The sequence below is a fragment of the Paraburkholderia sp. J8-2 genome, from assembly GCF_905220195.1.
Classification (GTDB): Bacteria; Pseudomonadota; Gammaproteobacteria; order Burkholderiales; family Burkholderiaceae; genus Paraburkholderia.
The window spans coordinates 54,499-169,841 of record NZ_CAJMZA010000014.1; the positions used below are offsets into that span (position 1 = coordinate 54,499).

A 115,343-nucleotide genomic window follows, 5' to 3' on the forward strand; every position below is an offset into this window, starting at 1 on the left:
CGACGACGCGATGACGCAGCTCGAAGCCGACGGCACTTTCACGAAGATCTCGGACAAGTGGTTCGGCATCGACGTGACCAAGCCGATCACGCAATGATCCTGAGGGACGCTCAGTCCGGCTGACGCGAAGGGCGGCATCGCACGATGCCGCCCTTCGCACATGTGCGTCCATTGCAAAACGCGCCACTCCACCTCGTTACCTACGCCCATGCCCATCTATACGCTCATCATCCAGTCGCTGCCGGTGCTCGCACAGGGCGCGGTGCTGACGGTCAAGTTCGCCGTGCTTTCGATGATCTTCGGGCTCATCGGCGGCGCCGTGCTCGCACTCATGGGCATCAGCTCGAGCCGCCCGCTCGTGTTCATCGCGCGTGTGTACGTGAGCCTGATGCGCGGCACGCCGCTGCTCGTGCAGATCTTCGTCATTTACTACGGATTGCCGAGCATCGGTATTTCGCTCGACCCGACGCCCGCGGGCGTGATCGCGCTTTCCGCGAACGTGGCGGCGTATCTCTCGGAGAGCATGCGTGGCGCGATTCTCGGCATACACAGCGGGCAGTGGCTCGCGGCTTACAGCCTTGGCCTTTCGCGCACCCAGACGCTGCGCTACGTGATCGCGCCGCAGGCGCTTCGCATCGCCGTGCCGAGTCTCTCGAACAGCCTCATCAGTCTCATCAAGGACACGTCGCTCGTTTCGGTCATCACCGTGACGGAGCTGCTGCGCAGTGCGCAGGAAATCATCGCTTCGACGTATCAACCGCTGCCGCTTTATCTCGCGGCGGCCGCCATTTACTGGGTGCTCTGCCAGGTGCTCGAATGGGTGCAGCACTGGTACGAAAAACGCCTCGCGCTGCCTTCACGGCACTGATACCAGGCGCGTTTCAAACACGGCCCGCACGAGCGGGCCGTTTTGTTTTCAGGCGGCTTCCTGACGCGTCATTCGCAGGGGAAACGCAGTCCGAGCGCCGCGCGCGCGGCGTCGGCCATCGCGAGCATGCGGCGCGAAGTGTCGTGCGTCATCACCGGGCTTTCGAGCGCGCCCGCGCGCAGCAATTCGCAGAAGTGCGCAGTCTCGTAGTTGAGGCCGCCGCCCTCGAACGGCTCGTCGAGCTCGACGACGCGGCCATCCACATAACGCACCGTCGCACGCGCCGGATTCCACCAGTTCGCGTGGATCGTCACGTTGCCGAGCGGCCCCGCGAGCAGCGCGTCGCCATAGCCGTGCAGGTCGAGCCCGCAGAACAGCTGCGCAATGCCGTGCTCATGCTGGCAGTTCAGGCTCGCGAAGGTGTCCACGCCTGTCGAGCCGAGGCGCCCGACCGTCTGCACCTCACGCGGCGCGCCGAGCCAGTCGACCGCGAGAAACATCTCGTACACGCCGATATCGAGCAGCGCCCCGCCCGCTTGCTCGAATGACAGCGAAGGATGGTCGGCGGGCACACTGGCCACTGAACAGCCCGCGCGCACGAGTCCGACCGGACCGATGGGATCGGCATCGAGTTGCGCGCGCAACTTTCGATAGAGGGGGTAGAACGGCGGTTTCATCGCCTCCATGAAGAGGCGCTGCGCGCGGCGCGCCGCGTCGAGCACACGTTCGAGCTGCGCGCCGTTCACGGTGGCGGGTTTTTCGCACAGCACGGGCAGCCCCGCTTCGAGCGCGGCAATCGCGTAGTGGGCGTGAGTATCCTGCATCGTGGCGATATACACGGCGTCGATGCCGCTTGCGAAGAGCGCATCCACGCTCTCGCACGCCTTCGCGCCGCAGGTGGCGGCAAGCGCCTGAGCAGTCGTTGCGCGGCGCGACCAGACCGCTTCGACGCGCGCGTGCGCGACGTGCGCGACGCCCTGCGCGAAGCGGTGCGCAATGCGGCCCGCGCCGACGATGCCCCAACGTATCGTTTGTGTTTCGCTCATGTGCTGCGTGCTCCGGCTGTGAAGTCGAGGGCCGCCGCGCGGTGTACGTAACGTACGACACACGCGGCGCACCCAAAGACACGCACGATACCGGCCCGCGCAGCGCGCCGCAATGCGCTCGCATCAATCCGCGCGCAGCAAGCGCATTGATGTGAGCGAATCGACGCTGCCAACGGCCTTAGCGCTGCTCCAACGCCTCGGGCGCGAGCGCGCGAGTGAGTTCGTCGGCGGTGTATTCGATCATCGCGAGCGCGGCCGCTTCGGCCTCTTTCGGCGCACGCCGCTCGATTGCCTCGACGATGCGCCCATGCGCCGCTACGACATTGTTCCAGCCGCCGTCACGCGTGTTGAGAATCGGATTCACGAGCGAGAGTGCGCCGCGAATGATCGCCGCCATCTGCTGATAAAACTGATTCCCGCTCGCCGCGAGGATGCGCGTGTGCAGAAGAGCGTCGGCAGTCTGGAAATTCGGATCGTCGGTGCTCGTCTGGCGCAGGACCTCGAACGCCTCGCGAATGCCCGCAATGTCCGCCGCGCTCGCGCGCGTGGCGGCGAGTGCGCACGCCGCCGGTTCGATCAGGCCGCGAAATTCGATCACGTCGCGCAAAAACGTCTTGTCCGGTTTCGACCGGAAACGCCAGTTCACGACGTCCTCGTCGATCATGCGCCAGTCGCGCATGGGCCGGATGCGCGTGCCTATCTTCGGCCGCACGTCGAGCATGTGGCGCGCGAGCAGCATGGAGAGCGCCTCGCGCATGACCGTGCGGCTCACGTCGAACTCCTTTGACAGGATGTCCTGCGGAGGCAGCACTGCGCCGTAGCGCTCCTCGACGATGCCTGAAATCAGCCCGTCCATCACCTTGCTGACGAGCGAGCGTTCCTTGTTCCCCAGTTCCATGACCCTACCCCCCCGATGTGGACGTTATCGCCCATGTTTGCCGGATACTGCGCGGGCCCTCGTGCGTCGTCGAACTTAGGTGTTACGTTGCCATGCGTTTCGCATAATTCGCCAGCCAGGATATCTCCTGACATGATGCTTGCGCGCATGCGCATTGTTCGTATGTACGCGTGTTACGTCGGCCCTTGCGCTGCTCTTTTTGTAAGGCGATCGTATGGACCGCCCACTTACTTCAATCAACGCGCTTTCAAACTGCTTTTGAATCCGCTTCCGGATCGATCGGCATTCCCTGGCTGTGCATATGCAGCGATGCCGGCGTGCATGTTTCTTCTGCGTACGCTTTTCGCGCGCTGACCCACGTCGTGCTTTTCAACGCTGCACTCGTTCAACGTTGTATCCGCCCATACTCATCGTCAAAGCGGACGATGTCGTCTTCGCCCAGATAACCGCCCGACTGCACCTCGATGATCTCGAGCGGCGTCTTGCCGGGATTCTCCAGCCGGTGCTTCACACCGAGCGGAATGTAGGTCGATTCGTTTTCCGAAAGCAGGAAAATTTCCTCGCCGCGCGTGACACGTGCCGTGCCACGCACCACGGTCCAGTGCTCCGCGCGGTGGTGATGCATCTGCAGCGACAGCCGCCCGCCCGGCTTCACGACGATGCGCTTGACCTGGAAGCGCTCGCCCTGATCGAGCGAGTCGTAGCAGCCCCACGGCCGCTCCACACGCCGGTGATGCTGCGCAACCGCGCTGCGCTCCTGCCTGAGCTTGCCGACGATCGCCTTCACGTCCTGCACCCGATCCCTCGCCGCGACGAGGACTGCGTCGGCCGTCTCGACCACCACCACGCCGTGCACGCCCACGCAGGCAACGAGCCGTCCGTCCGAGTGTGCGAACGTGTCAGTCACGTCTTCGAACATCACACGGCCGCGCGCCACGTTGCCGCTTGCGTCCTTGTTCGATACCTGCCACACCGCGTCCCATGCGCCGACATCGGACCAGCCGGCCACGAGCGGCACGACCACGCCCGCGAGCCGCGCGTCCGCGCCGAGCGACTCCATCACCGCGTAGTCGATCGAATCGGACGGGCAGGCGGCGAGCGCCGCCGCATCGAGATGCACGGTGCCGTCGGCATCAACTGCGGCCGCCTCGAACGCCGCCGCGCATTGCGCCGCGATGGCCGGCCGGCAATGCGCGATCGCGGCGAGCCAAACCGATGCGCGCACCACGAAAATGCCGCTATTCCAGAGGTAATCGCCCGAGGCCACGTAACTCGCCGCGAGTTCGGCGCCCGGTTTTTCCACGAAACGCTCGATCACGCGCGCGCCGCTGGCGCCGAGCGCCGCCCCCGCGCCGATGTACCCGTAACCGGTTTCCGCGCGCTGCGGCGGCACGCCCAGCGTGACGATCGCGCCCCGCGCCGCGTAGCCCACCGCTTCTTCGAGCGCGGCGGCAAACGCCGCGCGATCGGCGATCAGGTGGTCGGCCGGCATGGCGATGAGCACCGGGTCGCTGTCGCACACGCCACCGGCGCCGTTGCTGGCCAGTGCCGCCTCGTGCCCGGCGCGCGCCGCCAGCGCCGCCACCGTGAGGGCCGGCGCCGTGTTGCGCGCGACCGGCTCGAGCACGACCCGCGCGGGCATACCGCTGCGGCCGAGCCGGTCGACGGTCATGAGCCGCAACTCCTCGCTGCTCACAACAACAGGCGCGGCCTTGCGGATTGCGCCGCCCGCCTGGGCGTACACGCCGTCGAGCCGCCGCACGGTGGCTTCGAGCAGCGACTCGCCGTCGAGCAGATCGATCAGCTGTTTCGGACAATGCTCGCGCGAGAGCGGCCAAAGCCGCGTGCCCGAGCCCCCGGCCAGCACCACGGGCTGAACGATGAGCGCGACTTCGGGTTCATTGGCTGCCGCGATCAAGCCGGCTGGCGTCACGAGCTGGTTCATACAGTGAGCTCCCCGTTGAAATACGTCGGGTCACGTCGACGAACGCCGCGCCTGCCTGCCGGCGGGCTCGCCCGAAGCGTCACGCGCCTCCCGGACCTCTCAGGCCTCACCCATTCATGAGACCTTTTCCGGACCCCATTGGAGCAAACCTCGGCATGCCAATCTGTACGCATACCCACACTGATCGCATGCGCCCGGCCAAGCGCGCGGCAAAGCGGCTCACACGCGAGGTTTCAACACCGAACGCTTTTTCGCCGGCTACGTCTGCGTTGCAACAGAACTGAATCAAAAACACTTGTTTTTTGGCCTGGGGCACGCGTCGCCCCGAATGCATGTTTCACGCAGGAGCCATTTTTGAATGCCCCTGTTACCGAGGTAAATAACTCAATTGAATCATCAACTTGCGGCTTTCAAAAATGCGATGCGCGGTGCCTCGATGCGCAAAGTCGCCGTACAAAACTGAAACAAAAATGCTGCGTTATGCCGCGCTGCCGCATGGCCAACACTCGCTTAGCCGCTTGAATGCGTGCTTTCGCACCAACTGGCACACACCCTGCTAAAGAGAGATCACCGCAAAGACGCGAGACGCGGACAAGCAATACCGCGCACACAAGCGCACGCGAGTGGGACCGGGCAGGACAGAGCGGGGACGCAGTAACGAGCGCAGGAAAAAACGCAGAAAGAAGTGCAGGAACAAGCAGGAACAAGCAGGAAAGAGCACGAACAAGCGGGACTATGGGGCCGGCACGACGAACGCAAAAGCCGCACGGGAAACGGCAAACAACAACGAGTTCGGCGTACGGAATCAAAAAACAGGAGGCGGCTCGCGCCGCTTCGCACGAGGACCAGTCATGTTAACCCTTCAATCCGATCTTCACGGCAACCATTTGCTGGGCGCCCTCCCGTCGCATGAATGGCAGGCTCTCGCCCCGCACCTCGAACTCGTTCATCTGCGCACCGAGCAGTTGATCTGCGATTCGGGCCAGCGCATTCATCACGTGTACTTTCCGACTACGGCGATCGTCTCGCTGCTCTCGACGATGGAAGACGGCAGTTCGGTCGAAATCGCAGCGGTCGGCCGCGAGGGCATGACGGGCGTGCCCGTGCTCACCGGCGGCGAAACGATGCCGAACCGCGTGCAGGTGCAATGCGCGGGCTTCGCTTATCGCATGAGCGCGCAAGCCCTCAAGCAGCAGTTCGCGCGCTCGGACTTCCTGCGCCGCCTCATGCTGCTCTATATGCACGCGCTGCTCACGCAGGTCGCACAGACCGCCGCGTGCAATCGTCACCATTCGCTCAACAAGCAGTTGTGCCGCTGGCTGCTGATCGAAGTGGACCGCGTGGCTTCCAACGATCTCAACGTCACGCAGCAACTGATTGCCGACATGCTCGGCGTGCGCCGCGAAGGCATTACCGAAGCGGCCGGCAAGCTGCACGACGAAGGCCTGATCCACCACAGCCGCGGTCATATCCGTGTGCTCGACCGCGAAGGTCTCGAAGCCCGCGCCTGCGAGTGCTATGGCCTCGTGCGCCGCGAATTCGACCGGCTGCTGCCGCGCCTGCACCAGGCGGAAACGGTCGAGTGAGTACGTAGTCGTCGCGCGCTCGCGGTTCGCGCCGCGAGTTCGCTTGCGAGTCGTCCCCGAACAAAGCGTGCCCTGGCGGCACGCTTTTGCGCGTCTGTTCGCTTTGCCTGCGCTTTCGCGGAACCGTTCACGCAAATTCGCAGACACCGAAAACATACAGGATACCGAATCAATAATGTCTTTCCGCTTGAGCTGGAGAGAACAGGCGCGCGCCCTCTTCTCTTCAGCCTCGCGCGATTCAATGAGCCGAAGGCACGAGCGCCTGCGCAAGCGGCAACGCAGGCAGGTGCTCGCGTTCGCGCACGAACGGGTCGGTCGGCTCCTGCAGCTTCGGATCCGGGCTCGTGTCGGCGTTGCGCAATTGCACGGGCGCGCCGTCGTTCTTCGCGACCTTGCGATTGTCGCCGCACGGATGATCGGTGAGCGCGGCCGCCTCGCGGAAGTCGTCTTCCTGACACATGATGTTGAACGCAATGTCCTTGCGGTCCATGCGCCACGCCACGGCCGCATTCAGGCGCTTGTTGCAGTCCATGTCCTTGATGGTGCCCGCGGCCGTCGCGCCCACGCCCACCACCGACACCGCAGCAGAAATACTGCCCCAGCAGGTCTCGGTCACGGAGGCCGTCAAGGCCGGCGCATAGACCGTGGGCGTCGTGCGCACATCGTAAGAACCGTGATACGTCACGTCCGACGCGCCGCCGCTCGGCAGTACCACGGTATTGGAGACGGTGCTCGTCTGGCTCGACGTGGACGTGGTCCCCGACGTCATCGTCGGCGTGGTTTGCGCCCACGCGGCGCCTGCGAACAGCAACACCCCGGCAACGGCGATTTTTTGTTTCAGCTTGCTCATTCTTCTCTCCGTGAACGGAAAAGGGGGCAGCGCCCCCTCTCCGACGCGCTAGTGAACGGCTGACCCGTTCGGATTACCAGTGCATACCGCCCGTGAGCGAACCCGAACCGCCCGCCGCGACGATGCCGACGCCGCCGTCCGCATTGGCCGTGCCGCTGCCGTTCGCCGTTGCGTTCGACGTAAAGCCCGAGCCGCCGTAGCTGCCGCTCGAACCGTTGAACGACGTGTTGATCACCGACGAATTGAAGTTCTGCGAACCCGACTGCGTCGCGCTCGTGAAGCCGAGCGTCGACGAATTCTGGTTCGTGGTCGTCGTGCCGGTCTGGCCGACGTAGCCGTTAGCCGTCTGGCCGTAGGTTTGCGAGTTGCCGTTTTGCGCCGTGTAGCTCGAACCGAACGTGAGGCTCGCGTTCGAGAAGGACTGATTGCCTTGCGACACCGTGGCGTCGATATGGCCCGGCACCGTCAGCGCCGAGGTGAAGCTGCCGTTGACCGACGACGTCGAGTTCGACGTGAGCGCCGAAGCGCCAAAGCCGACGCCCGCGGCGCCCACCGCCGACGTGGTGGAGGACGACGGCGCGCCCACACCGCCGGCACCGCCTGCAAATGCGGCAGCCGAACCGAGAGAGAGCATGGCGGCGAGCGAAATGGCCTGAATCTTCTTCATGATTGTGGTCTTCCTGATAAAACAGGGGAGCGTTGGATGAATGCGCGCGCACTCCCCCTGATAGCGCGGGCGCATTTAACACGATTTCAATTGCAATGCTTATAAAATCACTGCATTTACGACGCGCGAATATCCCCGCGAGCCACCCGATATCGGGAGGACCGTTTAAACCGGAATTACAAGATTAATAATCGCGCGCAGAACGCCCTTACGTGTTTTCGTAAATCAGGCGATCATGCAGAATTGAAAATCCGGAGAACAGAAAGAAATGCCCCGCAAGACTCCGCACCTTCACGGACCCTATTGCATAGCAGTCCGACACAAGTTGCTCAACACCTGCTGTTGTCATTATTACCCCGCGTACCGCCCGACAGAAACCCTCGGGCCGCTGCGCATTTTCGCGCGCCGCCCTTCCCCTGCCCGGTTGCTTTCGACGTCTCTTTTAGCGAACTGCTTGCATAACATCGCCGGACGGTGAATTTATAACTCAGACAGTAAGACTATTGCTACGCCATTCGCATGTTTTATGTGCGGTTCTCAACGTAGTAAATAGACATGTCCTTGAATATGGGGATTTTCTTTCAAAACCAATTGAAAGGCTTCAAATAGATGCACGCACAACCAGATACAGAAAATCGCTTTCTTTTAATGATTAATCGCGATGTTCGGTTCGGCAGGCCACGCAGACCTGCCAGAAAAAAGAGCGGCAACGCACAGGCAAAAGCAGACTAATGCCGGTGGAACGTGCCGCTCGCGCGAGACCGCTCAGGCCTTGCGGTATTCGATACGCTCGACGCCGGTTTCACCGCCAAGGAGGCAGAGGTCCGCGCCGCGGGCGGCGAACAGACCCACCGTCACCACGCCCGGCCAGGCGTTGACAAGCGCTTCAAGCGTGCGCGGATCGCTGATGCGCAAGCCCTTCACGTCGAGAATCTCGTTGCCGTTGTCGGTGATAAAGGGCGAACCGTCCTTCTGCACGCGCAACACCGGCACGCCGCCGAGCGCCGTCACGCGACGGCCGATGGCGGTGCGCGCCATCGGCACGACTTCGATGGGCAGCGGGAACTGGCCGAGCACGTCGACACGCTTGCTCGCATCGGCGATGCAGACGAACACGTCCGACACCGAAGCGACGATTTTCTCGCGCGTGAGCGCGCCGCCGCCGCCCTTGATCATGGCGCCTGCGCCGTCGATTTCGTCGGCGCCGTCCACGTACACGGGCAGCGATTCGATCTCGTTGAGGTCGAAAATCTTGAAGCCGTGCGCTTCGAGGCGCGCGGTGGTCGCAACCGAGCTCGACACGGCGCCGCGGTAGCGGCCCTTGCTGGCCGCGAGGGCGTCAATGAAGCAGTTCGCGGTGGAGCCCGTGCCGACGCCGATTACGGCGCCTTCCGGCACGTTTGCATTGACATAGTCGGCGGCGGCCTGGCCGACCAGTTGCTTGAGTTCGTCTTGAGTCATGGGAGTACAGCCCGAGGAGGAGAAAAACGCGGAATTCGCATAGTTTACCGGAGATGCGGGCACGGGCTGCCCGCACTCACAGGATCGCGCGCTGGGCAACGCGCGATCGGCCGGCGATCAGCGCGCAGCCGAGCGTTGGCGCACCGCCTCGAACAGGCACACGCCCGAAGCGACCGAAACGTTCAGGCTCTCGACCGTGCCCGCCATCGGAATCTGCATGACTTCGTCGCAGGTTTCGCGCGTGAGGCGGCGCATACCTTCGCCTTCGGCGCCCAGCACGAGCGCAACGGGGCCGTCGAGCTTTGTCTCATAGAGGCTCGCGCTCGCGTCGCCGGCGGTGCCCACCACCCACACGCCCGCGTCCTTGAGTTCGCGCAGCGCACGCGCCAGGTTCGTCACGGTGATGTACGGCACGGTGTCGGCGGCGCCGCTCGCCACCTTCGCGGCCGTGGCGTTCAGACCCACGGCGCGGTCGCGCGGGGCGATCACGGCGTGCGCGCCGGCCGCATCGGCCACACGCAGGCAGGCGCCGAGATTGTGCGGATCGGTCACGCCGTCGAGCACGAGCAACAGCGGCGATCCCTGGATGCCGTCGAGCAGTTCCGCGAGGTTCTGCGCAAGCGCCAGATCGTGCACGCGGGCCACGACGCCCTGATGGCGCTCCGTGTGCGCGAGCCCCCAGAGGCGCGTTTCGTCGGCTGCGATCACGCGCGCGCCCGCTTCCTTCGCGGTGTGCAGGAAATCCTGCATGCGGCGGTCGCGGCGCGTCGGATCGTAGTAGACATCCTCGACCGTGGACGCGTCGTGCCGCAAGCGTGCGATCACCGCATGAAACCCGTAAAGAACCTTGAGACGTGACATGACTGAGACAACCCCTGATGAACGTTTTGCGGCGCAAACAGCGCGCCGCCAGCAACGAAAGTCAGCCGGCCGCGTCGTGCGGTCCGGCATCTGCAAACCGCGCGCCTGTGTGGCAACTCCCGACGCGGCATGCAAGTGAAAAAACCGGGCACGCGCACGACGGCGCGGCCCGGATACATAACGGCGGCGGAGCGCATCTGGCGCCCCGCACGGCGCTCAACGCTTCTTGCGCGGCGCCTGCTTCTTGGGCGTGGACTTCACGGCCGAGCGCTTCTTCGCGGTCTTGGCGGCACCGCGCGCCGCGCGCGCTTCCTTCACCGCCACGCTTGGCGCCGGCGCGGCCTTTCTCTGGCGCGCCATGTCGCCGCCCGGCAGCGCACGCACGCGCGGACCGCCATCCACGCCGCCCTTGTCGACCGGCATCGGCCGGTTGCCGCCCGGCTTCACGGGCGTATCGCGCACGAGGCGGAAGTCGATCTTGCGCGCATCGAGATCCACGCGGCTCACCTGCACGCGCACACGATCCGATAGACGGTAGCGAATGCCGGTGCGCTCGCCGCGCAGTTCGTTCTTGATCTCGTCGTACTGGAAGTAATCCGAGCCCAGTTCCGTCACGTGCACGAGACCTTCGATGAAGAGCGCATCGAGCTGAACGAAAATGCCGAACGACGTCACGCCGCTCACCATCCCGCCGTACTCTTCGCCGAGCTTGTCGCGCATGAAGTAGCACTTGAGCCAGGCTTCGACGTCGCGCGAGGCTTCGTCAGCGCGGCGCTCGTTCGCCGAGCAGTGCAGGCCCAGCTCTTCCCAGATCGCCGTGTTGGCACCGCGGGCGCGCTTGCCGCGCTTCTCTTCGTCTTCGGCTTGCAGCGCGCGGGCGCGCGGCGAAAGCGCGGTATTGAGTTCGACGCCCTCGGGCGCCTGCGGCTGATACTTCTTGCCCTGCAGGATCGCGTAGATCGCGCGGTGCGTGAGCAGGTCGGGATAGCGGCGAATCGGGCTCGTAAAGTGCGCGTAAGCCTCGTAGGCAAGCCCGAAGTGACCGATATTGTCCGGGCTGTACACGGCCTGCTGCATCGAGCGCAGCAGCATGGTCTGCAGCATCTGCGCGTCGGGCCGGTCGCGGATGTGCGCCATCAGCGCCGCGTAATCGCTCGCGTGCGGCGTGTCGCCGCCGCCGAGCGAAAGGCCCATGCCACGCAGGAAGGTGCGCAGGTTCTCGAGCTTTTCGGCCGTCGGTCCCGCGTGCACGCGGTACAGGCCCGGGTGCTTGTGGCGCTTCATGAAGTCCGCCGCGCACACGTTGGCCGCGAGCATGCACTCTTCGATCAGCTTGTGCGCGTCGTTGCGCTGGCGTGGCACGATCTGCTCGATCTTGCCCTGCGCATTGCAGACGATATACGTCTCAGTCGTGTCGAAATCGATCGCACCGCGCTTCTGGCGCGCGGCGAACAGCGACTTGTACACGCCATAGAGATTCTGCAGCTGCGGCAGCAGCGCCGCGCGGCGCGTCGCCTCGGGCCCCTTGGTGTTGGTGAGCACCGCCGCGACTTCGGTATACGTGAGCCGCGCCGCCGAGTGCATGACGCCCGGATAGAACTGGTACGCCTTGATCTCGCCGCGCGCGGTGATCACCATGTCGCACACGAGCACGCAGCGATCGACGTGCGGATTGAGCGAACAGAGCCCGTTCGAGAGCTTCTCGGGCAGCATCGGAATCACGCGGCGCGGGAAGTACACCGACGTGCTGCGCTCGATGGCGTCCACATCGAGACCGCTGCCGGGCAGCACGTAATGCGAGACGTCGGCGATGGCGACGATCAGGCGGAAGCCCTCGCCCTTACCAACCTGCATCGGCTCGCAATACACGGCGTCGTCGAAGTCGCGTGCGTCTTCGCCGTCGATGGTGACGAGCGGCACGTCGCGCAAGTCCACGCGATAGCGGATGTCCGAGGGACGCACGGCGTCGGGCAGCTTCGCGGCTTCGTCGAGCGCGGGCTTGCTGAATTCGTGCGGCACGCCGTACTTGCGCACGGCGATCTCGATCTCCATGCCCGGATCGTCGATATCGCCGAGCACTTCCAACACGCGGCCAAGCGGCTGCGAGTGGCGGCTGGGGAAATCGGTGAGTTCGACGACCACGACCTGGCCGACCTTGGCTTTCTTGGGATTCTGCGTGACGAGAATGTCGTGGCCGATGCGCTTGTCTTCCGGCGCGACGATCAGCGCACCGTTCTCGTTGAGCAGGCGCCCAATCACGCTGCGGTTCGCACGGTCGGTGACTTCGACGATATGCCCTTCCGGCCGCCCGCGCCGGTCATAGCCGACAATGCGCGCGAGCACGCGGTCGTTGTGCATGACCTTCTGCATTTCGCCTTGCGGCAGGAACAGATCGTCCTGCCCGTCGTCGCGCACGAGGAAGCCGTAGCCGTCGCGATGCCCCTGCACGCGCCCGGCGACGAAATTCGAAGGATGCGCGAGCTGGTAGTGGCCGCGCGAATCGAGCCGGATCTGCCCGTCGCGCTCCATGGCGGCGAGGCGCCTGAAGAACCCTTCACGCTCCTGGCGCTTGATGGCGAGCGCCTCGGCGATATCGTTCGCGGTGCACGGCGAGTCGCTGGTCCGCAGCACGCCAAGAATCTCTTCGCGGCTGGGAATCGGGTACGGATATTTGCTCAAGGGCTTGTCGATGGTTGTTCTCGTTGCGTGGACGTCGGATTTTGCGCGGCCCGAATGTGCAGTACATGCGGGCGGCGCCCCGTCTTCGAGTGCTGCAATCTGCCGGCCCGTACGTGGACTGCCTGACCGCTCGCACTGCGTGCGCCACGCTGCACGCAGCACCTGAACCCCGTACTTGTGCCGGCGGAACTTCTGCGAGGCATTCTAACACCCGCATCGCACCCTACGAGCCGTGGGAGCGGCCTCACAGCGCGATCGGCCGGCCACGCCACGCGCCCGGCAACGCTCGCGCAGCCGCGCTTGATTGCCTCTCACAAAACGCTTGACAGGCGTTCTGGGCCCGCTATAATTTCGGTCTTTGCTGCACAACACGTTGAACAGCAAACGACACCTTGCCCAGGTGGCGGAATTGGTAGACGCACCAGGTTCAGGTCCTGGCGGTGGCAACACTGTGGAGGTTCGAGTCCTCTCTTGGGCACCAGATTCAAAAGGCCGGCTTCATGCCGGCCTTTTTCATTTCCAGAGCAGCAGTGAGTACAACTGCCCCGCTATCGCGTCAATCGCAGCAGCCGCGTTCCCGAGATGAAGTTTTTTTGAAAAGATCTATTGACAAGTACGCTAAATCGCGTCATAATTTCCTTCTAGCTTGAAGACGTGCCCAGGTGGCGGAATTGGTAGACGCACTAGGTTCAGGTCCTAGCGGTGGCAACACTGTGGAGGTTCGAGTCCTCTCCTGGGCACCACGTCTCATCAAGCAGAACTAGCAGCACACAGGATTCATCAAAAAAGCCCGCAAATTGCGGGCTTTTTTGTTTTCCGGCTTCCATTTTGCTGCGGCGAACCTACTGGAGGCACGACTCGATATATTTCATGGTATACATTGCCGGGAGCCGTGGATAAGCCGATCGAGGAATACAGAATGGAATTCGTTGTCGTCGCTGCGATCATCGCCGTCAGCTTTGGCGCCGCGGCGACCTGGCTGCTCGCAACCCGGTTGCCGGAGCGTTGGCTCGACAAGAGCGCCAGCGAAGGCCGTTATGCGCATCTCGGGCTGGACAGCGAGCGAGCCGCCGAAACGGACCCGCGTCGCGAGCAGACCCGCGTCGATATGCGGCGCGTACGGCGCGCACGCGTGCGCGCGCGACTTCAGGGCGCGGCACGCATGATGCGGGCGTTGCGCGCCGCGACCGCTCGCCACGATCACGACCGCACCGCCCGCCCGTAACGCTCAGGCGCGACATCCACCGCGCTTACTCGTGCGACCCCAGCGGTGAAGGGATGAACGCCGAATCGGCAACCTTCGCCTCCTCTGCCGACTGAAAGATCCAGCGCCGGCGCATGGGCTGCAAGATCACCTTCGCGCTCACGCCCGCCATCATCGCGACACAAGCGACCATATCGAACACCATGTTCCAGCCGCCGTGCAGCGCGAGCAGCGTAGCGACGGGTACGAGCAGCGCCGCGGTCCCCTTCGCGGTGTAGAGCGTGCCTGCGTTGCCAGCGGCGTATTTCGCGCCGAACGTGTCGGCGCAGGTCGCCGGGAAGTTCGAGAAGATATCGCCGTAAAACAGGAACACGAGCCCCGAGAACAGCACGAAGAGATAGGGGTCGTGGCCAAACGCCCGCAAGCCCAGCAGCGCGAGCCCCTCGCCGAGAAACGTGATGAACATCGTATTCTCGCGGCCAATGCGATCCGAAATGAGCCCGCACAGCGGCCGCGTAAAGCCGTTGCAGAGATTGTTGATTGAGAGCGTCATCGTGAGCAGCGGCAGCGTCGCGGCCACCAGCGTAACCGGCATCGAGGCGAAGCCGTAGCTCTTCGCGATCGGGCCGATCTGCGCCGTCGCGATGATGCCGCCCGCGGCCACGCACACGAACATCGCGTACATTACCCAGAATACGGGCGCGCGAACCATCTGCTTCGTCGTGTAATCGGTCTTCGTCGCCACGATGCGCTTCATGCCGGCTGCGTGCGCCGGCGGCTTCGGGCGCACCATGACGAGGGCGAGCGCCATGATGCAGGCACCCTGAAGGAGTCCGAAGAACACGAACGCGCGCTCATAGCCCGAATGCTGGATCATGTTCGAAATCGGAATGACCGTGAGCGCCGCGCCCGCGCCGAAGCCCGCCGCTGTCATGCCGGCAGCGAGGCCACGGCGGTCGGGAAACCATTTGAGCGCGGTGCCAACGCACGTGCCGTACACGCAGCCCGCACCGATGCCCGAGATCACCGCCGCGACGTAGAGCACCGGCAGCGCGGGCGCCCACGCATCGAGCACCCAGCCGAGCGCCACGCAGCACGCACCGCCCATCACCACGGGGCGCGGGCCAAAGCGATCGACCAGCCAGCCCTCCACGGGCACGAGCCAGGTTTCCGTCACGATGAAAATGGAGAAGGCGAGCTGGATCGCAGCCTGCCCCCAGTGATGCCGTGCGTCCATTGGCACGACGAAGAGCGTCCACGCGTACTGCAGGTTCGCCACGAGTCCCATGCAGAGAATGCCCGCCACGAGCTGCACCCAGCGGTTGTGCCACCGGGACGTGTAGCCGCCTTCGATACGATCGGTGTGTACCACGTTGTCTGTCTCCATCCGTAGTGATTGCCCGCGGGATTTGCGCCATCGACTCTTTCCCGCGTTACAGCCGGCGCGGCAGACGTTCGTTCGCCGCGCCTGACGTTGAATGTCACGCCGCTTCGAGCTGCCGCAGCAACGCGTCGACGCTGCCCTTCGCATCGCCAAACAGCATTCGTGTGTTGTCCTTATAGAAGAGCGGATTGTCCACGCCCGCATAACCCGTCGCCATGCTGCGCTTGGAGACGACCACGGTGCGCGCCTTCCACACCTCCAGCACCGGCATGCCGGCGATCGGGCTACCCGCATCCTCCTGCGCGCCCGGGTTGACGATATCGTTCGCGCCGATCACGAGTACGACGTCGGTGCTCGTGAAGTCTTCGTTGATCTCGTCCATTTCGAGCACGATGTCGTACGGCACTTTCGCTTCCGCGAGCAGCACGTTCATGTGGCCCGGCAAACGCCCCGCAACCGGGTGAATGCCGAAACGCACACGTATGCCGAGCGCACGCAAGCGCCGCGTGATCTCGCTGATGGTGCCCTGCGCCTGCGCCACCGCCATGCCATAGCCCGGCACGATCACGACCTCCTGAGCGTCGCGCAGGAGCGACCCCACTTCGTCCACGGTGGTCGCTACGACCTCACCTTCCGGTGTCGCGCTGGCCGTGGCGCTCACGGCGCCAAAGCCGCCGAGGATCACCGAAACAAAGCTGCGATTCATCGCGCGGCACATGATGTAGCTGAGAATCGCACCGCTCGATCCCACCAGCGCACCCGTCGTGACGAGCAGATCGTTATCGAGCATGAAGCCCGTTGCCGCTGCCGCCCAGCCCGAATAGCTGTTGAGCATCGAGACCACCACGGGCATGTCCGCGCCGCCGATCGCCATCACGAGATGCACGCCGAGCGCCGCCGCCAGCACGCACATGACGATGAGCGCGTACAGCGCGTCGCCACCATCAGGAGCACTGACGAAGCGATACCCGATCGCGATGCACGCGCCCAGCACCACTGCGTTGAGCAAATGCCGCGCGGGCAGCACGAGCGGCTTGCCGCTCACCGTGCCCTGCAGCTTCAGGAACGCGATAATCGAGCCGCTGAACGTGACCGTGCCGATGAACGCGCCGACATAGATCTCGGTGTCGTGAATCGCACGCTCGACGCCGCTCATCGCGGCCTGGGGCGAGAGAAAGTTCGCGAAGGCGATCAGCGTGGCCGCGAGGCCGACGAAGCTGTGCAGCACCGCGACGAGCTGCGGCATCTGCGTCATCTCCACGCGGCGCGCAAGAATCGCGCCGAGCCCACCACCAACCAGCGCGGCGACGAGCGCGATCTGCAGGCCCGCGCCACCGGTGACGAGCAGCGTGGCGAGCACGGCGATCACCATGCCGGTCACGCCATACAGGTTGCCGCGCCGCGCACTCGCGGGATGACTCAGCCCGCGCAGGCTGAGAATGAAGAGCGTTGCCGCGCCGAGCCACGCCATGTTGCCGATTCCATTGAGCATGACGTCTCCTCAGGTCCGTTGGAACATCTTCAACATGCGCTGGGTGACGAGAAAGCCACCCGCGATGTTGATGGTCGCGACGACGAGCGCAATGCCCGCCAGCACGGTCACGATCGTGCTGGCGTTGCCCGGATGCAGCAACGCGCCGATCACGATGATCCCGCTGATCGCATTCGTCACGCTCATGAGCGGCGTATGCAGCGAGGGCGTGACATTCCAGACCACCTGATAGCCGACGAACACAGCGAGCACGAACACCGTGAAGTGCGCGACGAACGCCGGCGGCGCGACCGCGCCGAGCGCGAGCAGCAGCAACGCGGCCGCGACGAGCGCCGCGAGCGACCAGGCGCCATTGCGGCGAGCGGCTTGCGCGGTGTCTTCTTTCGCGTGGCCGGTCGCGGCGACAGCGGGCTTCGTCTGCGCAGACGCCTGCGGTGCGGCGCTGACCTGTACCGGCGGCGGCGGCCAGCACACCTGCCCGCGCTGCATGACCGTGGTGCCGCGCTGCACGACGTCGTCCATGTCGAGTTCGAGTTCGCCGTTCTTCGCGGGCGTGAGATCGGTCAGCAGATGGCGGATGTTGGTCGCGTAAAGCTGGCTCGACTGGTTCGCCATCCGGCTTGGCAGATCCGTGTAGCCGATCACGGTCACGCCGTTCGCATTCACGACTTCGCCCGCTCGCGTGAGTTCGCAGTTGCCGCCCTGCTCGGCCGCCATGTCGACGACCACGCTGCCCGCGCGCATGCACGCCACCGTCTTCGCGTCGATCAAGCGCGGCGCCGGCTTGCCCGGAATGAGCGCCGTCGTGATGATGATGTCGACCTCGCGGGCCTGAGCCTCGAAAAGCGCCATCTCCGCTTCGATGAACTTCGCGCTCATCTGTTTGGCGTACCCGCCTGAGCCGCCGCCCTCCTCCTCGATGTCGATGCTCAGGAACTCCGCACCCATGCTTTCGACCTGCTGGCCGACTTCGGGGCGCGTATCGAACGCGCGCACAATTGCACCAAGACCGCGCGCGGCGCCAATCGCGGCCAGCCCGGCCACGCCCGCACCGATCACGAGCACCTTGGCGGGCGGCATCTTGCCGGCCGCCGTGATCTGCCCTGTGAAAACGCGGCCGAAATGCTGGGCCGCCTCGACCACCGCGCGATAGCCGGCCATGTTCGCCATCGAGCTCAGGGCGTCGAGCTTCTGCGCGCGCGAGATGCGCGGCACGCAATCCATCGCGAGCACCGTGACCTCGCGCGCCGCCAGTTGCTCGAGCAGCGCCGCGTTTTGCGCAGGCCAGATGAAGCCGATTAGCGTCGCGCCCGGCTTGAGACGCAGTACCTCATCGCTCGAAGGCGGGCGCACCTTGATGACGATATCCGCGGCGCTCAGGAGCGCGTGCGCATCGTCCACGACGCGCGCACCTGCCGCGCGGTAGGCGTCGTCCGGGTAGGACGCGCTCACACCCGCTGCCGTTTCGACTTCCACGGCATAACCGAGTTTGATCAGTTGTGCGACGCTTTCGGGCGTCGCCGCTACGCGTCGTTCGCCTTCATATGTCTCGCGGGGGACCGCAATTGTCATCGCCATGATGCGCCTCCGTGCTTCACAACCTGGAGCGCCGCGGCGCAAACAAACGGAATCGGCGGCGCGCCAATGCATCTGGCGCGCCGAAAGCGTAGCCACGACTTCATGAAACGTCTCCTGCTGATGTTGGAATGCTTTTTGTGCCGCGGCTCGATGAGGGCTTTGCCCTATGACACGCCCAGTGTGGGCGAATTGCCGCTCTTGAGATAAGCGATCGCCGCCTCGCGCGCACCGGCAATGGCGGCGGCCTCGCTTTCGAATACGGTTTCGTCGACCACCCATTGACGGGGCAAAACAGCGGCCGCCGGTTCATCGGCAGCGGCCTCGACCGCGTGAATGGCGGCGAACGCAGCCCAGCCGCCGTTGTGGATCATCTGACGGGCCGAGAGTTCGACCTCGAAATGTCCGAGTCTTTCGGTGTGCATCGAAGAGCTCCCGAGGTTTCAGGATTGCTGTGCCTGTGCTTCGAGTTCGGTGATGCGTTTCTTGAGCGCGCGCTCTTCCTGGAAGCGCGCCGTTTCGTCGCGAATCACAGCGACGATACCGTTGAGTTCGCCCTGCGGCGAGTGCAGCAGCGCCACGGTGAAGGCGATGGAAAGCGCCTTGCCCGCCTTGTCCACGGCCGGCACGCGCAGCACGTCGTTGCCGTAGCGCGTCTGTCCGGTCGCCATCGTCTTGTGATAGCCCTCCCAGTGGCGCCCGCGCAGCCGCTCGGGAATGATCAGGTCGAGCGTCTTGCCGAGCGCTTCTTCCTGCGTATAGCCGAACATGCGCGTAGCCGCCGGATTCCAGTATGTGATGTCGCCTGCTGCGTCGGAGATGACAATGGCGTCCCCAATGGCGTTTGCGAGCTGCTCGAAATCGATGGCGGATTGCATGGCGATGACTATGTGGGGTAAGTCGTTTGTCGTCGTCGCGCGGCATGCATTGCTCATGCCGCGCGGCGTCCTGCCTGCCAGTCTGGTATTGCAGTATTGCGCGGGTGCGGCGTTGGCCGCGCCCGCTTTCTACGTACTGCGTTCAGCTTGGGGAACGCACAGCGGACTTCAAACTGCGCGCGTCTCGTGCAGCGCCGCGATCTGCTGCGGCGTGTAGCCGAGGCCGGCCAGCACCTCGTCGGTATGCTCGCCGAGCAGCGGCGAACCCGTGATCTCCGGCTTCAGGTCCGAGAACTTGATCGGGCTGCCCACCGTGAGGTACGAGCCGCGCTCCTTGTGCGGCACTTCGACAATAGTACCGCTAGCGCGCAGCGAAGCGTCATCCGCAATTTCCTTCATGCTGAGCACCGGGGCGCACGGAATGTCGAACTTGCGCAGAATGTCGACCGCTTCGTACTTGGTCTTGTCGGCGAGCCAGGCTTCGATCGTCGCGAAGATGTCGAAGATATGCGGCTGGCGCGCCTGTGCCGTGTTGTAGTTCGGGTCGTCGATCCACTCCGGCTTGCCCAGTGCGCGGCAGATCGGCTCCCACGCGTGGCCCTGCACCGTGAAATAGATGTACGCGTTCGGATCCGTTTCCCAGCCCTTGCACTTGAGCACCCAGCCCGGCTGGCCGCCGCCGCCTGCGTTGCCGCCGCGCGGCACCACGTCGCTGAACGAGCCGTGCGGATACTGCGGATATTCCTCGAGGTAGCCCACGCGGTCCAGGCGCTGCTGGTCGCGCAGCTTCACGCGGCACAGGTTGATCACGCTGTCCTGCATCGACACGGCCACCTTCTGGCCCTTGCCGGTTTTGTCGCGGCCGATCAGCGCCGTGAGAATGCCGATGGCGAGGTGCATGCCGGTGTTGCTGTCGCCGAGCGCCGCCGCGCTGACCGTGGGCGGACCGTCCCAGAAGCCCGTGGTCGAAGCTGCGCCGCCTGCACATTGCGCGACGTTCTCATAGACCTTGAGGTCGTCGTAGTGGTGGCCTTCGCTGAAGCCCTTCACCGAAGCGACGATCATCTTCGGGTTCAGTTCGTTGATGCGCTCCCACGTGAAGCCCATGCGGTCCAGCGCGCCGGGGCCGAAGTTCTCCACCATCACGTCCGACTCGCGAATCAGCTTTTCCAGCACTTCCTTGCCTTCGGGCTTCTTCGTGTCGAGCGTGAGCGAGCGCTTGTTGCTGTTGAGCATCGTGAAGTACAGCGCGTCTGCGCCGGGAATATCGCGCAATTGCGAACGCGTCACGTCGCCTGAACCCGGGCGCTCTACCTTGATCACGTCCGCGCCGAACCACGCGAGCATCTGCGTGCAAGCGGGACCGGCCTGTACGTGCGTGAAGTCGATGATCTTGATTCCGTCGAGGGGCTTGCTCATTTCTCGTATCTCCTGGTCTATCTGATCTACCTGATCGATGGGGGCTTATTTCTTCATGGCCGCGCTTTGCGGATTCAGATTCGTGAGGCGACCGCTTTCGGTCCCGGCCGATTCGTCGATGACTGCGTTGATCAACGTGGGCTTGCCCGACGCGATGGCTTCGAGCAGCGCGCTAGTCAGCTCTTCGGGCGTGGTCGCCTGATAGCCGATGCCGCCGAAGGCCTCGATCATCTTGTCGTAGCGCGCGTTCTTCACGAACACCGTGGGCGCGACGTCGCAGCCGCCGCTCGGGTTGACGTCGGTGCCGCGATATACGCCGTTGTTGTTGAAGACGATCGTGCAGACCGGCAGGTTGTAGCGGCAGATCGTTTCGAGTTCCATGCCCGAGAAGCCAAACGCGCTGTCACCTTCGATCGCCACGACCTGCGTGCCGCTCGTCACCGCTGCGCCGACCGCGAAGCCCATGCCGATGCCCATGATCCCCCACGTGCCCGAGTCGAAGCGCTTGCGCGGCTGATACATGTCGATGATGCTGCGCGCGTAGTCGAGCGTGTTCGCGCCTTCGTTGACGACGTTGATGTCGGGGCGCGTCTTGAGCACGTCGCGGATGGCGCGCAGCGCGCTGTGGAAGTTCATCGGCGACGGATTCTTCGCGAGCGTCGCGGCCATCTTTTCGAGGTTCTTGTTCTTGCGCTCGGCCACCGCATCGAGCCACTCTGCCGGCGGCTTCGGGAAGTCGTTGCCGAGGCCTGCAACGAGCGCTTCCACGCACGAACCGATGTCGCCGATCACGGGCGCTTCGATGGCGACGTTGCTATCGATTTCGGTCGGCGCAATGTCGATCTGCACGAACTTTTTCGGTCCGGCTTCCGCGCCCCAAGTCTTGCCCTTGCCGTGCGAGAGCAGCCAGTTCAGGCGCGCGCCGATCAGCACCACGGCATCCGACTCGGCCAGCACGAACGAGCGCGCGGCCGATGCCGATTGCTCGTGCGTGTCGGGCAGCAGACCCTTGGCCATCGACATCGGCAGATACGGAATGCCGCTCTTTTCCACCAGTGCGCGGATCTGCGCGTCGGCCTGGGCGTAGGCGGCGCCCTTGCCGAGCAGGATCAGCGGACGCTTCGCATTCCTGATGACGTCGAGTGCACGCTGCACGGCGTCCGGTGCGGGAATCTGGCGCGGCGCGGCGTCGACCACCTTGATGAGCGACTGCTGGCCCTTCACGGCGTCGATGGTCTGCGCGAGCAGCTTGGCCGGCAGGTCGAGATACACGCCGCCCGGGCGGCCCGAGACCGCAGCGCGAATCGCACGCGCCACGCCAACGCCGATGTCTTCCGCGTGCAGCACACGGAACGCAGCCTTGGCATAGGGCTTCGCGGCGTTGAGCTGGTCCATCTCTTCGTAGTCGCCCTGCTGCAGGTCGACGATCTCGCGCTCGCTCGAGCCGCTGATGAGGATCATCGGGAAGCAGTTCGTGGTCGCGTTGGCCAGTGCCGTCAGGCCGTTCAGGAAGCCCGGCGCGGAAACGGTCAGGCAGATGCCCGGCTTCTTCGTCATGTAGCCCGCCACGGCCGCGGCGTTACCGGCGTTCTGCTCATGCCGGAAGCCGATGAAGCGCATGCCCTCGGCCTGCGCGAGACGCGCGAGATCGGTAATCGGAATACCGACGAGACCGAAGATCGTGTCGATATCGTTGAGTTTCAGCGCGTCGATGACGAGATGAAAACCATCGGTCGTTTGCTGCGCTTGCGGCACAGGGTTCTGCTGTGCCTCGTTGATGCCTGCTTCTGCCATGACGTCTCCTCTTTGGCGGGGCGTAGTGTGATTCGTGATATACAATATTCCACACACAATATTAGTCAAGACGTTTTTTTACGGATGCTACGTTTGCTGCACTGCGTCGCACCGCGCTGCCCCGATGCCGGCTCACGCGATCGCTCGCAAAGCGGCAAACTTTGATGCGGCACACCATGGGCGAGTTCTTTCAATCAACCCAAACGTCCCAACGAATTTGTTACGGACTCCATACTTTTCTTTCAGCATCGCGACGCTCATTCAAACGAACCGCGGATCGATGCCGCTGACTCATGCGCCGAGCCGATGTATATCGGCGGCTCGACACGGCGCACGCTACGCTTCAGTCCAGAAAATCGCAGTTGGCTTCCACGAACAGCGCGAGTTCTATCGAGTGCTGCCGCACGAGCTGCTCGACGCGCTCGGTGTCGCGCGCCTCGAGCGCTTCGATAATGCGCATATGCTCCACGATCGAGCGCGACGCGCGATCGCTCTGCGCGATCGTCATGCGCCGGATCGCGCGCACATGCATGAAGATGTTCTTGATGGTGTCGACGATGATGGGCGACTTCGAAAGCTCCACCAGCGACTGGTGGAACATGATGTTCGCCTCCGAGTACTCCTCTATGTGGTCCGAGGGCGTCGAATCGCCGAAGGTCGCGAACATGCGCCGCAGACCTGCAATGTCGTCGTCCGAAGCGCGCTGGGTGGCCAGGCGCGCGGCGATGCTTTCGAGCGCGGCCCACATATAGATCATCTCCACGATCTCCTTGCGCGTCTTGCGCAAGATGTAAACACCGCGACGGGGCACCGTGCGTAGAAAGCCCTCCTGCTCCAGCAGCGTCATCGCTTCGCGCACCGGTGTGCGGCTCACGCCCAGCTTTTCGGTCAGTTCCTTCTCATCCAGACGGATCTCATCTCGCGAGCGGTAGATGTCGGTTTCGGCAATGGCCTGCTTGAGCTTCGCGTAAGCCTGATCGCGCAGCGAAGCGGTCGCGTTGATCGGCTCCAGCGTCAAGGTGACCGGGGGCATCGCGGTGACGAATTCTCTTTCGGCGGACATCGGTCGTTTGTCTCCAACGTTCTGTTTAGCCGTTACTGCTGGGGAATTTCATATTTCCAATACAATATATCAGCAGAACGCTCGCGACTAAGCGGGGTTTACGCGTAACCGGCGCGCATTTCTCACGATTCGCGGGTTTGCCCTCAATACATAGCTTTCTACTTATATTTTTCTAAAAAAACTTTAACTATCGTTTATTCATTGGCGCTTCTACTCTTGCTTCACGGTACTCGACACGAGGAGACAGCCATGAGCCACCTGGACACCCGCCACGATCATCAACTGGAAGCGCAACTGTGCGCGTTCAATACGGCATTTGCCGAACTGGGCCTGCGGTTTCGCTGGGACGCGCGCACGCTCTACTCGCTCGCCTCGGTCGCCGGTGAACATGCGCGCGTCGCCGCTTATATCGAGGCGAATCACCCGCATCTGCTGAAGGCGTACAGCATGGAATTTCTGTGCGAGGCGATTCTCGCTCGCAAGAACGCGCAGGCACCGGGCGAGTGGCCGCTGGCAGCGCCCGCCCCACGCAGTTCGCAGGAATGGGGGATGGCCGCCGCCATGGAGCAGGATTGGCGCGAAGGCGGTTTGCCCGCGCTCGCAGGCGCGTAACACTTGCGCACGCATGCGCGAGCCCGAAAAAGACGAAACCCGTCTGGATTCGTCGCGCGCTACCGCGCTATCCAGACGGGTTCGGTATTGAAGGACAACTAAGGGGTACTGGGCAGGCCGGCGCGCTCAGGTGTTGCTGCGGGCCTCGGCCTCTTCCTCCTGCAGCTTGCGCCACAGAATCTTGCCGCTGCCCGATTTCGGCAGCGCCTCGACGAACTGCACGATGCGCGGCGCCTTGTAGGCCGCCATGTTGTCGTGCGCCCAGGCGATGATGTCGTCTTCATTCACGCTGCCGACCTGCTTCGGGTCGAGTACGACGACCGCCTTCACGGTCTCGCCGCGGCGCGCGTCCTGCGTACCGATGATGCACACCTCGTTGATCGCCGGGTGCCGGTACATCAGCGCTTCGACCTCGGCCGGCCAGACCTTGTAGCCCGACGCGTTGATCATGCGTTTGAGGCGATCGGTCATGAAGTAATAGCCTTCCTCGTCGCGCCGTACGAGATCACCCGTGCGCAGGAAGCGCTTGCCGTCGCGTTCGATGAACGCTTCGCTCGTCGCCTTGGGGTTGCGCCAGTAGCCCTGCATCACCTGCGGCGCATGCATGATCAGCTCGCCCGATTCGCCGGGCGGCACCTCCTCCAGCGTAATCGGATCGACCACGCGCGAGTCGACGTCGAACACCGGAATGCCGAGACACTGCGGCTTGGGACGCTGCGGCGGATTGATATGGGTGCCCGCCATGGTTTCCGACATGCCGTAACCTTCGACGAAGTCGAGCCCGGTCAGATCCTTGAGCTTCTTCACCACCGCGTCGGGCATTGTCGCGCCGCCGCCGCGCATCCAGGCTAGGCTCGACAAGTCGTACTCGTGAATGCGCGGGTTCGAGATGAAGTCCACCACCATCGTCGAGATCGCCTGCCAGCCGTTGATGCGGTAGTGCTCGATCGCACGCGCCGCGGCGTCGCGATCCCAGCGCGGCAGCAACACCACGGTCGAGCCGTTGTAGATCGGGCTGTTCATGCCGCCCTGCATGCCTGTTACGTGAAAGAGCGGCAACACGGAAAGTTGTACGGCATCCTGATTACTGCCGAACCAGTTGCAACCGCCCACGGCTGTCGCCATCACGCTGCGATGCGTATGCATGCAGCCTTTGGGCTTGCCCGTGGTGCCCGAGGTGTACGGCATCACGCAGAGATCGTCGGCGCCGGCGGTGAGCGCGCCGGGCACGCAGCGCGCCTCGAGCACGTCGGCCCAGTGCGCGACACCCGGACCACTGACGCAGCGCGGCGCGCTCACGAATTCGGGCGGCGGCGAAAACGGCTCGCACTTCAGATAGTCGCTATACGTCGCAACGAGCAGGTGCTTGAGGCCATCGCCCTCGCCTTCCTGCACGAGCGGCGCAATACGCGCATAGAGATCCTGTGCGACGAAAGCGGTCGTCGCGCCGCTGTCTTCCACGTAGTGCGCGAGCTCGTCGGTGAGGTTCATCGGATTGACCGGCACGACCACGGCGTTGGCGCGCAGGATGCCGTAGTAAGCGATGACCCATTGCGGGCTGTTCTGCATGTAGAGCAGCACGCGGTCGCCGGCCTTCACGCCGCACTCTTGCTGCAGATACCCGGCTACACGCTCCGCCTCGTCCTTGAACTGCGCGAACGTAACGGGCGTGTCGTAGAAGACGATAAACGGTTTGTCGGGATAGCGCGCCGCCGAGACCTCCGCGTTATAGAAAAGGTTCGTCTGCGGAATGCTCAGATGCGGCGAAAGTTGCGCGGGCCAATGGGGCGATCTCGAGGAAGGCGAATTTACGGAATGCGTCGGGGCAGACGTGGACATGGCAAGCTCCGTCGGGCAAGACTGGTGAAGCACGCGGCCGCCAGCCGCGCGCAGCGGCGTGACGCCACGTACCATGCGAAATCAGACGATGCTCGCGCCGCCATCGACGGCGAGATACTGGCCCGTCATATGCCGCGACGCCTGGCTCGCGAGAAACACCACGGCGCCCTTGAGATCGTCGTCGTCGCCGAGACGGTGCAGCGGCGTATGGTCGATCACCACCTGCCCGAGCTTGTCGAGCAGGCCGGCCGACATCTTCGAGGGAAAGAAGCCCGGGCAGATCGCATTCACGTTGATGTTGTACTTGCCCCATTCGGCCGCCAGCGCGCGCGTGAAATTGATGGCCGCCGCCTTCGAGGTGTTGTACGCGATGGTCTGCATGGGCCCGAGCGAGCCCTTCAGCCCGGCAATCGAAGCCACGTTGATGATCTTGCCACGCTGGCGCGGGATCATGCTGCGCTTGCCCACTTCGCGCGCGAGGAAGAACGGCGCGTTCACGTTCAGGTTCATGACCTTGTGCCACGCCTCGTCGGGGTAGTCCTCCGCCGGGGCGCCCCACGTAGCGCCCGCATTGTTCACGAGGATGTCGATCTGACCGCAGGCCGCGAGCGTCTCGTCCACGAGCGGCTTGACGGCTTCGGCGCGCTGCAGATCGCTCACGATCGTGGTCGCCTTGATGCCGAGCGCCTGCAAATGGCTCGCCGCCTCGGCGAGTTCGTCGGCCTTGCGCGCGGTAATCACCACATGGCAGCCCATCTCGCCTAGCGCCTGCGCCATCTGCAAACCCAGCCCGCGCGAGCCGCCGGTGATGAGTGCGACCTGACCACCCAGCTCGAACATTTCCCTGACCCGCATGCTTTCGTCTCCTTGATGTCTGTCGACCGGCCGAAGTTCCGCATTGCGGAACGCGATGAGATGCCGACGATTCTAGCGGGGCCCGCCAGCCACGAAAATAGGGAAAAGCACGACCGTTCATTAAATAACATTTGTGCTTTTGTGTCCGGCTCTATGCGGCCTGAGTTGTCTCAGAAACGAAATGCAGCGGCAGATACTTGCACGCGCAACCGTTGCAATCGCGCGACAGCCAGCGTTTTCAGCCTTTTATCGAGCGTCTATCATCGGCCCCCGGTCAGCATCCACTGGCTTGGCACACACGAAATACGGCCCCGGTACCCCGGCGGTCCGAACAACTTACAACACGCAGCAGAAGAAAAAGGATCCCATCGTGAGACATACCCAGATTGCATCGGCCATCGGCGGCGTTGCCCTCGCTCTCGCTTGCCAGCACAGCTTCGCGCAAAGCTCGGTCACGCTGTACGGCATCGTCGACACCAGCATCCGTTACCTCACGAACGCTAACGCGCACAACGACAACGAACTGCAGATGACGCAGGGCCCGATCACCGGCAGCCGTTGGGGCCTGAAGGGCTCCGAGGACCTCGGCGGCGGCCTCTCCGCCGTCTTCCGCCTCGAAAACGGCTTCAACCTCTGGAACGGCCAACTGGCGAGCTCGAATACGCTGTTCAACCGGATGGCGTACGTCGGGGTATCGAGCAACAAGTACGGCACGGTCACGATGGGCCGTCAGAACACCCCGCTGTTCGATCAGCTCGGCAACACCTTCGACCCGCTGACCGTCGGCAACTTCGACCAGGACGGCTGGCTGCCGGGCGCACTCGGCTATGGCCTGCGCGAGAACAATTCGGTCAAGTACGACGGCAAGTTCGGCGGCCTCGAAGTCGAAGGCATGTACAGCTTCGGCGGCGTGGCGGGCAGCGTCGGCGCGAGCAACATGTACGGCTTCACGGCCACCTACGCGGCCGGTCCGGTCCAGCTGCTCGCGGGCTACCAGCAAAACAGCGACGCGCACAACAACAAGTACCGCGTGGCCAACCTCGGCGCGGTCTATGCGCTCGGTTCGGTTCACCTGTACGGCGGCTGGCTGTGGGGCCAGGACAACACGGGCGTGGTGGACCAGTACATGGCGGCTGCGAATTCGCCCGCGGCGATCAACTTCGTGACGCCCGTGACGAAAACCAACCGCATCGACAACGGCCTCTATGCCGGCGCCACGTGGCAGGTCACCTCGCCGCTGCAACTGACCGCAGCGTACTACTACGACCACGCCAAGAACGGCCTGAACGAAGACGGCGTGACGCTCAGCACCGGCGTGCGCTACTCGGCCGTGCTGCTGGCCGAATACTCGCTGTCGAAGCGCACCGAAGTGTATGGCACGGTCGACTTCATGCGCGGCACCGGCTCGGCAACCGCCGACTTCCCGGGCCGCAACAATCAGACCGGTGTCGCAGTCGGTTTCCGCAACATCTTCTAAAAGCGGATTGCATCGCCGGGTCTGACTACCGGCACAGCGGCGGCGCCGCGCTTTCGGGCGCAGCGCCGCCGTTTTTTTGCGCCCATTCTCGTGAGCGGCGCCCCGACAGCGCCAGTCCCGCGATATCTCAGATTCGTCTGATTCCCCTGCAGGATGGCGTCGATAGAATTTTTCTGTCTCCCAGAAACGTTCGACGTCAGGCCGCCCCATGTCCCAATCCGCCCAGGAAAAACTTCTCGCAGCCTTCGAAGCCCACGCGCACGCGCCCGACAATACGGACCTGCTCATGCAGATCTGTGAAACGCTGGTCCAAGCGCGGCGCGACGAGCAGATGCTGCCCTGGGCCGACAAAGGACTCGCGCTCGCCCCCGAGCACCGCGGGTTCATCCATGCGCGAGGCCGCGCGTTGCGCCTGCGCGGGCGTCACGCCGAGGCAGCCGCCAACTGGCTCGCGCATCAGTCGTTACCGTGGGGCCCGCTTTTCTGCGAAGCGCGGATCGGACGCGACCTCTACCTGAGCGGCGAAACGCAACGCGCCATCGACCACCTCGAAACCGCGTTGAGCCGCCATCCGGCGGACCTCTCGCGAGACGCGCTAAGGGCGCGCAAGTGGCTGGCCGAAGCGTTGCTGAGCCTCGGCGACACGCGCGGGTTCACACATTGGCTCGAACGCAATCGCAGCGACAGCGGCAACTATCGCTACGCCGAAGCGCCGATGTGGAGCGGCCAACGCGACCTGCGCGGCGAACGCGTGCTCGTGACGCACCAGATGGGCTTTGGCGACCAGCTCCTGTTGTTCGCGTCCGTGCGCCAGTGGCGTGACGCGGGCGCCGAAATCATGCTCACGTGCGACCACGCAATACATGGTCTCATGCAGGCTTCCTTGCCCGGCTGCATCGTGCTTGGCACCGCGCGCCCGCTTGCGCAGAGCGCGCCCCTGCCGCCCGAAACGCACGACACGATCAAGGCATTCGCGCCGACGCTGCAGGCCACACTGCTCCATCTGCCACTGCTCGCCGCCGCTGATTCACCGCGGCCCCAACCGTATTTCGACGCTTATCTGCGTGCGCCCGCGGCAGCGCGCGAACGGGCGTCCACGTGGTCGCAAACGTTGCGTGCGCGCGCGCCAGGCAAACGCCTCGTCGGCCTGTTCTGGGACTGCGCGCAACAGCACGCCCCGGAAGTCGGCAGCAAGGAGCGTTGCTGGGCCGGCTTGCGCAGCGTACCGCTCGAGCAAATCGAGCGCCTGACGACCCACCCCGCGCTCACGCGCGAAGTGCAGCTCGTCAGCCTGCACCACCCCGCCGCCGAACTGGCGAACGGCACGCCCCGTGGCGCGGTGAGTCACTACGGGCCCGGCATTGCGAGCTTTGCCGACACGGCGGCCTGCATCGAGCAGCTCGACGTCGTGTTGAGCGTGGACGCCGTCGCCGCAAACCTGAGCGCAATGCTCGGCAAACCCACCGCCGTGCTCGTCAACCCGACCGGCGAATGGCGCTGGGGCCGCACGGGTGCACGCACGCCGTGGATGAGCGCGGCAACGGTCCTGCGCCAGACGCAAATGGGCGAATGGCACGACGTCGTCTCGCGCGCCATCGGCTGGTTGCTTCGCAGCTAAATCGCGCGGCAGGCATCGTGTGATTTTTCAAGGCAAACGAGCGGGCCAATGCCCGCTCGTTTGCTTTGGTTCATCGACATCCCTTTAATGCATTCGCTCATTTAATTACCTGCACATTCATTACGTTTTAATTACGATTAAAACAAAATGCTTTCGCATATAGCCGAACTTCCCAGGGATTACTACGGGGTGTAGTCAAGAAGCATGCAAATGTTTAACGCCGGGCGTACACTGCTCGCGCACGGCCCGTTACGGGGGGGCCGCTCCAAGCGATACAACCAAGCCACACAACGCAATGCCGACACGTGCATGAGATCGCGACAAGCGCCAAAACGCCAACCGTGATCGAGGAGACATGGCATTGCCCTAGTTTCACAGGAGAAGAATCAACATGAGCTGGACGCGTGAACAGAAAAACGTCACGATCGCGGCGTACCTGGGATGGACGCTCGATGCATTCGATTTCTTTCTGATGGTTTTCGTTCTGAAAGACATCGCCACCGAATTCAACACCAAAATCCCGGCAGTGGCTTTTGCCATTACGCTGACACTGGCCATGCGCCCGCTCGGCGCGCTGATATTCGGCCGACTCGCCGACAAATACGGCCGCCGTCCCACGCTGATGATCAACATCGCGTGCTATTCCCTGCTCGAACTGCTCACGGGCTTCTCGCCCAATCTCACCACCTTCATCGTCCTGCGCGCGCTCTTCGGCGTCGCGATGGGCGGCGAATGGGGCGTGGGCTCCGCGCTCACCATGGAAACCATTCCGCCCAAGTCGCGCGGCATCGTTTCCGGCCTGCTGCAGGCGGGCTATCCGAGCGGGTATTTGCTCGCCTCGATCGTGTTTGGCGTCCTGTATCAGCACATCGGCTGGCGTGGCATGTTCTTCGTCGGCGTGCTGCCTGCGCTGCTCGTGGTCTATGTGCGTTTGCACGTGCCCGAGTCGCCGGCCTTCAAGGAGATGCAAAAGCGCGCGCGTCCGAGCCTCATCAGCACGCTCAAGCACAACTGGAAGCTTTCGCTCTACGCCATCGTGCTGATGACGGCGTTCAACTTCTTCTCGCACGGCACGCAGGATCTGTATCCGACCTTCTTGCGCGAACAGCATCACTTCGATCCGCACACGGTTTCGATCATCACCATCGTGCTCAATATCGGCGCGATCGTAGGCGGCCTCTTCTTCGGGCAGATGTCTGAAAAAATCGGACGCCGCAAGGCCATCTTCATCGCCGCGCTGATCGCGCTGCCCGTGCTGCCGCTGTGGGCATTCTCGCAAGGCCCCGTGCTGCTCGCACTCGGCGCGTTCCTCATGCAGATTTCGGTGCAAGGTGCGTGGGGGGTGATCCCGGTGCACCTCAACGAAATTTCGCCTGACGAAGTGCGTGCGACCTTCCCTGGCCTCGTCTATCAGCTCGGTAACCTGTTCGCTTCGGTGAACGCCACGCTGCAGGCGTCGCTTGCCGAAACGCACAACCAGGACTATGCAATGGCCATGGCGATCGTCGCCGGCACGGTCGCCGTCGTGATCGCCGTGCTGATCCCGTTCAGCCGCGAACGTCGAGGCATCGACATGACGCAGACCGCGAAAGAGGTGTCCGGCGTCTGACGTGCGGGCGGCCCCGTAACGCCGCGCTGCAGCAACACAATAAAGGCCGTGCCGGGTTCACCCGCACGGCCTTTTTGCTGATCTTGACCGGCGCCCGCATTCGCACACCGGGTAACACCTCCTGGCTGCACGGCGCGTGGCGTTGCATGATGTAAGCGAACAGGCATTTGCAGTCGGTTGATATACCGCCCGGAGGTCCACCATGAGCGAAACGCCCCAGCCCGATCCGGCGAGCCCTGTGGCAGTCTCCGCTCAGGCAGCGGCAGCGGCCCCAGCTACGGCGCTGCCAGCTAAGGCGCCGCCACCCAATACCGACGGCATCTGGTACGCCTCGTACCCTCCCGGCGTGCCGCACGAAATTGGCGCGAGCCAGTACGCCTCGCTCACACACTTCTTCGACGATTGCACGGCGCGCTTTGGCGAGCGCGTCGCCTATGTGAGCGCGGGCTCGCCGATGACCTACGCCGCGCTCGCCCGCAAGGCCACGGCGTTCGCGTCCTGGCTGCAAGGCGCGGGTGTACAGCGAGGCGAGCGTGTCGCGATCATGCTGCCCAACACCTTGCAGTATCCGGTTGCTCTCTTCGGTGCACTCAAGGCGGGTGCGGTGGTCGTCAACGTCAATCCGCTCTACACCGTGCGCGAACTTGCGCATCAGTTGCAGGACAGCGGCGCGCAGACCATCGTCGTGTTCGAGAATTTCGCAGCCACGCTCGAAGCGGCCCTGCCCGGCACGCAGGTGCAACGCATCGTCGTGACGGCGCTCGGCGACTTGCTTGGCGAGGGCGTGAACCTCAAGGGCCGCTTCATCAACGTCATGCTGCGCCACGTGAAGAAGATGGTGCCGCCCTACCACCTTCCGCACGCCGTGCGTCTTCTCGATGCGCTCGCGCACGGCGCGCGTGCACCGCACGCCCCGGTGGCGACGCGCGCGGAGGATCTCGCGTTCCTGCAATACACGGGCGGTACCACGGGTGTCGCGAAGGGTGCAATGCTCACGCACGGCAACGTGCTCGCGAACGTGCAGCAGGCAAAGGCGTGGGTCGGCAACCAGCTCGACGCCAAGGCCGAGACGGTGCTCACACCTTTGCCGCTCTATCACATCTATTCGCTCACCATCAATGCGCTGATCTTCCTCGCGCTCGGTGGCCGCAACATCCTGATCGCCAATCCGCGCGACATCAAGCGCGTCATGAAGGTGCTGCGACACGAGACGTTCAGTTGCATCAGCGCGGTCAACACGCTCTATAGCGCACTGCTCGATAACGCGGAGTTCCGCGAGCGCGACTTCTCGGGCCTCAAGCTCGCGATGGCGGGCGGCATGGCCATGCAGAAAGCCATCGCCGACCGCTTCCGGGCCGTGACGGGCAAGTCAGTCGTGGAAGGCTATGGGCTCACCGAATGCTCGCCGATCGTCTCGATGAATCCCGTCGATGTCGAACGCCTGGACGCGGGCCAGGCGCATCCGGAAGGCTCCATCGGGCTGCCCGCACCTTCCACGCAGGTGCGCTTTCGCAAGGACGACGGCACGTGGGCCGGCATCGGCGAACCCGGCGAGCTCTGCGTGAGGGGCCCGCAAGTGATGAAGGGCTACTGGAATCGCCCGGACGAAACGGCAAAGGTGTTTGCCGATGGATGGCTCACGACCGGCGACATCGGCGTGATGGATGCGCGCGGCTATATCCGCCTCGTCGACCGCAAGAAGGACATGATTCTCGTGTCGGGGTTCAACGTGTATCCGAACGAGATCGAGGACGTGCTGGCAATGCATCCCGGCGTGCGCGAGGTGGCGGCAATCGGCGTGCCCGATCCGGTGCAGGGCGAGCGCGTGAAGGTATTCGTCGTGAAGCGCGACCCCGCCCTCACGGAAGACGCGCTGATCCAGTTCTGCCGCCAGCAGCTCACGGGCTACAAGGTGCCGCGCCTCGTGGAGTTCCGCGAGTCCCTGCCGCAATCGACCATCGGCAAGATCCTGCGCCGCCAGTTGCGCGACGAGGAAATCGCGAAAACCGCGAAGACCCCTTAGATACGAGACGCTGAAGCAAGAGCGCCACGAAACGATAAGGTCTACCAGGCAGCGTTGCGAAACGTCACCCCGCGCGCGTTTGCGAGGCGCTCAAGCACGAAGCGATCCGAGGGGCGCAACGCGCCTATCAAGGCCGCGCCGGGCTCGAGCCGCCGCGCGATCCGCGCGTGCCACAGGGTGCCGATGTCGTCGTCCGCCACACCGCGGCCATGATCGCCGATGGCCCACGCAACGCATCCCGCGCACGCCGCTTCTTGCGCGAGCGCGCGTCCTCGCGCGAGCGCCGGGTCGAACACCACGCCATTTGCCGAATTCAACGCCGCACTCGCACGAGGCCTGCGTTCGTCCAACGCAACCCGCAGCGCTTGCGTCTGCCAAGCCGCGCCTAATGCCACGGCACCTACATCGCAGAGAAAAGCCCGCCTGTCCATCTAGCCCTCCGTGCGCCCTCCTGCCGATCGCTACGCAGTCCTGAAGTGAATCGATCACGTATAGCCGCGTTGCGCGCGCCACGCCGCGGGCCAGACGCCCTGCTTGCCCGGCGAGAGCACGCCCTGTGGATCGAGCGCATCCTTCACGGTTTGCGCGAGCCGCAACAGCGCGCCGTCGTTAAACGCGTACTGCGCCGCGGCGTAATCCATGTAGAGCAGATGCGAACGGTATACGCCGTAGCCGGCCGCGCCCGCGTCGCTCATCAGCGCGCGTAGCAGGTCACCCGCGCGCGCCGCGTCGTCACGGCGCTCGCGCGCGAAGATCGCCGCGAATACATGGTGCAGATAGCGCCCCGCCGCGGTGAAACCGCCGTAGTAATCGAAACCGTACTCGGCCGCGCGCGCCTTGACGAGCGCATACTGGCGCAGCGCGTCGCGGCCGTCGGCGGGACATAGCGGCGAGAAGTCCACATGCGCGCCCTCGCCGCCGCGCCAGTCGAGCATGCGAAACGCGCTCATCGCCGGAATGCCCGCGAGATTGCGATCCGCGCCACCCTGCGGTTCTTCGCCTTCCACATAGCGCCGCGCAGAAAAACGCACGCCAGGTACACCAGCGAACGCACGCTCGACAATGCGCCGCTCCATGTCGATTACCTCGGGCGCGCCATAAAGCGCGTAGTGCAAATTCCAGCGGCCGACGCCCAGGTCGCGCTGCATGGCGGCGACAGCGGCCTCGGGCATCGCGCCCTCGCCTTCGTACCAGCGCGAGCGTGGCGCAAGGCTCGCGGCACGCCGGATTGCGCCTTCGATCGCAGCGTGCTGCCGTATCGTGCCGCCGAGCTGCAGTGCGCGCAGCGTATCGACGAGCACGCCGAGATCGTCCTCGCGCGCAAACTGGATCTCGCCAATCACGAACGCCTGCGGCGCCGGCATGAGCCAGAGTCCCATCTTCGTGACGACGCCGTAGTTCGACTGCGTGAAGAGCGCGTCGAACGACGGCCCGTAGCCCGGCCTGTAAAGTTGCCACGCCGTGCCGTTTTCGATCGCACCCATGCCGGTGCGTACCACGTCGCCGTTGGCGAGCACGACTTCCATTCCGCACTGCGACGCGGCGTGGTCGCCGTAGGCGGTCGTGCCGAAGCCGCGCTCGAGCGTGTTGCCCACCACGCTGCCCCAGCCCGCTGCGGGCGGATCGACCCACAGGCGCAGATGCTGCTCACGCAGGTGCGCATGCAGATCGAAGTAACTCACGCCAGGCTCGACGCGCGCCCACGCGAGACGCTCGTCGACTTCGAGAATGCGGTTCAGGCGCTGCAGGTCGAGCACGACCGAGCCCGCCAGGCGCGGTGCGGCGCCGCCATAGGCGAAGTTGCGTCCCGTGGAAACGGTCCAGAGCGGCACGCGCGTTTCGTTCGCCACGCGCAGGATCGCGCGGATCTCTTCGACATTCGCGGGGAGGATCGCGGCCGACGGCGCGAAGGCATGGGCATCGGCAACCGGCACGAACGGGTCGAAATACGGCTCGAGCGAGGCGCCGCCACGGCAGACGTTCGGCGCGCCGACAATGCTTTCGAACGCGGCGAGCGCACGCGCGAAACGGGCCTCGTCGATGCCGGGTGGCAAGGTCGGCGCGGCGTCGCTCATCGGCCCGCTCTGCTGGCGTCGTTCATCGGCCCGCTCCGCTAACGTCGCTCATTGAAACCATTGTCACCACTGCCCGGGCTTGCCGCCCAGCGCGCCGCAGACCTCCAGCGCGATCTCGTGCAGCTTCGGCTCTGTCTGCGGCCCCGAAAGCGCATAGCCCGTGCGTTCGGTGCTCCAGTAGAACGTGCGGCGATTGCCGTCGCGCAAGAGACGCACGGGGTCACGCTCCGCGGCCGAACCGGCCACGTAGAGCGTGAGGCGCTCACCCGCATCGTTCTCGTACATGAACTGCGCCGCCGGACCCGTGTTGCCGGGCAACAGACGTCCGCCTACGAGCGTATAACCATACTCCGCGAGCGACGGCACCGAAAGCGGCTTGCCGAGGCGCTTCGAGAGCCACGCGACGAGATGCGCCTCGTCGGCGGCACCCACTTCCACCGGATGCCGCTGCTCCGGCGAATAGACGGCATAGGCAATGTCGGCGCGGCGCGCGAACGCTTCGGGCGTTTCGCTGCGCACGGCCCCCGGCGCCGAATCGGCGACCCGTTCTGGCGCGAGACCCGCGAACTGCGGCACGACCAGGGCGGCCGTCACCGAGAGCCCTGCGCCCACGGCCACCCACGCCGCCGCGATACCCGCGCGCCACCACCACGGCACGCGCGGACGCAGCACGAGCACGGCAGGCGTGGCGGCGGCGGCGTCGGCACCGGGCACCTCACCCTCGCCAGACACGCGCGAGCCTTCGCACAAGGCCTTCAGCGCGGCCTTCTGCGCGCGCCAGGCCGCGACACGCGCCGCCGCGCGCGGATCGTTCGCGAGGTGCGCCTGCAGCGCTTCGCGCTCGCCCGCGGGCAGTTCGCCGTCGACGAAAGCGCCCAGCATCGCAAGATCCTCTTCAGCGCCGCTGTCAGGGGCACCAGGCGGCGCGCCATCGCGTTCGTGGCCGAGATCGTCGTCATTCATCGTAGCGTCCCCACCACCCTGAGCGGCGCCGCGCGTTGCGCCGACTCGCGGCCCGGATCCTGCACCGGGCCCGTATCGAGCAACGCGCGCAGATGCTCGCGCGCCCGCGAGAGGCGCGACATCACCGTGCCCGCCGGCACCCCGAGCACCGCCGACGCCTCGCTGTAGCTCAACTCCTCCACACACACGAGCAGCAGCACCTCGCGCTGCGCCGCCGGCAAGGCATAGAGCGCCCGCTGCAGATCGCGCAGCACGAGACCATCCACTTCGCCGTGCGGCGCTTCGAGCGTGCGCCACGGCGCGGCTTCGTCGTCTACTGCGATCTCGCGCCGGCCGCGCAGCTGGTCGATGTAGAGATGGCGCAGGATCGTGAACAGCCACGCGCGCAGATTGCTTTGCGGGCGAAACGAAGTCCAGCGCGAGAGCGCGCGCTCCGCGGCGTCCTGCACGAGGTCGTCAGCCCACGCGGCGTCGCCGGTCAGGGCGCGCGCGTAGCGTCGCATCGGCGCGAGTTGCGCCACGACCTGTGCCTCGAACTCCGGCGACGGTTGAAGCAACACGCCGCACGCCGCTCAGTAGCCACCGCCCGACGAACCGCCCGAGCTGGTCGACGACGCCCCGCCCGGATTCATGTCGCCACAAGCAGTAAGGCCTGCACCCGCAACGCCGGCCAGCGCCGCCCAGACGACATACGCAAGAATTTTGCGAAACCGCTCCATGATCCCCTCCATTGAGGTCCATCGCCGATATCGCGTAAAACGTTGCAGCCGGTGCGCTTATTCCGCGCAAGCAGCGATTTCGCTTTTCGTGCGCCGCCGCGCCCGCCATCCACGGCCGAACAGGTGCCAATAAAGTGCCAATACGGCGCTCCGACGTGCGCCGCCGCACGGAACGCAGCCCTCGCGCACCGCGAGAATCGTCGCAAGCGGATCGACATGCGTCGTGCAGGCGAGCGATGCGCCGCGGTACCAAGCTTCAAGCCGGCCGCGAATCGGTCGAGCATGGCCGGCCGTCATGGACTACGCTGTGAGGGTGAGCGCATGCGCGTCGAAACGTCACGGGTCTGACAACACGAGTGACATATCGTCAGCAGGTCTCGCCCTCGAAAACCACTGTCGCTGAACATTGCAACCTGTCATCCGGGCGCCCGCTTCCCAGCGGCCGACGACAAGGGACGCAGCGATGCATTTTTCGTCAATCTGCGGTTGCGGCCGCGAGCCGGTATAGTTCTGCAGTAAGCTTATTCCCCGCACGCGCGCTTCGCCGACACAAGGTAGAATCGCGGCGAGCAAACGTTTCCAACTGATTGCGGCATTGCGCCGCCTGGCCAAATCTAGTCCATGCCTTCCGCAGAATCGCACCCGCAAAACGACTTCATGAACGCCGCGCGTAAGGAAAGAAAGCGCGTCGAAATCTATCTGGTCAACGGCATTCGCCTGACCGGATGCATCGAGTCGTTCGATCAGTACCTGGTGATGCTGCGCACGCCCGTTGGCCTGCAAGGCATCTACAAGCGCGCCATTTCGACCATCCAGCTCGACACCGGCACCCGGCCGGGTCCGCGCCCGGGCGGCGCTCGCAGCTCGCACGGCGAGCATACGAGCCGCGGCCCGCACGGCAGCCATGGCGGCCATGGTCCGCGTGAACAACGAGAACCGCGTGAATCGCGCGAGCCGCGCGAAAACTGGTCGGCGCCGTCCGGCGCGCCCTCGGGTGCACCGGGCAACGACCGTGCGTCCCAGGACGGCCCGGTCGTCGTCACGCGCCGCCGCCGCCTCTACGGCGCGGTGAATAACGGTGGCAACGGCGGCGAAGGCTCGGGCAACAGCTAAGCCGCTGCGCGCTGGCTGCACGCCGCGCAGGTTTTCAGAACAGTACGGGCGCGCCACGGCGCGCCCGCTCTTTTGCGCGCGCTTCGTCGAGTTCAACGCAGTTGCGCTTCTGCGCCTCGTTCTGCGCCTCGAATCGGCCTGGCGGTCGTCGCTCACGGTCACGATCCTGGCTTTGCGTTATTCTGAACATGACGCCTATCGCCAGGGAGACCGCCATGAGCGCATCCAAGCCGAAAGCCCCGCAGCCCTCGCAGGAAGACCCGCTCGACGAAGCACTCGACGAAACCTTCCCCGCGAGCGATCCGATCGCCGTGGACCCTACGCCCACCCGCTCGCAACCCAAGTCGCATTCCGCAGATGAATCCCACAAGGGCCGCGACACGCATCGCCACGGCAAGCACTGATCGCGCCCGGCACGGTCGCAGCATGAAAAAAGGCGGAGCGCCATTGGCGCTCCGCCTTTTGCGTGTCGCATCTGCAGTCTCGCAAGGCTGGACGCAAACAGGCGCCCAAGCCATACCGCGTACTGTTGATCAGCGGATCGGCAAACCGCCTTCAACCTGTTGCTGCAACTCGCGCACCTGACGCTGCACCGTGCGCAGTTGCGCCTGGGCGGCCGTCTTCTGCGCCTGCAACGCGTTCGCCTGATCGCGGCCCTGCTTCTGCTGGTCCGCGACGAGTGCCTGCTGTTCGCGCGCGATGGCCAGATCCGCCTGGAGCCGGTTCGCATGATCCTGCGTGAGCGCGATCATGCGGTCCGTGAACGCCTTCTGCGCTTCAAGGCGCGTGCGGCGGATTTCCACTTCGGCAAGCTGCCCCGACTTCATCGCGAAGTCGCGATAGATCGCTTCAGCACGCGTCTCGTCGCTCGTCTTGATCACGCGCCAGAACGTCTTGTTCTGGAACAGCGTGACGTAGTACGTCATTTCCTTGCCGTAAAACAGCAAGCTCGCGCCATACGAGCCGTTGTACGTCGTACGCAACTCGGCGAGATCCGAACCTCGCAGCATCTGCTGCAGTTCGGCAACGTTGCCTGCGGCGTTCTGCTTCGCTTCATCCGGCGTGAGTACGCCCGGCTGGGTCGCTACGCTCGCTGCCGTAGGCAACGCAGCGGTTGCTACCTGCTCGTCCTGCACTGCGGGTGCGGCGGTGGTCTGTGCTACGGGCGCCGCTACTGCTGGATTGTCAGGCGGCGTCTGTGCGCAGCCCGTACCGATACCCCCGACTAACACCAGCACCGCCAAGGCGGTGCGACGAACTCTCCACTTGTAGTCCATGTAGTACCTGCTTTGAACAGTTCTAATTTTTACAAATCGGCACAATTATTACTCACTTTCACGTGTTTCGGGTCGCTCGTAGAAAATTTGCCGATTACGTATCTTTTCCCACAACACTTTGCGAGAAATTCCGAGGAATTGTGCGGTGTCCTTGCGCCGACGGCCGTTTTGGTCCAGCGCCACACAGAGCGGAAAGTGCGTTCGATCATGTCTCGCGAACGGCGGGCGCTGTGCCCCCGACGCAAACGGCACGTTTAGCCGCCAACCGGTTGTCGACCGGATGCGGCGCCCCGCAGCCGGGCAAACTAGAGTGCCTTCTCTCAAACGCGCGCGATCCTTTCCAGTATCCTGCCCTCACCTTGCGGCGTGCCAGTCGCGCCGCATGGGCAGCATCGACATGACAAACAACATCAGTGGAGGAAGACATGAGCCGATTCATGGGACGCGCGGCGCGCCGTGTCGCGCTTGCGAGCGCACTGCTGTGCAGTGCGCTCGCCGCGCACGCGCAGAGCGACACGCCTGTCGGCGTCTGGCAGACGATCGACGATCACACCGGCCAACCGAAGGCGCTCGTGCAGATCAGCGCCGACGCCAACGGTGATCTAAGTGGCAAGGTCATCAAGGGACTGAGCGCGAATGACCAGCCCGACCGGCGCTGCACGGCCTGCACCGACGCACGCAAGGACCAGTTGATCCTCGGCATGACGATCATCGACAGCATGAAGAAAACCGACGAAGGTTATGACGGCGGCCACATTCTCGACCCCGAGAACGGCAAGATCTACCGCTGCAAGATGCATACGGAAGACGGTGGCCAGAAACTCGTCGTGCGTGGCTATTTGGGCATTTCGCTGCTTGGCCGCTCGCAGACGTGGGTGCGCCAGCAGTGAACGGATAGAGCTAAGAACCGGCGCGCAAACTGCAAGGGAACCTGAGAGACGAAACCGGCCGAAGCGGGCACATGCGCCGCTTCGGCCGGGGTTTGATACGCGCTGGTGTTACGCCGTGTGACGATACACAGAGCGATAGTTGAATGGCTGCGATGGCGCGGACGCGGGCGCGACCGGTACGAACGGCGAATTGCGCGGCGTGTTGCGTGCCGCTTCCTGCCTGCGCGCCGCTTTTTCGGCGCGACTCACGTGCTTGCGCATGCGCGTTTCGATGGTGTCGCACAACGTCACGCCCTCTTCGCCAAACAACTCGCCCATCACGCGCTTGAGCACGCCATTGTCGTGCCAGGTTTTGAAGCGGCGATGGCAGGTTTGATACGAAGGGTAGCGACGCGGCATGGCCGACCAGGTCGCGCCGCTATACAAGATCCACAGCACGCCGTTGAGCACCGAGCGCGTGTTGGCGAGCGGCCGGCCGCGCAATTCGGTGCGCGGGCGCAGTTCGGGCAGGAGCAGCATCACGCGCTGCCATTCTTCGTCGGTAATATCGCGATGCGGGGTCATGGTGGGTCCTTTGTCAGAAGCTGTACCGACAAACGATATCCACTCGCCCTCGCCGTCCCTATCAGACGAGTCCGAATCTTGAAAAAGGTGCCGCAGCGCTATTTCGAGACTAGCCTGATGCCAGTGTGTCGCCGCGCATGCGCCCGCAACCCGCACGCGCGGTGCGGGCGCCGTGCCGTCAGGTCAGCGCCGTATCGACAATGCGGCGCGGCGTTTCGAGATACTCCTTCGACTGCATTTCGACGATACGCGACACCGTGCGCGTGAACTCGTTGGCCATCGGGCCTTCCACGTAGAGCTCTTCGGGCGGCACGGCGGCCGACATCAACAGCTTGACCTTGTGGTCGTAGAACACGTCGATGAGCCACGTAAAGCGGCGCGCTTCGGACTGCATGCGCGGCGTCATCTGCGGGACGCCTGAGAGGATCACGGCGTGAAAGCGGCTCGCCAGTTCCAGATAATCGTTCTGCGAGCGCGGACCGCCGCACAGCGTCGCGAAATCGAACCACACCACGCCGTCGGCCTTGCGCAACGCCTTGAGTTCGCGCTTCTCGATGCGCAGCAGCGGGCTTTCGTCGGGCACGGCAGCAAGCTCTGCGAACGAGTGGCGCAACGCCTTGTCGGCAGCCGCGCCGAGCGGCGTGTGATAGACCTCGACCTGCGCCAGCGTGCGCTGCCGATAGTCGACGCCCGCGTCGACGTTGAGCACGTCGAGCTTGCTCTTGATCAGCTCGATCGCGGGCAGCATGCGGTCGCGATGCAGGCCATCGGGATAGAGCAGATCGGGATCGTAGTTGGACGTCATCACGAACTGCACGCCGTTCTCAAAGAGGCGGTCGAGCAGACGGTAGAGGATCATCGCATCGGCGATGTCCGAGACGTGGAATTCGTCGAAGCAGATCAGGCGATAACGCTTCGCAATGCGGCGCGCGAGTTCGTCGAGCGGATCGGCCTGGCCCTTGAGCTCTTCGAGCTCGCGGTGCACCTCGCGCATGAATTCGTGAAAGTGCAGACGCGTCTTGCGCTGCAGCGGCACCACCGCATAGAAGCTGTCCATCAGGAAGCTCTTGCCACGCCCGACACCGCCCCACATGTACACGCCGCGTGGCAGGTCCGGGTGAATCAGAAACTTCTTGAGCGCGTTCGAACGCCGCGACTTGTATGCCGCCCACTCGTCGTAGCACCGCTGCAGCCGGTCGATCGCGGCGCGTTGCGCCGTATCGGGCTTGTATCCCCGCTTCTGCAGTTCGTTTTCGTAGTATTCGGTGACGTTCATTTTGTGGGCCGCAAATGAGGAAAGGCGGGAGGGCAAACGCCCACCCGCCTCCGTACGTGATGCTGGTACATCGAGGCAGGGCGGCCAAAAAAGCCGGCCGCCCTGCCCCTGGCGCTCTTACATGTTGAGCGCGCGCTTGTCAGTCGCGAGTGCTGCTTCGCGCATGACTTCAGACAACGACGGGTGCGGATGGCAGATGCGGCCAATGTCTTCGGCGGCAGCCTTGAATTCCATCGCCACCACGGCTTCCGCGATCAGGTCCGATGCGTTGGCCGAGATGATGTGCACGCCGAGCAGCTCGTCGGTCTTGGCGTCGGCGATCATCTTCACGAAGCCGTCGGCCTTGTTGATGCCAAGCGCGCGGCCGTTCGCCATGAACGGGAACTGACCCGTCTTGATGTCGCGGCCTTCGGCCTTGAGCTGCTGCTCCGTCTTGCCGACCCATGCGATTTCCGGTTCGGTGTAGATCACCCACGGAATGCAGTTGTAGTCGATATGCGGCTTCTGGCCGTCGATGATCTCGGCCACCAGCACGCCTTCGTCTTCGGCCTTGTGCGCGAGCATCGGGCCGCGCACCACGTCGCCGATCGCGTAGACGTTCGGCACGCTCGTGGCGCAGTGGTCGTCCACGTCGATGAAGCCGCGCTCGTTGGCCTTCAGGCCGATCGCTTCGAGACCGAGGTTATCGGTGTTCGGCACGCGGCCAACCGACACGATCAGGCGGTCGGCTTCGAGCACTTGCGCGTTGCCGTCCTTGTCCGTGTAGTTGATCGTGACATTCTTGTCCGTCGCCTTCACTTCACCGACCTTCACGCCAACGTGAATGTCGAGACCCTGCTTCTTGAAGAGCTTGGCGGCTTCCTTCGAGAGCGCAACGTCAGCCGCGCCGAGGAATTCCGGCAGCGCTTCGAGCACGGTCACTTCCGCGCCCAGACGACGCCACACCGAGCCCAGCTCCAGACCGATCACGCCGGCGCCGATCACGGCCAGCTTCTTCGGCACGGTGTCGAACGAGAGCGCGCCTTCGTTGTCGGCGACGATCTTGTTGTCGACCGGGATGCCCGGCAGATGACGCGCCTTCGAGCCCGTCGCGATGATCACGTTCTTCGCCGTGACGACTTCGGTTTCGCCTTCGCCGCTCACTTCGATCTGCACGCCGGCGTCCGTCTTGCCGGTGAACTTGCCGTGGCCCTTGAGCCACGTGATCTTGTTCTTGCGGAACAGGAACTCGATACCCTTCGTCATCTTCTCGACGATGCCTTCCTTGCGGGCGAGCATCTTCGCGACGTCGATCTTCACGTCGCCCACGCTGATGCCGTGGTCAACGAGGTGATGCTGGGCGTTCTCGAACTCTTCCGACGAGGCGAGCAGCGCCTTCGACGGAATGCAGCCGACGTTCAGGCACGTGCCGCCGAGCTTCAGCGCGCCGGCCGGGTTCTTCCATTTTTCGATACACGCAACCGACTTGCCGAGCTGGGCGGCGCGGATCGCCGCGATATAGCCGCCGGGGCCGGCGCCGATCACGACGACGTCAAATTCTTTGGACATGGTCATCCTTTCGAGACGTGAGCGCCACGCGCGGTGTCCGGTTTCCGGAAACCGCGCGCGAGGCGCTCAGTGTGAGACTGGATGCGCGAGCAGGACGTGAGCCCTGGCTCGCGCTACAACGCGAATTACAGGTCGAGCAGCAGACGAGCCGGATCTTCCAGCGCGTCCTTCATTGCGACCAGCGACAGGACGGCTTCGCGGCCGTCGATGATGCGGTGGTCGTACGACATCGCGAGGTAGTTCATCGGGCGGATCACGATCTGGCCGTTCTCGACCACAGCGCGTTCCTTCGTGGCGTGCACGCCGAGGATCGCCGACTGCGGCGGGTTGATGATCGGGGTCGAGAGCATCGAGCCGAACACACCGCCGTTCGAGATCGAGAACGTACCACCCGTCATTTCTTCGATCGACAGCTTGCCGTCCTTGGCCTTCTGCCCGAATTCGGCGATCTTCTTCTCGATGTCGGCGAGGCTCATCTGGTCTGCGTTACGCAGGATGGGCACCACCAGACCACGCGGCGAGCCGACAGCGATACCGATGTCGAAGTAGCCGTGGTAGACGATGTCGTTGCCGTCGATCGACGCGTTGACGAGCGGGAACTTCTTGAGGGCGTGAACCGCAGCCTTCACGAAGAACGACATGAAGCCGAGCTTCACGCCGTGTTCCTTCTCGAACTTGTCCTTGTACTTGTTGCGCAGGTCCATGACCGGCGCCATGTTCACTTCGTTGAACGTCGTGAGGATGGCGTTGGTTTGCTGCGACTCGAGCAGACGCTCGGCGATACGCGCACGCAGACGCGACATCGGCACGCGCTGTTCCGGGCGGTCGTTGAGCCAGTTCGCAGCCGATGCCGGCGCGTTGACTTGCGGCAGCGAGGGCTTCGCAGCAGCAGCGGATTTGGCAGCCGATGCAGCGGCCGGAGCGGCCTTCGGTGCGCCAGCGCCGAGCACGTCTTGCTTCGTGATGCGGCCGTCGCGGCCCGTGCCGGCGACGTCGCCGCCCGACAGACCCTTCTCCGCCATCAACTTCGACGCTGCGGGCGATGCCACGGTGCTGCTGGCCGTCGATGCGGCGACAGCAGCAGCCGGTGCGGCTGCGGGAGCCGCGGCAGCAGCCGGAGCGGCAGCGGCAGCGGCTGCGGGCGCTGCAGCGGCGCCAGCCTTGGCTTCCGTGTCGATCTTTGCGATCACCTGTTCGCTCTCGACGGTTGCGCCGTCGCCAACGAGGATCTCGGCCAGCACGCCGGCTGCCGGCGCGGGCACTTCGAGCACGACTTTATCGGTTTCGATCTCGATGACGACTTCGTCCTGAGCGATCGCTTCGCCCGGCTTCTTCTTCCACTGCAGCATCGTGCCTTCCGACACCGACTCCGAAAACTGCGGGACCTTCACTTCTACGATAGCCATGTGATTTTCCTGAATACTTTTTCGGGGACATCCCCGTATGACGAACCGGGTCGCGCACTTGAGCGCGGGAAAGCGTGCCTTGAATTCACACGCTTTCCCGGTTCGGTTGCTCTAGTGCTTACTTCGCGACCTGCGCGCCCTTCAGGCGGCCGAATGCACCTTCGATCAGCGTCTTCTGCTGCTCGTAGTGCTTCGCGTAGTAGCCAACAGCCGGCGATGCGGAAGCAGGACGGCCGCTGTACGCGAGCTTCATGCCTTCCTTCATGCCTTCCTTCAGGTGGTGCTCGATGTAGAACCACGGGCCCTGATTCTGCGGCTCGTCCTGCACCCACACCACTTCGGTCGCGTTGTCGTACTTCTTCAGCTCCGCTTCGAACTGCTTGTGCGCGAACGGATAGAGCTGTTCGATACGGATGATCGCGACGTCGTTCGCCTTCGCTTCGCGGCGGTGCGCGACGAGGTCGAAGTACACGCGGCCCGAGCAGGCCACCACGCGCTTGACCTTCTTCGCGTCGATGCTTTCGTCCACTTCACCGATGACCGGCTGGAACGTGCCCTTCGCGAGTTCGGACAGATCCGACACGGCTTCCTTGTGACGCAGCAGCGACTTCGGCGTGAAGATGATGAGCGGCTTGCGGAACAGGCGGATCATCTGGCGACGCAGCACGTGGAAGATCTGAGCCGGCGTGGTCGGCTGAACGACCTGCATGTTGTGCTCGGCGCACAGTTGCAGGAAACGCTCGATACGCGCCGACGAGTGCTCCGGACCCTGGCCTTCGTAGCCGTGCGGCAGCAGCATCGTGAGACCCGAAACACGGCCCCACTTCACTTCGCCCGACGAGATGAACTGGTCGATCACGACCTGGGCACCGTTGACGAAGTCGCCGAACTGGCCTTCCCACGCGACGAGCGTGTTCGGCTCAGCGGTCGAGTAGCCGTATTCGAAGCCGAGCACGGCCTCTTCCGACAGCACCGAGTCGATCACCGTGAACTGCGCCTGGTTCTCGCCGATGTTTTGCAGCGGCACGTACGTGCCATCGTCCCAACGCTCGCGGTTCTGGTCGTGCAGAACGGCGTGGCGGTGCGTGAACGTGCCGCGGCCCGAGTCCTGGCCCGTCAGGCGCACTGCGTAGCCCGAAGCGACCAGCGACGCGAACGCGAGGTGCTCGCCCATGCCCCAGTCGAGCTTCGCTTCGCCCTTGCCCATCGCGCGGCGGTCGTTGATGACGCGCTCGACCAGCGGGTGAACCTTGAAGTTCTCGGGGATCGTGGTGATGCGCTCAGCCAGACGCTTGAGTTCGGCGAGCGGCACGGCCGTGTCGGCAGCGTCGGTCCACTTGCGGTTCAGGAACGGAACCCAGTCCACCGCGTACTTGCTCTTGTAGTTCGAGAGCACGGGGTCGACCGTGTGGTGGCCTTCGTCCATCGCGGCGCGGTAGGCCTTGACGTAGTTGTCGCCGTCTTCCGCCGTGATCACGCCTTGCTGCACGAGCTTCTCGGCGTACAGGGCACGGGTGCCCGGGTGCTTCGCGATCGTCTTGTACATCAGCGGCTGCGTGACAGCCGGCGTGTCCTGCTCGTTGTGGCCGAGCTTGCGGAAGCAGATGATGTCGACCACGACATCCTTGTGGTACTGCATGCGGAAATCGACCGCGAGCTGGATCGCCAGCACGACCGCTTCCGGATCGTCGCCGTTCACGTGCAGCACCGGCGCTTCGATCATCTTGACCACGTCGGTACAGTACAGCGTCGAACGCGCGTCGCGCGGGTCCGAGGTCGTGAAGCCGATCTGGTTGTTGATGACGATGTGCAGCGTGCCGTGCGTGCCGTAACCGCGCGTTTGCGCGAGGTTCAGCGTTTCCATCACGACGCCCTGGCCTGCGAAGGCCGCGTCGCCGTGGATCTGCACCGGCAGCACCTGCAGGCCGTCTGCATCGCCGCGGCGATCCATACGGGCCTTCGCCGAACCCTCGACCACCGGGTTGACGATTTCGAGGTGCGACGGGTTGAACGCGAGCGACAGGTGGACCGGGCCGCCTTCGGTTGCGACGTCCGACGAGAAGCCCTTGTGGTACTTCACGTCGCCGGCCGGCAGGTCGTCGACGTGCTTGCCTTCGAATTCGGCGAACAGGTCGGCCGGCATCTTGCCGAGCGTATTGACCAGCACGTTCAAACGGCCACGGTGGGCCATGCCGATGACGATTTCCTGCACGCCCTTCGCGCCGGCGTGACGGACGACTTCGTCCATCGCGGCGATGAAGGACTCGCCGCCTTCGAGCGAGAAGCGCTTCTGGCCGACGTACTTGGTGTGCAGGAAGCGCTCGAGGCCTTCGGCGGCCGTCAGGCGCTGCAGGATGTGCTTCTTCTTGTCGTTCGAGAAGCTCGGCGTCGAGCGGATCGACTCGAGACGCTCCTTCCACCAGCGCTTTTGTTCAGGATCGCTGATGTACATGTACTCGGCGCCGATCGTGCCGCAGTACGTGTCGCGCAGCGCCTTGACGATCTCGCGCAGCGTCGCGCGCTCAAACCCGAAATACAGGTTCGTGGCGCTGAACGTCTGGTCCATGTCGGCTTCGGTGAAGTCGTAGAACGCAGGTTCGAGTTCGGGAATAGGCGGGCGCTCGCGACGCTTCAGCGGATCCAGATTGGCCCACTGCGAGCCCAGGAAGCGATATGCGCCGATGAGGGACTGAACGTAGACTTGCTTGCGAGCCGTTGCGAGGTCTTCGCCGCCACCCTTGGGGACGAATGCATTGGCTTTTGCGCGCTGGGCAAACGACTCGACGATCGGCCCGTGGGCGATGTCGTTGTCGGTCGTGCCACTCGACGACGGCACGTTTTGCAGTGCGTCGAAGTATTCACGCCATTGGTCCGGAACGGACGCAGGGTTGTCAAGATATGCTTCGTATAGCTCTTCGACATACGGAGCATTGCCGCCGAACAAATAGGAGTTCAGCTGGAATTGCTTCATCGTTTCCGACATTTACGCTCACCTTTCTTCGAGTTTCTCGAGAAATAGCGGGTTACTCAACCTTCCGCGCCACGGCCTGACCGTTTAGCGGATTGCGAATCAAGTCTGCTTGGAAGGACCTAAATCATGCATCCGCGGAGTATAGCGCATATGCGCATCTCGCCACAGGATGCAATGCGACCGAACACCACGCGGGAACCCTATTTATATGGGCTCTTGCGGCATTCGCAATGCTCTCTTCCCGCAGCGCAATGCAATCCCCGCCAGACGCAAAAAAGCCGCCCATCAAGCGGCGGCTTTTCTGTGAGTCTGTTTGCATTGCAGTGCGGCAAAAAAGCAATAAAACTGCAAATTACTCGGCAGCGCCTTCGCGGCTCGCGCGGCGACGCTCGTGTTCCTTCAGGTGACGCTTGCGCAGACGGATCGACTGCGGCGTGACTTCCACGAGTTCGTCGTCGTCGATGAATTCCACTGCGTATTCGAGCGACATCTGGATCGGCGGCACGAGGCGCACGGCTTCGTCGGTGCCCGAGGCGCGCACGTTGGTGAGCTGCTTGCCCTTGATCGGGTTCACGACGAGGTCGTTGTCGCGGCTATGGATACCGATGATCATGCCTTCATACAGCGCGTCGCCCGGCTTCACGAACATGCGGCCGCGATCCTGCAGCTTCCACAGTGCGTAGGCGACAGCTGCGCCGTCGTCCTGCGAGATCAGCACGCCGTTGCGGCGCTCGCCGAGCGTACCGTCCTTGACCGGACCGTAGGCGTCGAACACGTGGCTCATCAGGCCCGTGCCGCGCGTGAGCGTCATGAACTCGCCCTGGAAGCCGATCAGGCCACGCGCCGGAATACGATACTCAAGACGCGTGCGGCCGCGGCCGTCCGAAGCCATGTCGAGCATTTCGCCCTTGCGGCGGCCCAGCTCTTCCATCACACCGCCCTGGTGGGCGTCTTCGACGTCCACGGTCAGCATTTCGTACGGCTCCTGCTTCACGCCGTCGACTTCGTGCAGCACCACGCGCGGACGCGACACGGCCAGCTCGTAACCTTCGCGGCGCATGTTTTCGATCAGGATCGTGAGGTGCAGCTCGCCACGGCCCGAGACTTCGAACGTGGTTTCGTCGCCCGTGTCCTTCACGCGCAGCGCAACGTTGTGGTTCAGTTCCTTCGTGAGACGGTCGCGGATCTGGCGGCTCGTCACGAACTTGCCTTCGCGGCCGGCGAGCGGCGACGAGTTCACGAGGAAGTTCATCGTGAGCGTCGGCTCGTCCACCGTGATCATCGGCAGGGCTTCGGGCGTGTCGACCGCGCAGATCGTGGCGCCAATGCCGATGTCTTCGATACCGTTGATCAGCACGATGTCGCCGGCTTCAGCCGATTCGACCTGCACGCGCTCGAGGCCGCTGAACGACAGCACCTGGTTGATCTTGCGGTTCATCACCTCGCCTTCCGGGCCGAAGCGCAGCGCCACCGGCTGACCCGGCTTGATGCGGCCGCGCTTGATGCGGCCCACGCCGATACGGCCGACATAGGTCGAGTAGTCGAGCGAGGTGATCTGGAGCTGCAGCGGGCCTTCCGGATCCGCATCGCGAACCGGCACGTATTCGAGCACGGCGTCGAAGAGGGGACGCATGTCGCCTTCGCGCGCGTCCGGCGACAGCGAAGCGTAGCCGTTCAGGCCCGAGGCATAGACGACCGGGAAGTCGAGCTGCTCTTCGGTCGCGCCGAGCTTGTCGAAAAGGTCGAACGTCTGGTTGATCACCCAGTCGATACGCGCGCCCGGACGGTCGATCTTGTTGACGACGACGATCGGCTTGAGGCCGAGCGCCAGCGCCTTCTTGGTCACGAAGCGCGTTTGCGGCATCGGGCCTTCGACGGCGTCGACGAGCAGCAGCACCGAGTCGACCATCGAGAGCACGCGCTCGACTTCACCGCCGAAGTCGGCGTGACCCGGGGTGTCGACGATGTTGATGTGGGTACCTTCGTACTCGACCGCGCAGTTCTTCGAAAGAATCGTGATACCACGCTCTTTTTCGATGTCGTTCGAGTCCATCACGCGCTCGGCGACCTGCTGGTTGTCACGGAACGTGGCAGTCTGACGGAGGAGCTGGTCGACGAGCGTGGTCTTGCCGTGGTCGACGTGGGCAATGATGGCGATGTTGCGAAGAGCGCGGGACATAGGAACCTGGGTACAGTTGAGTGCGCCGCGCATGCCCTGCTGGCAGGCCCGGCAAGGGCGCGCGGCCGCCGCTTCGAGCCGCGCCGGACGACTGTCTTGGACGATCGCCGGCGGGTCAATTCAGCATCGCTGCAATGACGCACTTTGGGAACCTGAAAGTATAGCACGCGCAGATGAATTGATCTCGCGCATATCAGGGAGCACCCTGGATCGGGTTGGCCAGCGTCGCACCCGCGCAACGCATGCGATGAGAGAAACCCGCGGAACCGGCGCGCCGCCGGCCCCGCATTTTCCCATGCCCGCGGGGTCGGATTAAGCCCCTACTCCGCAAAGGTTTCTCGGCAAAGGCAGAATAAACCTTGCCGCGTCAACTAACCGCCCCTATAATTCCTGCCTGGTCAACCATTGCAGTCGCAGCAGAATCTCATGACGGATCCGACTCCCACGCCCCCGCCCGAAGTTCGCGACTACGACCTTGGCGAGAGCGTCGGCTACCTGATCTCGCGGGTGAAATCGACGATGTCGAACATGGTCACCCAGCGCGCCGTTGCCGAACTCGGCGTAACGAGCCAGCAGGCCAGCATCCTGTTCATGGTGGCGACCGGCAAATGCACGCTCGCCGCCGAACTCGCCCGCGAGTACGGCATCGACGCGAGCGCCGTCACGCGGCTCGTCGACCGGCTGGAGAAGCGCGGGCTCCTGAAGCGCGTGCGCAGCTCCGAAGACCGCCGTGCGGTGCGCCTCGCGCTCACGCCCGAAGGCCTTGCCATCGCCGCGCGCATGCCGGCGATTTTCCGCAGCGTCACGGAGCATCTCTCAGCCGGATTCACGCCTGAGGAGGTCGGTTTCCTGAAGAGCATGTTGCGACGGATTCTTTCGAATAGCTGCGAAGCTAGCCAGAATTCGAGTCCGAATTCGCCCGAGAATTGATGACGGGGCAAGCAAATTTGAAATCGCCGAACAAGAAAATAGCTGCATCGTCCAGTATCACCACACACTCTCACGCATCGAGACGAGCAATGAAATCCCAAACCGAGTTTGCGCCAGTTCCGGCCGTGCGGGCGCTGTCCTGCCGGGCGGCGGTCGCCGCCGCGGTCGCGGCGCTCGCCCTTTCGGGTTGCGCGAACTACATCGGCATCAAGAGCGACAAGACCATCGATCAGCCGCAGCAGTTCGAAAGCTCGCAAAGCATTCCGGCGCAAGGCGGCCAGTGGCCCTCGCTCGACTGGGCGAACCAGTTCGGCGACCCGCAACTGCCCAAGCTGATCGACGAGGCGCTCGAAGGCAGCCCGACCATCGCTCAGGCGCAGGCGCGCCTGGCCAAGGCTTCGTCGTACATCGAAACCTCGCGCTCGGCGCTCTTTCCGAAGGCCAACCTGAGCTATTCGTGGACCCGCGAGCTGTACTCGGCCAACGCCCTTTTTCCGCCCCCGTACGGCGGCACCTGGTATAGCGAGAACAACGTGCTCGCCAGCGCCTCGTGGGATCTGGACCTCTGGGGCAAGAACCGCCAGCGCCTCGCGCAAGCCGTGTCCGCGCAGCGCGCCGCCGAGGCGGACATGCAGCAGGCGCGCATCACGCTCGCCTCCTCGGTCGCGCGCACGTACAACCAGCTCGCCCAGCTTTATGAGCTGCGCGCCATCGCCGTGCACGAGATCGACAACCGCAAGACCATCGGCACGATCACGAACGGCCGCGTGGTGGCGGGGCTCGACACCAACGTCGAGAAGCAGACGGCGAACGGCAACATCGCGACGAGCGAGGCCAACCTCTCGCAAATCGACGGCCAGATCGAAACGACGCGCTACCAGCTCGGCGCGCTGCTCGGCAAGGGCCCGGACCGCGGCCTGCAGATCGCGCAGCCGGTGCTCAATCCGGTTGCCAACGTCGCGCTGCCCGACAATCTGCCCGCCGACCTGCTCGCGCGCCGCCCCGACATCGTCGCCGCGCGCTGGCAAGTCGAAGCCGCGATGCACGACGTCAAGGAAGCCAAGGCCGAGTTCTACCCCGACGTGAACCTCGCGGCCGGCTTCGGCTTCGATGCGTTCGGCTGGGGCAAATTCCTGAACTTCACGAGCCGGCAGGCGCAGTTCGGGCCGGCCGTGCATCTGCCGCTCTTCGACGCGGGCGCGCTGCGTGCGCAGCTGAAGGGCCGCTACGCCGACTTCGAGCTCGATGTGGCGAACTACAACCAGACGCTCATCGGCGCGTTCCAGGACGTGGCGACCGACGTCTCGACGATCCGCTCGGCCGACAAGCAGCTCGTGGACGCGGATCGCGCGCTCGACGCTTCGACCAAAGCCTGGCAGCTCGCCGTGATCCGCTACAAGGCGGGTCTCTCCGAGCAGCTTCAGGTGCTCACCGCCGACCAGAACCGCCTCGCTGCGGAGCAGACGGTGTCGAACCTGAAGGCGCAGCGCCGCGACCAGCAGATGGCGCTCATCAAGTCGCTTGGCGGCGGCTTCGAAGCGCAAGGCGCGGGGCTCACGCCGCCGGCCGAAGTCGGCAGCGAAGCACGCGGCCAAAGCGACGTGAACGGCGCACCGTGGCGCGGTACACGCTCGCCGCAGAACGCGGCGGCATCGACGAGCGCGGCAAACGCCGCGCCCACGCCGAATTGAGCGCCAGGCAGCACACGAACATCAAAAACTGAACGAACAGCACGCAAGCATCCGGAGATCCTTCCATGAGCACCCCCCAGCAGCCGGCGGCCCCGCAGCCGAACGCGAACAGCGGCAAGCGCAAGCGCATGATGACGCTGCTTGTCCTCGTGATCGTGATTGCAGCCGTTGCCTACGGCCTCTACTACTTCCTCGTCGCGCGCTTTACCGAAAGCACGGACGACGCCTATGTGAACGGCAACGTCGTGCAGATCACGCCGCAGGTCACCGGCACGGTGATCGCACTGAAAGCGGACGACACCCAAACCGTGAACGTCGGTGACCCGCTCGTGCTGCTCGACCCGGCCGACGCGCGCGTCACGCTCGAGCAGACTGAAGCGCAACTCGCGCAAACAGTACGCCAGGTGCGCGGCCTCTTCGCCGACGACAGCCAGTACGAAGCGCAAGTCGCGGTTCGCCAGGCCGACCTCTCGCGCGCGCAGGACGACCTGCGCCGCCGCATGCAGGTCGCGCAGACCGGCGCCGTCTCGCAGGAAGAGATTTCGCACGCCCGCGACGCCGTGCGCAGCGCCGAAGCCGCGCTCGAAGCCGCCCAGCAGCAGCTCGCCGCGAACCGCGCGCTGACCGCGAACACGACGATTGCCAATCACCCGAACGTGGAAGCCGCCGCCGCCAAGGTGCGCGACGCCTATCTGGCGAACGCACGCAACACGCTGCCCGCGCCGGTCACCGGCTACGTGGCCAAGCGCACGGTGCAGGTGGGCCAGCGCGTCTCGCCGGGCAATCCGCTCATGTCGGTGGTGCCGCTGAACTCGCTGTGGGTCGACGCCAACTTCAAGGAAGTGCAGCTCAAGCACATGCGCATCGGCCAGGCGGTCGAGATGACGGCCGACGTGTATGGCTCTTCGGTGGTCTACCACGGCAAGGTGGTGGGCTTCTCGGCGGGCACGGGTTCGGCCTTCTCGCTCTTGCCCGCGCAGAACGCCACGGGTAACTGGATCAAGGTGGTGCAGCGTCTGCCGGTGCGTATCTCGCTCGATCCGGAAGACCTCCAGAAGCATCCGCTGCGTATCGGCCTCTCGATGCAGGTGGACGTGAACATCCGCAACGATTCGGGCACGCAGCTCGGCAACGCGCAGAACACCGTGTACGAGACCGATGTGTTTGCCAAGTACGGCGCAGAAGCCGATGCGGAGATCGCGCGCATCATCGCCGAAAACGCCGGCCCGAATGCGCACAAGGCAGCCAGCAACGGTGCCAACAGCGCTAGCAACAGCGCGACCGGCAATGCCGCCGCCAAGGCGCAGGTGTCGTCCGCTCGCGCGGCGAAAACCGGCGCGAAAGGCTGATTGAAGCCCTGCTAAAAGCACTCGCAAACACCGGCGCGGGCTGATCCTCAGTCCGCGCCGCTTTGTTTCGCGTGCCCTTCAACAGGTCAACAGGAAAGGACGCAATGGCAGCACCACAACAACCCGTCGCGCATCCCCCTCTGCAGGGCGCGCAACTCGTGATCGGCACGATCGCGGTGTCGCTCGCGGTGTTCATGAACGTGCTCGACACCTCCATCGCGAACGTGTCGATCCCGTCGATCTCGGGCGACCTCGGCGTGTCGTCGGACCAGGGCACGTGGGTCATCACCTCGTTCGCGGTCGCCAACGCGATCTCGGTGCCGCTCACGGGCTGGCTCACCGACCGTGTCGGCCAAGTACGCCTCTTCATGGCGTCGATCATCCTGTTCGTGATCTCGTCGTGGCTGTGCGGCCTCGCACCCACGCTGCCCTTCCTGCTCGCCTCGCGCGTGCTGCAAGGCGCCGTGGCTGGCCCGATGATCCCGCTTTCGCAAACGCTGCTGCTCGCGAGCTACCCGCGCGCGAAGGCGCCCATGGCGCTCTCGATGTGGTCGATGACCACACTGATCGCGCCGGTGGCCGGCCCGATTCTGGGCGGCTGGATCTCCGACAACATCTCGTGGCCGTGGATCTTCTACGTGAACATCCCGGTCGGCATCGTGGCCGCGTTCGCGACGTGGGCGATCTTCCGCAACCGCGATTCGGTCGTGAAGAAGGCGCCGATCGACGGCGTGGGTCTCGCGCTGCTCATCATCTGGGTGGGTTCGCTGCAGGTGATGCTCGACAAGGGCAAGGACCTCGACTGGTTCTCGTCGACCACGGTCGTCGTGCTCGCGCTCACCGCGGTCATCGCGTTCGCGTTCTTCGTGGTGTGGGAGCTGACCGCCGATCACCCCGTGGTCGACCTGTCACTGTTCGCGCGGCGCAATTTCACGGGCGGCACGATCGCGCTTTCGGTGGGCTACGGCCTGTATTTCGGCAACCTCGTGCTACTGCCGCTGTGGCTGCAGACCGACATCGGCTACACCGCCACCGACGCGGGTCTCGTGATGGCGCCGGTGGGCTTCTTCGCGATTCTGCTTTCGCCGATCACGGGCAAGATCCTGCCGCGCACCGACCCGCGCTATATCGCGACCACGGCGTTCATCGTGTTCGCGCTGTGCTTCTGGATGCGTTCGCGCTACACCACGGGCGTGGACACCTGGGCGCTCACGCTGCCTACGCTGATCCAGGGCATCGGCATGGCGGGCCTCTTCATTCCGCTCGTGTCGATCACGCTTTCGGGTCTGCCGGGGCATCGCATTCCGGCGGCCTCGGGCCTGTCGAATTTCGTGCGGATCATGTGCGGCGGTATCGGCACCTCGATCTTCGAAACGGCGTGGGATCACCGCACGACGTTTCACCATGCACGCCTGACCGAAGTGGCGACGCCGACCAACCCGGTGTTCAACCAGTCGATGCAGCAGTTCCAGGGCGCGGGTCTCGATCCTTCCCAGGCGCACGGGCTCTTCGACCGGATGCTCTCGCAGCAGGCCGCGCAACTCGGCGTGAACGACCTGTTCTGGATTTCCTCCGTGATCTTCATCGTGCTGATCGCGCTCATCTGGATCACGCGGCCCGAGCGTTCCGGCGGCGCGGACGCGGGTGCGGCGGCTTCGGCGGCGCATTGATGCCGATGCGTTAGCGCTTGCCACTGTCCATAGCAAAACGGCACGCCCGGTTGTTCACCGGCGTGCCGTTTTTGTTGGTGCGCGCCTGGCGCGATTCGAGTTCGCTCAGGCCGCGCCGCTCACTATCAGACGCTCCGGCGCAAGCACGCCGTTCGCGGCCTTCGCGACGCCGAGCAAGCGCCCATCTTCCGCATACACACGCACGCGTTCGGCCGCTTCGCAAGCTGCGCGATCGAGCACCAGCTCGTTGAGCGGCAAGCGCTGGCCGTGCATGAAGCGGCGCGCCGCCTCTTCATTGAGCGTCAAGGCGGGGAACGTGGACAGCAGCGCATCGACCGGGCGCAGCCAGGTGTCGCGCTCGGGCTCGTCGGCGGCAGTGAGCGCTTCGAGCGTCACCGCATGCTCGAGCGTGAGCGCGCCCACACCCGTGCGCCGCAGCATCACGAGATGCGCACCGCAGCCCAGCGCCTCGCCGATATCCTCGGCCAGCGTGCGGACGTACGTGCCCTTGCTGCACGTCACGCGAAACGTGACCTCAGGCGTCTCGGGAAGCGCGCATGCGATCATCTCCAGCGCAAGGATCTTTACCTCGCGCCCTTCGCGCTCGACCGTCTGACCCGCACGCGCGTATTCGTAGAGCGGCTTGCCGTCGCGCTTGAGCGCCGAATACATGGGCGGCACCTGCACGATGTCGCCGAGAAAGCGCGCCATCGCTTCACGCACTGCGGCTTCGTCGCAGGCGACCTCGCGCGTTTCGACCGCCTCGCCTTCGGCGTCGCCCGTTGCCGTGCGAATGCCGAGGCGCATGGTCGCTTCATACGTCTTGTCGGCTTCGAGCAGATCCTGCGAAAACTTGGTCGCTTCGCCAAAGCACAGCGGCAGCAAGCCCGACGCGAGCGGATCGAGCGTGCCGGTGTGGCCTGCCTTCTTCACGCGATAAAGCCGCTTCGCGCGAATCAGCGCGTCGTTGCTGGAGAGGCCAACGGGCTTGTCGAGCAGCAGCACGCCGTCGAGCAGGCGGCGCGGCACCTTGGGTGGGGCCGCCTTAGGTCGGGCCGCGTCAGGTCGCGGCGCGCCCTGATTCTGTTTCGATGATGCAGTCATTGCCCGCGTCAGTCGTCCTTCGCGCGCGTCGCGTTCGCCTCGTCGATGAGGCGCGACATCTCGACACCCTTCTCGACCGACTGGTCATAGTGGAAATGCAGCGTCGGCACCGTATGAATGTGCAGGCGCTTGAAGAGCTGGTTGTGCAGGTGGCCGGCGGCGTGGTTGAGCGCTTCCTGCGTGGTCTTCGGGTCGCCCGTGAGGGTCGTGAAGTAGACCTTGGCGTGCGCGTAGTCGGGCGTGAGTTCCACGCTCTGGATCGTCACGAGCCCGACTCGCGGGTCCTTCACTTCGCGCATCAGCTCGGACAGATCGCGCTGGATCTGGTCCGCGATCTGCACGTTGCGATTCGGGGAGGTACGTTTTTTCGGCATGATGGTTCCACCTCTTGATCTACGAGGCATTCAGGCGGCGTTGCATCCATGGAGGCGCAAACGGCCGCACAAAAACAAAACGGGCGGGGCTGGCCAGCGCCTGCCCCGCCCGTTATCGGCAAACCCGCGGCGAACCGCGGCAAGCGAGCCGCCCGAAGGCCGGCCCGCAGGCGTCGCTGTATTACAGCGTACGCGCGACTTCGGTGATCTCGAACACTTCGAACTGGTCGCCTTCGACGATGTCGTTGAAGTTCTTGATCGACATACCGCACTCGAAGCCTTGCTTGACTTCCTTGACGTCGTCCTTGAAGCGCTTGAGCGAGTCGAGTTCGCCGGTATGGATGACCACGTTGTTGCGAATCACGCGCACCGACGACGAACGCTTGACGAAACCGTCCGTGATCATGCAACCCGCGATCAGGCCGACCTTCGGCACGCGGATCACCTGACGCACCTCGGCCATACCCGTCACCGTCTCGCGCTTCTCCGGCGCGAGCATGCCGGACATCGCCGCCTTCACCTCATCCACTGCGTCATAGATGATGTTGTAGTAGCGGATGTCGATGCCGTTCGCCTCGGCCACCTTACGCGCCTGCGCATCTGCACGCGTATTGAAGCCGATGATGACCGCCTTCGAAGCCGTTGCCAGGTTGACGTCCGACTCGCTGATCGCACCGACCGCGCTGTGCACGATCTGCACGCGCACTTCGCTGGTCGACAGTTTGAGCAGCGATTGCACCAGCGCTTCCTGCGAACCCTGCACGTCCGCCTTGACGATGAGCGGCAGGTTCTGCACTTCGCCCTCGCCCATCTGCTCGAGCATGTTTTCGAGCTTCGCGGCCTGCTGCTTCGCGAGCTTGACGTCGCGGAACTTGCCTTGACGGAACATGGCGATTTCACGCGCCTTGCGATCGTCCGGCAGCACGATGACTTCTTCGCCCGCGCCCGGCACTTCCGAGAGACCCTGAATTTCGACCGGGATCGACGGGCCGGCTTCCTTCGTGGGCTTGCCCGTTTCGTCGAGCATGGCGCGCACGCGGCCGTAGGCGCTACCTGCCAGTACGACGTCGCCGCGATTGAGCGTACCCGACTGGACGAGAATCGTGGCAACCGGACCCTTGCCCTTGTCGAGCTTCGCTTCAATGACGATGCCCTTGGCCGGTGCTTCGACCGGTGCCTTCAGTTCCAGCACTTCGGCTTGCAGCAGCACGTTTTCGAGCAGATCGTCGATGCCCGCGCCGGTCTTCGCCGACACCGGCACGAACGGCGAGTCGCCGCCGTACTCTTCCGGCACGACGCCTTCCGCCACGAGCTCCTGCTTCACGCGCTCGGGGTTCGCATCGGGCTTGTCGATCTTGTTGATCGCCACGACGAGCGGCACACCCGCAGCCTTCGCGTGCGAGATCGCTTCCTTCGTCTGCGGCATCACGCCGTCGTCGGCCGCGACCACCAGAATGACGATGTCGGTTGCCTTCGCACCGCGAGCACGCATGGCCGTGAAGGCCTCGTGACCCGGCGTGTCGAGGAACGTGATGACGCCACGCGGCGTTTCGACGTGGTATGCGCCGATGTGCTGCGTAATGCCGCCGGCTTCGCCCGCTGCGACCTTGGCGCGGCGGATGTAGTCGAGCAGCGAGGTCTTGCCGTGGTCGACGTGACCCATGACGGTGACGACCGGCGGACGCGGCAGCTGCTCGGCATCCGTGCCCGTGGCCTGGCCTTCGACCAGCAGCGCTTCCGGATCGTCGAGCTTCGCGGCAACCGCACGGTGGCCGAGTTCCTCGACGATGATCATCGCCGTTTCCTGGTCGAGCATCTGGTTGATGGTGACCATCTGGCCCATCTTCATCATCGCCTTGATGACTTCCGATGCCTTCACGGACATCTTGTGCGCGAGGTCGGCCACCGTGATGGTTTCCGGCACGTGCACTTCACGCACGATCGGCTCGGTCGGCGCCTGGAACGTCGAAGCGTCCTGGTGACGGCCACGGCCCTTCGGGCCACCGCGCCAGCCGCGATCCACGCCGCCCGACGAGTCGCCGCGCGTCTTGATGCCACGGCGCTTGGCCGCGTCGTCCTGCCAGCCGCCCTTGCCTGCGCCCGGCTTCTTGTTGCGGTCGCCCGCGCCTGCACCCGGCGCGCTCGTCGAAGGCGCGGCCGTCGTGGCCGGCTTCTTCGCCGCGGCGCCTGCACCGCCGGCCGGACGCGCCGGCGCACCTTCCGGACGCGCCGGCTTGTGCAGCGTGCCCTTGGCCTCAGCGGGCTTGGGCGGCTCGACGGGCTTGGGCGGCTCGGGCGCCTTCACCTGCGCCTTGCGCGGCGTGTTCATCATTTCGCGGATCGCGCGCGCTTCGGCTTCGGCAGCCGCACGGCGGCGAGCGATCTCGTCCTGTTCCTTCTGCGCCTTTTCGGCGGCTTCGCGTGCAGCGACTTCGGCCTTCTGGGCCGCTTCGCGCTGCGCGGCGCGCTCGGCTGCGGCGCGCTGTTCTTCCTGCTGGTCCTGCTGTTGCTTCACTTCTTTGGCTTCCGCTTCGGCATTACGCTGCGCGGCCACGGCCTGAGCGGCCAGTTCGCGAGCGGCGGCGTCGGCCGCTGCCTTCTTCTTTGCAGCTTCTTCTTCGGCACGGCGGCGCTCGGCCTCGGCGGCCTCTTCACGCGCGCGGCGCTCGGACTCTTCACGCGCGAGCAGTTCCTGGCGCTCCTTGAGCTCCAGGGCCTGACGCTCGAGCAGTTCTGCCTCGCGGCGCGCTTCTTCCTCGCGGCGCTGCAGCTCCGCCTCTTCGGCGGCAGCGGCTGCGTCGGCGGCATGATTCGATGCCTCCGCCTCACCGGCGGACTCGTCGCGGCGGACGAACGTGCGCTTCTTGCGCACCTCGACCTGAATGGTGCGAGCCTTACCCGTCGAATCGGACTGCTTGATTTCCGACGTATGCCGTTTCGTCAGCGTGATCTTGCGCTTGTCTGCATCAGTCGAGCCGTGAGACTTGCGCAAGTGGTCGAGCAGACGCGCCTTGTCCGTTTCGGACAAGGAGTCGGCTTCGCTCGCTTTCGTGACGCCCGCCGCCTGCAGCTGCTCCAGCAGCACGCCGGCAGGCATCTTCAGTTCCGCGGCAAATTGGGCTACGTTGTTACTCGCCATTCATTCCTCTTAATGCAAGGACCGATTCCTTGCGGTTGACATCGGGTCATGCGGCCTTAGGTGCCTTGCTTCCTGCAAGGCTCCGCCGCGATCAGATCAGTGGGTCATGGTCGCTTCCTGCTCGTCGCGCCCTGGGGTCGTTTCCCGTTACCGGGTCACTGGAACCAGTGCTCGCGTGCCTTCATGATCAACGCCTTGGCGGCGTCCTCTTCCATTCCCGTCATTTCGACCAGCTCGTCCACGGCCAGCTCGGCGAGCTCGTCGCGGGTGTGAACTTCATGCTGCGCCAGTTTCGCGAGCAGGTCCGGGTCGATACCGTCCAGACTCTTCAGGTCCAGCGCGGCGCTTTCCACCTTCTCCTCGTTCGCAATCGCCTGCGTGAGCAGTGCGTCGCGAGCGCGGTTGCGCAGCTCGTGCACGGTGTCCTCGTCGAACGCCTCGATTTCCAGCATTTCGTTGAGCGGCACGTAGGCGATCTCTTCGAGGCTCGTGAAGCCTTCGTCGATCAGGATGTCGGCGACTTCTTCATCCACGTCGAGACGCGCCATGAACAGGTCGCGCAGCACCGTGCGCTCCTGATTCTGCTTTTGCGCGGATTCGTCCGGCGTCATGATATTGATTTGCCAGCCGGTCAGCTCGCTGGCGAGACGCACGTTCTGGCCACTACGGCCAATCGCGACCGCGAGTTCGCTCTCGTCGACCACGACGTCCATCGAGTGCTTTTCCTCGTCGACGACGATCGACTGCACGGCAGCCGGCGCGAGCGCGCCGATCACGAACTGTGCGGGATCTTCCGACCATAGCACGATGTCGACGTTTTCGCCACCGAGCTCGTTGCGCACGGCCTGCACACGCGAGCCGCGGATGCCGACGCAGGTGCCGATCGGGTCGATGCGCTTGTCATAGGCCACCACGCCGATCTTGGCGCGCACGCCCGGATCCCGCGCCGCCGCCTTGATCTCGAGGAGGCCCTGTTCGATTTCGGGCACTTCCATTTCGAACAGCTTCATCAGGAACTCGGGCGCCGTGCGCGAGAGTTCGATCTGCGGGCCGCGGGCGGTGCGGTCGACCTTGCCAATCCAGGCACGCACGCGGTCGCCCACGCGCAGGTTTTCCTTCGGAATCAGCTGGTCGCGGCGCAGCAGCGCTTCCACACGGCCGGATTCGACGATGAAGTTGCCCTTGTCCATGCGCTTGACCGTGCCGGTCATGATGCTTTCGCCGCGCTCGAGGAAGTCGTTCAGGATCTGCTCGCGCTCGGCGTCGCGCACCTTCTGCAGGATGACCTGCTTGGCGGCCTGCGCGCCGATACGGCCGAACTCGACCGAAGGCACCGGCTGCTCGACGAAACCGTCGATCTGCGCTTCCGGGTCCTGCTCGCGTGCTTCGAACAGCAGGATTTCCTGGTCCGGCTCCTGCAGGCCCGCCTCGTCCGGCACGACGCGCCAGCGACGGAACGTTTCGTGCTCGCCGCTTTCGCGATCGATATGCACGCGGATATCCGCATCCTCGTCGAAGAGTTTCTTGGAGGCCGACGCAAGCGCCGCTTCAAGGGCGGCGAACACCACGTCCTTGTCGACATTCTTCTCGCGTGCCAGCGCATCCACCAGCATCAACACTTCGCGACTCATTGTTTGCGGCTCCTAAAGTCAACTTTGGGGACAAGGCGTGCTTTGTCGATATCTGCGAGCGTGAAATCAAGCATCGCAGGACCCGCCTTCCCTTCGAATTCCAGACCGATGGATTCGCCTTCGGGAGCATGCACGATGCCCCGGTACGATTTCCGTCCGTCCAATGGCTTTTTCAACGTGATTACCGCTTCGCAGCCTGCGAAGCGTTCGAAGTCCGCCAGTTTTTTCAGCGGACGGTCGAGACCGGGCGACGAAACCTCGAGCCGCTCGTAGTCGATGTTCTCGACCGTCAGAACGTGCTGCAGCTGACGCGTGACCTTCTCGCAGTCCTCGATCGCGATCCCCGCGGGCTGATCGATGAAGATAGTCAGCATGCCGCGCCCGGTGCGCTCGAGGTCGACCAGCTCGTAACCGAGCCCGGTGACCGTGGTTTCAATCAGTTCCGTCAGTTGCACAATGCCCACTCCAGATGTTCTGCGCAGCGGGCCAGCAACTTCCTTCGCTCTAATTCTTGCTTCGCTAGGGATTCGCGGGCCGCGCGCCAGGTGAGCGCGCGCGCTTCTCACCTACTTGCCCCACGATGACGAACGACCCGGCGCATGGTTCGGATAACCCCCAAATTGACAATGCCGAACGTGAAACGTCGGCATCTGTTGGTAACCAATTGGGGCGAACCAAAAAAAAATGGGCGAAACGCCCATCTTCTCACTTAGCCAGGTGGTCGCACCTGGGGCGCGAATTACAGCACGTAAAAGAGCCGCACGCCCAGCGACTTTGTGATTCTAGCCTTTTTTGCACATTAACGCAAACCCACGGTCAAGCCAGAGGCGCCTTTTGCCGTTATTTACGGGCTCGCAAGGGGGATTTGCCGGCGTTTTACGCATTAACCGCGCACAACTGAAAAGGCAGCGACTGCGCATACCGCACGCATCGCGGCCGTTGCATGGCCGCGACGCCCACCGCCTGGCGCGGCCGGGCGTCGCATGCCTCGCGAATTAATGGCCGCGTGTGCGGTTGCGCGGCGTGCCGCGCTGGCCGCCACGGTTGTTGCCGCCCGTGCGGTTGCCGTTGGGATTGGCATTGCCGCCGTTGCCCGGGCCGCTGCGGCGATTGCCGTTGGCGTTGGCGCTGCCGCCCGCACGCTTGCCCGCCGCGCCCGGAGCACGGTTGCCGTCGACGTCGCGGCCGCCCGCGCGGTTGCCGCCACGGCCGCCGAAACCGGAGCCCGCGCCGAAGTTGCCGTGACCGGTACCTGCGCCGCCGCCAAAGCCGCCCGTCGCGCCGCGCCGTCCCTGGCCCTGACGCGGCTGCCCCATTGCACCGTGCGAGCTCAGCACCGGCTCGCGGTTGATGAAGCCCATGGACGTCTGCATCGGATCCGGCTGGCGACGTTCCTGCTCCTTGCCGCCACGACCGCCTTTCTCTTCGCTCGGGGCCTTCAGGCCGACCGCCGCCATCAGCGCGCGCACCTGGTTGTCTTCGAGCTCTTCCCAGCGACCGCGCTTGAGGCCCTTGGGCAGCGCGATCGGGCCGTGACGCGTGCGGATCAGGCGGCTCACCATCAGGCCGGCCGCCTCGAACATACGCCGCACTTCGCGGTTACGGCCTTCGGCCAGCGCAACGTGGTACCAGTGATTCGTGCCTTCGCCGCCGCCATCGCGAATGCGCAGGAAGCTTGCCGGGCCGTCCTCGAGTTCGACGCCCTTGAGCAGTTTCTGGCGCATCCCCTCGCTCAGTTCGCCGACCACACGTACTGCGTACTCGCGCTCCACGCTGTAGCGCGGGTGCATGAAGCGGTTCGCCAGATCGCCCGAGGTCGTCAGCATCAGCAGACCTTCGGTGTTGAAGTCCAGACGGCCGACAGCAAGCCATTTCGCCGTCTTCATCGGCGGCAGGCGGTCGAACACCGACGGGCGGCCTTCCGGATCAGCGTGGCTCACGATTTCGCCAGTCGGCTTGTGATAGATCAGCACGCGCGGCGGCTTGTTCTGCAGCTTGCGCTTGATAGGCTTGCCGTTGATGCGGACCTGGTCGGTCGGCAGGATGCGCTGGCCGATGTGCGCCGGCTCGCCGTTCACCGAGACGCGCCCGGCAATGATCAGCTCTTCCATGTCGCGGCGCGAGCCCATGCCCGCGTCCGCCAGCACTTTGTGCAGCTTCGGCGCGTCGTCGTCGGGGCTCAGCACGCGCTTGGGCTGCTGGGCTCGGCCGCGGCGCAGCATCGGTGCGCGCACGCCCGAACCGGCGCCGTTGTCGGCGTCGAACGCCGGCGAAGTCACATAGAGGAACAGATCGTCCGGTGTGGACTCGCCCGTGGCGGCAGCCGGCTGGCCTTCGGTGCGGCCCTGGCCCTTCTGGCGCTTGCCCGCGCCTTGCTGACGCTCGGCCTGACGCTCGCCCCGGCCGGCGCCACCGGCGTTCTGGCCGCGGCCCGCCTTCTTCGCGCCGCCTTCCTTGCGCGGCGCGCGCCCGGCGGGAGCGCGCTCAGCTGTCGCTTGCGGCGGCTCGGCGTCAGGCGCTGCGGACACGTCGGCGCCCTCCGCGCCTTCAGCGGCCTTCGCCTTCGCGCCTGCTCGGCGGCGCGCGATCAGGCTGCGCGGCCCGCGGCGCAGACCACGGCGCGGACGATCTTCGCCCTCGCCGCCCTGTGCTTCGCCTTCGACCTGCGAAGCGCGCGTGTCATCGTCGCGCGCGGAGGACGCGCGGCGAGCGGATTCGGACGCGTCGGTCGAATCGGTGTCGTGGATATCAGTCAAAACAACCTCAAAATGTCAGGTTGCGCGCCCGCTTGCGGGGCGCGTCAAAAATGCTTGTTGCTTCAGATGCCGCGTCGTGCGGCTTCGTCGTCCGTCGTCGAGACGGGGTCGTCCTGCGCCGCGTCGCGGCGGTCTTCGTGTTCTTCTTCGCCCGCCGCATCTGCTGCGTGCGCGGCATCCTGCACGTGAGCATCCGGGATTGACCCGTGCTGCGCGAGGCTTGTTTCGCCATGTCCCGCGTCGCCCGAGGCGTCGGCTGCGTACGCAACGTTTGCGCCTGCCACCTCGTGCGCAGCTTCCGTTTCGTGGGCTGCTTGCGTTTCGTGCGTTTCGCCCCCGGCTACTGTCGTCGCTCCCGCATCTTCCGCGCCTGCGGCGTCAGCGTCGGCCGCCTCGGGCTGACCTTCCGCGACGAACTGCGCTGCGGCGCTATCGGGAAACTCGATCGCGTGCTGGGCAAGCAGTTGCTCGCCGAACTGGCTCGACGGATCGTCGAGCGGCGGCAGCTCGTCGAGCGACTTCAGTCCGAGATCGTCGAGAAACTCCCGCGTCGTTGCATAGAGCGCCGGACGTCCCGGCACGTCACGATGACCGATCACTTCGATCCAGTTACGGTCCTCGAGCTGTTTGACGACCTGCGTATTGACCGTGACGCCACGAATTTCCTCGATGTCGCCGCGCGTGACCGGCTGCCGGTACGCGATGATCGCGAGCGTTTCGAGGACCGCGCGCGAATAGCGCGGCGGCTTTTCGGGGTGCAACCGGTCAAGGTACGTCCGCATGGCCGGCTTGCTCTGAAAGCGCCAGCCCGACGCGAGCCCCACCAGCTCGACGCCGCGCCCGGACCATTCATGCCGCAGGTCTTCGAGCAGGTTGCGGACCGTGTCGGCCGAAATGTCGTCGGCAAACAGTTTGCGCAGTTCGCCGATCTTCAACGGCTCCTGCGTGCAGATCAATGCAGTCTCGAGGACGATTTTCGCCTCTTGGGTATTCATGCAGCCAGGTCAGACCCTAAGTAAGGTAAATCAGGTTCAAGGAACCGGATCAGACAGACGAAAGACGATATGGAACTGGAGACGCGCTCGCCCGATTCTGATCGGTCATATTGATGGGAGCACGCACCGGGGGGCCGAAATTCAGGCAAAGAGCCAGACCCAGCCGGAGGGAGCCGCGAATTTCCCGCAGGGAATCGCTTGACTGAGCGCCATATTACGCAAAAACGCTGGGTGCGTAAAGACGCCATTCCGCATGAGCGGCCTCATTTTAACCGGGGCCGGGCCGCTGCCTTGCGCTCCCTCGCGCGACACCGGCCCGGCGCGCTCCCGCGCTACGGCTCAATGCGCTCCCACCGCCTCCAGGTAACGCGCGAGGCGCTCGACGCCCGCGTCGAGCCGCGCCGGATCGCACGCGTAGCACCAGCGCACGAAGCCTTCGCCTTGCGGGCCGAACGCGCTGCCCGGCGCGAGTCCGAGGCCCGCGTCGCGCACCAGCGCCTTGCACAGCTCGAGGCTGTTCTGCGCGCCCGCCAGCCGGAAAAACAGGTACATCGCGCCGTGCGGCACTTTCACATCGACGCCAGGCAGCTTGGCAAGCGCCGCGGCGAGGTGGTCGCGCGAGGCGCGCAGATCGGCCACGAGCGCACGCGTGAATGGCTCGCCGTGCTCGACCGCGGCAATGCCCGCCTGCTGCACGAACGAAGGTGCGCACGAGGTGTTGTACTCGACCAGCTTGCCGAGATCGTCGGTCAAGGTGCGCGGCACGACCATCCAGCCGAGCCGCCAGCCGGTCATGAGCCAGGCCTTCGAGAACGAATTCACACAGATCAGCCGCTCTTCGCGCGACGCGATGTCAAGGAACGAGGGCGCGGTGCGCTCATTCGCGTCGCCGTAATAAAGGCGCTCGTAGACCTCGTCGGCGACGATCCAGATGCCGAGGCGTCGGCAATGCTCGAGCACCGCGCGCTGTTGTTCGCGCGTCATCACCCAGCCCGTCGGGTTGTTCGGCGAGTTGATCATGAGCATGCGCGTGTCGGGCGTGAGCGCCGCCAGCAGCCGGTCGAGATCGAGCGTCCAGCCGTGCTCGCCGTAGCCGAGCGAGACCGTCTCGACCGTGGCGCCAAGAATCTTCGGAATTTCGACGAGGTTCGGCCACAGCGGGGTCACTGCCACCACCCGATCGCCCGCGCCCACGACGAGTTGCGCCGCCAGCATCAGCGCATTGACGCCGGCGCTCGTCACCGCGAGGTTGTCCACCGGCGTAGCGCCGTGCAGTTCACTCACGTAGCGCGCGAGCGATTCGCGCAGCGGCGCGATACCGAGGTTGTGCGTGTAAAACGTGTCGCCGCGCCCGAGCGCCTCGGCAGCCGCCTCGCGGATGAACGGTGGCGTCACGCGGTCGGACTCGCCGAACCAGAACGGCAGCACGTCGGGAACGCCGAACCCGGCGTTCGCCACTTCGCGGATCTGCGACGAGCGCAACGCACGCACCGCTTCGCGCGGCAGGGAGACGGAGGACGACGGATCGAGATCGCTCATCGGAGGTTCGGGCTTGCAGAATGTGGGAAAACGTGAAGTGTAGCGCGCGGCCGGGCGCCGTGCGGTCCGCGCCCGCAAGCGCCGGCGCGGTGGTCTCAGTGCTGCGCTTCGGGCTGTCCGGCCAGTTGACGGATCAGCGTCCACACCGCCTCGGCGGCCGGCGAAAGCGAGCGGTCGCGCCGCCGCACCAGCTCGACGGTGCGCTCTGCGCGCGGCACAAGCGGGCGCGCGAGCAAGGGCGCGCCCGCCGGAACGGGCAGCGCGAGCCAGGGCAGCACGCTGATGCCCACGCCCGCCTCGACAAGGCCGAATACCGTGGCGGGGTGGCCCAGCTCCTGCACCACCCGGGCGCGCACGCCCTGCTCGCTCATCACGGCGTCGATCAGCGGGCGGCTGCCCGAGGCGTAGTCGAGCATCACGAGGCGTTCGCCGTCCAGTTCCTTCCACGAGACTTCCTGGCTTAGCGCGAGCGCGTGATCGCCGCGCACGACCACACAGAACGAGTCCGTAGTCAGACACTCCGTTTCCAGATCTTCAGCGACAAAGGGCCCGATGATGACGCCAAAGTCCACCTCGCCCGAGCGGATCTTGCGGACGACGTCGCTCTGCACGTCGTCGCGCAATCCAAGCGTAATGTAAGGAAACTGCCGCCCGCACGCGGCCACGACCTGCGGCATCAAGCGGCACGCGACCGTCGGGCTCGCCGCCACGACGACGCGGCCGCGCCGCTGCTCGCCAATCTCGCGAATTTCGCGCAAGGCGTCGTCCAGATCGTTGAGCAACCGTGGAATGCTCGCGATCAGGTTCGCGCCCACATCTGTGAGCTGCACCTCGCGCGTGGTCCGATCGACGAGCTTCACGCCAATCTCGGCTTCGAGCTCGCGCACGCAACGGCTCACCGCCGACTGCGTGAGCCCGATTTCGTCCCCTGCCCGGCTAAAGCTCTGCAGCCGGGCAACCTCGATGAACACTCGCAACTGCCGTAGCGTCACATTCATCCACTCGCCTCATGAATTGTTCGTTTTCATGCAATTTTATGTCGGCTGCGCACTGTTACGGGTAACAACATGACGCCCCCGACTATTCGCCGCAGTGCAGCAATACGGCGCAAACGCACGGTGGACGGGCCTGCTTGCACAAGATTGGTGATTCTCCCGATTTCTTCGATAAGTGTTTTCGAGTCTTATACGCCCCTGGCAATCTCCCGCGCGGGCTTGGCGCCACGCGGCTTCAAGACGAGAACGTACGTGCTGGCACGGTTTTCGCATTAAGGCACGCACAGGTTCGATGGATGTACCGGAAGCATGCAGTCCGGGACGATCCAGCCGGGCCCGCCTGGTACTCCGGCATCCGGCCGGGAGTACATGAAGAGTGCGCAGCGCGGGGCAGCGCACCGGAGATAGCTTCGCTGAGGTGAAACATGATGCTGTTCGACGATTTGAGAGACAACGAATGGGCGCTGGTCGAGGCGTTGTTCTGTGCTGAACCGGCACGGAGCGAACGGCGCGGACGGCCTCGCGTCGAAGCGCGTGCTGTGGTCAACGCGGTGCTCTGGGTGCTTTCGACGGGTGAAGGCTGGTCCAAGCTGCCGGGCCGCTACCCCTCGCCGCCGACTTGCCGCCGCCGTTTCGACGAGTGGCAGGCAGACGGTACGCTGGCGGAAATCGTCAAGCGACTGAGCACGAACGGCCGCGAAATTTCGCTGCGCGGCCGTATCGGCGCCACGGCGACCAAGCCGCCCGCACCGCCGAGCCGCGATCGCCTGCGTGGCGCGTTCTGGACCAACCCGGAATCGTGGCGCGCACCGGTCAAGATGGCCTGAGCCACGCTTCACTTGCTTTCCCGCCGGGTGCCTCATGCACCCGGCGTGTTTTTCTCCCACCCCTGGCGCACGTCGCGGCCGTCGCAGACCGTTTTCCGGTCCTGGGCCAAAACCGCCGCGCCTGCACGGCTCAACCAGACTGCGTTGAGCATCGCTGCGTCCGCAACAAAGCGATAGGCACCGCGCGATACATCTCTTTACCAATATTTACAGCGCGCTTTCGCTTCCGACGTTAGCTTAGGACCATGTCCATTAACGTCAAGAAACCGGATTGACGGGGAACCACCATGAAATCCATGAACCTGCACATCCGGGGCATCATGGTTTCGCTGTCCGCGCTCGCCCCCCTCGCCCTCTTTGCCCTGTTCGCGCCAACGGCGTCGTTCGTGTCGTTCAGCGTCGCTGCGCAACCGCCGCATGCCTCGGCAACGCCATGGCCGGTGTCGCGCACCGGCGCCCACGCCCAGCCGCCCGCAGCGCCTGGTCCGAACGCGGGCAAGCCGCCGGTGCCTCGTGGCGATTTACGCGGCGACATTGCGGACAATGCCCGCCGCAGCGCGCCACAGAGGCAGGAACCGACGCGGCGGCAGTGAGCCGGCTAGCGAAACACCATTGAGGGAACCGTAGGGACGACCGCCGGGACCGACGGGACCGATGAAAGAGCATCGGCGATCACGGAAGGCGGCAAGACCGCCCTGGAACGCCGCGGCTCAGCATATACCCTGCCCCGGGGAACCACCGCGCCTGACCTGCGGTCTACCCTTATGCCATCAAGCACAGCGTGGCAGCAGTAATTCCGGTAAGCCCGTATCTTTCGATGCGGGCTTTTTTTTGGCGGGACGAAGAAGGTAGTGTACTTACTGGCTGGCTTCGAGGCCGGATTGGGGCACGCGCTGCGCGACGTAGTCGGCCACGCGATGCGCGCTCCACTGTAGCGTGCGCTCGTCGCGTGCGAGCCGGGCGAATTCGGCGCGGCCGCGATCGGTGAGCACCGCGATATCGACCGGCGCATGGAAGCCCGGCGCCGGCGCAACCGTGCGTTGCCGGACGATGTCCATCATGCCGAGATCGCGCAAATACTGGAACACTTCAGGACGACGCGCCCACGGAACCTGCCGATACTGCACCCGCCGTAGCGCTTCGAGTACTGCTTCGTTGGAATACGTGGTCATCTCACTTCTTTCTTAAAATGCAGTCCTGCGATCATTGAGCCTCGCGCGAACCGGCAGCGGCGCAATGCGGACCTGAGAACGGCGCAGTCTGTGCCCTGGCGGGCCCACGCGCCCATCCGCGCGCTGAGCAGCGGCAGGGACTGCAGGTTATCCGGGCCCCCGTGAAAGCGGCTTCACCGCTTCCCGCACGGCCAACGCCGCGCCACGTTCGCGGCGCAAAGGTCGGTTGGACGCGCATTTTCCCGAAAACAATACGTTACCTCATCCAAATTGATTCTAATCGTTTTGTTTGCGCTATTTATTGCGCTCGGCCTGCTGTGGCGCAACGCGCGCTGGCGTGTCGCAGCCTGCGGGGCACTGGTCTTCTGGTTGCTCGCCACCGGCTGGCTCACCGGGGTGCTGCTCGATGTTGCGCAGCCGGCGTTATATCGCACTCCCTACGATCAGGCGAAAATCGGCCCGGCGCGCTTCGGTGCGCGCACCGCCATCATCATGCTGGGCGGCGGCACCGAATCCCGCGATGGCCAACTGGTCCCCGCCCGCGACGTGTACGCACGCATTGCCCTTGCCGCCGAACTGCACGCGCTGTGCGCGCACGCGGGCGGCACATGCCGCGTGATCGTGAGTGGCGGCAACCCGGAGCACCATGCGAGCGCCGAGGCCGACAACTACGCGCCCTATCTGCTGCGCGCCGGTGTGCCGGGCACCGATCTCGTGCTCGAAAACCAGAGCCTCACGACTTATCAGAACGCGCGCAACGTCGCGCCCATCGTCCGTGCCGGCAACGATGAAACGCTCCTGCTCGTGACGTCGTCGTACCAGATGCGCCGCGCGATGCTCGATTTCCAGCGTTTCGACATGAACCCGTTGCCCGCGGTATCCAACGTGCGCCGCGTCGAGCGCGGGCTGCTTCCGCGCGTGGCCAATCTCAAGTCCGCCGAAACGGCGCTCCACGAATCGATTGGGGTTGTCCAGTTTTATGTGTATCGGATGATCGGCTGGTTCTAGTATGACCTTATCTCGGCGCCAGATGTAACGAGATGTAACTCCCGCGCGAACGGGTTACGCGATGTCATCTGGAGCGAGTATTTGATCGTTAGAATGGCATGTCCATCCTGCTTGGACAGGTACCGGCTGGGTCCATAAACCGCTCCTTCGGAGGTAGAGATGAAAAAAGTGTCCCTCGCAGTCCTGATTTCACTTTCCGCACTGGCGGGCGCTGCGCATGCGCAGTCGGATAACGGCATCACGATGAGCACCGATCCGGCCAGAGCCGACGACGTCCTGCAACGCGCCCAGGCCCTGCAGCAGCAACAGGAAGCCGCACCCGCGCCGGCACCCATGACGCATCACAAGCCGGGGCACCCGCATCACAAGAAGGCCCCCGCCCAGTAAGAGCAGGGAAGGCCAGACGGCGCGCAGCCCAGCGCAAGCGGGCAGCGCCTTCCCGGGAATGAAGCCGATGCCGGTCTTGCCGTCATCGGCTTTTTTATTCGCGGCGCCACCTGCCGCGTTTGCGGTGTCGTGTGCATCGCCGCCGCCACGGCGCGCGGGCGCGGTATGCTAAAGTCGCGCACCTCGAAAACGCCCCGGTCGGCGTAGACCCAACCTTTTGTGCGCGCCACGCGCGGAGAAACACAATGAGCAACATCCAGCTCGACATCGAATGGACCGAAGCGGCCTCACGCAAGATCGAAAAACTGATGCCGCGCGGCGGCAACCAGGACGCGTATCTCGCGCTGCCCCCCATCGAATGCCTGCCGATGGAAGGCGACGTGCTGTTCCTCGGGCCGGCCGGCAAGCAGCAGCCGTTCATCGTCGCCGAACGCCAATACCATCACGAAGGCGACGCGGACTGGACCATCATCCTGATTCTCGACGTGCCCGACACCGCGCACTGAGCGGCAAATCGGACCGCCGGCAGGCGGTACGCAAGGCGCTCGCACCCGAAGCGGGCGCCCTCTTTCGACTCTCCCCACGCTCCATCGGCACGCACCGCGTCGCCATCCCAGGCACGACTTGTGCGCGCAGTTTTTTCCGATAGTCCGTACACTTGACGACAGGCCCCGCCGGTTACCGCCGTCGGACGCGCGCCTGCGAAAAAGCGGCAGTCGCGCGACCCACGAGCCTGCGGGTTCGAACGCTCACGAACCGCGCGCGTCGCCGCGCGTCCCGAGCCATGCCGAACGATCCGTCGAACGCAAAGGCGGCTGCCGCCGCCAGTCTGCTCGCCCAGCTCCAGCCGCGCGCTGCCGGCTGGGGCGCGCAATGGCACGCGCGGCAGCACGGTTACGCGCTCGACAGCGCCTTCCAGCCCGTGCTCTCGATCACGCATCAGCGCGTGGTCGGCTATGAGGCGTTGCTGCGCGTGACCGACGAATCGAGCCACCCCGTCGCCCCAGCGGATCTGTTCGCATCGGTGGAAGGCGCCGAAGCGCAGCAGCTCGACGAACTCGCCCGCTGCCTGCACCTCGCGAATTTCGTCGCGCAAGGCGTGGAGACCGGCTGGATCTTCCTGAACACGCTGCCGCGCAGCGCACGCGCCGCCGACCCCGCGCAAGCCGCAATCGACGGCTTGTGCCGGCACTTCGATTTCCCGCGCGAACGCGTGGTGATCGAGGTGCTCGAGCAGCGCGGCGGCGACGAGTACAGCTCCTTCGTCGACGAACGGCCGCCTGCCGGCCGACGCGATTTCCTCGTCGCGCTCGACGACTTCGGCGCGGGTTTCTCCAATTTCGATCGCGTCTGGCGCTATCGGCCCGACATCGTCAAGCTCGACCGCTCGCTCGTCACGCGCGCGACCCGCGGCGAGAGTCATGTGGCATTCATCTCGGAACTCGTCTCAATTCTTCATCACGCCGGCACAATGGTGCTTGCAGAAGGTGTCGAGACCGAGTCGCAGCTCATGGTATTGATGCAGGCCGATGTCGATCTCGTGCAGGGCTTCTGGTTCGGCGAGCCGCAAGCTTCGATTCCGGAAGCCGGCGCCGCCGCGGCCGCGCTGGCGCAGTCGATGTGGCGGCGCTTCGCCGACTACCAGCGCAGCACCGAGATCATCGAGCAGGTCAATTTCGGCGCGCTCTCACACACCATGCTGTGCGGCGCGCGCGTGCTCACGGGCGGCGGAACGCTCAAAGCGGCCGCCGAGGCCATTTTCGGCGACGGCGGCAGCCACGCGCAGCGCGTCTTCAGCGCAGACGAACATGGCGAGCAGCACGAGCCTTCGATTGCCATGCCCGGCGTCGGGCCGCCCGCGCGCCTCGCGCCTTTCTATCCCGACACCGACAGCAACTGGTCGCGCCGCGAGTACTTCCGGCGCGCGCTCGCCGCGCCCGGCCGGGTCGCGGTGATGGGTCCGCACTACTCGCTCAACGACGGCGAACTCTGCTACACGGCCGCCATCGCGCTCGACTATGGCGGCGCGACGCACGTGTTGTGCGCGGACTTTCCGCCCGAGCATGGGCCGCGCGAGCGGCCTTGGAGCGAGCGGGGTTAATGCGTGGCGAATCGGCAATGCACCGCGTGGTCCTGGCAGCTATTCGGATACGCGCCGCCGCCCCGCCTTCAGCTCGCCGGTGCGCGCCTTGCTGTCGAGGCGGCGCAGCTTCGAGGCGCGCGTGGGGCGCGTCGCCACGCGTGCCTTGCGCGTGACGCTCACGCTGTCGACCAGTTCCTCGAGGCGCGCGAGCGCAGCCACCCGGTTCTGTTCCTGGGTGCGGTATTCCTGCGACTTGATCACCACGACGCCCTCAGTCGTGATCCGACGGTCGGCGAGCGCAAGCAGACGCATCTTGAGCACCTCGGGCAACGACGAGGCGCGGATGTCGAAACGCAGATGAATCGCACTCGACACCTTGTTCACGTTCTGGCCGCCCGCGCCCTGTGCGCGAACGGCGACGAGTTCGATTTCCTGCAACGGGATGGGCGCGCGTGCGGTCATGGGCGGAGAGAAGGTGAACACGCGGCAGTGTCGCACAGCGCGGCCAGGTTGACACAAGCGCGAAACGTACGCGCCATGAACCCAGCGCAAGCGCCAGGCCTCTGCCACGGGCATGCGACATGCAGCCACCCCGTCGGGCGCCTGCGCAGCCGGTTTGCTGCCGCGCGGCGCATGAACCATACTGGCGTCATTGCCTCCGCAGAACCTTCAGGAGCACGCACCCCATGAAGCTGCGTCCAGCATTCGTCGCCGAACTGGCGGTCAACCTGCTGCTTCCCTGGGTCGCCTATCGTCTCGCCGAGCCGCACTGGGGCGAAGTCGGCGGCCTCATTGCCTCGGCCGCGCCGCCGCTTGCCTGGAGCATCGTCGAACTGGTGCGCTTTCGGCGCGTGGATGCACTCTCGGCCGTCATACTGCTCGGCATCGTGCTCTCGCTCCTTGCCGTGGCGTTCGGCGGCAGTCCGCGTGTTCTGTTGATGCGCGAGTGCCTCGCCTCAGGCGCAATCGGCGCCGCGTTCCTGATCTCGCTACTGGCGAAGCGCCCGCTCGTGTTCTATCTCACGCGAGCAACGGTCGCGCGCGAGACTCGCGAGGGCGTCGCGCGGCTCGAACAGCTCTGGAACGAGAACGCAAGCTTCGTCGCGGCCATGCGGCTGCTTACGTTCATCTGGGGCTTCGGGCTGTGTCTCGACTCCGCGCTGCGCACTTATCTGGCCGCCACCTGGCCAATCGAGCGCTTTCTCGTCGTCTCGCCGATCATCGGCTATGGCGTGTTCGGCGGCCTGATGGCCTGGACCTTCTGGTATCGCACGCGCATGCGGCGCATCCACGGCACGCACGGCCTGCTCGGCGACGCCGCCGCGACCACGAACACAACGTCGCTGAGCGTGGACTGAATGACACCCGGTCGGGCACGCATCGGCGGTCAGATCGTGCCCGAAATACGTTAGACTCAGCGCCACAGTCCGCGGCGTACCGTCCGCTCTCGAACTTCCCGGCAGTCGATGCGCTACTCCGTAGAAATCAGGAAATTCCTCTATAGCCAGTACTTTTACGGCGGCCTGCGCATCGCGATCGGCATCTCGCTTCCGGCCGTCCTGTGCCTGTTCGTCTTTCACAAGAGCGAGCTGGGCTTCACCATCTCGACCGGCGCGCTCGGCGCGTGCGTGGTCGACATGCCGGGGCCGCTGAAGTACAAGCGCAACGAAATGCTCGCGTGCAGCGTGATCGGGTTTCTCTCCGCTTACGCGACCGGCCTCGCCACCTTCAGTCCCATCGCGCTATGGGCCACGGTAGTCCCGCTCACCTTCGTGCTTTCGCTGATCGTGGTCTACGGCAACCGCTGGCCGCAGATCAGCTTCGCCACCCTCTTCATGATGGTGATGACGCTCGAAGAGCACTTCACGCCCCATCTCGCGCTCGTCAATGCGCTGTGGATCCTGCTGGGCGGCCTCTGGTACACGGCGTGGTCGACCTTGATCAGCCATCTGATGCTCGATCGCATCGAGCAGCAAGCGCTTGCCGAGAGCGTGTTCGCCTGCGCCGACTATCTGCTCGCGCGCGCCCAGTTCTTCGACCTCGACAACGATCTCGACGAGTGCTACCGCAACCTCGTCGCGAAGCAGATCGCCGCCGTCGAGCGCCAGGACGCGGCGCGCGACATCGTGCTGCGCAATCTGCCCAAACTCAGGGCCGGCAAGATCGATGCGCGGCGCGCCATGCACTTCAACCTGTTCATCAACACGGTCGATCTGCATGAGCTGTTCGTGGGCGCACACACCGACTACCCGCTCGTGCGCAACACCTTCGGCGGCTCGGACCTGCTCGTGTTCTACCGCGACCTGATCCGCAAGGCCGCCGCCGATCTCGAAGACATCGGCCTCGCGGTGCTGCAAAACGAAGCGCCGCGCGCGAGCGTGAACGTGAAGGCCGAGCTGCGCGCCATCGAATACGAGCTAGAGCTGCTGAAAAAGCGCGACCTGGCCGCGACCGACCCGGAGGCCTACGCGGCAATCTCGGCGTCGTTCCGGCGCATCTGGAGCGCCACACGCCTGATCGACCGCATGCGCCGCAGCCTCGCGAGCGAAGTGCCGACAACCGAGACCGAGGTACGCGTCGACGAGGCGCTCGCACGCTTCGTCACGAACCGTCGCGTGTCCTGGCTGCAGATTTTCTCGAATCTCACGATGGCCTCGCCGAGCTTTCGCCACGCGCTGCGCGTGACGATCGCCGTGGCGGTGGGGTTCTGGCTCGGGCGGCTATTGCCGCTCACCAACGCCTACTGGATCGTGATGACGAGCATCATCATTCTGAAGCCGGGCTATTCGCTCACGCGCCAGCGCAACGCGCAGCGTATCGTCGGCACGCTGATCGGCTGTCTCGCGAGCATTGCGTTGATCCTGCTCGTGAAGCAGCCGCTCGTGCTGCTCGTCTCGATGTTCGCGGCGATGGTGATGAGCTACAGCCTCCTGCTCTTCAACTACACGGCGAGCGTCGTGTTCACGTCGGCCTATGTGCTGCTGATGTTCCATCTGCTCGCGCCGGGCAGCATGCGCATCATCGGCGAGCGCGCGATCGACACGGTGGTGGGCTGCATGATCGCCATTGCCGCGAGCCATCTGTTCCCGTACTGGGAATACCGTCTGATGGGCAAGCTCGTGCACGACATGATCGCGGCGACACGCAGCTATCTCGAGGCAAGCTGGTGGTGGAGCGGACGCACCAGCGCGCCGCAGCCGGCGTTCGCGGGGGCCGCGGTGAGCGAGGCAGGCGCGCGCATGTCGGCCCATAAGCCGGCGTATGACGCGCCTGCGATGACGATTGCAGCGGACTCGGGCGGCGTGAGCGCAACGGCAAGCGCTTCTGCGAACGCAGCGAGCGTCGTTGACGAAGCGCTCGCCGCCGCGACCGTCAGCGATTCGCCTACGGCCGCCGCTGCCGGCTCGCCGGTGTCGGCGGTGGGCGCGAAAGCCACTGCGCAGTCCGCACAAACCACTTCGAGCGCAGCCGCGGCAGCGCCGTCGCTCGCGCGCGACTTCCGCTACCGGCTCGCGCGCAAGAACGTGCATGTGGCGTTTGCGAATCTCGGCCAGGCGTTCCAACGCATGATGCTCGAACCGAAGGCCGCGCAGAAGTTCGTGCCCGAGCTCAACGACCTGCTCGTGCGCAGCCACGTGCTCGCCTCGCAGATCACGGCCACCGCCCCGCTGCTGCGCAGCACGGCGCGCCCCGACCAGCCAGAGGTCAAACTCGATGCGCTCGAGCGCGCGCTTTCATGCGTGCGCGAAAACCTCGTCGCCGCCGAGGCGGGCACGCCCGCGCCCCTCGATCAAACCGACATCACGAAGCAGCTCACGCGCGAGCTCGATACGATGGTGGTGGAAGCCGAGCGCTCGCTCGGCGCCACGGCGGAACTCGCGCAGGAGCTCAAGCTGCTCGCGCATCAATGCAAGCAGATGATCGCGGCGTCCTGGCTCATTCGCCGGGACGCGAGCATTATCCGGCTACCGGAGGAATAACAAGCGCTCGGCCCGGCGCGTCACTGCGTCGAGCCGCTGGCTTGCGAAGCGGCCGTGCTGGCGGACGCATGGGCCGCGCTGGCGCCCATGGTCTCTTCGTACTCGCGCTTGCTTTTCAGCGCATTGAACAGCACGGTGCCGATCACGAACACAACTACCGCCACGATGAGCACGGCAACGCCAAAGGTGGGGTTATTCTTGCGCGGTTCGTTCATCGGTCGTGCCCAGCCTCGAATTGGAATTGGATGACGGCAACGGGCATTCTACGCCGGCATGCCTTGCAGACGGCTTGCGCCACGAGGCATTGCGCGCCGCTATTTACCGCTACGCCCCACTGCGCACAGGCAGCGCCGTCGAGTACTTGAGCTGCTCCATCGCGAAGCTCGAACTCACATCGAATAGCGGCACGGCGCGAATGAGCTGCTTGTACACGCGGTCGAAATCGTCGATATCGGACACCACGATGCGCAGCAGGTAGTCGGTCTCCCCGCTCATGCGATACGCCTCGACGATCTCGGGAATCTCCTGCACGGCGCGCGTGAAGGTCTGCGCCCATGCCTCGGTGTGCTGGTTGGTGCGCACGGCAACGAACACCGTCGTCCCCACGCCGAGCTTGCGCGGGTCGCACAGCGCGACCTGCGCGCGGATCACCCCCGTTTCCTTCAGGCGCTGAACGCGCTTCCAGCACGGCGTTTGCGAAAGATTGACGCGCTGCGCCAATTCGGCAACCGGCATGGTCGCGTCCTGCTGCAGCAGCTCAACCAGCTTTCTGTCGATGAGATCCATTTCCGCACTCCCCGATGTGTAGAAATTTATTCTACACGATGGGTAAACGAGGGAAAAATAGGAAAACTCTTTCTAGGCGCGAACGGCTATAAATCTTCCTATAGGAAACGGAGGAAAAACACGCCATGAACGCCCCTGCCGAATTCGCCCTGCTGAGCGCCTTTCACACCGCGGAGCAGCACGCCGCGGCCGTCGCGCGCTTCACCGCCGCGCTCGACGCGGCCTTCGACGCCTGCGCCACCCCTGCCGACCCGTCGCGCTGCGCTCGCTTCGCGCGCGGCATGCGCGCGGCGCTCACGCTTGCGCTCGGCGACCCGGCGCTCGTGACGAGCGCGCAGCGCGAAGGCAGCGCCGACAGGTACCAACGTCACGTCATCGCAACCGACAGCCGCGGCCGTTACACGGTGGCGGCGCTCGTCTGGCAGCCGGGCCAGGCAAGCCCGATCCACGCGCATCACACCTGGTGCGGCTACGCCGTGCTCGACGGCACGCTGACCGAAACGCTCTACAAGTGGGACGATGTGCGCCAGGGCGCCGAAGTGGTTCGCTCGCATCCGCGCGCAAGCGGCGCGGTCTCGTTCGGCGGACGCGGACGCACCAGCATCCACCGGCTGTCCAACGGCAGCGCTGCACAGGCCGTTTCGCTGCATGTCTACGGCGTCGCGGCCGAGCATATCGCCACGCAGGTCAACGACGTGCTGCCGCTCGCGTGTGAAACCGCGCTCGCGCGTTAAGGCGCGCGCCCCATATCCATCGAAGGCGCCATGGCGCGCTGCTGGATGCCCTCGTTGACCGGGGACTGCGCCGCATCCCGCCGGGCCGCTTCGAGAATGCGCTGGCGCGATTGTTCCGGGTTCAGCAGTACGAGACCGAGCGCGCCGCTCGAGAGCAGCAGCGCACCCACCACGATAAAACCGTGCTCGTAGCCGAGCGCCGGATTGCCATGATTGGCCTGCACGATGCCGCCCATCAGCGCCGGCGCGATCAGGCCGGCGAGCGTGCCGATCGAGCTGTTGATGCCGAGCAGCGCGCCGCGTTGCCTGACCGAGACGATATCGCTGATCATCAGCGGTCCGAACGAAAAGACGAGCTGGCTCAGCGCGCCGCCTATTGCGAGGCAGGCCACCTTGAGCGCGGGACTCAGGCCGCTCGATGTCGCGAGAAACAGCACACCGCCGAGCATGGCGAAGCCGCTCACCATCGCGCCGCGCGCCAGACGTGAACTGACACCCTTGCGGATGAGCCGCTGCGAGACCCACGCGAGCAGCAGCGTCACCGGAATGAACGAGCCGACAATGCTCGAAAAGAGCCACCCCGTCACGATGGGCGCGTAGCCCAGCCCCAGCCGCAGATAAACCGGAAACCAGGTGAACGCGAGCGAAATGACGGCGTACTCGACGAAGTAGATGAAGAGCACGCCCATGAACGTGCGGTTGAGCAACAGGTGGCGATAGGCGATCGTTTCGCCCGCGCCGTCGTGCGCCACGCCCGTTGCGTGGCTCGCCGCGCCCACTGGGCCGTCGCGGCCGATCACGAGCCACAGCGCCGTCCACACGAGGCCGACGATCCCCAGCGCGAAGAACGCCATGTGCCAGTCGTAGCGCACGATGAGGTACGAAAGGATCGGCCCCGCGAGCATGAGGCCCGCACTCGCGCCCTGCTGCACGATGGTGTTAGGCACATTGCGGTGCGCATTGTCGAACCACTTGTAGCAGGCGTGCTGCGCGAGCGGAAACGCCGGGCCCTCGCCAACCCCGAGCAGCACGCGCGAGGCAATCAGCATGGGCAGCGTCACGCTCGCGGTCACGAGCGGAAACTGGACCGCGCTCCACACCACCGCCAGCAGCGCGAGCAGCCATTTGCTCTGCACGCGGTTCGCGACGAACCCGAAGCCGATGCCCGAGAGCGAGAACAGCAGGAAAAAACTGCTGCCGACCAGCCCGAATTCGCGCGGGCTGAGATTCAGGTCGCGCATCATCGGTACGGCCGCCAGGCCAAACACCGCTTTGTCGGCGAAATTGATCACCATGAACAGGAACAGCATGGCGACGATCAGCCACGCGCGTATCGATCCGCCTGATGCCTTTGCATTCATTGTCGTCTCCGTGTCATCGTTTTATATGAGCACCATGGCTTCAATCGGCCATCGCCGCTTCTAGCGCCGCAAGCGCCGCGTTGGCATCCGCGATCAGCGTGGCCATTTGCGCGGCGACCGTTGTGGGCGCATCGATTGCAAAGACGCTTTGTCCCGTCGCCTCGTAGATCAGGTCCGCGCGGTCGTACTCGTGCATCGCGCTGAAGTCGCCGCCCGTGAGCGCCTGCTGCTGCGGCATGGGCAGCGGCGCGGGCGCGTCGCTCGCCTGCCACGCGTCGATCCAGGCGCTGCGCACGACGCGGCACGGCTTGCCGCTGTGCGCGCGCGTGACGAGCGTGTCGTCGCTCCTCGCTTCGATGAGACGTTGCAGCAGCGCGGGCGGCGTGTGGTTCTCTCTCGCGGCGAGCCACAGCGTGCCGAGCCACGCCCCTTGCGCGCCCATTGCGAGCGAGGCGGCCACCTGCGCGCCGGTGCCGATGCCGCCCGCCGCGAGCACGGGCCGCCCCGCCGCCACGGCGACGATTTGCGGCACGAGCGAGAAGGTGCCGATCGGGCCGGTGTGACCGCCCGCGTCCGCGCCCTGCGCGACGAGCGCATCCACACCGAGCGCGAGCGCCTTCTGCGCATGGCGCGGCGAGCCGACGAGCGAGATCGTGTACTTGCCCGCGGCTTTCGCGCGCGAGATCAGTTCGGGCCGAATGCCGATCGCCGTCGCCACGGCGCACGCCTTCGAAGCGAGCACGGCTTCGATCTGCGCGTTGAAAAGCGCCTCGCTGCGCACCTGCGTCGTGAAGAAGCTCGGCCGTGTGGGAGCGTCGAGCCCGAAGCGCTCGCGCAACGCCGCGACGAATTCGATGTGCGCAGGTGGCAGCGCAGCGCGCACGCTGCCAATATCGGCATGCTCAGGCACACCGGCGGGCAGCATCAGATCGATGCCGTACGGCTTGCCTGCGAGTCTTTTCTCGACCTGAGCGATGATCGGCGCAATGTCGTCCGGCATCTCGCGCGCGAGACCGAGTACGCCAAAGCCGCCGGCTTCGGCGAGCGCGACGATCACATCGGGCGAATGCGAGAAACCGAAGACCGGATAGCGCGCGCCGAGTGCGCGGCAAATGGCAGTGGGACCGAGTCGAACCATGAGGCGTCTCCCGTGGGGCTCGTTGCGCCGCGCTTATTCGGCGCTCTGATGCAGCTGGTGATGGCGTACGTCGTGCAACGGCGCGCGCAGCGTCTGCTTCGCAATGTTGATCTCGTGGATTTGCGACGTGCCCTCGTAGAGCCGGAACAGGCGCACATCGCGGTAGAGCCGCTCGACGGGGTTATCGGCGATATAACCCGCGCCACCATAAACCTGCACCGCGCGATCGGCCACGCGTCCGCACATTTCCGATGCAAACAGCTTGCACATGGAAGCCGCCATCGTCACGTCCTCGCCACGGTCCCGTGCGCGGGCCGTCTGAAGCACGAGTGCGCGCGCCGCGTGAATATCGGTGTTGCTTTGCGCGATGAGCTGCTGCACGAGCTGAAATTCGGCGATCGGCTTGCCGAACTGTTCGCGCGCCTTCGCATGCGCAAGCATCTCGTCGAGCAGGCGGATCGCCGGCCCCACGCACAGCCCCGCCAGATTGATGCGCTGCTTGTTGAGCGCCTTCATTGCGCTCTTGAAGCCGCGCCCGGGCTCGCCGCCAAGCACGGCCGACGCGCTCACGCGGCAGTTCTGCAAATGCACTTCGCCCACGGGAGAACCCCGCTGCCCCATCATGCGATAGCCCTCGGAGGTCGTCAGTCCCGGTGTACCGCGTTCGATCAGGAATGCAGATATTCCGCCTGCGCCGGGATCGTCCGCATTCGTGCGTGCGAACACGGTGAACAGATCGGCGATCGGCGCATTCGTGATGTAGCGCTTGCTGCCATCGAGTACGTAGTCGTTGCCGTCGCGGCGCGCCGTGGTGGTGAGCGCGGTGGCGTCGGAGCCCGCGTCGGGCTCGGTCAGCGCGAAACAGCCCGTGATTTCCCCGCTCGCGAGGCGCGGCAGGTAGCGCCGCTTCTGCTCTACGGTGCCGTCCGCGATGAGCGCCTCAGAACCAATGCCGGTATTGCCGCCGAAGCGCGCGCGGAAGGTGGGCGCGGCCTGGGAAACCACCATGTTCACGCACGCGAGTTCTTCCGTCGTGAGGCCCGCGCCGCCATACGCTTCAGGAATGCTATGGCCAAAAAGACCCAGTTCGCGCATGCGCGCGACGAGCGCTTCGGGCAGTACGTCGGTACGGTCGATCTGCGCCTCGAGCGGAATGCACTCTTCCTGCACGAAGCCATAAAGCTGCGTGAGCAGGCGGTTCAGGCGTGCGGCGTCGCGAATCATCGTGTCTCCATCCAGTTTGAGTTGAGTTCGTTTCCGGTGCGGTATCAGGGCGGGCCCGCCGCCGCGCTCGCATCCGTCACCCCGCATGCGCGCTCGATGCGCAGCGCCGCTTCGAGCAAGAGCGGCGCGACCGTGCGCTCGATCCAGTCGTCGGCGAGACGGCGGCTGACGATCGTGCAATTGAGCGCGATGCGTTCGTCGTCGGGCGGTTGGCGCACCGGCACAGCGATCGCGTGGATATCGCGAATCCAGTCGCCGCGGCTCAGCGTGTAGCCGCGCGACGCGAAGGCAGCCTGGTCGGCTTCCCACTGCGGCTGGTCGGCCGCATAGCGTTCGGGGTCGTCGAGGCGCAGGCGGTTCAGCACAGCCTGGCGCTCCTTCGCGCTTTCGGCGATCAGGAGCGCGCGCCCGATCGAGGTGGCCAGGAGCGGCCGCGTGCTGCCGATGTCGGGTTGCGCGCTGTTGTCGCGGCCCGGGCGGCAGCTATCGACATACACCACGCTGAGGCGGTCGCGCATGCCGAGGTTCACAGAGCAGCGCGTTTCGCGCGCGAGCTTTTCCATGTAAGGCCGCGCGATCTGCCGAATCTGCATGGCAGCGAGCATCGGATAGCCCAGTGTCAGCACGCCAGCGCCGAGCCGATAGCGCTGGTATTTTTCGCTGCGGTTCAAGTAGCCGAGCAGCGTCAGCGTGTAAGTGAGCCGCGAGATGGTGGCCTTGGGCAGCCCTGTGCGGTCGGCCAGTTCGCGGTTGCCGAGCATCGGCTCGGCCGGCGTGAACGCGCGCAGCACTTGCAGGCCGCGCGCGAGGTTGATCGCGAACTGGCGATCGGTCGATTCGGCGTCGGGCGGCGCGGGTAAAAGCGGCTCGCCGGCGTGTGACATTTGCGCGCCGCCCTCGCCACGCATGTGAGCGGCGTCGAGCCGGCTCGCGCGGCGCCGCGCGCTGCTGGAGGGCGCGGCGCGGCTTTCGGTAACGGATGGCGTAGGCGATTGCATCTGCGGAGTCTGGCGGCGAGACGGTTTGGAATGTGACGAACTCATGGTCGATAAACGCCTTCCGGGGGTCAAGAAATTCAGCATAGTGTTTCGCTCTGCGGTACGCCAGTTGAACGGAACCGGCGCTCTCGCCTAGTGTTGCGGGCAGACCATTCCCACTCGGCACGAGGAGACACGATGCTCGCGAACAGCACTCTCGCCACCGCCACTGGCGCACCGGAAGGCACGCCACAAGGCCAACAGGGCCCTCTCGCCGGCGTGCGCATTCTCGACCTCTCAACCGTCGTGGCCGGTCCGTTCGGCGCCACGCTGTGCGCCGATCTCGGCGCCGATGTCACGAAAATCGAACTGCCCGACGGCAGCGACGCGCTGCGCAAGCTACAGCCCGTCAAGGACGATATTTCGCTCTACTGGAAAGTGACGAACCGCGGCAAGCGCGGCATCACGCTCGATGTGCGCAAGGCCGAGGGGCGCGCGCTGCTGCTGCGGCTCGCGGCACAGGCGGACGTGCTCGTCGAGAACTTCCGCGCGGGCAAACTGGAGGAATGGGGCCTCGACTTCGAGACGCTGCACGCGGCCAATCCGCGCCTGGTCGTGCTGCGCCTGACCGGCTTCGGCCAGACCGGGCCGTACCGTCAACGCGGCGGCTTCGCGCGCATCTTCGAAGCGATGAGCGGCCTCACGCAACTGACCGGCGAAACGAACGGCGCGCCGCTGCACATGAATTTCCCGATGGGCGACACGGTCGCGGGCCTCTTCGCCGCCTTTTCGATTGCCGCGGAGATGGTGCGCATGCGCTCGGACCCGGCGGCGCGCGGCGTGGAAATCGATCTCTCGGCCACTGAGGCGCTCTTTCGCATGCTGGAGCCGCTCGCCGTGGAGCGTGAACAGCTTGGCCTCGTGCGCGGCCACCATGGCAACCGCGCGACCTATACCGCGCCCTCGAACATGTATCGCAGCGCCGACGGTGAGAGGTTCTCGCTCGTGGCGTCGTCGCAACCGATCTTCCGGCGACTGTGCGCGGCGCTAGAGCTTCACGACGTGCCCGACGATGCGCGCTTCGTCGACAACGTGAACCGCGTCGCGCATGCGGCGGAACTCGACGCGCGTCTCGAGAAGGCATTCGCGGCACTTCCCTTCGCACTGCTCACCGACCGCCTGACCGAAGCAGGCGTGCCGCACACGAAGATCTACACCATCGACGACATCGCCGCTGACCCGCATTTCATCGCGCGCGAGACGATCATCCGCCTGCCTGACGCGGATCTCGGTTCGGTGCCGGCGCCGTGCGTGGTGCCGCGCGTGAAGGGTCGGCCTGCCGGCGTGCCGCGCAGCGGCCCGGCGCTCGGCGAGCACAACGAGGCGGTCTATGGCGCATTGGGGCTGAGCGCCGAAGCGCTCGCGCAACTGCGGCGCGCCAAGGTGATTTGAGTTGGCCTGAGCGGCGCCGGCGTTCAGCCGCGGCCGCCGGCCGTGGGAATCTGCGGCGGCGCGCCCTCGGGGCCCGCGGTCGGCGGCGGCGCGGGCCGCGGCTCGTGCGAAGCGTCGCGCGCCACGCCGCCGGCCGCGCGCGCGCCAGGCGCATGCGGATGATCGTGCGCCGCGTCGTGCGGCTCAACACGCGGCTCCTCGACATCGCCGCTGCGCGAGGACATGTGCACCTGCATCTGCGGCACCGGCATCTCGATGCCCGCTTCGTCCATGTGGCGCTTCAGGCGCGCATTGAACGCACGCGCCACGCTCCACTGCTGCAGCGGCCGCGTCTTGATCTGGCCTTTCACGACCATCCAGTTCGGGTCGAAGCGGTCGAGGCCCCACACCTCTACCGGCCCGAGAATCTCGCGGCGATAGCGGAAGTCGGCCACGAGTTCGGCGCCTGTCTCGCGAATCATGCGCGTGACCGTATCGAGATCGACCGAGAACGGCACCCGCACTTCGAATACCGCAAACGCGAAATCGCGCGAGAGGTTCTTCACGATCTTGATCTGCGAGAACGGAATGGCGTGGATCGCGCCCTGCCCGTCGCGCAGCCGCACGGTGCGGATCGACAGATGCTCGACCGTGCCCGCATGGCCGTTGTCGATGTCGATCCAGTCGCCCACCGAGATCGTCTCCTCGATGATGATGAAAAGACCCGTGATGAGATCGGCCACGAGCGACTGCGCGCCGAAGCCGATGGCAAGCCCGATCACGCCCGCACCGGCGAGCAGCGGCGTCACGTTGATGCCGAGATTGGCCGCGGTCACGATGCCGGTGATGGTGAGAATCGTCACGAGCACGGCGTTGCGCACGAGCGGCAGCATGGTGCGCGCGCGCGTGCTGGGCGCGCGGCCCTTGGTGCGCGGGCCGGTCGGGTTGAGCGCTTCGAGAATCGCGGTATCGACCGTGATCCAGACGAGCCACGAGAGAAACACCGTCGACACGATCGCGAAAATGGCATGCGCGATGCCGCGCGCGGCCACGCTCGCCTCGATGATGGCGGCAAGCGAGATGTCCCAGAGGCGCGCGCACGACTCGAAATACGCGAACCAGATGAACACGACGAGCAGCGTGCCGGCGAAGCGCAGCAGGCGGCGCAGATACGGCGAGCGCCGCCGCACGCGCGCCGGGTTCGGGCGCGTAATGCGCAGCACGACGGCCGAGAGGAAGAAGGCGAGCACGAGCAGGAGCGCGGAGACCACGGAGATCTGCAGCACGTCGTCGCGGCTGCCGATGCCGCCGAACGTGGCGACGATCGAGGCGCCCGCGAGCAGCAGCATCGGCAGTTGCCAGAGCGAGGCGAGCACGTCCAGGACTTCGGTGAGCGCCTTGTGTCCGTGGCGCAGCGTATAGCTGCGGTTGCGGATCAGATGCGCGACCGGGCGCCGGAATGCGATAGCGAATACGACCGTCAGCGCCGCGGCCGCCATGTTCGCCGCGGTGCTCACGAGCGCGGCCAGGTTCACGCCCAACTGGCGCGCGACCTCGAAATTGGTCGCGGCGTCGCCGAGTGCGGCCAGCACGCCGATTGCGAAGAGCAGCCGCCGCGAGCGCGCGATCAGAACGCGCACGGCCGCGCGCCGGTGCCCCGAGCCAAACAGCGAAAACATGATCAGGCAGATCGACGAGAACACCGCGCCCGCGACGATCGCGTAGGCGATCACGAGGGCGAGCGTGCGCCCGAGCGCATCCGGCATCGAGCGCTCGACCACGAGCGCGCCGACGAACGCCACGATCCACGGCGCCGCGCGATGCACGACGAAAATCAGCAGATCGATGGTGCGCGGATCGGGCCGCAGGCCGGTATCCACATCGAAACGCCTAAGCAGGCGCCGCTCGATCCAGCGCAGCACGGCCGCGCATGCGCCCCATCCGGCGAGCATGGCGAACAGATCGAACACGACGCGGCCGAGGCTTTGCCCCGCTCCGCCCGAAGCGATGTCATACAGCTCGATGCCTGCTGCCCTGAAGCGCCCTGCCCAGTAGTGAAACGGACTGCGGCCGCGGCGCGCGTCCGCCTCCACCGAGGCCAGACCCGAGGCGATCGCACCCAGCAGCCCCGAGGTCGCCGCCGCGCCCGAAGCGGGCGCGGGCGCCACGTTTTCCGACGCGCTGCGCAGTTTCTTGAGCTGGTTGAGGAGCGCGGTGCGCTGGCGCTCGTTGTCGAGCGTGGCGATGACGCTGTCGAGCGAGCGCGTGAACTCGGCCTGGCTTGCCGGTGAAGGCGCCGAAGCCGCTTCGGCTGCCGACGCGCCCGAAGCAGCGGCCGGCGCGCCGGTGATGATGCTCTTGAGCACGGGCAGCACAGGTGCCGCAGCCGCCTGGGCGGCGGCCCGCATCGGCATGGCCAGGCACGCCGCGAGGCACACGAGGAGCATCAGCGCGCGAAGGCAACCGCGCACGGATGGGCGCGTCGACGCGGTGCGCGAAAGTAGTGCACGATCCGCCGCACCGAAGCGCACGCGCGACGGCCCGGCGCCCGCGCCATCGCGTCCGATGCAGGGATTCATGGCGGAGGGTCAAAAACAGGACGTTCCAGTTTAGCCGCACTCCGCCTGACCGCGCCTCGCGCGTGCGTAACAGTTTGTCAGCGAGTTTGCCGGCGCGAAGGTCGCGCCGCTTCGCGCCTCAGTAGGCCACCGTTGCGATCTGACGAATGAAGCGGTCCTGCTCCAGCTCGTCGACGAAGGCGATTGCGTAATCCTCAGCCGAGATCCGGCTTTCACCCTTCGCATCGGCGATCAGCGTGCTGGCGCCCGTGCGGAACGCGCCCGTGCGCTCGCCGGGGGCGATGATGGCGGCCGGCGCGAAGAACGTCCAGTCGATGTCGCTCACCGTGCGGTAGTAGTCGAACGCCTCGCGGTGGGCGAGCGCGATCGCCTTGTAGGCGTCCGGGAAGCCTTCGGTATCGACAAGCTGCTTGCCCGGCGCCACTTCCAGCGAGCCGGCGCCGCCCACCACCACGAGACGCTTGAGCCCCGCCGCGCGCACGCCGTCGACGAGAGCCCGGCTCGCGAGCAGCAGATCGCCGAGCTGCTCTTTGGGCGGCGCGTAGGCGCTTGCGACCACGTCATGGCCGCGCACGGCCGCGGCAACGCTCGCCGCGTCGAGCAGATCGGCCTTCGCAGCGTGAACGTTCGGCGCGGCTGCCACACGCTCGGGCTGGCGCACCAGCGCGCTCACCTGGTGGCCGCGGCGCGCCGCTTCGGCGGCGATGCGCGAACCGACCATGCCCGTTGCGCCAAAGAGGGCGATTTTCAGCGTCTTGCTCATGAACTGACTCCTGTTTTCCGTATTTATGTAACTAACAAAGTTACATTTAAGGGGTGAAAAAACGGGGCAATGCCCCGCTGGTGAATCTGGCAGCGCGCCACGCGCTAAAGCCCGCTCATGCCCGCCGTGCTCGCGCGCGTTCGAGCTTGCGCTCGTTGCGCGTCATATCGTCGACGACGTCCGCCAGCGTGCGGGTGGCGAGCGACGCCTCCATGGCCCGCTGTGCGTCGTCGATCACGCCGCGCAGCGTCTGCTGGATATGGCGCCCGACAAGGCAAGCCGGGTTCGGCTCCTCGCGGTGCATGGCGAACAACTGCGCGTCGTCGACCGCATGGTAGACGTCGAGCAGCGTGATCGCCTGCGGCTCGCGTGCGAGCAGCGCGCCACCGCCCGCGCCCAGTTGCGACGCCGTGAGGCCCGCGCTGGCAAGCATCGACAGCAGCCTGCGAATGAGCGCGGGATTCGTGTTCACGCTGCCCGCGATGATTTCCGACGACAACGGCACGCCCTCTTGCTGCGCAAGCAGCGCGAGCACATGCACGGCGAAGGCGAAACGGCTACTCGTATTCACGGCGAACCTGCCACTGCTGAGCGGCGCGCGAACGCATCAAAGCCCGGTAGCGGACCACGCGCACCAAAAAGTGTAACCATCATAATTACATTAATCCGTAGCGTCAACCGGACAGCCGCAGCGTGCACGGCTGCGGCCTTACTTCGCGGCATCCGATGCCTGCCCCGGCGCCGATGCGGCCTCGGCGGCGTTGCTCGCCCAGCGTTGCAACGAGTGCCCCGCATTCGTCAAGCCGGTGCCGGTGGTCGCGGCGGCCTGCCCGAGCAAGGCTTGCGCCGTGCTAGCCGCGCCGCGCAACTGGCCCTGTGCCGCGGAAGCCAGCTCGGCCGTGGATGCGCTCGCCTGCTGACCTTGCGACGCCGCCGAATCGAGCTTCTGCTGCGCCGCACCGAGTTGCTGGTTCACGTAGCTCGCGGCCTTGCCGAGCGCTTGCGCCGCCTGCTGCGCAGCCTGGTTCGCGGCGTCCTGCGCGGCCTGCTTCGCGGCGTCGGCGGACTGCTTGCTCAGATCGGGCGTGGAAGCGTCCTGCTTGTTACAGCCTGCAGCGAGCGCCGCGCACACGAGTAGGGAGGCAAGCGTCAGCCTTTGCGTCGAAACCTTCGAAAACATGGTCATCCTGAAAAATTCGCCGCATGAAGCGGCTTGCATAGATGAAAACGCGGCAATGATACGCCGTCGCGCCACACCGATTCTGACGAAATCAACGAAAAACCTGCGCGCTCGAAAACAGGCCGCGACACCGCGCTCGCGTCGGCGCTCAACACCGTCGAGCGCGCCTCGCGCGCGAGTGCCTCGAGCCGCGCCAGCAACGCCGTCGCGAGCCCGCGGCGCGACCACGCCGGCGCGACGTAGAGCATCTCGATATGATCGAGCGGAAAGAGCTGCCCGAACGCAACAGCCGCTCCGTCACACTGCGCCACCAGCGTTACGCCGCGCGCGAGGCGCGCGTCGAAGTCTGCAAGGTCGTCCGCCGTCGCGGCCCACGCCACGCGCTGCGCCGCGTCGTAGCGCGTGGCCGCAAGCGTGGTCACGGACGCGCGAAACAACGCGGCGAGCGCGGGCGCGTCGCGGCCCGGCGCGTAGCGCCGCCAGTCGATGGATGGCTGAAGGTGCCGCGCTTCGCCATGCTTTGCGAAATCGTCAAACATGATGGAGTAGACTGCCCTCGCGCACGATCTGTTCCACCGTCCACCTCTGGAGACAAACGATGGCCGTCAAGAAGATCCTGTTCCTCACCGGCGATTTTGCCGAAGACTATGAAACGATGGTGCCATTTCAGGCGCTGCAAGCCGTCGGGCACCGCGTCGACGCCGTGTGCCCCGGCAAGAAGGCCGGCGAGCGCATCAAGACCGCGATCCACGATTTCGAGGGTGACCAGACCTATACCGAAAAGCCGGGGCACCAGTTCGCGCTCAACGCGACCTTCGACGAAATCGACGCCGCCAGCTACGACGCCCTCGCCATCGCTGGGGGGCGTGCGCCCGAATACCTGCGCCTCGACCCGAAGGTGATCGAGATGGTGCGTCACTTCGCCCACTCGAACAAGCCGATCGCGGCGATCTGCCATGCGGCCCAGCTGCTCGCCGCGGCCGAGGTGATCCGCGGCAAGCGCATTTCCGCTTACCCGGCCTGCGCGCCCGAGGTGCGGCTCGCGGGCGGCGAGTATGCCGAGATCGCCATCGACAGCGCGGTGACGGACGCCCCCTTTGTCACCGCGCCGGCTTGGCCCGCCCATCCCGAATGGCTGCGCCAGTTCCTCGCGCTCCTCGGTACGCGCATCGAGCCTTGATCGAGCTTTGACCGAGCGCTGAACCGCCCGCGCGTCGCGCCCGCCTTTCACGAGGCGCGGCGCGCGCCGCCCGCCAATTCAGACTGGTCTGATTTCACCGCACCGTGCCGCTGGCCAGAATAACCGCCAGTTATTCTGGAGTACGGAGTGCGTGTCGTGAATCTGACGGACTGGCTAGTGATACTCGCGATCGCCCTGGCGGCGATCCTCTTTTTTTGCAGGCATGGCGGCCGCAAAGGCAGCTTGACCGACCGGGCGCGCCACGTGCACGGCACGCGTCTGCTCCTGCAAGGGGCGTTTGCGCTGTGGGCCGCGCTGCTCATGCTCGACCGCAGCTTCGTCTTGCCGCTCAGCGCGCCGTTCGGCATCGTCACGAATCCTCACACGATGCTGGCCACGGCGCTGGCGCTCGCGGGCGTGGGCGTCCTCTGGTCATTTCGCGCGAGCCGCCTGCTCAAGCCACGCCGCATCTTCGGCACGTGCTGAGCGCATAGCAAGCGCCTACGGTGCCTAAGCGCCTGCCGGTGGTCGCTACGCCGCTCCCGGCGCCGTGCGCAATTCATTTCGAATGCCGCCTTTCGCGTTAGCGCCACCCGCGTTATCGCTCGCGCCATAGCCTCCAACGCCACCCAGCGCCCCTTCCGAACGCTCGGCGCGTTCGAGTGCGCTGATGATCTGTTCGGCGTCGCCGGGCAGTGGCGGCGCCACGGCAAGCGCGTCGGGCAGCGTCAGATAAAACGTCGTACCCTCGCCTTCCGTCGACTCCACCCACACGCGCCCGCCATGCCGCTCCACCACGCGGCGCACGAGCGCGAGCCCAATGCCCTCGCCCGGCGCAACATTGCCGTGCATGCGCTGGAACGCCTGAAAGAGCCGCGGCAAGCCCACCTCGGGAATACCGAGCCCGTTGTCGCGCACATAGAAAATCTGCAGTGACTCGACGCCCGGCGGCGCATGCGCGGTGCCGATCTCGACGCGCCCGTCGCGCGCCGGATCGAGATAGTTGAGCGCATTGCCGATCAGGTTTGCGAACACCTGCTCCAGCGCCGTAGGGTCACCCCAGACATCGGGCAGTGTCTGCACGCTCACCTGCGCGCCGCGCGCGCGGATCGAGGCGTGCATCGCATCGACCACGCGCTGCACCAGCTCCTGCACGCTCACGCGCTGCCGGCGGTATTCCACGCGTCCCACGCGGGCGAGCCGCAGCAGCGCGTCGATGATGTGCGACGCGCGCAGCACGGCCGTTTGCAGATAGCGCAACGCCTCGCCGATGTCCTCGTCGATGGTCCGCTCGATGCGCGCGCGTGCCTGCGGTGCGAGCGACGACTTCGCGATGCGCTTGCGCAGGTCGTCGCACGCATGATTGAGCTCGCGCGAGAAGCCCTGCAGGTTCACGAGCGGCGCGCGCAGATCGTGCGACACGCCGTGGATGAACATCTCGTTTTCCTGAGTTTGCTGGCGCAGGTTTTCGTTGATGCGCGCAAGCTGGTCCGCGCGCCGCGCAAGGTCGGCCTGAAAGCCGAGGCGCAGCCGCTCGGCTTCGATCAGGCGCTGGCTGATCTGGTGCAGCGTGAGGTCGAGCTCGGCGATTTCGTCGCTGCCCGCCGTGAGCGGCGCAAGCGGCTCGTTCGCGGCCAGCCGGTTCGCGTTGTCGGAAAGCGCATCGAGCCGCCCGCGCACCCCGCGCGTAAAAACCCACACCGCAATTGCGACCAGCACGATCGAGCCGAGCACGGCCGTCAACACGAGCGTCTGCTGCTGGGCGCGTGCCGCTTCGGCGGCGGAAACGCGAAACACGTCGAGGCGGCGCTCCTCGGTCTGGAACGAGACGATCTGCGTGCGCACGCGGTCGAGCACGTCGGCGGCCATGAGCGCGCGAAAGCGCTCCGCGAGGTCGGCACGGCGGCCCGAGCGCAGGAGGTCCTGTACGCGGTCCGACCATTGGCGATAGTTCTGCACGGCGTGGCGAATCTGCACGGCGCGCTCGACCTGTGCGGGATTGTCGGAGGCGAGATCGACGAGCCGGTCGATGCGGCGATCCACCTCCATCCACATCGAAACGGGTGTCGCGTAATTCGTGTCGTTGGCCGCCACGGCGCCGCGCAGCATCACCGACTCGACCAGCACCGGTTCGAGCACACGCGAAGCCTGCGCCAGCACGGCCTGGCTGTGCTGCCCCCAGCGCTCTGCCGCGGCGGCGTCGGCCTCGGCCTTCACGATGGCCGACAGCAAGCTCAGCTCGAATACGGCGGGAATCGCGATCAGCAGAAGCCCTTTGGTCGTAAGGCGCATTGCGTGGCGGGTACCGGGCGACCGGACGTGCGAGGGGTGGCAATCCGGCCATTATGTCGGCGTTTGCGCCCTATGTGCGTGCCAAGTGAGTCCCAAGAGCGTCGAAGTTTGCCCGGCCACGAAATCGTCAGATTATTTCGATTTGCCGACAATTCATTGATATGGAAAGGAAAATCGAATCAATCGCCCTATTCTGGCGCGCGCTTTCCCCACCTTTGCGCGCAGGCCCTGAGATTGTGCGAAACAAGCTGTATGCACCCTGGATTCCAGCACCCAGTTCAATGCCCCCGGCGTGCATATTTTTCCCGCATCGGTGCACGGTCGCACCGGCTTGACGCCCGTTGCGACCGCGAATTCACCAGTTTGGCGCTGAAGCTGGCCCGCATCTTGCTGTGTATGCGCCCATTTTGGGCAAACTGGGTACGTCAGATGGACAATCTCAAGACCGGCACCGACACGCTATTTCTGCTGCTAGGCGCCGCCATGGTGCTCGCCATGCACGCAGGGTTCGCGTTTCTCGAACTCGGCACCGTGCGCAAGAAGAATCAGGTCAATGCGCTCGTCAAAATCCTCGTCGATTTCTCGATTTCGACGATCGCCTACTTCTTCATCGGCTATACGCTCGCCTACGGCGTGCAGTTCTTCTCGCACGCCGACGTGCTCGCCGAGCACAACGGCTATGCGCTCGTGCGCTTCTTCTTCCTGCTCACCTTCGCGGCGGCGATTCCGGCGATCGTGTCGGGCGGCATCGCGGAGCGCTCGAAGTTCAATCCGCAACTGTTCGCGACCTTCGTGATCGTCGGCTTCCTCTACCCGTTTTTCGAGGGCATGGTGTGGAACAACCGCCTCGGTTTCGAAGATGCGATGACGCACGTGTTCGGCGTGCCGTTCCATGACTTCGCGGGCTCCGTGGTCGTCCACGCGTTCGGCGGCTGGATCGCGCTGCCGGCCGTGCTGCTGCTCGGGCCGCGCCACGGCCGCTATACGCGCGACGGCCGCATCGCCGCGCACCCGCCCTCGAACATTCCGTTTCTCGCGCTCGGCGCGTGGGTGCTCGCGGTGGGCTGGTTCGGCTTTAACGTGATGAGCGCGCAGACCATCGACAAGATCAGCGGTCTCGTCGCCGTCAACTCGCTCATGGCGATGGTGGGCGGCACGCTCGCCGCCTGGTTCGCGGGCCGCAACGATCCGGGCTTCACCTACAACGGGCCGCTCGCGGGGCTCGTGGCCGTGTGTGCGGGCTCGGACGTCATGCATCCGCTCGGCGCGCTCGTGACGGGCGCGGTGGCGGGCGCCCTGTTCGTCTATATGTTCACCTGCGTGCAGAACCGCTGGCGCATCGACGACGTGCTCGGCGTGTGGCCGCTGCACGGCCTGTGCGGCGCGTGGGGCGGCATCGCCGCGGGCATTTTCGGCCAGCGCTGGCTGGGCGGGCTCGGCGGCGTCTCGCTCGGCGCGCAGATCGTCGGCACGATTGCGGGCATCGTGATCGCCTTCCTCGGCGGCCTCGTGGTGTACGGGCTGCTTCGCAAGCTCGTTGGGCTGCGCATCGATCGCGAAGAGGAATTCAACGGCACTGACCTGTCGATCCACAAGATCACGGCCACGCCGGAGCGCGAAACGGTTTCCTGAGCGCCGCGCGACACACCAACGCGACCGCGGGCGGCGCCCTGCCGCCCGCACGCCACACTCAAGCGAGTGTCAAAGCTGGCCCATGCCACCGGCGACGATCACTTCGGTGCCGATTATGAAGGCCGATTCGGCGGCGCTCAAATGCAGCACGGTCGAGGCAATCTCCTCCACGGTCGCGAAGCGCTTGAGCGGCACCAGCGCGCGGATCGATTCCTCAGCCGCCGCGAGCGCGGCGGCGTCCATGCCGAACTTGTTGTAGAGCGGTGTCTTCACGGGCCCGGGGCTCACCACGTTCACGCGAATGCCGCGCGGCAGCAGTTCGGCCGAGAGCGTCTTGGCAAACGATATCAGCGCAGCTTTGCTCGCCGCATACACCGACGAGGTGGGCATGCCGATATGCGCGTTGATCGAACCGTTGAGCACGATGGCCGCGCCGTCGTTGAGCACCGGCAAGAGCGCCTGGATCTGGAAGTACGCGCCCTTCACGTTGGTGTCGAAGGTGACATCCCACAGCGCTTCGTCCACTTGCTCGAACGGCGCGAGCTTCGCCACGCCCGCGTTGATGAACACCGCGTCGAGGCGCAGGCCCGCGTCGCGCACCGCGGCAGCCAGTTCGCGTGCGCCGGTGAGCGAGGCCGCGTCGTTGCGCCAGGCGTGGGCGTTCGGGCCGAGTGCGAGGCGCGCGGCTTCGAGCCCGGCTTCATCACGGCCGGTGACGATGACATGCGCGCCTTCGGCGGCATAGGCAAGAGCTGCAGCGAGCCCGATGCCGCTGGTTCCGCCGGTGACGAGGACAGTTTTGTTGGCAAAGCGGTTCATGACGTTCTCCTTGAGAGGGATAGTCCCGATCTGAGACTGTGATGTCATCTTGCCGGCCGGCGCGGCGCCTGCCGTACGACGGTCCTGGCGCAAACGTTCGAAGGCATCGAACGTTCGCACCGGACGTGCGGCCGAACCTGCAGACGGCCGGCTTCAACCCGTGACCGCGATGCCCTCCACGAGGCGCTTTGCAAGACGCGGCTCGCGCAGCCGGTCGATCCACCATTGCAGCGCGCGCCCCACGTGTTCGCCGCGCCACGCCACGTACAGCACGTTCGGCTCGCGCGGGTTCGCCGTGGCCTTCTCGACGAGTTCGCCACGCTCGATCAGCTTCGCCGCGCGCTGCCGCGGTACCCAGCCCACGCCCAGGCCCTCGCGCTGCGCGAGGATCTTGGCGCGCATCGACGGCACCGCCAGCACCTCCTGCGCGCCGAACAGCCCGTAGCCGCGACCGGGCGCGTGCCGCGCCGAATCGCCGACCGCCACGCCGCGCTCGGCCAGCATACGCTCGCGCGTGAGCGGCCCCTTCTCGCGCGCGAGCCGGTGGCGCGGCGCCACCGCGAACACCCACTCCATCACACCCAGCTCGAACCAGTGCAGGCCGTCGATGGAGGGCGGCTCGTTGGTTGCGCCGACGACCAGATCGGCACGGCCGTCGCGCAGGGCCTCCCAGGTGCCGGAGAGCACTTCATGCGTGAACCGCAGCTTGACGCCGGACTGCAGCGCGTCGAAGTCGCGCACCACCGGCATCAACAGTTCGAATTCGAGAATCTCGTCGGTGACGATCCACAGGCGGTCCTCCCAGCCGTTTGCAACCTGCCGCACGCGCTGCGTCATGCGCGCGACGTCCTGCATCAGGCGGCTCGCCTCCTCGGCAAGCAGATGACCGGCCGGCGTAAGCTGCAGGCGGTAGCGCCGGCGGTCGAAGAGCAGCGCGTCGAAGCGCGCTTCGAGTTGGCGCGCGGCGTGCGAAATCGTGGATGGCGCCTTGTTCAAACGCGCAGCCGCACGCGACAGGCTGCCGGTTTCGCGGATGGCGTCGAGCAACGCCAGTTCCTCTTCGGAGAGCATGTGCGGCTCCATCGAACGGGTGATCAGGCGATGGTACGGCAGAAACGGGGCGGGAGTGAGGTTGCGTGACGCCGTCCTGCGGGCAGACTGTCAAAGTCGCCTTGACGGTCTGTCCAGAAAATTTGTCATTGTTTAGCGTCTTTGCCGGGCAGAGAATCGAACGCACGTTCACAAACTATCGATCGTAGCCGCGCCACTCCGAAGGGAAACGAGTGGGCAAGCAAGCTGGATCATTCCATCGCGAACACATCTTTCCAGTGAGGTATGAGGCCATGTCCGTGAAGTCTCCGTCACCCGAAACGCCGTTCGTCGATCTGACCGCCATGATTCGCCAACGGGCGGAGGAACGTGGTGAGCATGCGGCAATCGTCTGCGACGATGCAACGGTCACGTTCGCCGCACTCCAGGCGCTGATCGAGCGCTGCGCCGCCGCGCTGCAGCGTGACGGACTGTCCCCCGAAGACGTCGTTGCCATTTGCGCATCGAGCTCCATCCCGTACGCCGCGGTATTCTTCGGCGCACTCAGAGCGGGACTCGCGGTCGCGCCGCTGTCTCCCTCCACGCATCCGGACAGCCTCGTCGCCATGCTGGAGAACTCGCGCGCGCAAATCCTCTTCGCCGACGACGCAGTTTGCCAGCTGCTGTCGAGCGTCGCGTTGCCGCCTGCGCTGCGCGTCGTCAAAATCGGCGCGGCCGGGCAATACAACGCCTGGCTAGCGCCAGTGGGGGCCATTCCCGCACCCGTGGAGATCCAGCCGGAGTGGGCATTCAACATCATTTACTCCTCCGGCACGACGGGAGCGCCCAAGGGCATCGTCCAGTCGCACGCCATGCGCTACGCCTACACGCAGCGAAGCGTCGAGCGCGGATACGGCCCGGACGCCGTCACCTTGATTGCGACGCCTCTCTATTCGAACACCACGCTGGTGAGCTTCTTCCCGACGCTGGCGCTCGGCGGGACGGTCGTCCTCATGCCCAAATTCGACGCGCGGCAATACCTGGAGCTTGCCCAGCGCGAACAGGTCACGCACACCATGCTGGTGCCCGTGCAATACCAGCGCATCCTCGGCCATCCCGACTTCGATCGCTACGACCTGTCGCGTTTCCGCGCGAAGTTCTGCACGAGTGCGCCGTTCCCGGCCGGCCTCAAGGCGGACGCCCTGCGCAGGTGGCCCGGCAAGCTCACCGAGTTCTATGGCATGACCGAAGGCGGCGCGTCATGCGAGCTGTGTGCGGACGAATTTCCCGACAAGCTGCACACGGTTGGCCGCCCGCTGAACGGTCATGAAATGCGCTTGATCGATGCCGACGGGCGCGAGGTCGCCGCCGGAGAAACGGGCGAAATCGTCGGGCGCTCTCCCGCGATGATGACCGGTTACTACCGGCAACCCGAAAAGACGGCGCAAGCCGAGTGGTACGACAGCGATGGCCGGCGCTTCATCCGCACCGGAGACGTCGGCCGTTTCGACGAAGACGGCTTCCTCGTTTTGATGGACCGCAAGAAGGACATGATCATCTCCGGCGGATTCAACCTCTATCCAAGCGATCTGGAACAGGTGCTCGACCGGCACCCCGACGTCGTCGAATCTGCCGTGGTCGGCGTGCCGTCGCAACGCTGGGGCGAAACGCCGGTCGCGTTCGTCACCCTCCAGCGCGGCTCGACCTGGGAGGCCGAAGCGCTTGCCGCCTGGGCCAACGAGCAGTTGGGGAAAATGCAGCGACTCGCCGGCGTCGTGATTGTGGACGCGCTACCGCGCAGCCCGATTGGCAAGGTCCTCAAACGCGAATTGCGCGAGCGCTTTAGCGGCGAGGTCGCCTGATTGGCCGCGAATCGCCCGTTTTCAGCTGGGGACAGCCGGGGAAAATCGGGCGAAAAAAAAGCGCCACGTTTGCACGTGGCGCCTTGAAAAGTTCTAGCCATTCCGAGGGCCGTGCTAGAACCTGAGAGACGGTATTCGGCTCGCCGTGCCGTCAGAAAACGATGCGCAATTATGCGAATTGCATATCGCGAAGCACATTAAAACCCGCAGTTTTTGCGGGCTTGTGGCGCATTGCCGAAATCGGGTTCCATTTTTTACCTACATGCTGACTAAGTCAAGCAAAATCTCGCCAAAATACGCCAATCATCGAGCATCTGGCATCCATTACAATTGTCTGAGATTTTGCGCCCTATTTTAGGGAACACAGTGTTGATCGAACGCAAACCGGTGTGCCGCACTGCAAGCCCGTGTCGGCTTTGTGACGCCACGCGTGAAATCTGAAATCTGAAATCCCGTTTCGGAAAATTGTCCCGCCAATGACTTTCGCACCCGATTCGCGCCATGCCGACGAAACTCCGCGCGACAAAGACGGCGGCGCTGACGAAGTCACCGCGCTCGCGCGCGGTCTCGCCGTGCTGCGCTGCGTCGCGGCCGCCGACGCGCCGCTCAGCAACCGCGAACTGACCGAGCTGACCGGCATTCCCAAACCCACGCTTTCGCGGCTCACCGGCACGCTCGTCAGCACGGGCTTTCTCGCGCGGCTGCCCGACAGCGAACGCTTCGTCCTCACGTCGTCGGTGCTGGAGCTCTCCAACGGCTTCTTGCGCAACTCCGACATCCGCAGCCGCGCACGGCCTTTTCTCACGCGGCTTGCCGAGCGCACCGCGCTTTCGGTGCACCTCACCGTGCGCGACCGTCTGGACATGGTCGTGATCGACGCGATCCGCCCGCGCACCGCCGTGCTCGTCACGCGCCTCGAGGTCGGCTCGCGCATCGACATGGGCCGCACCGCCGTCGGGCGCGCCTACCTCGCCGCGCTCGATCCGCATGCGCGCGCCGAACTCACCGCCGCGTTGCAGACCTCGAGCGGCAACGACTGGGGCGTGCTCGGCAGCCGGCTCGACGCCGCGCTCGCCGAGACCGCCGCCCAGGGGTACGGACTCGCGATCGGCGAATGGTACGAAGGGCTCAACGCCATTGCCACGGCGTTCGCCGGTCCCAATGGCGAGATCTACGCCATCAACTGCGGCGGCGCTTCGCAGCAGTGCCCGCGCGAGTGGCTCGTCGCCCATGTCGCGCCGCTGCTGCGCGAATGCGTCGGACGCATCGCCGACGAGATTGGCGGCGCCCTGCGCCTGCCCCATTCAACCTGACAGCGCGCGCGCCCTCGCCTTACAAAAAGCGCACGTCGCATGTAACGCTCGTAACGTCTCGAAAGAAACGGCACTGGACTGTAACGAAGCGGGCAACGTAGCATCATGCTTTTTGGCGGCAAGAGCCTGCTGTGCCGCCGCGCGTGCGCACCGCCAGCCAACCGCCAGCGAAGCCGCCCATACCCGCGAACTCGTGGCACGGCATTCGTGCCAGAGCGGGGCCAGCCCTGACATCCTGCTTGCGCACGACATGCGCAGCATCGGAGCGCGTCCGCTACGCCGGCCGCGTGCGCTTTGTGTGCGCTGTTGCGTGCGCCTGGCGGCCGGCACCCCATAATCCGCTCAGCCCAGAGCCTTCGAGAACCCGTTACCGACCTGACCGATGGATCAACAAGAAAAGCGCCCGGATTCCCCCCGTAAAGACACGACGCCGCAGTCCCCCGCTCCGGTCGCCGCGAGGCGCGGCAAGGGCAAGTTCATCGCATTGGGTGTGGTCATCGTGATCGCCGGCATCGTGCTCGCACGCTGGCAACCGTGGAACAAGGCGCTCTCGGGCGGCGACGCAGCACCGGCGGCCGGCGCGCGCATGCGTCACGGCGGCCCGGGCGCCATGGCCAACATGCCGCAGCCGGTGAGCGTGGCCACCGCGCAGGCCGGCGACATGCCCATCGTCATCACCGCGCTCGGCACGGTCACGCCGCTTGCCGACATCACGGTGCGCACACAACTATCCGGCACGCTGCAGAACGTGTACTTCCAGGAAGGCCAGATGGTGCAGAAGGGCGACGTGCTCGCGCAGATCGACCCGCGCCCCTACCAGATCTCGCTCGCCAACGCCGAAGGCCAGCTCGCTCGCGACCAGGCGCTGCTCGCCACCGCGCGCCTCGACCTCAAGCGCTACCAGACGCTGCTCTCGCAAGACTCGATCGCGAGCCAGCAGGTCGACACGCAGGCATCGCTCGTCAAGCAGTACGAGGGCACCGTCAAGTCCGATCAGGCCAACGTCGATACCTACAAGCTCGACCTCACCTACGCGCGCGTCACCGCGCCCGTGTCGGGCCGCGTCGGTCTGCGCCAGGTCGATCCGGGCAACTACGTGACGCCCAGCGACACCAACGGCATCGTCGTGCTCACGCAGCTCGAGCCGATCAGCGTGATCTTCACGACTTCGGAGGACAACCTGCCGCCCATCATGAAGCAGTTGCGCGCGGGCACGAAGATGTCGGTCAAGGCGTACGACCGCAGCAACACCACGATGCTGGAAGCCGGGTCGCTCCAGACGATCGACAACCAGATCGACACCACCACGGGCACCGTCAAGCTGCGCGCGAGCTTCACGAACCACGAACAAGGGCTCTTCCCGAACCAGTTCGTCAATGCGCGCCTGCTCGTCGATACGCTCCACGACGCCGTGATCGTGCCCACTTCGGCCGTGCTCAACGGCTCGCAGGGGCAATACGTCTATGTCGCGAAGCCCGACAACACAGTGACCGTGCGGCTCGTGAAGGTCGGCCCCGTCGACGCCGAGCGCACGAGCATCGCTTCGGGCCTCGCCGTGGGCGAGCGCGTGGTGACCGACGGCTCCGACCGCTTGCGCGAAGGTGCGAAGATCACGATTCCGGCCGAGCACCCGCAGCATGCGAAGGGCGCATCGGGCGCGAAAGGCGCCTCGTGGGCCGGCGCCGCCTCGGGCGCGCGTCATGGCCACCGCCACGCCTCGCAGACGCAAGCCCAGTAAGCCAGCATGAATCCATCCCGCGCCTTTATCCTGCGGCCGGTCGGCACGGCGCTGCTCATGGCGGCGATCATGCTGGTCGGCCTCGTCGCGCTGCGCTTTCTGCCGCTTTCCGCCCTGCCCGAAGTCGATTACCCGACCATCCAGGTCCAGACCTTCTACCCGGGCGCGAGCCCGGACGTGATGACGTCCTCGGTCACCGCGCCGCTCGAGCGCCAGTTCGGGCAGATGCCGTCGCTGAACCAGATGTCGTCGCAAAGCTCGGCGGGCTCCTCGGTCATCACGCTGCAGTTCAGCCTCGATCTGCCGCTCGACGTGGCCGAGCAGGAAGTGCAGGCCGCCATCAACGCGGCCGGCAACCTGCTGCCCTCGGACCTGCCCGCGCCGCCGATCTACGCCAAGGTCAACCCCGCCGACGCGCCGATCCTCACGCTCGCCATCACCTCGAAAACGCTGCCGCTCACGCAGATCCAGGATCTCGCCGACACGCGCCTCGCGCAGAAAATCTCGCAGGTGGCGGGCGTGGGCCTCGTGAGCCTGTCGGGCGGCCAGCGCCCTGCGGTGCGCATCCAGGCGAACCCGCGCGCCCTCGCGGCCTATGGCCTGAATCTCGACGACCTGCGCACGAGCATTTCGAACCTGAACGTCAACACGCCGAAGGGCAACTTCGACGGCCCCACGCGCGCGTACACGATCAACGCGAACGACCAGCTGACCGACGCCGACGCCTACAAGGACGCGGTGATCGCCTATCGCAACGGCCGCCCCGTCATGCTCACCGATGTCGCGAACATCGTGCAGGGCGCGGAGAACACGAAGCTCGGCGCATGGGCGGACGGCACGCCCGCGATCATCCTGAACGTGCAGCGCCAGCCGGGCGCAAACGTGATCCAGGTGGTGGACAGCATCAAGGCGCTGCTGCCGCAGTTGCAGGAATCGCTGCCTTCCTCGCTCGACGTGCAGATCGTCACGGACCGCACGACCACGATCCGCGCCTCGGTGCGCGACGTGCAGTTCGAGCTGCTGATGTCGGTCGTGCTCGTCGTGCTCGTGATGTACCTGTTCCTCGCGAACATCTACGCCACGATTATTCCGAGCTTGTCCGTGCCGCTCTCGCTCATCGGCACGCTCGCGGTCATGTACCTGTGCGGCTTCTCGCTCGACAACCTCTCGCTCATGGCGCTCACCATCGCGACCGGCTTCGTGGTGGACGACGCCATCGTCATGATCGAGAACATCGCGCGCTACGTCGAGGCCGGAGAAACCCCGCTCGAAGCGGCGCTCAAGGGCTCGAAGCAGATCGGCTTCACCATCATCTCGCTGACGGTGTCGCTCATCGCCGTGCTGATCCCGCTGCTCTTCATGGGCGACGTGGTGGGCCGCCTCTTCCACGAGTTCGCCATCACGCTCGCGGTGACGATCGTGATCTCGGCCGTGGTCTCGCTCACGCTCGTGCCGATGATGTGCGCGAAGATGCTGCGCCACACGCCGCCGCCCGAAAGCCACCGCTTCGAGGCGCGCGTGCATGCGTTCTTCGACTATGTGATCGGCCGCTACGGCGTGGCGCTCGAATGGGTGCTCGCACGCCAGCGGCTCACGATGATCGTGTTCCTCATCACGCTCGTGCTCACCGGCATTCTTTACGTGGTCGTGCCCAAGGGCTTCTTCCCCGTGCAGGACACGGGCGTGATCCAGGCCATCACGCAGATGCCGCAATCGGTGTCCTATGCGTCGATGGCCGAACGCCAGCAGGCGCTCGCCGCGGAGATCCTCAAGAACGACAACGTCGAGAGCCTCACCTCGTTCATCGGCGTGGACGGCACCAACATCACGCTCAACAGCGGCCGCATGCTCATCAACCTGAAGCCGCGCGACGACCGCAGTGAAACGGCCAGCGAGATCATCCGCGACCTGCAAAAAAGCGTGGCCCACGTGCCGGGCGCGTCGCTCTACATGCAGCCGGTGCAGGACCTCACGATCGACTCGACGGTGAGCCCGACGCAATATCAGTTCATGCTCACCACGCCGAACATCCAGGACTTCACGACCTGGGTGCCGAAGCTCGTGCAGCGCTTGCAGCAACTGCCCGAACTCGCCGACGTGGCGACCGACCTGCAGGACCAGGGCAGTTCCGTGTTCATCGAGATCGACCGCGCGAGCGCCGCGCGCTACGGCATCACGCCCGCGACAGTGGACAACGCGCTCTACGACGCCTACGGCCAGCGCATCATCTCGACGATCTTCACGCAGTCGAACCAGTACCGCGTGATTCTCGAAGCCGACCCGGTGATGCAGCACTACACCGACGCGCTGAACTCGATCTACCTGCCCTCCTCGACCTCCACCACGGGCCAGGTGCCGCTCTCGGCCATCGCGAAGTTCCACGAGCGGCCCTCACCGCTGCTCGTCTCGCATCTTTCGCAGTTCCCGGCCACGACGGTCTCGTTCAACCTGGCGCCAGGCTCGTCGCTTGGCGCGGCGGTCAACGCGATCCAGCAGGCGGAAAAGGACATTGGCCTGCCGGGCTCGTTCCAGACGCGCTTCCAGGGCGCGGCGCTCGCGTTCCAGGCGTCGCTGTCCAACGAGCTGTTCCTGATCCTCGCGGCCATCGTCACGATGTACATCGTGCTCGGCGTGCTGTACGAGAGCTTCGTGCATCCCATCACGATTCTCTCCACGCTGCCGTCGGCGGGGATCGGCGCGCTGCTCGCGCTGATTCTGACCGGGCACGACCTCGACATCATCGGCATCATCGGCATCGTGCTCTTGATCGGCATCGTGAAGAAGAACGCCATCATGATGATCGACTTCGCACTCGAGGCCGAGCGCCACGAAGGCAAGCCGCCGCGCGAGGCGATCTACCAGGCGTGTCTGCTGCGCTTTCGCCCGATCATGATGACGACGATGGCGGCCCTGCTCGGCGCCGTGCCGCTGATCCTCGGCAACGGCGCGGGCAGCGAACTGCGCCGACCGCTCGGTATCGCGATTGCAGGCGGCCTGATCGTGAGCCAGGCGCTCACGCTGTTCACGACGCCCGTGATCTATCTCGCGTTCGACCGGATCGCGCAGCGCCTGCGCCAGCGCTTCGGCAGCGGCTCGCACGGCGCGCCCTCGTCTTCGACGGAGAACTGACGCGATGAATCTCTCGCGCCCGTTCATCTCGCGCCCCGTCGCGACCACGCTGCTCGCCGTCGGCATTGCGCTCGCCGGCCTCTTCGCCTTCACGAAGCTGCCGGTCGCGCCCTTGCCGCAGGTGGACTTTCCCACCATCTCCGTGCAAGCCACCTTGCCGGGCGCGAGCCCCGAAACGGTGGCGACCAGCGTGGCTAGCCCGCTGGAGCGCCACCTGGGCTCGATCGCCGACGTCACGGAGATGACCTCGCAAAGCTCGGTGGGCAGCACGCGCATCACGCTGCAGTTCGGCCTGAACCGCGACATCGACGGCGCCGCGCGCGACGTGCAGGCGGCGATCAACGCCGCGCGCGCCGACCTGCCCACGAGCCTGCGGCAGAACCCGACCTACCACAAGGTCAACCCCGCCGACGCGCCGATCCTGATTCTCGCGCTCACCTCGCCCACGCTCACCGCGGGCCAGCTCTACGACTCGGCGGCCACGGTGCTGCAGCAATCGCTCTCGCAGGTGGACGGTGTGGGCGAAGTCGACGTGAGCGGCTCGGCGAATCCGGCCGTGCGCGTGGAGCTGGAGCCGCACGCGCTGTTTCATTACGGCATCGGCCTCGAAGACGTGCGCGCGGCGCTCGCCTCGGCCAACGCGAACAGTCCTAAGGGCGATATCGAATTCGGCCCGCAGCGCTTTCAGCTCTACACCAACGACCAGGCGAGCAAGGCGAGCCAGTACAAGGACCTCGTGATCGCCTACCGCAACGGCGCGGGCGTGAAGCTCTCCGACGTGGGCGAAGTGGTCGATTCGGTGGAAGACCTGCGCAACATCGGTCTCGCCAACGGCAAGCGCTCGGTGCTCGTGATCCTCTACCGCCAGCCGGGCGCGAACATCATCGAGACCGTGGACCGCGTGGTCGCGATGCTGCCGCAACTCAAGGCGTCACTGCCCGCCGACGTCGAGGTGATCCCCACGTCGGACCGCTCCGTCACGATCCGCTCCTCGCTCAAGGACACCGAACACACGCTCATCATCGCCGTGGCGCTCGTCGTGATGGTGGTGTTCCTGTTCCTGCGCAACTGGCGCGCGACGCTCATTCCGAGCGTGGCCGTGCCCATCTCGATCATCGGCACCTTCGCGGCCATGTATCTGATGGGGTTCTCGCTCGACAACCTCTCGCTCATGGCACTCACCATCGCGACGGGCTTCGTCGTGGACGACGCCATCGTCGTGCTCGAGAACATCTCGCGGCATATCGAGAACGGCGTACCGCGCATGAAGGCGGCGCTGCTCGGCGCGCGGGAGGTGGGCTTCACGGTGCTCTCGATCAGCGTGTCGCTCGTCGCCGTGTTCCTGCCTATTTTGCTGATGGGCGGCATTGTCGGGCGCCTCTTCCGCGAATTCGCGCTCACGCTCTCGCTCGCCATTGCGGTGTCGCTGGCCGTCTCGCTCACGCTCACGCCGATGATGTGCTCGCGCCTGCTCGAAGAAGCGCACGAGAAGAAGGAAGAAGGCCGCTTCGCGCAGTGGCTCGAACGCGGCTTCCTGCGCATGCAGGGCGGCTACGAGCGCACGCTCGGCTGGGCGCTCGCGCATCCGTTCGTGATCCTGCTCACGCTCATCGCCACCATCGCGCTGAACGTCGCGCTCTACGTGGTCGTGCCCAAGGGCTTCTTCCCGCAGCAGGACACGGGGCGTCTGATCGGCGGCATCCAGGCCGACCAGGCCACCTCTTTCCAGGCGATGAAGGTGAAGTTCTCCGAGATGATGCGTATCGTGCAGGCGAACCCGGCGGTGGACTCGGTCGCGGGTTTCTCCGGCGGGCGCGCGACCAATTCGGGCTTCATGTTCGTCTCGCTCAAGCCCAAGAGCGAGCGCAAGCTTTCCGCCGATGAAGTCATGGCCCAGCTGCGCGGGCCGCTCTCGAACGTGGCGGGCGCGCGCACCTTCCTGCAAGCGGTGCAGGATATTCGCGTGGGCGGCCGGCAGTCGAACGCGCAGTACCAGTTCACGCTGCTCGCCGACAATACCGCCGACCTCTACAAGTGGGGGCCGAAGCTCACCGAGGCGCTGCAGGCGCGCCCCGAACTCGCCGACGTGAATTCGGACCAGCAGCAAGGCGGCCTCGAGTCGATGATCAACATCGACCGCGCCAGCGCCGCGCGGCTGAACATCACGCCCTCGCAGATCGACAACACGCTCTACGACGCATTCGGCCAGCGCCAGGTCTCGACGATCTACAACCCGCTGAACCAGTACCACGTGGTGATGGAAGTCGCGCCGCAGTACTGGCAGAGCCCGACCATGCTCAACGAGATCTGGGTGAGCACCTCGGGCGGCACGGCGAGCGGTGCGCAAAGCACGAATGCGACGGCGGGCACGGTGACCGGCCCGACCACCGCCTCGACGGGCGGCACATCCACCACCACGGCGTCGAGCGCCGCGACCATTGCCGCCGACTCCGCGCGCAACCTCGCGACCAACTCGCTCGCCGCGAGCGGCAAGTCGAGCGCGTCGTCGGGCGCGGCGGTGTCGACCTCGAAGGAAACCATGGTGCCGCTGTCGTCGATCGCCTCGTTCGGCCCCGGCACGACGCCGCTCTCGGTGAATCACCAGAGCCAGTTCGTGGCCTCGACGATCTCGTTCAACCTGCCGCCCGGCAAGTCGCTCTCCGACGCGACCGCCGCGATCTACGACACGATGGGCGAGATCGGCATGCCCGCGACGATACACGGCAGCTTCCAGGGCACGGCGCAGGCGTTCCAGCAGTCGCTCGACAACCAGCCGCTGCTGATTCTCGCGGCGCTCGCGGCCGTGTATATCGTGCTGGGCATTCTGTACGAGAGCTACATCCACCCGCTCACGATTCTTTCCACCCTGCCCTCGGCGGGCGTGGGCGCCCTGCTCGCGCTACTGCTCTTCAAGACGGAGTTCAGCATCATCGCGCTGATCGGCGTGATTCTGCTGATCGGCATCGTGAAGAAGAACGCGATCATGATGGTGGACTTCGCGATCGAGGCTTCGCGCCAGGGACTGAGTTCGCGCGATGCGATCCATCAGGCGTGCCTCTTGCGCTTCCGGCCGATCATGATGACGACCTGCGCGGCGCTGCTCGGTGCGCTGCCGCTTGCGTTCGGGCGCGGCGAAGGTGCGGAGTTGCGTGCGCCGCTCGGGATCTCGATCGTGGGCGGCCTGATCGTGAGCCAAATGCTCACGCTCTATACGACGCCGGTGGTGTATCTGTACATGGACCGGTTGCGCGTGTGGTGGGATGCGAAGCGCGGGCGCGGGGCGCCCTCGGCGCAGGTGGAATAAGCGCTGGCGTTAGCGTATTGAGAAACGGCTGAAGCCTGGCTTCAGCCGTTTTTTTATGCCCGTACGCTGCGCGGCTGAGGCTGGGGTTGCCGCAAATGCACCGGCAGGCAACGCACGATCAGATGCAGCACCAGCGGAACGATGATTCCATCGTCGACGACACCGGCGAGCGGCAGCGCGATATTGAACGGGTCGAGCGCGTAGAGCGCGAGCAGCGCCGTGGCGGGCATGAGCCACACCGGGCGTTCTGGCTGGCGCAGCGCGTGCCACAGCACGCGTGCATCGCCCTTCACGACATTCCAAAGCAACGCGATACGTTTCATCTGCTTCCTCCTTGCGGCTGGTGCAACTTGTGCGGCCTGAGCGCTCGCCGCCTCAATGCTGCTCGTGGCCCGGTGCATCCGAGCGCGACGTTCTGATCACGAGCCCATCCGGCGCAAAATGGGCGTTGAACATGCCGTCCCCCGCCACGCCGCCTTCGGCCCAGTGCCAGCTCCACACTTCCTCGTGGCTCAGCGCGTATTTTGCTACCGTGGCCGGCTTGCCGAGCAGGCGGCGCACTTCGTCCTGCGTCATGCCCGGCACGACCTGAGCGATATTTTGCGCCGTAAGCGCCTGGGTCATCGCCACGAGTTTGCCGTTCGCGTCGAAGTCGAGCATCCACGTGGTGAGGCCGTTTGGCCCGCGCGGGTATTCCAGGCGCTGCGCGCCGTCGTCGTCTTCCCAGACCATTTCGGGCTTGCCCGCTTGCTGGCGTACGTCTTCGACGGTCGACACGCCAATACGCAGGCCGCCGAACGCCATCGAATCGGGTTTGATCGCGTTGACGGCGTCGGCGACCTTTTGCTGGTCGCACGCCGCGAGCAGCGTGGCGCTGACAGCGATCAAGGTCGCGGCAATCCAGGGTTTTCGTGTCATATCCATCTAACCTTGCTGCTCAAACCTAACGGGAAGTGATTGGGACAACGCGGGCGTTGCAATGTTCGCCACCGCGCCGCGCTGAGAGCCACGGTGCATTGCCAACGCCGCTTCGCGCTCGGGTTCCGTGAGCATGCGCTTGACGAAGATGGCCTCCATGGCGTCCACCGCGCGTGGCGTGCGGAAAATCTCCTCATCGGCAACGCCGCGCGAGCGCAGTTCGCCGCCGAACGGGCTGAACTTCATGACGAGCCGGCTCAGGTCAAAGCGCGCGTCTATCCAGCCTAGATACCAGTGCCACTGCGTGTAGTACCACCAACTGCGCTCATTGAACGCGCGCACGTGCGTGGGATCCTGCCACGCGCCATACGACAGGTCGTAGGGAACGAACACGCGCAGGGTGCCGCCCTCGCGAAGCAGTTCGAGGCAATGCGTCATGAAGCGCGTGAGAGCCGGGACATGTTCGAGCACGTCTATCGCCTCGATCTCGTCGAACTGCCCCACTTCGAGCCGGATCAAGCCATATCTGGGGCTGAAAAAGATCGACTTCAAGCCTGCCGGGTCCGCAAGATCGCCGAGGAGGTCAGGCTGCCATTTCGGGTCGATGTCGATATTCAGTCGCTCGGGGTCGTAAGACTTGCCGCTGCCAAGATTGATGCGGCGCGGCACCGGTAGCGAGAGCTTCGGCAGCAGCGCGGCGAGAATCGCGGCCTGATCGCGGCGGGCAAAAATCTCGAAGCCGCGCTGCTCGACCGCGTGGCGGCGCGCGTCGTCTTTTGCCAGCGCGACGCAAGTCTGCACCAGGTCATCGTAGGGAACCGCGACGACGGCTTCGCGCAGATCGTCTGCAATTTCGGTGTCCGGCTCGCACTCGCTCACCACCGCCTTGCGATTGGCAAGCAACCAGGACGTGCGGACGACTTCGTGAATCTTGTCGTCGTAATAGTGGACGTTGAGCACGATCTTGCTGCGCGCGATCCACCGGTCGCGCTCGTCGCCGTAGACGCCTTGCAAATGCTGCACGACGAGGCCCGACGCGCGCAGCGCCTCGAGAATCTTGTGCCTGCGCTCATTGAGCATGCCGTAGAACAGCACGTCGACGTCCTGTTCCGGCCGCGCCTGAATACGGGTGAGTTGCGGCACGTAGCCGGGCGTGAGCACGTGCACATGCGCATTGCCCGTGAGTTCGCGAATGCGCTCGACATTCGAGGGCGAATAGTCGAGCACCGGATGACGCCGCAGCATCTCGACGTAGTGCGGGATCCTGGCAGGCCAGCCGGCGCGCATCTGCTCGAGATTGACGATGACGGTATTGGACGGCAGCACCGTGCCAGGCGCGAGCAGATGCGCGCCGAACACGAAGTTGATGCCATCGCCTGCGAGGAATTCGTTCTCGGCGGCGTCAACCTGCGTGCCGAGCGCCGCAAAAGCGGCCCTTAGCCCGAAGGCGTAGTCCTGGAAAGCGGCGCTGTGCGCGTAGCCCGCGGGCCGGGCCGTGACGATGCGCACACGCTCGAACATACGAGGGGGAACGGGAAGATTCTGCATCGGGATTGCCTCATCGGTGCGCCCGGATGGGACGCCACGAAGCGGCGATCTCGAAGTATCCAATGACGCAAGACCATGGTATTTGCGCCTCCCAGGCATTGGAATCGGATTTATCTCAAATCCTGACAGACCTGGCCTGTCACCCCCTACAGCTTCTGAGCCATCGCAAGCGTAAAAATACGCGCCCAGCGTTTCGCTTCACGCTCGCTTGGCATCGGCAGTTCCCAGAGCGGGCGCTGCGGGTCGACCACGCGCAGCGCCACGTGCCAGCCGTCGGCGCCGCGCGCCGGCTGCGCGCCTTGCAGGTCGGCAAAGATATACGCGCCATGCGCCCCGCCCTGCGTCAGTTCGCAAAAGCGCTTGCCCGCGGCGAGGCGCGCTTCGCCCCATGCGCCCGCTACGCGGTGCGTCCAGTCGCCTTCGCCGCGCACGTTGGGCGCGATGTCGCGCATACGGCGCCACCACCAGGCGATGAGCGCGACAAACAGCGCCGCGGCGATCACGGCTGCCCCCACGGCAACTCCCATGCCGAACTGCGCCGCAATGGCGTTGAAAGACCAGTACGCACCATAGACGAGCGCGGCGAAGGCAAACAGGACAACGATGATCGGCATGCGGATTTTCCAGGCGGTGGGGAGTCGTGCGAGGGCGAGGTGTCGGCGCGCCAATGCCGGCACGCCAGGACGAAACGCGGAGGGACGATCGGAACGGATCGCTGCGGAGCCCGCGCGCGCGGCGGGCCCCGCTTTTTACTGCGGTTTGCGGCGACTACTGCTGCGGATGCTGTGCGGCCCACTCTTTCACGGCGCGCAGCGTGTTCGCGACATGCTGGTCCGGCGAGAGGCTCGTGTATTCGTAGATGATCTTGCCGTCCGGCGCGATCACATAGGAAACGCGATTGGCCATCGATTCGTGCATCGGCATCGACGCGTCATACGACTTGATGATCTTCGAATCTTCGTCGGCGGCCACCGGGAACTTGCTGCGGCACTCGCTCACCGAGAACTTCGTGAGCGTGTCGATGTTGTCGTGCGAAACGCCGATCACGGTCGCGCCGTACTGCTTGTACTCATCGACCGCTTCGGCGAATTCGTGCGCTTCGATCGTGCAGCCCTTCGTGAACGCGGCCGGATAGAAGTACACCACCACCGGCCCCTTCTTCAACTCCGAAGCGAGCGAATAGGTGTAGGTCTTGCCACCCAGCGACGCCTGGGTCGTGAAGTCGGGCGCAGGGTCGCCCGGCTTGAGTGTTGCCTGTGCGGACAACGTAAAGAGCGCAAGCCCGGCGCAGACGAGCGCCGCGGCTCCCGCCGCAAAGAACCTCGGTTTCATGTCGAATGCCCTCGAGTTGAATCGCCACGCCGGCGCGCGTTTTGTGGGCGCTTTTGCCCATCACGCAATTCAGGCGCATGACGGCGCGCCCCCGGCGATGGCGATATTCAATCACACAATTGCGGCGCTCGCAGCGCGCACCGGCGCAAACCTTACAGCCTGTTTTCAACCCTCGGCGTAAGCCGTGAACCATGCGCCGGCCCACAGGTTCAGCTCACCGAGCAGCGGCGGCGTAAGCGCGGTGAACATGCCGCCCGCCTCGCGCGCGAGGCGCTGCGCGCCGTCGTGATCGCCGCGCTCGGCTGCGGTCGCGATGAGCAACAGGGTGCCGAGCTCGCCGCGATGACCGTCCACGGCCTCGACGATCTCGCGCGCAAGGCCCAGCCGATCGAGCGTGTTCTCGGGCGTCGAGCCCACCAGCACGTGCACGAGCGAGAAGATGCCGGTCATGAAGGCGGCATCGGCGAAGTCGGGGTCCTGCGGGTTCAGGCTGCGCGCGGCAAGCTCCATGAAGTGCGAGCGCGTACCGGCGAGTTGCACCAGCGGGTCCGAGCCCCAGGGCAGGTCGCGCCCGCTCGCGTAGAGCAGCAGTTGCGCCCAGCGCGCAATCTGGCGCGTGCCCGCCGCGAGCACCGCTTCGCGCAGCGACGAAATCGGCCGTCCGGGCGAATACGCGCTCGAATTGACGAGACGCAATAGTTGCACCACTACGCCCGGGTGGCTGCGCAGTTCGCGCTCGAGTTCGGCCGTGCCGACGTCGTTCGCCACGAGCGCGAGCAGGCGCACGAGCGCAAGGCGCGAAGCGCGCACGCGCGGCGCGCGCAGCACCTGCGGACGCGCAAAGAAGTAACCCTGGAAAAGCTCGAAGCCAAGCGACGAGGCCAGTTCGAAGTCCTCGCCGGTCTCGACCTTCTCGGCGATCAGCGTCTTGCCGTGCGCGGCGAGGTTCGCGACCAGTTCGGGCAGCGCCGCGCGCTCGGTCTGCATCAGGTCGACCTTGACGATGTCCGCGTAGGGCAACGCGCGCAGCAGGTTCTCCGTGATCTCGCTCACGTCGTCGAAGGCAATGCGGTAGCCCGCGCGGCGCAGTTGCGCGAGCCGCTCGAGAACCGCGGCGTCGAAGCGCACGTGTTCGAGCACCTCCAGCACGAAGCGGCCGGGCGGCAGCAGATGCACGATGTCGTCGAACAGCAGTTCGCGGCTGATGTTGACGTAGCCGTAGTGACGGCCGAGCACCGCGGGCACGCCGAGCTGGCCGATCGTACGCGTCATCACCTGGGCCGTGGCGAGCGCGTCGTCGTCGACATCCGCGCGGTTCTGCGCGCCGCCGCGAAACAGCAGCTCATAGGCATTGAGCGCGCCATTGCGATCGAGAATGGGCTGCCGGCCGAGATAGACGAACGGCTGGACGGCGCCCGAACCCGCGCCGGGCGCCGCCTGCGACTGCGGGCGAGACGGCGGCACCGACAACGCCTCAGGCGATGGCGCGGGCGCGGCGTCGGGCTGCGGGCCGGTGGATGACCCGGGCGTAAGGCCGGGTTGTGAAGCTGACGGCATAGACGGCGCGGAACCAGGGGTGCCCCTGTCCGCATCGTCTCGCACAGCCTCGCTTGCCCGCGCGGCAAACGCTGACGATGAATCGGACATGGCGGATGACTCGTACGGATGGAATAGCCGGTATTGGCCGCCGACGCGCCGGGCCGCCCCTGCGGCCGGCAAGACGGGCGCTTTACGCGCGCCGACCCATCGCGCATGGCGAATGGCGTCTCGACCGGCGCCACTTTAACCGAATCTGGACGCCGCCGCACCGCTCTGCCGTCACCTTTATGCGTTAGGTGTTTTTTCGGTCGCAGCGGCTAAAGATTTCTCGTCCGAGGTCGATAACTTGCTCTGATGGGCGGCTTCAGCCGGATACGGAAACCGGCAAGGACGCCACAGACAAACAAAGGGTTGCCAGCGACAGACATGGAAGCGAACAGGATCTCCGCGCCCCGCCAGGGCTGGTTGCGCACGGTCATCGACCGGCTCTATGCGCTTGCCGGCCTCAAGGGCATTGCCGGCGACCCGCCCATGCCTGGCGAAGCGAACGCGGCGCACGAAGCGCGCGCACAGCGCGCAGCGGAGCCGGCGCACAACGAAGGCGCCGCACCGCTCGTGCCGCCTTCGCTCCCCGCAGCCGCATCGAACTACGCCGACGCCGTTTCGCTCTCGTTCGAGAACACGGCAGCCGCCGTGGACTTCCTCGTGCACGTGGACTCGCGGCTCCACTTTCTCTACGTTTCCGACGCAAGCCTGCGCTTTGCGGGTTATCACCGCGAGTTCCTGCTCGGCGCGACGCTTGCCGACATCGTCACGCCCGAGCATCACGCGCGCCTCGAAGCGCTCTTCGCGCGCGCTGCGCACAGCGGCGCGGTCGAAAAAGACACGATCGATCTCGTCAAGGCGCTCACCTACCCGCTTCCCGTGGAGCTGCGCGTGCAGCGCGCCCAGTATGGCGAGACGACGGGCTTCGCCGTGGCAGGCTTCGACGTCTCCGGCTGGCAAGGCACCGAGGCCGCGCTGACCCACGCGCTCCACCACGATCCGCTCACCGGCCTGCCCAACCAGACCGCGCTCGCGCCCGCGTTGCAGCGCGCCCAGGCCGACGCGGACCATTTCGGCGTGCCGGTCGCGCTCCTGCTGCTCGACCTCGACGACTATCAGCGCGTGAACCGCGCGCTCGGCTACGACGCCGGCGACGAACTGCTGCGCGAGACCGCG

97 protein-coding genes, 2 tRNA genes and 1 pseudogene (2 of these 100 only partly in view) are annotated in these 115,343 nt (G+C 65.3%); 37 read left to right on the forward strand and 63 right to left on the reverse strand.

Annotated features, from left to right (window positions below; genetic code table 11):
- Positions 1-97, forward strand: partial view of a transporter substrate-binding domain-containing protein gene (locus U5A52_RS26130; protein WP_321914268.1) — the end only. 701 nt of this gene lie to the left of the window's left edge; 97 of the gene's 798 nt are visible here — the last part of the coding sequence; the start codon falls outside the window, past its left edge; it ends in the stop codon at positions 95-97.
- A gap of 111 nt (positions 98-208) precedes the next feature.
- The gene (locus U5A52_RS26135; protein WP_321936740.1) at positions 209-868 is read left to right on the forward strand and encodes an amino acid ABC transporter permease; all 660 of its coding nucleotides are present in this window, start codon (positions 209-211) and stop codon (positions 866-868) included.
- Between the two features lie 68 nt (positions 869-936).
- Here the strand turns inward: U5A52_RS26135 and U5A52_RS26140 are convergent, their stop codons facing one another.
- The 3 genes from U5A52_RS26140 to U5A52_RS26150 form a co-directional block, all read right to left on the reverse strand.
- The gene (locus U5A52_RS26140; RefSeq protein ID WP_321936741.1) at positions 937-1,914 is read right to left on the reverse strand and encodes a Gfo/Idh/MocA family oxidoreductase; all 978 of its coding nucleotides are present in this window, start codon (positions 1,912-1,914) and stop codon (positions 937-939) included.
- 178 nt (positions 1,915-2,092) lie between these two features.
- A complete protein-coding gene (locus tag U5A52_RS26145; RefSeq protein WP_321914266.1) occupies positions 2,093-2,812 on the reverse strand; it encodes a FadR/GntR family transcriptional regulator in 720 nt (239 codons plus the stop codon).
- 385 nt (positions 2,813-3,197) lie between these two features.
- Entirely contained in the window at positions 3,198-4,757 is a 1,560-nt protein-coding gene (locus tag U5A52_RS26150) for a mannose-1-phosphate guanylyltransferase/mannose-6-phosphate isomerase (protein ID WP_321936742.1), read from the reverse strand.
- An 851-nt stretch (positions 4,758-5,608) separates the two neighbouring features.
- On the opposite strand from U5A52_RS26150, the gene U5A52_RS26155 reads away from it, so the two are divergent.
- Entirely contained in the window at positions 5,609-6,343 is a 735-nt protein-coding gene (locus U5A52_RS26155; protein WP_321914264.1) for a Crp/Fnr family transcriptional regulator, read from the forward strand.
- Positions 6,344-6,581: 238 nt separating this feature from the next.
- On the opposite strand, the gene U5A52_RS26160 is transcribed toward U5A52_RS26155, so the two are convergent.
- From U5A52_RS26160 to rnr, 5 genes are all read right to left on the reverse strand, one after another.
- A complete protein-coding gene (locus U5A52_RS26160; RefSeq protein ID WP_321914263.1) occupies positions 6,582-7,193 on the reverse strand; it encodes a hypothetical protein in 612 nt (203 codons plus the stop codon).
- 73 nt (positions 7,194-7,266) lie between these two features.
- Complete coding sequence (locus U5A52_RS26165; protein WP_321914262.1) at positions 7,267-7,860, reverse strand: hypothetical protein; 594 nt, start codon at positions 7,858-7,860, stop codon at positions 7,267-7,269.
- 765 nt (positions 7,861-8,625) lie between these two features.
- Positions 8,626-9,321, reverse strand: a complete 696-nt coding sequence (gene rpiA, locus U5A52_RS26170) for a ribose-5-phosphate isomerase RpiA (protein WP_321914261.1) — start codon at positions 9,319-9,321, stop codon at positions 8,626-8,628.
- A gap of 117 nt (positions 9,322-9,438) precedes the next feature.
- A complete protein-coding gene (rlmB, locus tag U5A52_RS26175; RefSeq protein ID WP_321914260.1) occupies positions 9,439-10,182 on the reverse strand; it encodes a 23S rRNA (guanosine(2251)-2'-O)-methyltransferase RlmB in 744 nt (247 codons plus the stop codon).
- Between the two features lie 216 nt (positions 10,183-10,398).
- On the reverse strand, positions 10,399-12,861 hold the full coding sequence (rnr, locus tag U5A52_RS26180) for a ribonuclease R (RefSeq protein WP_321914259.1): 2,463 nt from the start codon (positions 12,859-12,861) through the stop codon (positions 10,399-10,401).
- A 394-nt stretch (positions 12,862-13,255) separates the two neighbouring features.
- On the opposite strand from rnr, the gene U5A52_RS26185 reads away from it, so the two are divergent.
- From U5A52_RS26185 to U5A52_RS26195, 3 genes are all read left to right on the forward strand, one after another.
- A tRNA-Leu gene (locus tag U5A52_RS26185) sits at positions 13,256-13,342 on the forward strand.
- 175 nt (positions 13,343-13,517) lie between these two features.
- A tRNA-Leu gene (locus tag U5A52_RS26190) sits at positions 13,518-13,604 on the forward strand.
- Positions 13,605-13,780: 176 nt separating this feature from the next.
- Positions 13,781-14,086 carry a hypothetical protein gene (locus U5A52_RS26195; protein ID WP_321914258.1) on the forward strand — a complete coding sequence of 102 codons (306 nt, stop codon included), beginning with the start codon at positions 13,781-13,783 and terminating at the stop codon, positions 14,084-14,086.
- A 25-nt stretch (positions 14,087-14,111) separates the two neighbouring features.
- Here the strand turns inward: U5A52_RS26195 and oxlT are convergent, their stop codons facing one another.
- From oxlT to U5A52_RS26235, 8 genes are all read right to left on the reverse strand, one after another.
- Positions 14,112-15,437, reverse strand: a complete 1,326-nt coding sequence (gene oxlT / locus U5A52_RS26200) for an oxalate/formate MFS antiporter (protein ID WP_321936743.1) — start codon at positions 15,435-15,437, stop codon at positions 14,112-14,114.
- A 109-nt stretch (positions 15,438-15,546) separates the two neighbouring features.
- Positions 15,547-16,941, reverse strand: a complete 1,395-nt coding sequence (locus U5A52_RS26205; RefSeq protein WP_321914256.1) for an NAD(P)(+) transhydrogenase (Re/Si-specific) subunit beta — start codon at positions 16,939-16,941, stop codon at positions 15,547-15,549.
- A 9-nt stretch (positions 16,942-16,950) separates the two neighbouring features.
- Positions 16,951-18,519 (reverse strand): Re/Si-specific NAD(P)(+) transhydrogenase subunit alpha, encoded by a 1,569-nt coding sequence (locus U5A52_RS26210; protein WP_321914255.1) that lies wholly within the window; start codon positions 18,517-18,519, stop codon positions 16,951-16,953.
- A 164-nt stretch (positions 18,520-18,683) separates the two neighbouring features.
- Positions 18,684-18,941 (reverse strand): hypothetical protein, encoded by a 258-nt coding sequence (locus U5A52_RS26215; RefSeq protein ID WP_321914254.1) that lies wholly within the window; start codon positions 18,939-18,941, stop codon positions 18,684-18,686.
- An 18-nt stretch (positions 18,942-18,959) separates the two neighbouring features.
- Positions 18,960-19,394 (reverse strand): PAS domain S-box protein, encoded by a 435-nt coding sequence (locus tag U5A52_RS26220; RefSeq protein ID WP_321914253.1) that lies wholly within the window; start codon positions 19,392-19,394, stop codon positions 18,960-18,962.
- 168 nt (positions 19,395-19,562) lie between these two features.
- Positions 19,563-20,813 carry a formyl-CoA transferase gene (frc, locus tag U5A52_RS26225; protein WP_321914252.1) on the reverse strand — a complete coding sequence of 417 codons (1,251 nt, stop codon included), beginning with the start codon at positions 20,811-20,813 and terminating at the stop codon, positions 19,563-19,565.
- Positions 20,814-20,858: 45 nt separating this feature from the next.
- A complete protein-coding gene (gene oxc, locus U5A52_RS26230; RefSeq protein ID WP_321914251.1) occupies positions 20,859-22,607 on the reverse strand; it encodes an oxalyl-CoA decarboxylase in 1,749 nt (582 codons plus the stop codon).
- A gap of 343 nt (positions 22,608-22,950) precedes the next feature.
- Entirely contained in the window at positions 22,951-23,670 is a 720-nt protein-coding gene (locus U5A52_RS26235; RefSeq protein WP_321936744.1) for a GntR family transcriptional regulator, read from the reverse strand.
- Positions 23,671-23,919: 249 nt separating this feature from the next.
- Here U5A52_RS26235 and U5A52_RS26240 point away from each other — a divergent pair, with 249 nt between their 5' ends.
- On the forward strand, positions 23,920-24,282 hold the full coding sequence (locus tag U5A52_RS26240; RefSeq protein WP_321914249.1) for a hypothetical protein: 363 nt from the start codon (positions 23,920-23,922) through the stop codon (positions 24,280-24,282).
- 126 nt (positions 24,283-24,408) lie between these two features.
- On the opposite strand, the gene U5A52_RS26245 is transcribed toward U5A52_RS26240, so the two are convergent.
- A complete protein-coding gene (locus U5A52_RS26245; protein WP_321936745.1) occupies positions 24,409-26,121 on the reverse strand; it encodes a long-chain fatty acid--CoA ligase in 1,713 nt (570 codons plus the stop codon).
- Positions 26,122-26,202: 81 nt separating this feature from the next.
- Positions 26,203-26,976 carry an SDR family oxidoreductase gene (locus U5A52_RS26250; protein ID WP_321914247.1) on the reverse strand — a complete coding sequence of 258 codons (774 nt, stop codon included), beginning with the start codon at positions 26,974-26,976 and terminating at the stop codon, positions 26,203-26,205.
- Between the two features lie 367 nt (positions 26,977-27,343).
- On the opposite strand from U5A52_RS26250, the gene U5A52_RS26255 reads away from it, so the two are divergent.
- From U5A52_RS26255 to U5A52_RS26270, 4 genes are all read left to right on the forward strand, one after another.
- Positions 27,344-28,453, forward strand: coding sequence for a porin (locus U5A52_RS26255; RefSeq protein ID WP_321936794.1), 1,110 nt, complete (start codon positions 27,344-27,346; stop codon positions 28,451-28,453).
- 208 nt (positions 28,454-28,661) lie between these two features.
- Positions 28,662-30,071, forward strand: a complete 1,410-nt coding sequence (locus U5A52_RS26260) for a hypothetical protein (RefSeq protein WP_321914246.1) — start codon at positions 28,662-28,664, stop codon at positions 30,069-30,071.
- A 391-nt stretch (positions 30,072-30,462) separates the two neighbouring features.
- Positions 30,463-31,680: an MFS transporter gene (locus U5A52_RS26265; RefSeq protein ID WP_321914245.1), complete on the forward strand. Its 1,218-nt coding sequence runs from the start codon at positions 30,463-30,465 to the stop codon at positions 31,678-31,680.
- A 202-nt stretch (positions 31,681-31,882) separates the two neighbouring features.
- Positions 31,883-33,703, forward strand: coding sequence for an AMP-binding protein (locus U5A52_RS26270; protein ID WP_321936746.1), 1,821 nt, complete (start codon positions 31,883-31,885; stop codon positions 33,701-33,703).
- A gap of 41 nt (positions 33,704-33,744) precedes the next feature.
- On the opposite strand, the gene U5A52_RS26275 is transcribed toward U5A52_RS26270, so the two are convergent.
- The 5 genes from U5A52_RS26275 to U5A52_RS26295 form a co-directional block, all read right to left on the reverse strand.
- On the reverse strand, positions 33,745-34,020 hold the full coding sequence (locus U5A52_RS26275; RefSeq protein WP_321936747.1) for a hypothetical protein: 276 nt from the start codon (positions 34,018-34,020) through the stop codon (positions 33,745-33,747).
- 168 nt (positions 34,021-34,188) lie between these two features.
- The gene (locus U5A52_RS26280) at positions 34,189-35,778 is read right to left on the reverse strand and encodes an FAD-binding oxidoreductase (RefSeq protein WP_321936748.1); all 1,590 of its coding nucleotides are present in this window, start codon (positions 35,776-35,778) and stop codon (positions 34,189-34,191) included.
- A gap of 63 nt (positions 35,779-35,841) precedes the next feature.
- A complete protein-coding gene (locus tag U5A52_RS26285; protein ID WP_415774057.1) occupies positions 35,842-36,741 on the reverse strand; it encodes an anti-sigma factor family protein in 900 nt (299 codons plus the stop codon).
- Positions 36,738-37,301, reverse strand: a complete 564-nt coding sequence (locus U5A52_RS26290) for a sigma-70 family RNA polymerase sigma factor (RefSeq protein WP_415765853.1) — start codon at positions 37,299-37,301, stop codon at positions 36,738-36,740. The genes U5A52_RS26285 and U5A52_RS26290 overlap by 4 nt, the downstream gene beginning before the upstream one ends.
- Before the next feature lie 12 nt (positions 37,302-37,313).
- Complete coding sequence (locus U5A52_RS26295) at positions 37,314-37,460, reverse strand: hypothetical protein (RefSeq protein WP_321914241.1); 147 nt, start codon at positions 37,458-37,460, stop codon at positions 37,314-37,316.
- 621 nt (positions 37,461-38,081) lie between these two features.
- On the opposite strand from U5A52_RS26295, the gene hfq reads away from it, so the two are divergent.
- The gene (gene hfq / locus U5A52_RS26300) at positions 38,082-38,573 is read left to right on the forward strand and encodes an RNA chaperone Hfq (RefSeq protein WP_321914240.1); all 492 of its coding nucleotides are present in this window, start codon (positions 38,082-38,084) and stop codon (positions 38,571-38,573) included.
- A gap of 34 nt (positions 38,574-38,607) precedes the next feature.
- Here hfq and U5A52_RS26305 read toward each other — a convergent pair whose 3' ends face one another.
- Positions 38,608-38,790 (reverse strand): hypothetical protein, encoded by a 183-nt coding sequence (locus U5A52_RS26305; protein ID WP_321914239.1) that lies wholly within the window; start codon positions 38,788-38,790, stop codon positions 38,608-38,610.
- On the opposite strand from U5A52_RS26305, the gene U5A52_RS26310 reads away from it, so the two are divergent.
- A complete protein-coding gene (locus U5A52_RS26310; RefSeq protein WP_321936749.1) occupies positions 38,789-38,977 on the forward strand; it encodes a hypothetical protein in 189 nt (62 codons plus the stop codon). The two genes, U5A52_RS26305 and U5A52_RS26310, sit on opposite strands and share 2 nt — an antisense overlap.
- 129 nt (positions 38,978-39,106) lie before the next feature.
- Here U5A52_RS26310 and U5A52_RS26315 read toward each other — a convergent pair whose 3' ends face one another.
- A complete protein-coding gene (locus U5A52_RS26315; RefSeq protein ID WP_321914237.1) occupies positions 39,107-39,850 on the reverse strand; it encodes a DUF2968 domain-containing protein in 744 nt (247 codons plus the stop codon).
- Positions 39,851-39,898: 48 nt separating this feature from the next.
- Positions 39,899-40,102, reverse strand: coding sequence for a helix-turn-helix domain-containing protein (locus tag U5A52_RS43335; protein ID WP_415774058.1), 204 nt, complete (start codon positions 40,100-40,102; stop codon positions 39,899-39,901).
- Positions 40,103-40,287: 185 nt separating this feature from the next.
- On the opposite strand from U5A52_RS43335, the gene U5A52_RS26325 reads away from it, so the two are divergent.
- On the forward strand, positions 40,288-40,740 hold the full coding sequence (locus tag U5A52_RS26325) for a DUF2147 domain-containing protein (RefSeq protein WP_415765885.1): 453 nt from the start codon (positions 40,288-40,290) through the stop codon (positions 40,738-40,740).
- 108 nt (positions 40,741-40,848) lie between these two features.
- Here U5A52_RS26325 and U5A52_RS26330 read toward each other — a convergent pair whose 3' ends face one another.
- The 6 genes from U5A52_RS26330 to typA all read right to left on the reverse strand — a co-directional run bounded on the left by U5A52_RS26330 (position 40,849) and on the right by typA (position 50,684).
- Positions 40,849-41,304, reverse strand: a complete 456-nt coding sequence (locus U5A52_RS26330; RefSeq protein ID WP_321936751.1) for a transposase — start codon at positions 41,302-41,304, stop codon at positions 40,849-40,851.
- 178 nt (positions 41,305-41,482) lie between these two features.
- Complete coding sequence (gene zapE, locus U5A52_RS26335) at positions 41,483-42,580, reverse strand: cell division protein ZapE (protein ID WP_233881726.1); 1,098 nt, start codon at positions 42,578-42,580, stop codon at positions 41,483-41,485.
- A gap of 117 nt (positions 42,581-42,697) precedes the next feature.
- Positions 42,698-44,128 (reverse strand): dihydrolipoyl dehydrogenase, encoded by a 1,431-nt coding sequence (lpdA, locus tag U5A52_RS26340; RefSeq protein WP_321914234.1) that lies wholly within the window; start codon positions 44,126-44,128, stop codon positions 42,698-42,700.
- A 125-nt stretch (positions 44,129-44,253) separates the two neighbouring features.
- Complete coding sequence (gene odhB, locus U5A52_RS26345) at positions 44,254-45,534, reverse strand: 2-oxoglutarate dehydrogenase complex dihydrolipoyllysine-residue succinyltransferase (protein ID WP_321936752.1); 1,281 nt, start codon at positions 45,532-45,534, stop codon at positions 44,254-44,256.
- 118 nt (positions 45,535-45,652) lie between these two features.
- A complete protein-coding gene (locus U5A52_RS26350; RefSeq protein WP_321914232.1) occupies positions 45,653-48,517 on the reverse strand; it encodes a 2-oxoglutarate dehydrogenase E1 component in 2,865 nt (954 codons plus the stop codon).
- 340 nt (positions 48,518-48,857) lie between these two features.
- Positions 48,858-50,684, reverse strand: coding sequence for a translational GTPase TypA (gene typA / locus U5A52_RS26355; RefSeq protein ID WP_321914231.1), 1,827 nt, complete (start codon positions 50,682-50,684; stop codon positions 48,858-48,860).
- Between the two features lie 426 nt (positions 50,685-51,110).
- Between typA and U5A52_RS26360 the strand changes: the two genes are divergently transcribed.
- The 4 genes from U5A52_RS26360 (at position 51,111) to U5A52_RS26375 (ending at position 56,324) form a co-directional block, all read left to right on the forward strand.
- Positions 51,111-51,614, forward strand: a complete 504-nt coding sequence (locus U5A52_RS26360) for a MarR family winged helix-turn-helix transcriptional regulator (RefSeq protein ID WP_321914230.1) — start codon at positions 51,111-51,113, stop codon at positions 51,612-51,614.
- 89 nt (positions 51,615-51,703) lie between these two features.
- Positions 51,704-53,305, forward strand: coding sequence for an efflux transporter outer membrane subunit (locus U5A52_RS26365; RefSeq protein ID WP_321936753.1), 1,602 nt, complete (start codon positions 51,704-51,706; stop codon positions 53,303-53,305).
- 65 nt (positions 53,306-53,370) lie between these two features.
- On the forward strand, positions 53,371-54,654 hold the full coding sequence (locus U5A52_RS26370; RefSeq protein ID WP_321936754.1) for an EmrA/EmrK family multidrug efflux transporter periplasmic adaptor subunit: 1,284 nt from the start codon (positions 53,371-53,373) through the stop codon (positions 54,652-54,654).
- A gap of 104 nt (positions 54,655-54,758) precedes the next feature.
- Positions 54,759-56,324, forward strand: coding sequence for a DHA2 family efflux MFS transporter permease subunit (locus tag U5A52_RS26375; protein WP_321936755.1), 1,566 nt, complete (start codon positions 54,759-54,761; stop codon positions 56,322-56,324).
- 105 nt (positions 56,325-56,429) lie between these two features.
- Here the strand turns inward: U5A52_RS26375 and truB are convergent, their stop codons facing one another.
- The 9 genes from truB to U5A52_RS26420 all read right to left on the reverse strand — a co-directional run bounded on the left by truB (position 56,430) and on the right by U5A52_RS26420 (position 68,860).
- Entirely contained in the window at positions 56,430-57,428 is a 999-nt protein-coding gene (gene truB, locus U5A52_RS26380; protein WP_321936756.1) for a tRNA pseudouridine(55) synthase TruB, read from the reverse strand.
- 8 nt (positions 57,429-57,436) lie between these two features.
- Entirely contained in the window at positions 57,437-57,802 is a 366-nt protein-coding gene (gene rbfA, locus U5A52_RS26385; protein ID WP_158758004.1) for a 30S ribosome-binding factor RbfA, read from the reverse strand.
- A gap of 181 nt (positions 57,803-57,983) precedes the next feature.
- A complete protein-coding gene (infB, locus tag U5A52_RS26390) occupies positions 57,984-60,941 on the reverse strand; it encodes a translation initiation factor IF-2 (protein ID WP_321914225.1) in 2,958 nt (985 codons plus the stop codon).
- A gap of 155 nt (positions 60,942-61,096) precedes the next feature.
- Complete coding sequence (gene nusA, locus U5A52_RS26395; RefSeq protein WP_069267875.1) at positions 61,097-62,572, reverse strand: transcription termination factor NusA; 1,476 nt, start codon at positions 62,570-62,572, stop codon at positions 61,097-61,099.
- On the reverse strand, positions 62,569-63,027 hold the full coding sequence (gene rimP, locus U5A52_RS26400; RefSeq protein WP_028204813.1) for a ribosome maturation factor RimP: 459 nt from the start codon (positions 63,025-63,027) through the stop codon (positions 62,569-62,571). The genes nusA and rimP overlap by 4 nt, the downstream gene beginning before the upstream one ends.
- 540 nt (positions 63,028-63,567) lie before the next feature.
- Complete coding sequence (gene rluB / locus U5A52_RS26405; RefSeq protein ID WP_321936757.1) at positions 63,568-65,328, reverse strand: 23S rRNA pseudouridine(2605) synthase RluB; 1,761 nt, start codon at positions 65,326-65,328, stop codon at positions 63,568-63,570.
- Between the two features lie 62 nt (positions 65,329-65,390).
- On the reverse strand, positions 65,391-66,323 hold the full coding sequence (scpB, locus tag U5A52_RS26410) for an SMC-Scp complex subunit ScpB (RefSeq protein ID WP_321936758.1): 933 nt from the start codon (positions 66,321-66,323) through the stop codon (positions 65,391-65,393).
- A gap of 339 nt (positions 66,324-66,662) precedes the next feature.
- Positions 66,663-67,862: a pyridoxal phosphate-dependent aminotransferase gene (locus U5A52_RS26415; RefSeq protein ID WP_321914222.1), complete on the reverse strand. Its 1,200-nt coding sequence runs from the start codon at positions 67,860-67,862 to the stop codon at positions 66,663-66,665.
- Between the two features lie 95 nt (positions 67,863-67,957).
- Positions 67,958-68,860, reverse strand: a complete 903-nt coding sequence (locus tag U5A52_RS26420; RefSeq protein WP_321914221.1) for a LysR family transcriptional regulator — start codon at positions 68,858-68,860, stop codon at positions 67,958-67,960.
- Between the two features lie 425 nt (positions 68,861-69,285).
- On the opposite strand from U5A52_RS26420, the pseudogene U5A52_RS26425 reads away from it, so the two are divergent.
- Positions 69,286-69,681, forward strand: a pseudogene (locus U5A52_RS26425) (transposase); the annotation flags it as partial.
- 290 nt (positions 69,682-69,971) lie between these two features.
- The gene (locus U5A52_RS26430; protein WP_321936759.1) at positions 69,972-70,277 is read left to right on the forward strand and encodes a hypothetical protein; all 306 of its coding nucleotides are present in this window, start codon (positions 69,972-69,974) and stop codon (positions 70,275-70,277) included.
- A gap of 264 nt (positions 70,278-70,541) precedes the next feature.
- Here the strand turns inward: U5A52_RS26430 and U5A52_RS26435 are convergent, their stop codons facing one another.
- On the reverse strand, positions 70,542-70,856 hold the full coding sequence (locus U5A52_RS26435) for a hypothetical protein (protein ID WP_321914219.1): 315 nt from the start codon (positions 70,854-70,856) through the stop codon (positions 70,542-70,544).
- Positions 70,857-71,141: 285 nt separating this feature from the next.
- On the opposite strand from U5A52_RS26435, the gene U5A52_RS26440 reads away from it, so the two are divergent.
- From U5A52_RS26440 to U5A52_RS26455, 4 genes are all read left to right on the forward strand, one after another.
- A complete protein-coding gene (locus U5A52_RS26440; RefSeq protein ID WP_321936760.1) occupies positions 71,142-71,864 on the forward strand; it encodes a YdcF family protein in 723 nt (240 codons plus the stop codon).
- 159 nt (positions 71,865-72,023) lie between these two features.
- Positions 72,024-72,251, forward strand: coding sequence for a hypothetical protein (locus U5A52_RS26445; RefSeq protein ID WP_321914217.1), 228 nt, complete (start codon positions 72,024-72,026; stop codon positions 72,249-72,251).
- A 245-nt stretch (positions 72,252-72,496) separates the two neighbouring features.
- Complete coding sequence (locus U5A52_RS26450; protein WP_133184189.1) at positions 72,497-72,757, forward strand: DNA-binding protein; 261 nt, start codon at positions 72,497-72,499, stop codon at positions 72,755-72,757.
- A gap of 278 nt (positions 72,758-73,035) precedes the next feature.
- A complete protein-coding gene (locus U5A52_RS26455; protein WP_321936761.1) occupies positions 73,036-74,352 on the forward strand; it encodes an EAL domain-containing protein in 1,317 nt (438 codons plus the stop codon).
- 39 nt (positions 74,353-74,391) lie between these two features.
- On the opposite strand, the gene arfB is transcribed toward U5A52_RS26455, so the two are convergent.
- Entirely contained in the window at positions 74,392-74,796 is a 405-nt protein-coding gene (gene arfB, locus U5A52_RS26460; protein WP_321914320.1) for an alternative ribosome rescue aminoacyl-tRNA hydrolase ArfB, read from the reverse strand.
- A gap of 224 nt (positions 74,797-75,020) precedes the next feature.
- Between arfB and U5A52_RS26465 the strand changes: the two genes are divergently transcribed.
- A complete protein-coding gene (locus tag U5A52_RS26465) occupies positions 75,021-75,692 on the forward strand; it encodes a VC0807 family protein (protein ID WP_321936762.1) in 672 nt (223 codons plus the stop codon).
- 108 nt (positions 75,693-75,800) lie between these two features.
- Complete coding sequence (locus tag U5A52_RS26470) at positions 75,801-78,314, forward strand: FUSC family protein (protein WP_321936763.1); 2,514 nt, start codon at positions 75,801-75,803, stop codon at positions 78,312-78,314.
- Between the two features lie 20 nt (positions 78,315-78,334).
- On the opposite strand, the gene U5A52_RS26475 is transcribed toward U5A52_RS26470, so the two are convergent.
- Positions 78,335-78,529: a hypothetical protein gene (locus U5A52_RS26475; RefSeq protein ID WP_321914212.1), complete on the reverse strand. Its 195-nt coding sequence runs from the start codon at positions 78,527-78,529 to the stop codon at positions 78,335-78,337.
- A 109-nt stretch (positions 78,530-78,638) separates the two neighbouring features.
- The gene (locus U5A52_RS26480; RefSeq protein ID WP_133184185.1) at positions 78,639-79,100 is read right to left on the reverse strand and encodes an Lrp/AsnC family transcriptional regulator; all 462 of its coding nucleotides are present in this window, start codon (positions 79,098-79,100) and stop codon (positions 78,639-78,641) included.
- A 125-nt stretch (positions 79,101-79,225) separates the two neighbouring features.
- Between U5A52_RS26480 and U5A52_RS26485 the strand changes: the two genes are divergently transcribed.
- Positions 79,226-79,834: a cysteine dioxygenase family protein gene (locus tag U5A52_RS26485; protein WP_321914211.1), complete on the forward strand. Its 609-nt coding sequence runs from the start codon at positions 79,226-79,228 to the stop codon at positions 79,832-79,834.
- Here the strand turns inward: U5A52_RS26485 and U5A52_RS26490 are convergent.
- From U5A52_RS26490 to U5A52_RS26505, 4 genes are read right to left on the reverse strand one after another with little or no spacing between them, the layout of a single operon-like run.
- A complete protein-coding gene (locus U5A52_RS26490) occupies positions 79,831-81,195 on the reverse strand; it encodes an MFS transporter (protein WP_321936764.1) in 1,365 nt (454 codons plus the stop codon). The genes U5A52_RS26485 and U5A52_RS26490 overlap by 4 nt on opposite strands.
- A 40-nt stretch (positions 81,196-81,235) precedes the next feature.
- Entirely contained in the window at positions 81,236-82,333 is a 1,098-nt protein-coding gene (locus U5A52_RS26495) for a nitronate monooxygenase (protein ID WP_321936765.1), read from the reverse strand.
- Between the two features lie 33 nt (positions 82,334-82,366).
- Positions 82,367-83,557 (reverse strand): acyl-CoA dehydrogenase family protein, encoded by a 1,191-nt coding sequence (locus tag U5A52_RS26500; protein WP_321936766.1) that lies wholly within the window; start codon positions 83,555-83,557, stop codon positions 82,367-82,369.
- A gap of 44 nt (positions 83,558-83,601) precedes the next feature.
- Entirely contained in the window at positions 83,602-84,441 is an 840-nt protein-coding gene (locus tag U5A52_RS26505) for an IclR family transcriptional regulator (RefSeq protein WP_321914319.1), read from the reverse strand.
- Between the two features lie 291 nt (positions 84,442-84,732).
- On the opposite strand from U5A52_RS26505, the gene U5A52_RS26510 reads away from it, so the two are divergent.
- Complete coding sequence (locus U5A52_RS26510) at positions 84,733-85,986, forward strand: CoA transferase (RefSeq protein WP_321914207.1); 1,254 nt, start codon at positions 84,733-84,735, stop codon at positions 85,984-85,986.
- Positions 85,987-86,009: 23 nt separating this feature from the next.
- Here U5A52_RS26510 and U5A52_RS26515 read toward each other — a convergent pair whose 3' ends face one another.
- The 5 genes from U5A52_RS26515 to U5A52_RS26535 form a co-directional block, all read right to left on the reverse strand.
- Positions 86,010-88,544: a mechanosensitive ion channel domain-containing protein gene (locus U5A52_RS26515; RefSeq protein ID WP_415765838.1), complete on the reverse strand. Its 2,535-nt coding sequence runs from the start codon at positions 88,542-88,544 to the stop codon at positions 86,010-86,012.
- A gap of 118 nt (positions 88,545-88,662) precedes the next feature.
- Complete coding sequence (locus U5A52_RS26520; RefSeq protein ID WP_321936767.1) at positions 88,663-89,307, reverse strand: NAD(P)-dependent oxidoreductase; 645 nt, start codon at positions 89,305-89,307, stop codon at positions 88,663-88,665.
- A 115-nt stretch (positions 89,308-89,422) separates the two neighbouring features.
- Positions 89,423-89,878: an Rrf2 family transcriptional regulator gene (locus tag U5A52_RS26525; protein WP_321914205.1), complete on the reverse strand. Its 456-nt coding sequence runs from the start codon at positions 89,876-89,878 to the stop codon at positions 89,423-89,425.
- 138 nt (positions 89,879-90,016) lie between these two features.
- On the reverse strand, positions 90,017-90,487 hold the full coding sequence (locus tag U5A52_RS26530; protein ID WP_321936768.1) for a hypothetical protein: 471 nt from the start codon (positions 90,485-90,487) through the stop codon (positions 90,017-90,019).
- A gap of 2 nt (positions 90,488-90,489) precedes the next feature.
- Positions 90,490-91,026, reverse strand: a complete 537-nt coding sequence (locus tag U5A52_RS26535) for a GNAT family N-acetyltransferase (RefSeq protein WP_321914203.1) — start codon at positions 91,024-91,026, stop codon at positions 90,490-90,492.
- Between the two features lie 59 nt (positions 91,027-91,085).
- On the opposite strand from U5A52_RS26535, the gene U5A52_RS26540 reads away from it, so the two are divergent.
- Together U5A52_RS26540 and U5A52_RS26545 are read left to right on the forward strand one after the other, a co-directional pair.
- Positions 91,086-91,667, forward strand: a complete 582-nt coding sequence (locus U5A52_RS26540; RefSeq protein WP_321914202.1) for a DJ-1/PfpI family protein — start codon at positions 91,086-91,088, stop codon at positions 91,665-91,667.
- A gap of 156 nt (positions 91,668-91,823) precedes the next feature.
- Positions 91,824-92,153, forward strand: coding sequence for a hypothetical protein (locus U5A52_RS26545; protein ID WP_321936769.1), 330 nt, complete (start codon positions 91,824-91,826; stop codon positions 92,151-92,153).
- Positions 92,154-92,198: 45 nt separating this feature from the next.
- On the opposite strand, the gene U5A52_RS26550 is transcribed toward U5A52_RS26545, so the two are convergent.
- On the reverse strand, positions 92,199-93,959 hold the full coding sequence (locus U5A52_RS26550) for a sensor histidine kinase (protein ID WP_321936770.1): 1,761 nt from the start codon (positions 93,957-93,959) through the stop codon (positions 92,199-92,201).
- A gap of 429 nt (positions 93,960-94,388) precedes the next feature.
- Between U5A52_RS26550 and U5A52_RS26555 the strand changes: the two genes are divergently transcribed.
- Positions 94,389-95,591: an ammonium transporter gene (locus U5A52_RS26555; protein WP_321914199.1), complete on the forward strand. Its 1,203-nt coding sequence runs from the start codon at positions 94,389-94,391 to the stop codon at positions 95,589-95,591.
- A 69-nt stretch (positions 95,592-95,660) separates the two neighbouring features.
- Here U5A52_RS26555 and U5A52_RS26560 read toward each other — a convergent pair whose 3' ends face one another.
- The gene (locus U5A52_RS26560; protein WP_321936771.1) at positions 95,661-96,410 is read right to left on the reverse strand and encodes an SDR family oxidoreductase; all 750 of its coding nucleotides are present in this window, start codon (positions 96,408-96,410) and stop codon (positions 95,661-95,663) included.
- A 153-nt stretch (positions 96,411-96,563) separates the two neighbouring features.
- A complete protein-coding gene (locus U5A52_RS26565; RefSeq protein ID WP_321936772.1) occupies positions 96,564-97,481 on the reverse strand; it encodes a LysR family transcriptional regulator in 918 nt (305 codons plus the stop codon).
- 272 nt (positions 97,482-97,753) lie between these two features.
- Between U5A52_RS26565 and U5A52_RS26570 the strand changes: the two genes are divergently transcribed.
- The 5 genes from U5A52_RS26570 (at position 97,754) to U5A52_RS26590 (ending at position 108,785) form a co-directional block, all read left to right on the forward strand.
- The gene (locus U5A52_RS26570) at positions 97,754-99,301 is read left to right on the forward strand and encodes a class I adenylate-forming enzyme family protein (RefSeq protein ID WP_321936773.1); all 1,548 of its coding nucleotides are present in this window, start codon (positions 97,754-97,756) and stop codon (positions 99,299-99,301) included.
- A 476-nt stretch (positions 99,302-99,777) separates the two neighbouring features.
- Entirely contained in the window at positions 99,778-100,614 is an 837-nt protein-coding gene (locus tag U5A52_RS26575) for an IclR family transcriptional regulator (protein WP_321914195.1), read from the forward strand.
- A 382-nt stretch (positions 100,615-100,996) separates the two neighbouring features.
- Positions 100,997-102,352, forward strand: a complete 1,356-nt coding sequence (locus U5A52_RS26580; protein WP_321936774.1) for an MdtA/MuxA family multidrug efflux RND transporter periplasmic adaptor subunit — start codon at positions 100,997-100,999, stop codon at positions 102,350-102,352.
- A gap of 6 nt (positions 102,353-102,358) precedes the next feature.
- A complete protein-coding gene (locus tag U5A52_RS26585; RefSeq protein WP_321936775.1) occupies positions 102,359-105,481 on the forward strand; it encodes an MdtB/MuxB family multidrug efflux RND transporter permease subunit in 3,123 nt (1,040 codons plus the stop codon).
- Between the two features lie 4 nt (positions 105,482-105,485).
- Positions 105,486-108,785, forward strand: coding sequence for an efflux RND transporter permease subunit (locus tag U5A52_RS26590; RefSeq protein WP_321936776.1), 3,300 nt, complete (start codon positions 105,486-105,488; stop codon positions 108,783-108,785).
- A 53-nt stretch (positions 108,786-108,838) separates the two neighbouring features.
- On the opposite strand, the gene U5A52_RS26595 is transcribed toward U5A52_RS26590, so the two are convergent.
- The 6 genes from U5A52_RS26595 to U5A52_RS26620 all read right to left on the reverse strand — a co-directional run bounded on the left by U5A52_RS26595 (position 108,839) and on the right by U5A52_RS26620 (position 114,140).
- Positions 108,839-109,108 carry a hypothetical protein gene (locus U5A52_RS26595; protein ID WP_321936777.1) on the reverse strand — a complete coding sequence of 90 codons (270 nt, stop codon included), beginning with the start codon at positions 109,106-109,108 and terminating at the stop codon, positions 108,839-108,841.
- 52 nt (positions 109,109-109,160) lie between these two features.
- Complete coding sequence (gene bamE, locus U5A52_RS26600; protein ID WP_415774059.1) at positions 109,161-109,709, reverse strand: outer membrane protein assembly factor BamE; 549 nt, start codon at positions 109,707-109,709, stop codon at positions 109,161-109,163.
- Complete coding sequence (locus tag U5A52_RS26605) at positions 109,710-111,251, reverse strand: hypothetical protein (protein WP_321936779.1); 1,542 nt, start codon at positions 111,249-111,251, stop codon at positions 109,710-109,712.
- 146 nt (positions 111,252-111,397) lie between these two features.
- Positions 111,398-111,865 carry a hypothetical protein gene (locus U5A52_RS26610; protein WP_321936780.1) on the reverse strand — a complete coding sequence of 156 codons (468 nt, stop codon included), beginning with the start codon at positions 111,863-111,865 and terminating at the stop codon, positions 111,398-111,400.
- 154 nt (positions 111,866-112,019) lie between these two features.
- Complete coding sequence (locus U5A52_RS26615) at positions 112,020-112,583, reverse strand: peroxiredoxin (RefSeq protein WP_321914187.1); 564 nt, start codon at positions 112,581-112,583, stop codon at positions 112,020-112,022.
- Between the two features lie 165 nt (positions 112,584-112,748).
- Positions 112,749-114,140: an EAL domain-containing protein gene (locus U5A52_RS26620; RefSeq protein ID WP_415774060.1), complete on the reverse strand. Its 1,392-nt coding sequence runs from the start codon at positions 114,138-114,140 to the stop codon at positions 112,749-112,751.
- A 408-nt stretch (positions 114,141-114,548) separates the two neighbouring features.
- Between U5A52_RS26620 and U5A52_RS26625 the strand changes: the two genes are divergently transcribed.
- Positions 114,549-115,343 carry the start of a GGDEF domain-containing protein gene (locus tag U5A52_RS26625; RefSeq protein ID WP_321914184.1) on the forward strand. 1,194 nt of this gene lie beyond the right edge of the window, so only the first 795 of its 1,989 coding nucleotides appear in the window; it begins with the start codon at positions 114,549-114,551; its stop codon lies off the right edge, out of view.

What these genes read in the sequence shown, in the direction of transcription:
- U5A52_RS26135 (WP_321936740.1), top strand. Translation starts at nt 209, where the DNA reads ATGCCCATCTATACGCTCATCATCCAGTCGCTGCCGGTGCTCGCACAG.
- U5A52_RS26140 (WP_321936741.1), bottom strand. Translation starts at nt 1,914, where the DNA reads ATGAGCGAAACACAAACGATACGTTGGGGCATCGTCGGCGCGGGCCGC.
- U5A52_RS26145 (WP_321914266.1), bottom strand. Translation starts at nt 2,812, where the DNA reads ATGGAACTGGGGAACAAGGAACGCTCGCTCGTCAGCAAGGTGATGGAC.
- U5A52_RS26150 (WP_321936742.1), bottom strand. Translation starts at nt 4,757, where the DNA reads ATGAACCAGCTCGTGACGCCAGCCGGCTTGATCGCGGCAGCCAATGAA.
- U5A52_RS26155 (WP_321914264.1), top strand. Translation starts at nt 5,609, where the DNA reads ATGTTAACCCTTCAATCCGATCTTCACGGCAACCATTTGCTGGGCGCC.
- U5A52_RS26160 (WP_321914263.1), bottom strand. Translation starts at nt 7,193, where the DNA reads ATGAGCAAGCTGAAACAAAAAATCGCCGTTGCCGGGGTGTTGCTGTTC.
- U5A52_RS26165 (WP_321914262.1), bottom strand. Translation starts at nt 7,860, where the DNA reads ATGAAGAAGATTCAGGCCATTTCGCTCGCCGCCATGCTCTCTCTCGGT.
- rpiA (WP_321914261.1), bottom strand. Translation starts at nt 9,321, where the DNA reads ATGACTCAAGACGAACTCAAGCAACTGGTCGGCCAGGCCGCCGCCGAC.
- rlmB (WP_321914260.1), bottom strand. Translation starts at nt 10,182, where the DNA reads ATGTCACGTCTCAAGGTTCTTTACGGGTTTCATGCGGTGATCGCACGC.
- U5A52_RS26195 (WP_321914258.1), top strand. Translation starts at nt 13,781, where the DNA reads ATGGAATTCGTTGTCGTCGCTGCGATCATCGCCGTCAGCTTTGGCGCC.
- U5A52_RS26205 (WP_321914256.1), bottom strand. Translation starts at nt 16,941, where the DNA reads ATGCTCAATGGAATCGGCAACATGGCGTGGCTCGGCGCGGCAACGCTC.
- U5A52_RS26210 (WP_321914255.1), bottom strand. Translation starts at nt 18,519, where the DNA reads ATGGCGATGACAATTGCGGTCCCCCGCGAGACATATGAAGGCGAACGA.
- U5A52_RS26215 (WP_321914254.1), bottom strand. Translation starts at nt 18,941, where the DNA reads ATGCACACCGAAAGACTCGGACATTTCGAGGTCGAACTCTCGGCCCGT.
- U5A52_RS26220 (WP_321914253.1), bottom strand. Translation starts at nt 19,394, where the DNA reads ATGCAATCCGCCATCGATTTCGAGCAGCTCGCAAACGCCATTGGGGAC.
- frc (WP_321914252.1), bottom strand. Translation starts at nt 20,813, where the DNA reads ATGAGCAAGCCCCTCGACGGAATCAAGATCATCGACTTCACGCACGTA.
- oxc (WP_321914251.1), bottom strand. Translation starts at nt 22,607, where the DNA reads ATGGCAGAAGCAGGCATCAACGAGGCACAGCAGAACCCTGTGCCGCAA.
- U5A52_RS26235 (WP_321936744.1), bottom strand. Translation starts at nt 23,670, where the DNA reads ATGTCCGCCGAAAGAGAATTCGTCACCGCGATGCCCCCGGTCACCTTG.
- U5A52_RS26240 (WP_321914249.1), top strand. Translation starts at nt 23,920, where the DNA reads ATGAGCCACCTGGACACCCGCCACGATCATCAACTGGAAGCGCAACTG.
- U5A52_RS26245 (WP_321936745.1), bottom strand. Translation starts at nt 26,121, where the DNA reads ATGTCCACGTCTGCCCCGACGCATTCCGTAAATTCGCCTTCCTCGAGA.
- U5A52_RS26250 (WP_321914247.1), bottom strand. Translation starts at nt 26,976, where the DNA reads ATGCGGGTCAGGGAAATGTTCGAGCTGGGTGGTCAGGTCGCACTCATC.
- U5A52_RS26260 (WP_321914246.1), top strand. Translation starts at nt 28,662, where the DNA reads ATGTCCCAATCCGCCCAGGAAAAACTTCTCGCAGCCTTCGAAGCCCAC.
- U5A52_RS26265 (WP_321914245.1), top strand. Translation starts at nt 30,463, where the DNA reads ATGAGCTGGACGCGTGAACAGAAAAACGTCACGATCGCGGCGTACCTG.
- U5A52_RS26270 (WP_321936746.1), top strand. Translation starts at nt 31,883, where the DNA reads ATGAGCGAAACGCCCCAGCCCGATCCGGCGAGCCCTGTGGCAGTCTCC.
- U5A52_RS26280 (WP_321936748.1), bottom strand. Translation starts at nt 35,778, where the DNA reads ATGAGCGACGCCGCGCCGACCTTGCCACCCGGCATCGACGAGGCCCGT.
- U5A52_RS26285 (WP_415774057.1), bottom strand. Translation starts at nt 36,741, where the DNA reads ATGAATGACGACGATCTCGGCCACGAACGCGATGGCGCGCCGCCTGGT.
- U5A52_RS26295 (WP_321914241.1), bottom strand. Translation starts at nt 37,460, where the DNA reads ATGGAGCGGTTTCGCAAAATTCTTGCGTATGTCGTCTGGGCGGCGCTG.
- hfq (WP_321914240.1), top strand. Translation starts at nt 38,082, where the DNA reads ATGCCTTCCGCAGAATCGCACCCGCAAAACGACTTCATGAACGCCGCG.
- U5A52_RS26310 (WP_321936749.1), top strand. Translation starts at nt 38,789, where the DNA reads ATGAGCGCATCCAAGCCGAAAGCCCCGCAGCCCTCGCAGGAAGACCCG.
- U5A52_RS26305 (WP_321914239.1), bottom strand. Translation starts at nt 38,790, where the DNA reads ATGGCGGTCTCCCTGGCGATAGGCGTCATGTTCAGAATAACGCAAAGC.
- U5A52_RS26315 (WP_321914237.1), bottom strand. Translation starts at nt 39,850, where the DNA reads ATGGACTACAAGTGGAGAGTTCGTCGCACCGCCTTGGCGGTGCTGGTG.
- U5A52_RS26325 (WP_415765885.1), top strand. Translation starts at nt 40,288, where the DNA reads ATGGGACGCGCGGCGCGCCGTGTCGCGCTTGCGAGCGCACTGCTGTGC.
- U5A52_RS26330 (WP_321936751.1), bottom strand. Translation starts at nt 41,304, where the DNA reads ATGACCCCGCATCGCGATATTACCGACGAAGAATGGCAGCGCGTGATG.
- zapE (WP_233881726.1), bottom strand. Translation starts at nt 42,580, where the DNA reads ATGAACGTCACCGAATACTACGAAAACGAACTGCAGAAGCGGGGATAC.
- lpdA (WP_321914234.1), bottom strand. Translation starts at nt 44,128, where the DNA reads ATGTCCAAAGAATTTGACGTCGTCGTGATCGGCGCCGGCCCCGGCGGC.
- odhB (WP_321936752.1), bottom strand. Translation starts at nt 45,534, where the DNA reads ATGGCTATCGTAGAAGTGAAGGTCCCGCAGTTTTCGGAGTCGGTGTCG.
- U5A52_RS26350 (WP_321914232.1), bottom strand. Translation starts at nt 48,517, where the DNA reads ATGTCGGAAACGATGAAGCAATTCCAGCTGAACTCCTATTTGTTCGGC.
- typA (WP_321914231.1), bottom strand. Translation starts at nt 50,684, where the DNA reads ATGTCCCGCGCTCTTCGCAACATCGCCATCATTGCCCACGTCGACCAC.
- U5A52_RS26360 (WP_321914230.1), top strand. Translation starts at nt 51,111, where the DNA reads ATGACGGATCCGACTCCCACGCCCCCGCCCGAAGTTCGCGACTACGAC.
- U5A52_RS26365 (WP_321936753.1), top strand. Translation starts at nt 51,704, where the DNA reads ATGAAATCCCAAACCGAGTTTGCGCCAGTTCCGGCCGTGCGGGCGCTG.
- U5A52_RS26370 (WP_321936754.1), top strand. Translation starts at nt 53,371, where the DNA reads ATGAGCACCCCCCAGCAGCCGGCGGCCCCGCAGCCGAACGCGAACAGC.
- U5A52_RS26375 (WP_321936755.1), top strand. Translation starts at nt 54,759, where the DNA reads ATGGCAGCACCACAACAACCCGTCGCGCATCCCCCTCTGCAGGGCGCG.
- truB (WP_321936756.1), bottom strand. Translation starts at nt 57,428, where the DNA reads ATGACTGCATCATCGAAACAGAATCAGGGCGCGCCGCGACCTGACGCG.
- rbfA (WP_158758004.1), bottom strand. Translation starts at nt 57,802, where the DNA reads ATGCCGAAAAAACGTACCTCCCCGAATCGCAACGTGCAGATCGCGGAC.
- infB (WP_321914225.1), bottom strand. Translation starts at nt 60,941, where the DNA reads ATGGCGAGTAACAACGTAGCCCAATTTGCCGCGGAACTGAAGATGCCT.
- nusA (WP_069267875.1), bottom strand. Translation starts at nt 62,572, where the DNA reads ATGAGTCGCGAAGTGTTGATGCTGGTGGATGCGCTGGCACGCGAGAAG.
- scpB (WP_321936758.1), bottom strand. Translation starts at nt 66,323, where the DNA reads ATGAATACCCAAGAGGCGAAAATCGTCCTCGAGACTGCATTGATCTGC.
- U5A52_RS26415 (WP_321914222.1), bottom strand. Translation starts at nt 67,862, where the DNA reads ATGAGCGATCTCGATCCGTCGTCCTCCGTCTCCCTGCCGCGCGAAGCG.
- U5A52_RS26420 (WP_321914221.1), bottom strand. Translation starts at nt 68,860, where the DNA reads ATGAATGTGACGCTACGGCAGTTGCGAGTGTTCATCGAGGTTGCCCGG.
- U5A52_RS26430 (WP_321936759.1), top strand. Translation starts at nt 69,972, where the DNA reads ATGAAATCCATGAACCTGCACATCCGGGGCATCATGGTTTCGCTGTCC.
- U5A52_RS26435 (WP_321914219.1), bottom strand. Translation starts at nt 70,856, where the DNA reads ATGACCACGTATTCCAACGAAGCAGTACTCGAAGCGCTACGGCGGGTG.
- U5A52_RS26445 (WP_321914217.1), top strand. Translation starts at nt 72,024, where the DNA reads ATGAAAAAAGTGTCCCTCGCAGTCCTGATTTCACTTTCCGCACTGGCG.
- U5A52_RS26450 (WP_133184189.1), top strand. Translation starts at nt 72,497, where the DNA reads ATGAGCAACATCCAGCTCGACATCGAATGGACCGAAGCGGCCTCACGC.
- U5A52_RS26455 (WP_321936761.1), top strand. Translation starts at nt 73,036, where the DNA reads ATGCCGAACGATCCGTCGAACGCAAAGGCGGCTGCCGCCGCCAGTCTG.
- arfB (WP_321914320.1), bottom strand. Translation starts at nt 74,796, where the DNA reads ATGACCGCACGCGCGCCCATCCCGTTGCAGGAAATCGAACTCGTCGCC.
- U5A52_RS26465 (WP_321936762.1), top strand. Translation starts at nt 75,021, where the DNA reads ATGAAGCTGCGTCCAGCATTCGTCGCCGAACTGGCGGTCAACCTGCTG.
- U5A52_RS26470 (WP_321936763.1), top strand. Translation starts at nt 75,801, where the DNA reads ATGCGCTACTCCGTAGAAATCAGGAAATTCCTCTATAGCCAGTACTTT.
- U5A52_RS26475 (WP_321914212.1), bottom strand. Translation starts at nt 78,529, where the DNA reads ATGAACGAACCGCGCAAGAATAACCCCACCTTTGGCGTTGCCGTGCTC.
- U5A52_RS26480 (WP_133184185.1), bottom strand. Translation starts at nt 79,100, where the DNA reads ATGGATCTCATCGACAGAAAGCTGGTTGAGCTGCTGCAGCAGGACGCG.
- U5A52_RS26485 (WP_321914211.1), top strand. Translation starts at nt 79,226, where the DNA reads ATGAACGCCCCTGCCGAATTCGCCCTGCTGAGCGCCTTTCACACCGCG.
- U5A52_RS26490 (WP_321936764.1), bottom strand. Translation starts at nt 81,195, where the DNA reads ATGAATGCAAAGGCATCAGGCGGATCGATACGCGCGTGGCTGATCGTC.
- U5A52_RS26495 (WP_321936765.1), bottom strand. Translation starts at nt 82,333, where the DNA reads ATGGTTCGACTCGGTCCCACTGCCATTTGCCGCGCACTCGGCGCGCGC.
- U5A52_RS26500 (WP_321936766.1), bottom strand. Translation starts at nt 83,557, where the DNA reads ATGATTCGCGACGCCGCACGCCTGAACCGCCTGCTCACGCAGCTTTAT.
- U5A52_RS26505 (WP_321914319.1), bottom strand. Translation starts at nt 84,441, where the DNA reads ATGTCACACGCCGGCGAGCCGCTTTTACCCGCGCCGCCCGACGCCGAA.
- U5A52_RS26510 (WP_321914207.1), top strand. Translation starts at nt 84,733, where the DNA reads ATGCTCGCGAACAGCACTCTCGCCACCGCCACTGGCGCACCGGAAGGC.
- U5A52_RS26515 (WP_415765838.1), bottom strand. Translation starts at nt 88,544, where the DNA reads ATGAATCCCTGCATCGGACGCGATGGCGCGGGCGCCGGGCCGTCGCGC.
- U5A52_RS26520 (WP_321936767.1), bottom strand. Translation starts at nt 89,307, where the DNA reads ATGAGCAAGACGCTGAAAATCGCCCTCTTTGGCGCAACGGGCATGGTC.
- U5A52_RS26530 (WP_321936768.1), bottom strand. Translation starts at nt 90,487, where the DNA reads ATGTTTTCGAAGGTTTCGACGCAAAGGCTGACGCTTGCCTCCCTACTC.
- U5A52_RS26535 (WP_321914203.1), bottom strand. Translation starts at nt 91,026, where the DNA reads ATGTTTGACGATTTCGCAAAGCATGGCGAAGCGCGGCACCTTCAGCCA.
- U5A52_RS26540 (WP_321914202.1), top strand. Translation starts at nt 91,086, where the DNA reads ATGGCCGTCAAGAAGATCCTGTTCCTCACCGGCGATTTTGCCGAAGAC.
- U5A52_RS26550 (WP_321936770.1), bottom strand. Translation starts at nt 93,959, where the DNA reads ATGCGCCTTACGACCAAAGGGCTTCTGCTGATCGCGATTCCCGCCGTA.
- U5A52_RS26555 (WP_321914199.1), top strand. Translation starts at nt 94,389, where the DNA reads ATGGACAATCTCAAGACCGGCACCGACACGCTATTTCTGCTGCTAGGC.
- U5A52_RS26560 (WP_321936771.1), bottom strand. Translation starts at nt 96,410, where the DNA reads ATGAACCGCTTTGCCAACAAAACTGTCCTCGTCACCGGCGGAACCAGC.
- U5A52_RS26565 (WP_321936772.1), bottom strand. Translation starts at nt 97,481, where the DNA reads ATGCTCTCCGAAGAGGAACTGGCGTTGCTCGACGCCATCCGCGAAACC.
- U5A52_RS26570 (WP_321936773.1), top strand. Translation starts at nt 97,754, where the DNA reads ATGTCCGTGAAGTCTCCGTCACCCGAAACGCCGTTCGTCGATCTGACC.
- U5A52_RS26575 (WP_321914195.1), top strand. Translation starts at nt 99,778, where the DNA reads ATGACTTTCGCACCCGATTCGCGCCATGCCGACGAAACTCCGCGCGAC.
- U5A52_RS26580 (WP_321936774.1), top strand. Translation starts at nt 100,997, where the DNA reads ATGGATCAACAAGAAAAGCGCCCGGATTCCCCCCGTAAAGACACGACG.
- U5A52_RS26585 (WP_321936775.1), top strand. Translation starts at nt 102,359, where the DNA reads ATGAATCCATCCCGCGCCTTTATCCTGCGGCCGGTCGGCACGGCGCTG.
- U5A52_RS26590 (WP_321936776.1), top strand. Translation starts at nt 105,486, where the DNA reads ATGAATCTCTCGCGCCCGTTCATCTCGCGCCCCGTCGCGACCACGCTG.
- U5A52_RS26595 (WP_321936777.1), bottom strand. Translation starts at nt 109,108, where the DNA reads ATGAAACGTATCGCGTTGCTTTGGAATGTCGTGAAGGGCGATGCACGC.
- bamE (WP_415774059.1), bottom strand. Translation starts at nt 109,709, where the DNA reads ATGGATATGACACGAAAACCCTGGATTGCCGCGACCTTGATCGCTGTC.
- U5A52_RS26605 (WP_321936779.1), bottom strand. Translation starts at nt 111,251, where the DNA reads ATGCAGAATCTTCCCGTTCCCCCTCGTATGTTCGAGCGTGTGCGCATC.
- U5A52_RS26610 (WP_321936780.1), bottom strand. Translation starts at nt 111,865, where the DNA reads ATGCCGATCATCGTTGTCCTGTTTGCCTTCGCCGCGCTCGTCTATGGT.
- U5A52_RS26615 (WP_321914187.1), bottom strand. Translation starts at nt 112,583, where the DNA reads ATGAAACCGAGGTTCTTTGCGGCGGGAGCCGCGGCGCTCGTCTGCGCC.
- U5A52_RS26620 (WP_415774060.1), bottom strand. Translation starts at nt 114,140, where the DNA reads ATGCCGTCAGCTTCACAACCCGGCCTTACGCCCGGGTCATCCACCGGC.